Below are 115,343 nucleotides of genomic sequence, written 5' to 3' on the forward strand. Positions count from 1 at the left end.
TGGCGGACTTCGTCAGCCACGACCGCAAAACCACGGCCCATTTCACCGGCACGCGCCGCTTCAATCGCAGCGTTGAGGGCGAGCAGGTTGGTCTGGTCGGCGATGCCTTTGATCACGTCGACCACGCCACCGATTTCGTCGCTGTCCTTGGCCAGTTGCGTCACGGTCAGGCCGGTTTCGCCGACGACCACCGACAGGCGCTGAATCGCTTCGCGGGTTTCCCCGGCAATGTCGCGGCCACGGCCGGTCAGGCGGTTGGCTTCCTGGGTGGCGTCAGCGGTGCGTTGTACGTGGCTGGCGACTTCCTGGGTGGTGGCGGCCATCTGGTTGACGGCGGTGGCGACCTGTTCGGTTTCCACGCGCTGGCGTTCCAGGCCGGTTGAGCTGTTGTGTGCCAGGGCGTCGGACTGCTTGGCCTGTTCGGTCAAGTGCTCGGCGGTGTCCTGCAGGCGGGTCAGGCAGGTTTTCAGGCGCGCTTCCTGGCTGAGGATCGACATTTCCAGACGCGCCTGGGCGCCACGGCTGTCGGTGTACATCTGCGCGATCAGCGGGTCGGAGGTGGTCTGTTCGGCCAGGCGCAGCAGGCGCTTGAGCCCGCGTTGCTGCCATTGCAGGCCCATCAGGCCCAACGGCACCGAAAGACCGGCGGCGAGGGCGAAGCCCCACTGCGAGTTCAGCGTCGCGCCGATCATGAAGCTCAGCTGGCTGACCAGAATGAACGGCAGCCAGTCCTGCAGGAGCGGCAGCCATTTGTCCGTCGAAGGAATCGCCGACTTGCCCTGGTTGATGCGTTGGTAGAGCGCTTCGGCGCGGCGGATCTGTTCGGCGGTGGGCTTGACGCGCACCGACTCGTAACCGATCACCTGGCTGCCATCGAACACCGGTGTGACGTAGGCGTTAACCCAATAGTGGTCACCGGATTTGCAGCGATTCTTAACGATGCCCATCCATGGCAAGCCTTGTTTCAGTGTGCCCCACATGTGCGAGAACACCGCCGACGGCACGTCAGGGTGACGGACCAGATTGTGCGGCGCCCGGATCAGTTCCTCCCGCGAAAACCCGCTGATCTCGACAAAGTCGTCGTTGCAGTAGGTGATCACGCCCTTGGCATCGGTGGTGGAAATCAACCGTTGCTGAGCTGGAAAGGTCCGCTCGCGTTGTGTAATGGGCTGGTTGTTACGCATGGTTTTTCAATCCGCAAGGCTTTGAATGGTTGTCGGCGCCGACAGGTTTTTATTGAAGTTTTTTTTCAGATTTAAGTACGGCGTCGCAAAACCGCGCTTGCGTCAACTGGCCAGCATCGGATAGGTGAACAGGCCGAAGTGCAACAGGTTCAGGCCGAAATGGGTGGCGATCGCCGCGCCCAGTCCGCCGAAACGGTAGGCCAGACCATAGCCGACCCCGGCCAGTCCCGCCAGCAACACCCAGGTCCAGCCAGCGCCGGCATGCACCAGACCAAACAACAGCGAGGCCAACAGCAGCGCGAGGTTGTCGCCGTAGGGCAGGTGCTTGAGGCGACGGCTCAGCCCGCCCTGTATATAGCCGCGAAACAGCGCTTCCTCGACCAGCGTCACCAGCAGCAGATTGTTCAGCACCCACAGCCAGGCCTGATCCGGCCATTTCGGTGCCCAGGCGATCACGCCAAGTAAAAGCGCGCCGCCGAGGGCGAGAATCGCACATAGCGTCAGGGCGAGGGCGGTGGCATAGACCGTCAGGCGCAACGATCGCCGCGCGACGATCCACGGACAAACCAGCAGCAACCAGAAGCCCACCAGCGGTTTGTCGAGATTGAGGTACATCGCGAACGGCACGGCGTTGTCAGTGAAACGTTGCGGATTGATCACGCGGCCGTTGGCGAAGCCCGGCAGCCAGTGCAGCGCCAGTGCCACGGCCAGAACGATGAACAGGCCATGGCCGAGCCAACGCGCGACCGGCACCTCTTGCTGACGCACGGCGAATGCGGCGAACAACAGAAGCCCGACGGAGATCAACGCCAGCCAACCGAGCTGGCCGTAGCTCAGGGCCAGTCCGTAACCGAGGCCGAGCAGCGCGAGATAGAGCCAGGGCAGCGCCTTCATCGAAAGTCCTTGTGCGAGATTTCTGGAAGGGGCTTTCTACACGGGCGAGGGAGGTGGGACAAGTGAAGGTGTGGCAGTCATGCCAGACACAAATCAAATGTGGGAGCGAGCCTGCTCGCGAATGCGGTCTTCCAGATGACGTCACTGGCGCCTGACACTCCGCCTTCGCGAGCAGGCTCGCTCCCACAGGTTTTGCATTCGGCTGGATATCAGCGCAGGCCCAGTTTGGCCGCCGCGCGTTCAGTAATCTCGGTACGCAGCTTCAACGACGGCGCCGCGCGCAACCGCGCTTCATCGACCACCGCACTCGGTGCCACGTCCGGGCTGCCGGCATTGAACGGCGGTGCCGGGGCATATTCCAGTTGCAACTGCACCAGTTGCGCTGTGTCGGCATCGACCAGTTCCGCCGCCAGCACCAAGGCAAAATCGATCCCGGCGGTGATTCCGCCACCGGTAAACAGATTGCCGTCGCGCACCACCCGATCTTTCACCGCAATCGCGCCCAGCGTCGGCAGCAACTCGTGATAGGCCCAGTGCGTAGTTGCGCGCTTGCCCTGCAGCAGGCCAGCCGCGCCAAGCACCAGCGAGCCGGTGCACACCGAGGTTACGTAACGTGCCTGGGCGGCCTGGCGTTTGATGAAGTCCAGCGTCTGCTGATCTTCCATCAACGGCCCGACGCCGCCACCGCCGGGCACGCAGATTACGTCCAGATCCGGGCAATCCTCGAAAGTTGTAGTCGGTTTCAGCAGCAGCCCGGTGCTGGATGTCACTGGCATCAGATCCTTCCAGACCAGGTGGACCTGCACGCCGGGCAACGAGGCGAGGACGTCGTAGGGGCCGGTGAGGTCGAGTTGCTGAACCTGCGGGAATAACAGAAAACCGATCTGCAGCGTCATCGTTCTTGCTCCGTTGAAAGAAGTGGACGACTTCACTGTAGGCGGGTAGGTTCTGGCGCATACGCCAATCACCCCACGAATTACGCCAAATGCCCAAAGCCATTCACGTCCTCGCGTTTGCCAACATGCAGATTCTCGATGTCACCGGGCCGCTGCAGGTGTTCGCCTCGGCCAACGATCTGGCTCGCCAGCGCGGTTTGCCCACACCCTATGCGCCGAGCGTGATCGCCAGCGGCGGTGGGGCGGTGATGTCATCGGCGGGGTTGGCGGTGCTCGCCGAACCCTTGCCAAAAACGCCCAGCGACACCTTGATCATCGCCGGCGGCTGGGGCATTTATCCCGCCGCCGAAGACTCGCAACTGGTCGACTGGGTGCGCGAGCACGGCACTCACTGCCGGCGCGTGGCTTCGGTATGCACCGGGGCCTTTCTGCTCGCGGCCAGCGGCTGGCTTGATGGCCGCCGCGTGGTTACCCACTGGACGCGCTGCGAGCAACTGGCCGCGCAACATCCCAATCTGCACGTGGAAGCCAATCCGATTTTCATCAACGACGGCCCGGTGTGGACGTCCGCCGGGGTCACGGCAGGCATCGATCTGGCGTTGGCCATGGTCGAAGAAGACCTCGGCCGCGACATCGCCCTCGACGTCGCCCGGCACTTGGTCGTCTTCCTGAAACGCCCGGGCGGACAGTCGCAGTTCAGCGTGACGCTGTCGCTGCAACAACAGGGCAACCGCTTCGATGAACTGCACGCCTGGATCGCCGAGAACCTGACCTGCGACCTCGGCATCCCGACCCTCGCCGAACAGGCTGGCATGAGCGAACGCAGCTTCATCCGCCACTACCGCGCCGACACCGGCCAGACCCCGGCGCGGGCGATCGAATTGATCCGCGTCGAAACCGCGCGGCGACTGCTCAGCGATACCGGTTTGCCGGTGAAACGCATCGCCGCCAATTGCGGGTTTGGCAGCGAAGAGACGCTGCGGCGCAGTTTTTTGCGAGCGATTGGCGTGACGCCGCAGGCTTATCGGGAGCGGTTTTCGGTCAGCGTTGCAGCAGATCCAGTATTGCCTTGAGGGTTTCCTGCGGCGCTTCTTCGGGAATGTTGTGGCCGACACCCGCGAGCACGCGCCGCTCATAAAAGCCGCTGAAATGCTCGGCATCTTCATCAATCAGCGAAGGCGGGCCGACGCCATCATCGCCACCGCACAGCGAAATACTCGGCACGCTGATCACCGGGTTTGTGGCCAGCGCTTCTTCCATCCACTCCAGGGCTGGATCGCCCGGGGCGTAGCCGAAGCGATGCCGATAGGAATGAATCACCACGTCGACAAAGTCAGGATTATCAAAAGCGCCAGCGGTCAGCGGGTAGCGTTCGTCCTTTCTCGCCCATGTCGGCGACCACAGCCGCCAGAGCAACTGACACAACTCCCGGCGATTCTGCTTAAGGCCCTCGGCGCCACGCGGCGTGTGGAAATAGTACTGATACCAGAGCCGATGCTCGTCTTCCGGGTCCAACGGCTGGTTCGCATGGGCGATGTCCTGCACGAGGTAGCCGTCGCCGCTGACCAGCCCGCGCACTCGCGCCGGAAACAACGCCGCGACAATACACGCTGCCCGACCGCCCCAGTCATAACCGCAAAGCGTGGCCTGTTCGATGCCCAGCGCATCCATCAGATCGAGCAAGTCCTGCGCCATCGCAGCTTGCTGACCGGAGCGCAGGGTTTGCGCACTGTTGAACCGGGTCGGCCCGTAACCGCGCAAGTACGGCACGATGACGCGGTAGCCTCGCGCGGCCAGCGCCGGGGCGACTTCGTCGAAGGTGCGCGGGGAATAGGGGAAGCCGTGGAGCAGAATTACCGGGGCGCCGTTGTTCTGACCGTGCTGTTCGTAGGCAATGGTCAGGGTTGGGGTAAGAACGCTCTCGATCATGACGAACCACTCCGTTTGAATCGTATTCAGACACTCTGGATCTGCGAACGGAATGCGGGTCACCGCTGCGCAGGTTTCACCATGAATATGGGCCTGAGCCAGTTGTCTGGCATGCAGGCCCGTTGTGGAAACATACCTGTCGATCAGAGATCGGTCTGACAAGCGCTGGCGAAAAAGCGCTCAACGCTACGGCTGCCAGGAACTCTTCTCGCCACTCAACTTGCGATCAAGAAAACTCGCCGCACTGATCAACGCCAGATGCGTCAGCGCTTGCGGCGTGTTGCCCAGATGACGCCCATGGCTGTCGAACTCTTCGGCGTACAGCCCAAGCGGATTGGCATATCGCAACAATTGCTCGAACTCCAGGTGGGCTTTTTCCACCTGGCCGGCGCGGGCCAGGCATTCGACGTACCAGAACGAACACGCGGCGAACGCGCCTTCAGTGCCACTGAGGCCATCGATGTTGGCGTCCTCGTTGCGATAGCGATAGACCATGCCGTCACGCACCAGGGTTTTTTCGATTGCTTCCAGAGTCGACAGCCAGCGCGGATCCTTGGCGCTGACGAAGCGTACCAGCGGCATCAGCAGCATCGAGCCATCCAGTGCGGTACCGCCCTTGTACTGGACGAAATGCCCGCGTTCTTCGTTCCAGAAGTTGTCCCAGATGTCGGTGTAGATCGCTTGCCGGGTGTTATCCCAACGGGCGAACGGCGCCGGCAGCGAACGCTTGGAAGCCAGACGGATCGCCCGGTCCAGCGCCACCCAGCACATCAGCCGCGAGTGCAGGAAATGATGGGTCTCACCGCGCATTTCCCAGATGCCGACATCTTCGCTCTGCCAGTTTTCGCAGACCTGATCGACCACTTCGCCGACATGCCGCCAGCCTTCGTGGGAGATCGCATCACCGTACTTGTTGACCAGATACACCGCGTCCATCAGCTCGCCGAAGATATCCAGCTGGATTTGGTCATAAGCGCCGTTACCGATGCGCACCGGTTGCGCGCCGCCGTGGCCGGCCAGATGCGTCAGCTCGGTTTCCGGCAATTCCTGCTGGCCATCGATGGCATAGAGGATGTTGAGTTTCATCGGTTTGCCGCAGCAATCGCTGACCCGTCCGCGCAGCCATTGCATGTAGTGGTTGGCTTCATCGACAAAGCCCAGGCGCATGAACGCGTAAACGGTGAACGAGGCATCTCGGATCCACGTGTAGCGGTAATCCCAATTGCGCTCGCCGCCGGGAGTTTCCGGTAGGCCGAAGGTGGCGGCGGCGAGAATCGCACCGTGGCGACGCGAGGTCAGCAGTTTCAGGGCGAGGGCGGAGCGATTGACGATTTCCCGCCAGCGCCCGCGATAGTTGGATTGGCCGATCCAGCCGCGCCAGTATTTGAGGGTGCGCTCCATGCACAACTCGCCGGCGCCTTTGGCAAAACGCGGATCGTCGCTGCCGCCGAGCATGAACGCGGCGGTTTCATTGTGCTTGAGGGTGAACTGCGCGACGGCCGCTTGTGCATCGATTTGCAGTGCCTGATCTGAAGCCAGGCGTATCGACGGCTGGCCAGCGGCGTGGAACGTTACGTCCTTTGCGTCCATCTCTGCCCGGGTGTCGGCGCGACCATAGTCGTGGCGCACCGCGCAACGCAGGTTGAACGTTGCCGAACCGCTGACCACGCGCACCCGGCGCATCAGCAGCGGCAGGGCGTCGACATCGTCCCCGATGGGCAACAGATCGGTGATTTCCACCACTGCGTGTTCGCTCAGCCAACGGGTCTGCAAGACATTGGTGTCGGGCAGATAAATCTGTTCCCGGCGCGCATCCGGCAAGTCCGGCGCGAGCTGGAAAATCCCTGCTTCAGGGGTATCGAGCAGCGAGCAGAAGATCGTCGGGCTATCGAACTCCGGCCAGCAGAAAAAATCCACGCTGCCCTTGTCGTTGACCAGTGCGGCGCTGCGCATGTCGCCGATGATGCCGTGGGCACCGATGGGACTTTGTTGTTCCATTTCAGGCTCAGCCATTGCCGCGAAACTCCGGATAGAGGCTCATCCCGCCATCGATGAACAGGGTGGTGCCGACGATGTAATCGGACAGATCGGAAGCGAGGAAAACCACTGCGTTGGCAACGTCCTCGACATCGCCAATGCGTCCGTAGGGAATCAGCTCAAGAAGTTTTTCGCCGGCCGCGCCTTCAGTGGCTTCTGTGTTGATGGCCGTGCTGATCGCACCGGGCGCGATGCTGTTGATACGGATGCGCTGGTGGCTGACTTCCTGAGCGAGGCTCTGCATCAACTGATCGACGCCGCCCTTGGACGCCGCGTAATTGACATGCCCGGCCCATGGAATGCGCTGGTGCACCGAACTCATGTGAATGATCTTGCCCGCCGCGCGCGACACGCCCTCGCGCACGCCCTGACGCTGGAAAATCCGCAACGCCGCCCGCGCGCAGAGGAACTGCCCGGTGAGGTTGACGCCGATCACCGTGTTCCAGTCGTCGAGGGTCATGTCCACGGCGGCAGCGTCTTTTTGCAGACCGGAGTTGGCCACCAGAATGTCCAGCGAGCCGAAGGCTTCGACGGTCTCGGCGAACAGCCGCTCGACCTCGTCCTCTTTCGAAACATCGGCGCCGATAGCGAGGGCCTTGCCGCCCTTGGCGTTGATTTGCGCGGCCAGTTCTTCCGCAGGTTCAGCGCTGCTGTTGTAGTTGATCACGACCGCAGCACCGGCCGCAGCGAGTGCTTTGGCGGCGGCATGGCCGATGCCGGAGCTGGCACCCGTGACCAGCGCCACCTGATGAGCGAGGGAAATCTGCATGACGATTCGCGCCTTGGTTCCAGAGACTTAAGTAGCTGACTGATGGCCTGTAGCGAGAGTTCATCTGCAACCATGAAAAGTTGGCAGCTTCAGACCTGATAGCGGCCACTGCTGCGATGCCATTCAACGTTACCGGCCAGCCAGCTCTTGATTCCGCGCAGATAGCATTGGAGTAGCGGCGAGGCGTGCGGCAATACCGCGTGTTCTGCCGCTTCATACAAATGCATGATGTCATCGTGGACGGCAGCACTTTGCGCCATGGCCTGCGCGGGGGAGCAGCCCTGTTCTTGGATCAGCAACAAAGGCAGGTTGAAATCGCCGATACCGGCCTGCTGTTCCTTCAGCGCGGAAAACAGGTCATTGGCAATGATCGTGGCGCTGGCGGCCAGCGCCGTGACGCGCCGCACCTCAGGTGCGCTGTACTCATTGGCGGGCAATTCATACCCGCCGATGATGTCGATCAGCGACAGGCACGGCAGGAAACTGTTGACCTGACGCTGAGCGAGATATTCCCAGAGCGCGGGCGTGAGCCCTTCCATACGCCAGGCCGCTTCGGCGGTCATGGTGACGAACATGGCAATGATTTCATGGCGCACGCGGGCAACCTGCGCCGCGGTCGCGAGCGTCTCGACCCGCCTCAGATAAGCACGCAGCGCGACCAGCACCGGATCGCTGTTCAAGGCCTGCTCAAGCCCCGGGCGGAACCGTGCGCTCAGGTAAACCGGTTCCAGAGCCGCCAGCGCCAGGGAGAGGCGCGGCCCGACCATTCTCGGCTCCGACCCGGTTCGCTCATCGTCGCAGTAGTAATCGTCCACGGCGAACAACGCGGCGAAACATTGCGCCGCGAGCAACAGCCGATCGGGCTCATCGGTGTCGGTATGACAGAGCATGGCGAAGCGACCGAAACCCATGGCGCGGACCTTGTCGAATTGGCCCGGAAATATCCCGACCTTCTCGATCCATGGCATGAGCAGATCATCCACCCCCCTGGCCAGCGCCCCGTCGACCCGAAACGGCGCCGGACAATTCAGCGGCGGGACGGCCCAGGATGATCCTGCCTTCGCACCAGAAAGGCTTGGCATTGATCGTGCCGCTGAAGCTTTACGGACGGACTCGAACCACTGCCGGACACCCTCTATCCCGAACTGTTCGACCATCCGGCGAAACCAGATCGTGAACATGTCGGGTGTGTGTTCGATCTGCTCGGCGACCTCCTCCAGCGACAGCCACTGCCAACTTTCGGCTTCCTCGGGATTGGCTACCGGATCGGTCTGGCTGATGCCGGCAAACACATGGTCGAATTCATGCTCGATGAGCTGATCGGAGACCTGTTCGTGGTAGAGCATCGAGGCAACTTTCTGCAGTTTGCAGCTCATGCCCATTTCTTCCTGCAATCGGCGGTTGGCAGCCACCGCCGTTCGTTCGCCTTTGAGTGGATGCCCGCAGCAGGTGTTGGTCCATAATCCGCCGGAATGATATTTGCCGAACGCGCGTTGCTGCATCAGCAGCCGTCCTTGTGGATCAAACAGCAGAATCGAAAACGCACGATGACGCAGCCCTTGGTGATGCACCTGCATCTTGGGGGCTACGCCGGTCTGGCGATCCGTTGGTGAGACGAGAATCAGCTGTTCTTCCATGGCGGGGCTCCCGAGCGTGTGCGCTAGCGGATGGTGGCCAAGAGCAGTTGCCTGTTCGTCCAGGTGAACTGCGCAGTTGAGCGAAGGCGTTATGAGAACTCCGGTGACCAGAAAAGACACCTGTCAGATCTGACAGGTCTGCGCGATTTTCGACAGATGGTCATGTGATTTCAGAGGTTGGCGGGATGCTCAATTGGAGGATTGAAGCGCAGAGTGCAGAGTTGTACACCTTCACACTCCACCAACAATTCCCCGCTTCCCCGACCCCCCGACGCTATGGCAACGTGGCGGCCCCTGATGAGGCTGCAGTTCATGGCAAACCCCTACCGCGAGTTATTCACTGCCCCCGGCGCACGCAATTTTGTCCTGGCCGGGATGATCGCGCGCATGCCGATTTCGATGACCGGCATCGGCGTTATCACCATGCTCTCGCAACTCAAGGGCGGCTATGCTTTGGCCGGTGCGGTGGCGGCGACGTTTGCCTTGGCCACGGCGTTTTGCGCGCCGCAGGTATCGCGGTTGGTGGACCGTTATGGGCAGGGGCGGGTGCTGCCGATCGCAGCGCTGACCGGTGGCGGCGGGTTATTGATGTTGCTGCTGTGCACACGTTTGCAGGCGCCGACCTGGACGCTGTTCATTTTTGCCGCGCTGGCCGGGTGCATGCCGAGCATGTCGGCGATGGTGCGGGCGCGCTGGACCGAGATCTATCGTGGCCAGCCGCAATTGCAGACGGCGTATGCCCTGGAGTCGGTGCTCGACGAAGTGTGTTTTATCGTCGGGCCGCCGCTGTCGGTGGGCTTGTCGGTCGCGGTGTTTCCCGAGGCCGGGCCACTGGCGGCGTTGTTGGCCTTGGCCATTGGCGTGACGGCGTTTGTCGCCCAGCGCAGCACCGAGCCGCCCGTGCACGCGCAGGAGTCGCAGCATCGGGGCTCGATCATTCGCTCGACCGACGTGCAATGGCTGCTGGCCTTGATGCTGGCGATGGGCGTGATCGTCGGGGTGATCGACGTGGTCAGCGTCGCCTTCGCTCAACATCAGGGCCAGCCGGCAGCGGCGAGTATTGTCTTGTCGGTATACGCGATTGGTTCATGCCTGGCCGGCATCGCCTTCGGTGCGATGCGTTCGAAACTGCCGCTGCCGCGCCTGTTTCTCTACGGCGGCGTGGCGACGGCAGTGACGACGCTGCCGCTGCTCTTGGCGAGCAATATCCTCGGCTTGTCGATCGCGGTATTTATCGCCGGGCTGTTCTTCTCACCGACGCTGATCGTCGCGATGGCGTTGATCGAACGCATCGTGCCACCGGCCAAACTGACTGAAGGCCTGACCTGGCTGGTGACCGGGCTGAGCATCGGCGTGGCGATCGGCGCCGCCGGTTCCGGCGCGCTGGTGGACGCGTTTGGTGCGCGCAGCGGATTCTGGCTGGCGATTGCGGCGGGGGCGGTGGTGCTGATTTCCGCGTTTCAAAGTTTCCGTCACTTGAAATAACAGTCCTGTTGTAGGAGCTGACGAGTGCAAGGGATCGGGTTACCAGCCTCGGCCGGAGTTGATCCAGAAGTTGACTGACAGCGACGTCGACACCGACTCCACCTGATGGAACCAGCCCTCGGGCAGGAACAGCAGATCCCCAGCCTCCAGCGTCACCTGCAAAAACGTCACCTCCCGCGCTGCCGGGAAGCGTTCATAGTCCGGCGCGTCCGGGTTGAAATCGCAGCCATCCAGACCTCCCTTGGGCGCGGTCGACCAAGTGCCCAGTGCCTCGCGGTGATGCGGCGCGGCAAGGGTGAATTTTTTCTGCCCCCAGACCTGCGCGAAGAGATTGTCGGTGTCATCGCGGTGCAACGGCGTCAGCGTGCCCTTGGGGCCGATCCAGATCCGTGGCGGAATGAACAACGACGTGTCGAAGTAGGGCGGGTACTGGATCTGCTGCAACAACTGCGCCGGCAGGATGTTGTTGCCCATGTACGCCGGCGGCTCGCCATCCGCGCCTTTGACCGCCGGGCTGTCCAGCGAGGCAATGAACTCGGCCATCGAGGTCGAGCGGAAATCACGCTCGGTGGAAAAGGTCTTCTTCACGTAATCGCCATGACGGGTGATGCCCTGCAGTTCGGCGAAATGCACCAGCGACTCCTCGCGGCTCAGGCTGAACAGTGGCCAGTCGTGCAGGGCATTGCTGATCACCAACGGAATGCCGTTGGGCAGATACCGGGTTTCGAATTCGTGCCGGCTCAACTCGGCGCGTGTGCGACGTTCGACGCTGGTCTGCCGAGGCAGCGCGGCAGTGAGCTTTTCGCTGAAGCGTGGCGGCGTCGGGTAGCGCTTGTTCATGTCGACCTTTTCCACCGTGCCGCCTCCCTGGCGGGCGTGGTCGATGATCTGCGGCAGCATTGTCGCCAGGCCCATGTTGCCGCCGATCTTCAGGCGCCCGCTGGCGAACAGTTCCTCGACGTTGGCCACGCCGGCCATGATCCCCAAAAAGTCCTTTTCCGCGACTTCGATGGTCACGTCCGGGCTGGGGTGGCGACCGGCTGCGGTGCGCTGGCTGGTCTTGATGTCATACCAGTACGCCTGTTGCGCACTGAAGATGAACTGGAAAACCCCCTCGATGCCGACCGCGCCGGCGTTGGCGAACAACTTGCCCAGAATGCTCTGCAGGTCCACGGTGATTCCCTCGCGATTGTTGTTTTTTTCCTGAACAGGCAACGAGCGGCTGGCGGGGGAATTTAGCGACCGGGCGACTAATTTGTCCGGCCAGTGATCCGTCTTTCTTGCAGACACATTTTTCAAGGAAAGCGCGGTGACCAAGCTGACATTGCTGTGCCTGCCCTATTCGGGCGCCAGCGCCATGGTTTACAGCCGCTGGCGGCGTCAACTGCCGACGTGGCTGCAATTGCAACCGGTGGAACTGCCGGGACGTGGCGCGCGGTTCGATGAACCGCTGCAAACCGACATGCGCGCACTGGCGCGGCAACTGGCGCGCGAGCACAAGCCGGGGTTGCAAGGCCCGTATGCGTTGTTCGGGCATAGCCTCGGTGCGTTGCTCGCCTGCGAAATGGCCCATGCCTTTCGCGAATTGGGTGTGCCGGAGCCGCTGGCGCTGTTCGCCTCCGGCACCGCCGCACCGTCCATGCGCAGCGATTACGACCGAGGCTTTGCCGAACCGCGCAGCGATGCAGAACTCATCGAACAGTTGCGCACTTTTCAGGGCACCAGCGAAGAAGTCCTCGCCAATAAAGAGCTGATGAGCCTGACCCTGCCGGTGCTGCGCGCCGATTTCATGATGTGCGGGCGCTTCACGCCTGCCGAGCGGCCCTTGCTCAATTGCCCGGTGCACGTGCTCGGTGGCAAGGAAGACCGCGCCACCACCGAACAATTGATCGGCTGGAGCAAAGAGACCCTGGGCAGTTTCTCGGTGGACATGATGACCGGCGGGCATTTCTTCATTCATGAGCATGAAGCGCGGGTCATTCGCACGATCAAGACCCATTTGGAAGTGCATCACCGGCGCCATGCGCAGGCCGCGCAACCGGCGTTCTGAGACGCGACCCATCTATCATTTTCAGGAGGCCAGTCATGGCTGTTGCTCTGGGGTTTTCCGTGCGGCCGTTGCTGCCGCAGCGCGGACGTTTGCCGCTGTTGGTCGAAGCAAGCGATGCCGACACCGATCTGTTGGCGGTATTCGATGAATTGAAGGCCTTGGTCGACGAGCATCTGCTGCGCGACGGTGGCGTGCTGTTTCGCGGCTTCCGCCTCGACGGCGCCGAGCAGTTTCGCCAGTTTGCCGCGAGTTTCGGCCATCCATTGCTCAACTACGAGTTCGGCTCGACGCCGCGTACCAATGTCACCCAAGGCGTGTACACCTCCACCGAATACCCGGCGCACCAAAGCATTCCGCTGCACAACGAACAGGCTTATTCCCGCGACTGGCCGATGAAGATCTGGTTCTACAGCATGATCGCCGCCAGGTCCGGCGGTGAGACGCCGATTGCCGACAGCCGCGAAGTGTACCGGCGCATCCCGGTGGCGATCCGCGAGCGTTTCGTCAGCAAAGGCCTGATGTACGTGCGCAACTTCGGCAATGGCCTCGATGTGGCCTGGGAAGACGTGTTCAACACCGAAGACCGTGAAGTCGTCGAGGCCTACTGCAAGGCTCACGGCATTGTCTGCGAGTGGAAGGACGACGGTGAGCTGCGCACGCGCCAGATCTGTCAGGCGGTGGCGGTGCACCCGGTAACGGGCGATCACGTCTGGTTCAATCAGGCGCACCTGTTTCACATCTCCAACCTGCCAGCGGACGTGCGCGAAAGCCTGCTCGATATCGTTGACGAAGAAGACCTGCCACGTAACGTCTACTACGGCGACGGCTCGCCGATCGAAGACGATGTGCTGGCGCAGATTCGCGCGGTGCTCGACGACTGTGCGATCAGTTTCCCCTGGCAGGAGGGCGATGTGCTGATGCTCGACAACATGCTCTCGGCTCACGCGCGCTCACCGTTCGAAGGGCCGCGCAAAGTCATCGTGGCGATGGCCGAGGGGCATTCGCAGGACGTGCGCTGACCTGTTCGCAACCCTTCAACTCAAATGCCGAATCCGGGCCTGTACCGGCTTCGGCATTTGCGTGTCTGGCCTTCGTACCGTCGGGCCGCGATTGCCGCCGGTGCGCTAAATCATCGCGCGGGCCATTCGTTCTTGTTGATACGACCGGGTCTCCAGGTCACGCCGCCGATCAGCAAGGACTCCACGCATGAATGCCGCAGACGCACAGAAACTAGCCCGCCGCTTTATCGAATTGCCCCAGGACAAACGCCGTCTGTTCCTCGCCGGCATGGCCCGCGAAGGCATCGATTTTGCGCAGCTTCCCATGACCGCCTGCGACGGCATCGCCGAGCGTGACGGCCTGTCTTACGCGCAGCAGCGCATGTGGTTTCTCTGGCAGCTGGAGCCGACCAGCGCCGCCTACAACCTGCCGATGGCGGTGCGTCTGGATGGTGAGTTGCAAGTCGAGGCACTGGAGCAGGCCTTCAGCCGTCTGGCGGCGCGCCACGAATGTTTGCGCACCACCTTCGGCCAGGACGGCGAGCGGGCCTTCCAGCGTGTGGCCGAACCTCAGCCTCTGAAACTACCCGTGACTGACCTGAGCGAGTTGCCCCAAGCCCGGCGCTGGCCGCTGGCGCAGCAGCACATGATGGCCGAGGCGACCCAGGCCTTCGACCTGCAGAACGGCCCGCTGCTGAGTCTGCGTCTGTTACGCCTGGCCGAGCAGGAACATGTGCTGCTGCTGACCCTGCATCACATCATCGCCGACGGCTGGTCGATGAACATTCTGATCGACGAATTCATGCGCACTTACGACGCGTTGGTCGCCGGGCGTGATCCGACGCTGGCGCCGTTGAGCGTGCATTACCGCGACTACGCACTGTGGCAGCGCAGCTGGCTCGAGGCCGGTGAGCGCGAGCGGCAATTGGACTACTGGCGCACGCAACTGGGCGACGAACATCCAGTGCTGGAATTGCCCACCGATCGCGCCTATCCGGCGCAGTCCAGTCATCAGGGCGCACGCCTGGAAACGGTGATCGACGCAGCCCTGCGCGAAGAGCTGAAAAACCTTGCCCAGCGTCAGGGCGTAACCTTGTTCGTGGTGCTGCTGGCGGCGTTCAAGACCTTGTTGCATCGCTACAGCGGCCAGACCGATATTCGTGTCGGCGGGCTGATCGCCAACCGCACCCGCAGTGAAACCGAAGGGTTGATCGGCTTCTTCGTCAACACCCAGATTCTGCGCAGCGTGGTCACCGCACAAACGCCCTTCACCGAGTTGCTGCAGAACCTGCGCCAGGCCGCCCTCGGCGCCCAGGCCCATCAGGATCTGCCGTTCGACGCCTTGATCGAAGCCCTGCAACCGGCGCGCAGTCAAAGCCACAATCCGCTGTTTCAGGTGATGTTCAACCATCAGCCGCTGGTCACCGATTTGCACCAGGCGCAACTCGCTTCAGGCTTGCGCGTGGGCTATCTGAGCGAGGAACAACTGGCCGGCAGCGCTCGACAGCACGCGGCCACCAGCGACCTGATGCTCGACACCCGCGAGGAAGGCGAGCAACTGTTTGCCGCCTTCACGTACGCCACGGATATTTTCGACGCCGCGACCATCGGCGCGCTGGCCGGGCATTGGCGCAACATTCTCCAGTCGGTGTGCCGTGACCCGCAGCAGTTGATCGGCGAAGTGGCGATGCTCGCCGACAGCGAACGCCACGGGTTGATCCAGGCCACCGCGCCAGCGCCTCGTTTCACTAGCGTGCAAAGCCTGTTCGAAGCGCAAGTCGCACGGACCGCGCAAGCGCCGGCGGTGCGGTTGGCCACAGCGCCTGCGCCGGCATTCAGCTACGACGAACTCAACAGCCGCAGCAATCGCTTGGCCCATCAGTTGCGCGCACAGGGTGTCGGCCCGGACGTGCTGGTCGGCGTCGCGCTGGGGCGTTCGCTGGAATTGGCGGTGGCGCTGCTGGCGGTGCTCAAGGCCGGTGGTGCCTATGTGCCGCTGGATCCGCAGACGCCGGCCGAACGCTTGCGCCATGTGCTCGCTGACAGTGGTTTGCAACTGTTGCTCGGCGACCAGCAAAGCCTCGCCAGCCTGCCGCCGCTCGACGGCATCGAATGCCTGTGTCTGGAGCAATTGCCCGCCAGCGAACAGAGCGACAATCTGCCGGTCACGGTCGAAGCCGACAACCTCGCTTACGTGATCTACACCTCTGGCTCCACCGGACGGCCGAAAGGGGTGGCGGTCAGTCATGGCGCGCTGAGCGAGTTCATTGCCCGCGCCATCGATTACAGCGATCTGCGCGAAGGCGACCGGGTTCTGCAATTTGCCACCAGCAGTTTCGACGGTTTCGTCGAGCAGTTTTTCCCGCCGCTGTGCCATGGCGCCAGCGTGGTCATGCGCGATGCGCCGTTGTGGGACAGCGCGACGCTGCATCAGGTGATCATCGATCAGGGCATCACCCTGGCCGATCTGCCAGCGGCTTATTGGTATTGGCTGGTGCAGGAATACGCGGCGAAACCGCCGGCAAGTTTCGGCGCGCTGCGGCAGATTCACGTCGGCGGTGAAGCCATGGCGGTGGACGGTTTGCGCTTGTGGCAACAGGCCGGGCTCGGCCATATGCGCCTGCTCAACACCTACGGCCCGACCGAGGCCACGGTGGTCTCGACGATTCATGACTGCACTGCGCTGACCGCGCAGGACGTGTCGTGGCGCGGCATGCCGATCGGCAAGGGCCTGGCGGCGCGGCGTCTGTACGTGCTCGACGATGATCTGAACCTGCTGCCGCAAGGCGCGGTGGGCGAGTTGTACATCGGTGGACCGGGTCTGGCGCGCGGTTATCACCGCCAACCGAGCCTCAGCGCCGAGCGTTTCATTGCCGACCCGTTTGCCGACGGCCAGCGCCTGTATCGCACTGGCGACCGTGCGCGGCTGCGCGGCGATGGCGCGCTGGAATATGTCGGTCGGGTCGATCATCAAGTGAAGATTCGTGGCTTTCGCATCGAACTGGGCGAGATCGAATCGCGCCTGCAGCAATGTTCGGGCGTTCGCGAAGCAGTGGTGTTGGCGGTGCCGTTCGCCGGCGGTGCGCAACTGGTCGCCTACGTTGTGACAGAACCTGCGGTGCTCGCCAGCGCGGCGACGCAAGCGGCATTCCGTCAGCAGACCCGCGCCGCGCTGCAAGCCAGCCTGCCGGATTACATGGTGCCGGGGCATCTGCTGTTGCTGGCGAACCTGCCGCTGACACCGAGTGGCAAGCTCGACCGCAAGGCCTTGCCAGCGCCGGATCCTGCGCAGTTGCAGGGCGATTACCGCGCCCCGCAATCACCGGCTGAACAATGTCTGGCGCAGGTCTGGGCCGAGGTGCTGCACGTGCCGCGTGTGGGCCTGGATGATCACTTTTTTGAACTGGGTGGTCATTCGTTGTTGGCCGCGCAGGTGATTGCCCGGGTCAAGGAGCAGATGGGCGTGGTGCTGCCACTGCGCAGCCTGTTCGAAAAACCGCTGCTGGCGGATCTGGCCGAGGTGCTCGGGCAACTGGCCGAGGCGAGCGGCGACGACGACTGGTCCGACCTGGATCAGTTCATGAATGCTTTGCAAGGAGAAGAAGTATGAGCGGCACGATGGCGGAACGTATTGCAAAAAGGTTCGTCGGCTTGCCGCTGGAACAGCGTCGGCTGTTTCTCGCCAAACTGCGCGAGGAGGGCAAGGACTTCAGCCTGTTGCCGTTGCCGGTCAGCCGCCACGACTGCGGGCAGATTCCCCTTTCATTCGCCCAGCAACGCCTGCTGTTCCTGTGGCAACTGGAACCGCACAGCGCCGCGTACAACATGGCCGCTGGCTTGCGTCTGAAAGGCCGGATGGATGAGTCGGCCCTGAGCCGCTCGTTCGATCATCTGCTGGCGCGCCATGAAGTATTGCGCACGGTGTTTCACACCGACGGCGATCAAGCGCATCAGGTGATTCTCGAGCAGCAGAAAATTGCCCTGGACCGCTTTGATCTGACCGACGTCGCCGCGCAAGAGCGCGAAGAACTGCTCGCGCAACACGTACAAGACGTCACCGCGCAACCGTTCGATCTGCGCCACGGCCCGTTGCTGCGCGCCAGCCTGTTTGCCTTGGCCGACGATGAATTCGTGCTGGTGGTGAGCATGCATCACATCGTCTCCGATGGCTGGTCGATGGACGTCATGGTCAAGGAATTCGTGCAGTGCTATCAGGCGTTCAGCTTGCAGCGCGAGCCGCAATTGCCGGCACTGCCGTTGCAATACGCCGACTATGCGATCTGGCAGCGGCGCTGGCTGGAAGCCGGCGAGGGCGAACGCCAGCTCGACTACTGGCGTCAGCAACTGGGCGACGAGCATCCGCTGCTGGAAGTGGCAGCGGACTTTGCCCGACCACCGACCCAGAGCTTCGCCGGGCAGACCCTGAGCTTCGATTTTGGTGCCGAGCTGTCGCGACAGCTCAATGCTTTTGCCCGCAGCCAGGGGATCAGTCTGTTCATGCTGGTGCTGGCCGGGTTCTCGCTGTTCCTTTCGCGTCTGGCCGGCGAGCGCGACATTCGTGTCGGCGTGCCCAATGCCAACCGTGGCCGCGCCGAAGTCGAAGGGCTGATCGGTTTCTTCGTTAACACTCAGGTCCTGCGCTGCCAGGTCGATGAGCGCGGCAGTTTCGCCGATTTGCTCGCGCAGGTGCGAGAAGCGGCGTTCGGCGCGCAGGCGCATCAGGAATTGCCGTTCGAGCAACTCGTCGACGAACTGGTCGCCGAACGCACCCTGGGCCACAACCCGCTGTTCCAGGCCAAGTTCAACCAGAACGTCGGCATGCAGAAACAACGCTCGATGGCCTTGCCCGGCCTGACCGTCAGCGAATACCCGCTGGCCAAGGACGGCACGCATTTCGATCTGGCCCTGGACATCACCGACGACGGCGCACTGATCCACGGTCAGATGACCTATGCCAGCGATCTCTATCGGGCGGAAACGGTCGCCGGTTTTGTGCCGATGTTGCTGGACCTGTTTGCACAGTTGCTCGACTCGCCGCAGGCGCCATTGCACACCGTGGCCACGCGGCGGCCTGCTGCGCTTGCCATTCACCGCGAACCGGCGTTGACGGTGTTGCAACACTGGGCGCGTGAAGTGGCGCGGCAGCCACAGGCGCTGGCCGCTCGGGATCTCAAGCAAACGGTGACTTTCCAGGCGCTGGATGAACAAGCCAACCGTCTCGCCCATTATTTGCGTGCGCAGGGCGTCAATGTCGGCGAACCGGTGGCGGTGCTGCTGGAACGTTCGCTGGACTGGCTGACTTGCGTATTGGCGATTCTCAAGGCTGGCGCGGTGTACATGCCGCTCCACGTCAAGGCGCCAAGCGCGCGCCTGAAGCAGATGCTCGGCGCTGCGCAGGCGCGGGCGCTGATCGGTGCTGAAGGCGACGCACGGCTCAGCGAACTGGCGGCTGAGGGCTGTCAGGGTCTGGAGTTTGCGCCGGGGCAATGGCAGTCGCTGCTGGCATCCGCGCCTGAGCTGACGCTGTATGCGCAGTCGCCGGCCTACGTGATTCACACCTCCGGTTCCACCGGGCAACCCAAGGGCGTGCTGGTCAGCCACGGCGCGCTGGGCAGTTATGTGCGCGGTGTACTCGAGCGTCTGGCGCCGGCGCCGGAGGCGAGCATGGCGCTGGTCTCGACCATCGCCGCCGACCTTGGCTTCACGGTGCTGTTCGGCGCGTTGTGCTCGGGCCGATTGCTGCATGTGCTGCCGGAAGAACTCGGCTTCGACCCGGACCGCTTTGCCCAATACATGGCCCGTCATCGCGTTGGCGTGCTGAAGATCGTCCCCGGGCATCTCGCCGCGCTGTTGCAGGCGGCCAAGCCTGCCGATGTGCTGCCGGAACACGCACTGATCGTCGGCGGCGAAGCCTGTTCGCCGGCACTGGTCGAGCGCGTGCAGCAACTTAAGCCGGGCTGCCGCCTGATCAACCACTACGGGCCGAGCGAAACCACCGTGGGCGTGCTGACCCATGAGGTCGAAGTGCTTGCCGCGCAAGCACGCAGTGTTCCGGTCGGCACGGCGTTGGCCGGTGCCCATGTCTATGTGCTCGACGATGTGCTCAACCCGGTAGCCGATCAGGTTGCTGGTGAGTTGTACATCGGTGGCGACAGCGTTGCCCTTGGCTACCTGAATCAGCCAGCGCTGACCGCAGAACGCTTCCTGCCCGACCCGTTCGGCGCAGCGGGCGCGCGGGTCTACCGCAGTGGCGACCGGGTCCGGCGCAATCGCGAGCAGGCGCTGGAGTTCATCGGTCGTGCCGACGATCAGGTCAAAGTGCGCGGCTACCGTGTGGAGCCTGCGGAAGTCGCGCGGGTGTTGCTCAGCCTCGATGACGTCAGCGAAGCCGCCGTGCTCGCGCTGCCACTGGATGACGATCCGGCGCGCCTGCAACTGCTGGCGTGGTGCGTGCCGGCAGTGGGCGCGAAGGTGCAGGCGCAGGAGCTGCGCGAGCAATTGCAGGCGCGGCTGCCGGATTACCTGGTGCCGGCGCAGTTGCTGTTGCTGGAAAAGCTGCCGCTGACTGCCAACGGCAAGCTCGACAAGCGTGCCTTGCCAGTGCCCGGCGTGGTCAGCCAGCAGTTCGTCGCGCCGGTCGGTGAGATCGAGGAAAAACTGGCCGCGATCTGGGCCGAGGTGCTCAAGCTCGAGCGGGTCGGCAGCAGCGATAACTTCTTCGAACTGGGCGGCGACTCGATCCTCAGCTTGCAGATCATCGCCCGGGCCAAGCGCCAGGGCATCAAGCTCAGCCCCAAGCAGTTGTTCGAAAAACAGACCATCGGCCAATTGGCTGCCGTGGCCAAACTGATCGAAGCCAAACCGGCTGCCGTCGCCGCACCTGTGGCACGCGGGCCGTTGCCGTTGCTGCCGATTCAGGTGCGCTTCTTCGAGACGCCGCTTGCCCAGCGCCAGCATTGGAACCAGTCGGTGATGCTGCAACCGACCCTGGCGCTGGATGCCGCGCATTTGCGCAAGGCGCTGGCGACGTTGGTCGAACAGCACGAAGCGCTGGCCTTGAGCTTTGTGCAGTCGGGCGATCACTGGCAGGCACTGCCCCAGCCGCAGGGTGATGCCGAATTGCTCTGGGTACGCGAGCTGGACAGCCTCGATGCCTTGCCGGCCGTGGCCGACGCGGCGCAGCGCAGCCTGGATTTGCAACGCGGGCACTTGCTGCGCGCGGTGCTGGTCAACCTGCCGAACGCCGAGCAGCGCTTGTTGCTGGTGATTCATCACCTGGTGGTCGACGGCGTGTCGTGGCGCATTCTGCTCGAAGACTTGCAGCAGGCTTACCACGCATGGGCGGCGGGGACGGCGCCGGTGTTGCCAGGCCAGAGCAGTTCGCTGCACAACTGGGCCGAGCAGTTGCATCGTTATGCACAGAGTGAAGCGCTTGCCGGCGAACGCGATTATTGGCGCCAGACCCTGGTGGCGGAAGACGTGGCACTGCCACAAGATTTTGCCGTGGACAGCCAGACCCGCGCCCAGGCCGCCCGCGCCAGTACGCGCCTGAGCCAGACATTGACCGACAAACTGCTGAAAGTCGCCCCGGCGGCGTACCGCACGCAAATCAACGACCTGTTGCTGACCGCATTGGCGCGGGTGTTGTGTGACTGGAGCGAGCAGCCTTCGGTGTTGATCCAGCTCGAAGGCCATGGTCGTGAAGACCTGTTCGACGACATCGACCTGAGCCGCACGGTCGGCTGGTTCAGCAGCCTGTTCCCGGTGCGCCTGACCCCGCAGGCCAATCCCGCTGCGTCGCTGTGCGCGATCAAGGAGCAACTGCGCGCCGTGCCGGGCAAAGGCATCGGTTATGGCGTGCTGCGTTACCTCACGCGTGCTGCCGAGTTGCAGACGCTGGCGCAACCACGGGTGACCTTCAATTACCTCGGTCAGTTCGACGGCGCGTTCAGCGCTGAGCAGAGCGCGTTGTTCTTGCCAAGCAGCGACGGGACTGGCGCCAATCAGGATGGGCAAGCGCCGCTGGGCAATTGGCTGAGCGTCGACGGTCAGGTTCTCGGCGGAGAGCTGGAACTGACCTGGACCTTCGGCACCGGTATGTATCGCGCCGAAACCATCGAGGCATTGGCCGAGGCTTATCGCCGCGAACTGCAACGCCTGATCGAACATTGCTGCGCGAGCGGCGCAGGTGGCGTGACTCCTTCGGATTTCAACCTCGCCAACCTGACCCAGGCGCAGCTGTCGGCATTGCCGATTGCGCCGCGTGACATCGTCGATCTGTACCCGCTGTCGCCGATGCAGCAAGGCATTCTGTTCCACAGCCGCAACGAGCCGGATAGCCCGGCCTACACCAATCAGCTGCGCGTCGATGTCGAGCAGCTCGACGCCGAGCGCTTCCGCCAGGCCTGGCAGCAGACCCTTGAAGCCCACGATATTCTGCGTACGGCGTTCGTCTGGCCGCAGGATGCAGCCGCACCGGTGCAGGTGGTACGCAGCCGTGTGCAGATGCCGTGGCAGGTGCAGGACTGGCGCGGTCGCGCCGGCCTTGATTCAGCACTTGATCATCTCGCCACTGAAGACCTGCACAACGGTTTCGATCTGCTCGACGCACCGCTGTTGCGCGTGACGTTGGTGCGCACCGATGAGCACACTCATCACCTGATCTACACCTGCCATCACATCCTCATGGACGGCTGGAGCACTTCGCAGTTGTTCGGCGAAGTGCTGCAACGTTACGCCGGCATCGTGCCGAGCACAGGGCAGGGGCGTTATCGCGATTACATCGAATGGCTCGGCCAGCGCGATCAGCAAGCCAGTCGGCAGTTCTGGAGCACGGCGCTGGCGGATCTCGAAGAGCCGACGCGACTGGCCAGTGCCATGCCGGTCAGGCACGCGGCCAGCGGCTATGCCGATCACCAGCATGTGTTCAGCGAACCGCTGACCGCAGAACTGAACCGCTTCGCCCGCGAGCAGAAAGTCACGCTCAACACGCTGGTGCAAGCGGCGTGGCTGCTGCTGTTGCAGCGTTATACGGGCCAGGATCACGTGACGTTCGGCGCGACTGTCGCCGGGCGGCCGACGGATTTGCCGGGTGTCGAGCAGCAGATCGGCCTGTTCATCAACACCTTGCCGGTGGTGGCGGCGCCATCGCCGGAGATCGGCGTCAGCCAATGGCTGCAACAGGTGCAAGACCTCAACCTGGCCTTGCGCGAGCACGAACACACGCCGCTGTATGACATTCAGCGCTGGGCCGGGGCGGGTGCCGGGGCATTGTTCGACAGCATTCTGGTGTTCGAGAACTATCCGATGGCCGAAGCGCTGGCGCAGGGACCGCAGACGGGCCTGAAGTTCTCGGCGATCCGCCGGCAGGAGCAGACCAACTATCCGCTGACGCTGGTCGCGGTCACCGGCCGCGAGATGAGTCTGGGCGTAAGTTACGATCAGGCCAGCTTCGACGCTCAAGCGATCCGCGTGTTGAGTGCGCAGTTGCAAGGCCTGCTCGAGCAGTTCCTCGCCGACGCCACGCAGCCGCTGGGGACGCTGCAACTGCTCGCCGAGCCACAACGGCAACAAGCGATCGAGTGGGGCAAGGCGCCGGTTACCACGCCGGATCAACGCACGGTGCTGGCGCACATCGCCGCGCAGGTGCAGCGACAGCCACAGGCGAACGCGGTGCTGTTCGCTGAGCAATCCATCGCTTACCAAAACCTCGATACCCGGGCCAATCGTCTGGCGCACAAACTGCAAGGCATGGGCGTCGGGCCGGAAGTGCGCGTCGGCGTGTGCATGCGCCGCACGCCGGACATGCTGGTCGGCTTGCTGGCGATCCTCAAGGCCGGTGGCGCTTATGTGCCGCTGGACCCGGATTACCCGCAGGAGCGCTTGCTGCACATGCTTGACGACAGCCGCGCGGCGGTGCTGCTCACTGAGCCAGCGGCCTTGGCGATGCTGCCCGAAAGCTTGAGTGCGCAGGTGCTGCTGGTGGACGAGAACGTCGCCAGCGAATACCCGGATGCTGCGCCACTGGTTAATCTCGCGGCAGACAATCTGGCGTACGTGATCTACACCTCCGGTTCCACCGGCAAACCGAAAGGCGTAGCGATCAGCCACGGCAATCTGTCGGCGCTGATTCAGTGGTCAGCGGGTGTCTATCGCGAAGAACAATTGCGCGGTGTGCTGGCCTCGACCTCGATCTGCTTCGATCTGTCGGTGTGGGAAATCTTCGTCACGCTGGCCTGCGGAGGCTGTCTGGTATTGGCCGACAACGCTCTGGCGCTGGCGGATTTGCCGGCGCGCGAGCAGGTCACCCTGATCAACACTGTGCCGTCGGCGATTGCCGCGTTGCAACGGGCCGGGCAGATCCCGACTTCGGTCGGCACCATCAATCTGGCCGGCGAGCCGCTCAAGCAGAGTCTGGTCGACAGCCTCTACGCCAGCACTCAGGTGCAGCAGGTCTACGACCTCTACGGGCCGTCGGAGGACACCACTTATTCGACCTTCACCCTGCGCACGCCGCAGGGCCGGGCGAACATTGGCCGGCCACTGGACAACACCGTGGCCTACCTGCTCGACAGTCAGTTGCAGGTGCTGCCCGAGGGCGTGGCGGCCGAGCTGTATCTGGCGGGTGCCGGGGTGACGCGCGGCTATCTGCGCCGCGCCGCGCTGACCGCCGAACGCTTTGTGCCGAATCCTTACGCGAGCAACGGCGAGCGCCTGTACCGCACCGGCGATCTGGTGCGCCAGGGCGACGATGGCAACATCGAGTACATCGGTCGCGCCGACCACCAGGTGAAGATTCGCGGCTTCCGCATCGAGCTCAGCGAGATCGAAGCGCGCCTGCTGGAACTCGACGATATTCGCGAGGCGGTGGTACTGGCGCAGGACGGCGCCGCTGGCAAACACCTGCATGCCTACCTCGTCGCCGCGCCGGACAGCGAGCGGTCGACGCTGACCGAGCGAGTGCGCAGTGCGCTGGTCAGCCGCTTGCCGGCACATATGGTGCCGGGGCATCTGCACCTGATCGACGCGATCCCGCTGACGCCCAATGGCAAGCTCGATCGCAAGGCGCTGATGGCGTTGGGCGAGAGCCCGACGCAGGAGCAATACCATGCACCGCAAAGCGATCTGCAATGGGAGGTCGCGACGATCTGGCAGGAGGTGCTGGAAGTCGAGCGGGTAGGGCTGGCGGACAACTTCTTCCAGCTCGGCGGCCATTCGTTACTGGCGACGCTGGTGGTGACCCGGGTGCAGGAACGTCTGGGCGACAAGGTACCGCTCAAGGCGTTGTTCGAGACCGACACCCTCAAGGATTTCTGCGCGCGGATCGAAGCGCTGCGCGTCGAAATGTCGCCCGTTCAGGATGAATTGGCTAAATCACTGGAGGCCCTCAAACGTCTATCCCTCGATGATCTGGAAAAACTGATTTCTTGAGAGGGAAAAACGCGTGCAAGAGTTAATCGAGTCGGTAGGACAACTTTCGGCTAAGCAAAGAAAGGCTCTGGCGGTTCTGCTCAAGCAGAAAGGCGTCAACCTCTTTGACATTGCCCCGGTTTTCAAGCGCACGGCTGAAGAGCCGTTGCTGCTGTCCTACGCTCAACAGCGCCAGTGGTTCCTCTGGCAGTGGGCACCGCACAGCGCGGCCTACAACATTCCGACGGCCCTGCGCTTGCAGGGGCCGCTGGATGTGCCGGCACTGGAACGCAGCATTGCGGCGCTGATCGAACGCCACGAAACCTTGCGCACGGTGTTCTCTCAAGACAGCGCGCAACCCTTGCAAGTGGTCCTGCCCGCAGGACCTTTTGCGTTGGAGATTCATCACCTGAGCGCTGATCTGGCGAATGACCCGGAGCACTCGATCGAGGCTTTCGTCCAGACCCAGAGCCAAAAGACTTTCGACCTGCAGCACGGCCCGTTGCTGCGTGCCGCGCTGCTGCAGGTCAACCCCGCTGAGCATGTGCTGGTGCTGACCCTGCACCACATCGTTTCCGATGGCTGGTCGCTGCAAGTGATGATCGAGGAACTGGTGCAGCTCTATGCCGGTTTCAACCTCGGTCACGACGCCGGTCTGCCGGCCCTGCCGATTCAATACGCCGATTACGCCTTGTGGCAGCGCCAGTGGATGGAGGCCGGTGAGCAGGAGCGACAACTGGCCTACTGGCAGGCCAAGCTCGGCGGCGAGCAACCGGTGCTGGAACTGCCGCTGGATCGCCCGCGCGCGTTGGAGCAGAGCTTCGCCGGCGCCAGCCACAACCTGATTCTCGACCCGGCGCTGAGCCATGCCCTCAAAGCGTTTGCCCGGCAGGAAAACGTCACCCTGTTCGTGTTGCTGCTGGCTTCGTTTCAGGCCTTGCTGCATCGCTACAGCGGGCAAAGCGACATCCGTGTCGGCGTGCCGGTGGCCAACCGTGGCCGGGTAGAAATCGAGCGCCTGATCGGCTTCTTCGTCAACACCCAGGTGCTCAAGGCGGACATCGACGCAGAGCTGCCGTTTGTCGAACTGCTGCGTCAGGTCAAACAGACCGCGCAGGAGGCGCAGGCGCATCAGGACTTGCCTTTCGAGCAACTGGTCGAAGCGCTGGAGCCGGGCCGCAGCCTCAGCCACAGTCCGCTGTTCCAGGTGATGTTCAACCACCAGGCCGAGCGCCGCGCAAGCGTCGCCACACGCCTCAACGGCCTGAACATCGAACCGCTGGAATGGCAGAGCCAGACCGCGCAGTTCGACCTGACCCTCAACACCACCGAGCAGGCCCACGGCATCGAAGCCGTGCTCAAGTACGCCACTGACCTGTTCGACGCAGCGACCATCGAGCGACTGGCGCAACACTGGACCGCGCTGTTGCAGGCGATCGTCGCCGAGCCGACTCGGCGCATCGGCCAATTGCCGATGCTCGACGCCGGCCAGCAGCAACAGCTGTTGGCGCAATGGAATCCGTCGCTGATTGAACAACCGCTGACCCAGTGCATCCAGCAAGCCATCGAGGCCCAGGCCGAGCGGCATGCCGATGCGGTGGCGGTGAGCTTTGCCGGGCAACGCCTGACTTACGCTGAACTCAATCACCGCGCCAACCTGTGGGCGCATACGCTGCTCGAGCAGGGCGTCGGCCCGGACGTGCGCGTCGGCGTGGCGGTGGAGCGTTCGCTGGACATGATCGTCGCCATTCTCGCGGTGCTGAAAGCGGGCGGCGCCTATGTGCCGCTGGACCCGAGCTACCCGGATGACCGCTTGAGCTACATGATCGACGACAGCGGTATTCAATTGCTGTTGACCCAGGGCCATTTGCTCGGGCAATTGCCGCTGCCGCCGGGGCTGATCTGCCTCGATCTGAATCAGGCGCCGGAGCACGGCATCGCAAGCAACCCGCCATGCCTGACCACGCCGGACAATCTGGCCTACGTCATCTACACCTCCGGTTCCACCGGCAAACCCAAGGGCGCGTTGCTGCCGCACGGCAACGTGATGCGCCTGTTCAGCGCCACCGCGCACTGGTTCGATTTCGGCGCGCAGGACAGCTGGACGCTGTTCCATTCCTACGCGTTCGACTTTTCGGTGTGGGAGATTTTCGGCGCGCTGTTGTACGGCGGCAAACTGGTGGTGGTGCCCCACGACGTCAGCCGTTCGCCGGAGGATTTCTACACGCTGCTCTGCGATGAAAACGTCACGGTGTTGAACCAGACGCCGTCGGCATTCAAGCCGTTGATGCAGGTTGCCTGTGAATCTGCGCGCAGCAATGCCCTGCGTTACGTGGTGTTCGGCGGCGAGGCTTTGGAAGTACAGAATCTGCGCCCGTGGTTCGAGCGTTTTGGCGACCGCGCGCCGACGCTGATCAACATGTACGGCATCACCGAAACCACCGTGCATGTGACCTACCGGCCATTGTCGCTGGCGGATCTGCACAGCAATCACAGCAGCCCGATTGGCGCGCCGATTGTCGACCTGTCGTGGTACTTGCTCGACAGCTCGCTCAACCTGGTGCCGCAAGGCTGCATCGGTGAGTTGTACATCGCTGGCGCCGGTCTCGCTCGTGGTTATCTGAATCAGGCTGGCATGAGCGCCACCCGCTTCGTGCCGGACCCGTTCAACCGCAAGGCCGGCCAGCGTCTGTACCGTACCGGCGACCTCGCACGCCTGCGCGGCGACGGGGTGATCGAGTACATCGGTCGTATCGACCACCAAGTGAAGATCCGTGGTTTCCGCATCGAGCTCGGCGAAATCGAAGCGCAACTGCTCAAGCATCCACAGGTGCGCGAAGCGGTGGTGCTGGCGGTGGACGGTCTCAGCGGTCAGCAACTGGCGACCTGGGTCGTACCCAACGAGATGCTGGACGCGGACGAGCAGGGCGCGCTGCGTGATTCGATCAAGGTGCACCTGCGCGAAACCCTGCCGGATTATATGGTCCCGGTCAGTTGGGCGTTCCTCGACCGACTGCCGCTGACCGCCAACGGCAAGCTCGATCGCAAACAACTGCCGCAGCCGGACGTTGCGCACGTGCAAGAGGCCTACGCCGCGCCGCGCAGCGAACTGGAACAGCGTCTGGCGGAGATTTGGCAGGACGTGCTCAAGGTCGAACGGGTCGGGCTTCACGACAACTTTTTCGAGTTGGGCGGCGATTCGATCATTTCGATTCAAGTGGTCAGCCGCGCGCGGCAGGCCGGTATCCGCTTTACGCCCAAGGACATTTTTCAGCACCAGACCGTGCAGCGTCTGGCCACCGTCGCGCAACAAAGCGACGCCGTGCAAACGGAGCAGGGCGAGGTGCTTGGCGACGCGCCGCTGACGCCAATCCAGCAGTATTTTTTCCACAGCGACATCCCGGCGCGGCATCACTGGAACCAGTCGATTCTGCTGACCCCGGCGAAAACCCTGCAAGCCACTGCGCTGCAACAGGCCCTGGCGCAGGTGCAAAAGCAGCATGACGCCTTGCGTCTGCGTTATCGCCAAACCGAGCAAAGCTGGCAGCAAAGTCACGGCGCGGCGGATCAGCCACAAGCGTTGTTGCGCACTTTCACGCTGGACGACAGCGCGGCATTGCCAGCGCTGTGCCTGGAGCTGCAACGCAGCCTCGACCTGCACAACGGCCCGCTGATCCGCGCGGCGCTGATCGATTTGCCGGACGCCAGTCAGCGTCTGTTGCTGGTGATTCATCACCTGGTGGTCGATGGCGTGTCGTGGCGAATCCTGCTCGAAGATCTGCAAAGCGCCTATCAGCAGATCAGCAGCGGACAGAGCGTGCATCTGCCGGCCAAGACCAGCGCGTTCAAAGACTGGGGTCTGCGCCTGCAAGAACATGCGCGCAGCGCGGCGCTGGGCAGCGAACTGAGCTACTGGCGCGAACAGTTGCGCGACGTTCCGCTCGGTTTGCCGCTGGATAATCCGCAGGGCCAGTTGTACAACCGCTTCGAACGCAGCGTCGACACGCGGCTGGACGCCGAACGCACTCGCCAGCTGCTGCAACAGGCCCCGGCGGCCTACCGCACTCAGGTCAACGACCTGCTGCTGACCGCACTGGCGCGGGTGTTGTGTGAGTGGACCGCCAGCGACAGTGCGTTGGTGCAGCTCGAAGGCCATGGCCGCGAAGACCTCTTCGATGACATCGACCTGAGCCGCACCGTGGGCTGGTTCACCAGCATGTTCCCGGTGCGCCTGACGCCAAACGCCAGTCTGCAAACCTCGATCAAAGGCATCAAGGAGCAACTGCGCGCGATCCCGAACAAGGGCATCGGCTTCGGTTTGCTGCGTTATCTCGGCACCGCCGAAGCACAAGCGGCACTCCATGAACTGGCGCAACCGCAGGTGACGTTCAACTACCTCGGCCAGTTCGATAACAACTTCGACGAAGACGCCTTGTGGCGGCCGGCCACCGAAGACAAGGGCGCCGGTCAGGACGCAAACGCGCCGATGGCCAATTGGCTGACCATCGATGGTCGGGTTTATCAGGGCCAGTTGAGCCTGACCTGGACCTACAGCAGCGACGTTTTCGAAGAGGCGACCATTGCCGCTCTGGCCCGTGCCTACGAAGTGGCGCTGAGCGAATTGATCGACCACTGCCTCAGTCATTCCGGGGGGCTGACTCCGTCCGACGTGCCGCTGGCCGGTTTGTCCCAGGCGCATCTGGACAGCCTGCCGATTGCCGCCCAGCGCATCGAGGACATTTATCCGCTGGCGCCGATGCAGCAGGGCATTCTGTTCCACAGCCTGTACGACGCGGACGCCAGCGCCTACGTCTATCAGATGCTGCTGGACATCGACGGCCTCGACGTCGCGCGGTTCCAGCAAGCCTGGCAACGGGTGGTCGATCGCCATGAAGTGCTGCGCGCCGGTTTCATCTGGGGCCGCGATGGCCTCGATGCGCCGTTGCAGGTGATCAACCGCCAACTGACCCTGGAAATGCCGGAAATCGATGTGCGCGATGCCGCCGATCTGCCGGCGGTGCTTGAAGCACGGGCGCAGGCCGACCGCGAACGTGGCTTCGATCTGCAGAATCCGCCGCTGTTGCGCCTGTGCCTGCTGCGCACTGCCGACGATCGCCATCGACTGATTTTCACCTGCCACCACATCCTCATGGATGGCTGGAGCAACTCGCGGATGTTCGGCGAGGTGCTGCAGGATTACGCCGGCCAGCCGGTGCCGAGCGCGCAGGGTCGCTATCGGGATTTTCTGGTGTGGCTACAGGGCCAGGACAAGGCGGCCGCGCAGGAATTCTGGCGCGGGCAACTGGCCGAACTCGACGAGCCGACCCGACTGGCCTCCGCCTGCCACGGACGCACCGTGCCGGGGCCGGGCAAACAGATGCATCGTCTGCATTTCGATGAAGCGTTGACCCAGCGTCTGAACAGCTTCTCCCGTCAGCAACAGGTGACCCTCAACAGCCTGGTGCAGGCGGCATGGCTGCTGGTGTTGCAGCGCTATACCGGCCAGGCCACCGTTGCGTTTGGCGCCACGGTATCCGGGCGTCCGGTGGATTTGCCGGGCATCGAAGAACAGTTAGGGCTGTTCATCAACACTCTGCCGGTGATCGCCAGCCCGCAGGCCACCCTCAGTGTGGGCGACTGGGTGCGCAGCGTGCAGGACAAGAACCTGCTGTTGCGCGACTACGAACAGACGCCGTTGCAGGACATTCAGCGTCTGGCCGCATTGAGTGGCGAAGCGTTGTTCGACACTTTGCTGGTGTTCGAGAACTACCCGGTGTCCGAAGCGCTGGAGGGCAATCCGGGCGGGCTGCGCTTTTCCGGTCTGGAGCATCGCGAGCAGACCAACTACGGTCTGACCCTGATCGCCGGCGCCAGCCAAGTGCTCAACCTCGATTTCAACTACCTCACCGAACACTTCGCCGAGCGCAGCGTGCTTGGTCTGGCGGCGCATTTGCGTGAAGTGCTCGAGCAATTTATCGCAGCGCCGCAGCGGGCACTCGGCGAGATCGGTCTGCTGCCGCTGGCCGAACGGCAGACGCTGGCGCAGTGGAACGACAATCACGCGGCTTATCCGGCCGAGCGGCTGATCTCGCAGAGCTTTGAAGCAAGGGTCGCAGCACATCCGCAGGCACTGGCGTTGAGTCATGCCGGCGTGGCCCTGAGCTACGGCGAACTGAACCGGCGGGCAAACCAGTTCGCCCGGCATTTGGTGACGCTGGGTGTCACCGCCGAAGTGCGCGTCGGCGTGGCGCTGCCGCGTTCGGCGGAACTGGTGATCGCCCTGATGGCGGTGCTCAAGGCCGGCGGCACCTACGTGCCGCTGGACCCGGACTACCCGGCCGACCGCGTGGCCTACATGCTCGACGACAGCCAGGCGAAAGTTCTGCTGACCCAGCAAGCGTTGCTGGCGCAACTGCCATCCAGCGAAGCACACGTGGTGCTGGTCGAGGCCGGCGGCGAGGCGTTCGCCGCGCAGGCACCTGACAACCTGCCGGCGCGCGCCGATTCGGCCAATCTGGCCTACGTGATCTACACCTCCGGTTCCACCGGCAAACCGAAAGGCGTGGCCATCGCCCATCGCAACGTGCAGGCGCTGATTCATTGGTCCGCCGAGGTCTACAGCGAGGACGATCTGCAAGGCGTGCTGGCCTCGACGTCGGTGTGCTTCGACCTGTCGGTGTGGGAGATTTTCGTCACCCTTGCGCGCGGCGGATCCATGGTCATCGCACGCAATGCTCTGGAGCTGGCGGACTTGCCCGAGCGTGATCAGGTGCGCCTGATCAACACCGTGCCATCGGCGATTGCCGCGCTACAACGCATCGGCCAGATCCCGCCGGGCGTGCGCATCATCAATCTGGCCGGCGAGCCGCTCAAGCAGGCGCTGGTCGACACCTTGTACCGCGAGACTTCGGTTGCCCACGTTTACGATCTGTACGGGCCTTCCGAAGACACCACGTATTCGACCTGGACCCGCCGCGAACTCGGCGGCCAGGCCAATATCGGCCGGCCACTGCGCAACACCACCGCGTACCTGCTCGACGGGCAATTGCAGGCAGCTCCGCTCGGCATCGCAGCGGAGCTGTATCTGGCCGGTGAGGGCATCACCCGTGGCTATCTGTTGCGCCCGGGCCTGACCGCCGAGCGCTTCGTGCCCAACCCGTTGGCGAGCAACGGCGAGCGCATGTACCGCACCGGCGACCTGACGCGTTTCATGGACGACGGCCGTATCGAATACGTCGGCCGCATCGACCATCAGGTCAAGGTGCGCGGCTTCCGTATCGAACTGGGGGAAATCGAAGCGCGTCTGCTGGCCCAGGCCAGCGTGCGCGAAGGCGTGGTGCTGGCGGTGGACGGCGTTGGCGGCCAGCAACTGGTCGCTTATGTGGTGCCGGCCGAGGCTGATCAGAGTCTTGCGCAACTGGACGCGCTGAGCACTGCGCTGCAAGCCGCGCTGAAGGCGCATCTGCCGGATTACATGGTGCCGGCGCAGTGGCTGTTCCTCGAACAGTTGCCGCTGACACCCAACGGCAAACTTGATCGCAAGGCTCTCCCGGCACCGGACGCCAGTCAGGTGCAACGCGATTATGTCGCGCCTTCGACGGCGCTGGAGCAGCAGTTGGCCGAGGTCTGGCAGGACATTCTGAAGATCGAGCAGGTCGGCGTGACCGACAATTTCTTCGCCCTCGGCGGTGATTCGATCATCTCGATTCAACTGGTCAGCCGCGCGCGGCAGCAGGGCATTTGCTTCACGCCCAAGGACCTGTTCCAGCAGCAGACGGTGCAGAAACTGGCCGCAGTGGTTTCGCTTGAAGACGCGCAATCCGCCAGCGTCAGCGACTACCCGTTGGCGCAATTGGATCAGGCGCAACTCGATGCCTTGCCGGTGCCGACGGAGCTGATCGAAGACGTCTACCCGCTGTCGCCGATGCAGGAAGGCATGCTGTTCCATACGCTGTCGGATAACGGCAGCAGCCTCTACGTGCAACAGGTCAGCCTGCCGATCAAGGGCCTCGACGTGGAGCGTTTCCGCCAGGCCTGGGAATTCATCATTGTGCGGCAGGCGATCCTGCGCACCAGTTTCCATTGGCAGGATGGGCTGGCCAAGCCGTTGCAGGTCGTCCATCGCCAAGCGCCGTTGCAGATGCAGGTGCTCGATTGGCGTGGGCAGGATTGCAGCGAGGCGGCGATTGCCGAATTCGCCAGCGCCGACCGCGCGCTGGGCTTCGACTTGTCCGAGGCGCGTTTGCAACGGGTGACTCTGCTGCAGCTGGGCGACGAGCAGTACCAGATGATCTGGACCAGCCACCACATTCTGATGGACGGCTGGAGCAGTTCGCGGTTGTTCGGCGAGGTCTTGCAGTTCTATTCCACGGGCCAGGTGACTGGCGAGAACGGCCGCTATCGCGACTTTATTGCCTGGTTGCAGGCGCAGGATCAGGATGCCCAGGAGCTGTTCTGGAAAGCGCGTCTGGCGGTGGTCAACGAACCGACCGCGCTGAGTCAGGCGATGCACCCGCGTCATAGTGCCGACGTTACTGGTCACGATGCTATCTATTCGAACTGGGACAAAGCGCAAACCGCGCGCCTGCTGGAGTTCTGCCGCGATTTGCGCATCACCCCCAACACACTGATTCAAGGTGCGTGGCTGTTGCTGTTGCAGCGTTATACCGGCCAGCAGACGGTGACCTTCGGCGCCACCGTATCGGGGCGTCCGGAAAGTCTGCCGAACGTCGGCAACATGCTCGGCCTGTTCATCAACACTTTGCCGATCATTCAGACGCCGCAGGCCGATCAGCGCCTGGCCGACTGGCTGGGCGAAGTGCAGGCCTACAACCTCGACATTCGCGATTACTCCCAGGCGCCGCTGGCCGATGTGCAGCGCTGGTCGAACCTCGGTGGTCAGGCGCTGTTCGACAGCATCGTGGTGTTCGAGAACTTCCCGATCGACGAGCGCTTGCAGGAAGAAACCGACACCGAGCTGACCTTCGGCAAATCCATCGGCCACGGCGTGACCAACGTGCCGATGGACCTTGCGGTGATGCTCGGCGACGAATTGTCGATCGAGTACCTGTACCTGCGCAGCCACTTCAGCGCCGAGGCGGTAGAAGGCATTCGCCTGACCCTGGAAAACACCCTCGCGGCGATGATGGCCGCGCCGTATGAGCGGCTGGGCAACTTGCAGCGTCTGTCCGCCGAACAATGGCAAGCGGCGCAGACCTGGAGCGCCGAGCCGGCGCACCGCCATGAACCTCGCCTGTTGCCGGAGTTGATCAGTCGTCATGCGCAACAGCAGCCCGACGCGATCGCGGTGCAATGCGCCGGCGAAAGCCTGAGCTACGCAGAGCTGGAGCGGCAGGCCAATCGACTCGCGCAGTGCCTGATCGCGCACGGCGCCGGGCCGGAAGTGGTGATCGGCGTGGCGTTGCCGCGCTCGCTGGAAATGCTGGTGAGCTTCCTCGCCGTGCTCAAGAGCGGTGCGGCGTACGTGCCGCTGGACATCGATTATCCGCCCGAGCGCTTGGCGTACATGATCGAAGATTCGCGCATGGCGCTGCTGCTGACGCAAACCAGCCTGCGTGCGACGTTGCCGGCGCCTAACGGCGTGCGGCGTCTGGAAATCGATCAGCTCGATCGCAGTCTTTACAGTGACGCGGTCCCGGTCTGCGATGTTCATGAGCAGAGCCTGGCCTATCTGGTTTACACCTCCGGCTCCACCGGACGGCCGAAAGGCGTGGCCGTGACCCAGGGACCGCTGAGCATGCACTGCCAGGCGATCGCCGAGTTGTACGAAATGGACGCGAGCAGTTGCGAGCTGCACTTCATGTCCTTCGCTTTCGACGGCGCTCACGAACGCTGGCTGAGTACGCTGTACAGCGGCGGTCGTCTGGTGATCCGCGACGGTTGTTTGTGGACGCCGGAGCAGACCTATCAGGCCCTGCACGATTACGGCGTGACCATCGCTTGTTTCCCGCCGGCCTATCTCAAGCAACTGGCCGAGTACGCAGCCGCCAGCGGCATTGCGCCGCCGCCAGTGCGCATCTACTGCTTCGGTGGCGATGCGGTGCCGGAGCAGACTTTCGAACAGGTGAAAGCGGCGTTGCGTCCGCAATACTTCACCAACGGCTACGGCCCGACCGAAACCGTGGTCACGCCGATGCTCTGGAAAGTCGCCATCAGCCAGCAGTGCGAAGCGGCATACGCGCCGATTGGCCGCGCGGTCGGTGCGCGTTCGTTGTACGTGCTCGACGACGATCTGAATCCGCTGCCGCCGGGTTTTGCCGGTGAGTTGTACATCGGCGGTTACGGCGTCGCCCGTGGTTACTACGGACGCCCCGATCTGACCGGCGAGCGCTTCGTGCCCAACCCGTTTGCGCCCGGCGAACGCCTGTACCGCAGCGGCGATCTGGTGCGCCGTCGCCCGGACGGCGTGGTCGATTACGTCGGGCGCATCGACCATCAGGTCAAGGTGCGTGGCTTCCGCATCGAGCTGGGCGAAGTCGAGGCCAGCCTGCGTCAGTTGCCGGCGGTCAGCGATGCGCTGGTGATTGCCCGCGACAATGCCTCCGGCAAGCAACTGATCGGTTATGTGGTCACTGCCACGGGTGATGATATCGGCGATGAACTCAAGGCCGGGCTGCGCGCTTCGCTGCCGGAATACATGGTGCCGGCGCAGATCGTCTGCCTCAGCGCGTTCCCGGTCACGCCCAACGGCAAGCTCGATCGCAAGGCCTTGCCGGAGCCGGAGTTCAAAAGCGACGAATATGTTGCCCCGCGCACCGAGCAGGAACGCCTGCTGGCGGAAATCTGGGCGCAGGTGTTGCAGGTCGAGCAGGTCGGTATCAGCGATAACTTCTTTGAACTGGGCGGCGATTCGATCCTCAGCCTGCAAGTGATCTCGCGGGTGAGAAACCACCCGACCCTGCAGATGGAGCTGAAGCTGCGTGATCTGATGCGCTATCAAACCATCGCCGGCATCGTAGAGCAGCAAGTGGCGAAGGAGGGCGCCGGGCAAGCGTTGCCGGACCTGACTCAGGTCGCTGCAGAGGGTGCGTTCAATTTGCTGCCGATCCAGCAATGGTTCTTCGCCGAAGGCATGGCCGAGGCGCATCACTACAACCAGTCGTTGCTGCTCAGCGCACGTCAGCCGCTGGATCTCGATGCCCTGGAACAGGCGCTGGGCTTGATCGAACAGCATCACGATTCGTTGCGTCTGCGTTTTTCCAACGACGGCGGGCGCTGGTTGCAGCGCTATAGCCGCAGCGCGTCCGACGAGGCTGTGCTGTGGCGCCGTGAAGCGCAAAACAGCGAAGAGGTCGAAGCCTTGGCCAACCTCGCGCAGCGCAGCCTCAAACTCAATGACGGGCCGGTCTGGCGGGTCATGCATGTGGCCTTGCCGGATGGTCAGGCGCGGTTGCTGGTGGTGATTCATCACCTGGTGGTCGACACCGTGTCGTGGCGGATTCTGCTCGACGATCTGAAAGTCGCTTATGAGGCGTGCGTGCAGGGGCTGGCGCCGCAGCTGCCGATTCGCACCAGCAGTTATCGTTCGTTTGCCGAGGCATTGCAGGCGCAGGCGCCGGTGATTGCCGAGCAGGAATTGAGCTATTGGCTGGAGCAACTGGATCAGCCCGGCGTTGATCTGCCGTGCGACAACCCGCGCGGCAAGAACCTCGTGCGGCAACAGGCGCAGGCGCGGCTCAAGCTGTCCCGCGAGCACACCGAACAACTGCTCAAACAGGCCCCGGCGGTGCACGGCACGCAGATCAACGACTTGCTGTTGTCAGCGCTCAGTCGCGCCCTGTGCCGCTGGAGCCAGCAACCGTCGGCGTTGATTCTGCTCGAAGGGCACGGGCGCGAAGACCTCTTCGAATCGATCGACCTGAGCCGCAGCCTCGGCTGGTTCACCAGCATGTTCCCGGTGCGTTTACGCCCGGACAGCGACGACATCGGCCAATCGATCATCGATGTGCAGGCGCAACTGGCGGGCGTACCGCAGAAGGGCATCGGCTATGGCGTGCTGCGTCATCTGGCCGGGCCGGAAATCTCGGCGCAACTGGCTGCATTGCCGCAGGCACGGGTGACGTTCAACTACCTCGGGCAGTTCGACCAGAGCTTCGATGAACAGGCGTTGCTGGTGCCGGCACTGGAAGAGACCGGCGACAACTACAGTCTCAAGGCGAATCTGGGCAACTGGCTGGAAATTGTCGGCCAGGTCTATGACGGGCAACTGGCCTTGCGCTGCATCTACAGCAGCCAGCGTTACCGCGCCGGCACCATGGATGCGCTGATGAGCGATTACCAGCGCGAGCTTGAAGCGTTGATCGAGCATTGCATGGCGCGGGTGGGTTGATCGCCCGGTCTTTTGCGCGGGCGCTGCCCAGGCGCGCCCGTCTTATTGCGGATACAAGGATTTTTAACGATGTCGTTACACCCTGATCTGGAAGCTTTCCTCGACCTCGCTCAAGACAGCCAGGACGCCGGCCTGCCGGCCATGCACCAACTGACCCCGAGCGAGGCCCGCGCCACCTTCGAGCAGACCACCGCGCAACTGCGCTGGCCGGCGCCGCAGGATGTTGAAGTCACCGAGATCGAAACACAGGCCCGTGACGGTGCGGCGCTGGCGTTGCGTTTGTATCGGCCCAACGGTATTGAATCGCCGCTGCCGGTGCTGGTGTATTTCCACGGTGGCGGGTTTGTGGTCGGCAGTCTGGATTCCCACGACGGCGTCTGCCGCGAGTTTTGCCAGCGCACGCCGTGTGCGGTGCTCTCGGTCGGTTATCGACTGGCGCCGGAGCATCGCTTTCCGACAGCGCTGGAGGATGGCGAGGACGCTTTGGCCTGGCTGGCCGAACAGGCTGTGAGCCTCGGCCTGGATGGTTCGCGCGTTGCGTTTGGTGGCGACAGCGCGGGCGCCACGTTGGCGACGGTGCTGGCGATTCAGGCAGTGCGGCGGCCGCACACGGTGGCTATCGCGCCCAAGGCGCAGTTGTTGTGTTATCCGGTGACCGATGCTTCGCGGGTGCATGATTCGCGGCTGTTGTTTGGCGAGGGGTATTTGCTCGAGAACGACACGCTGGAGTGGTTTTATCAGCACTATGCGCGAGGGCCGGAGGATTATCTGGATTGGCGTTTTTCGCCGTTGCTGGCGGAGGATTTGCGTGGGGTGGCGCCGGCCATTGTCGTATTGGCGGGGTTTGATCCGTTGCTGGATGAGGGGCAGGCTTATGTCGACAGGCTGCGTGGGCAGGGGGTTGAGGTCGAGGTCGAGGTTTGTGCCGGGTTGACTCATGATTTGTTGCGGTTGGGGGCGGTGGTGCCTGGGGTTCTGGAGGTTTATTTGCGGGTTGGTGGGGCGCTTGCGCGGGTTTTTTGGATGGGGTGAATATCCGTTTTTTTTGGTGTTGCTGCTGGCGGTTTCGCCCTTACGGCGACTTACTTTTTTACAAGCGCCTAAAAAAGTAAGCAAAAAACGCTAGCTCCTGCGTTCGGCCCTCGCAGGCTCGGGTTCCTTCGCTGCGGGATCGATCCGGGCGCAGCGGCTCCGGTTTGCTTCGCTGCACCTACACTCGCTGTGTTCGACTTCGTCGAACGGTCGCTGCGCTCCCACCCCCGGATCAATCCCTCCACTCAGCCTTCCGACGTCGCCGGTGGATCAAGATCAAAAGCACTCGAGCTAACGCTCATTGTTGAGTGGTGAAAAGCGTGTGGTCTGCTTTGGATCTGTGTTGGATTCGCCCCTCACCCCAGCCCTCTCCCGAGGGAGAGGGAGCCGATTTGCGGGCTTTCCAGAATCTGCATTCGACTCGATATCGCAAGTCGGCGTATTTCGCCTGAACACCTCGGTCAGTCCCCTCTCCCTCCGGGAGAGGGCTAGGGTGAGGGGCTTTTGCTCTGGCTCTTGATCTTTTGCCCCTTCGGCAGGCTTCGTTACGGGATCGATCCGGGGGTGGGAGCGCAGCGACCGTACGACGCAGTCGTACACAGCGAGTGTAGGTGCAGCGAAGCCAACCGGAGCCGCTGCGCCCGGATCGGTCCCGTAACGAAGGTACCCCGAGCCCCAGCGAGCGGGCCGTACGCCGGGGCAAAGCCTTTTTGGTTACTTTTCGCTGGGCCGGCATTCCGGCGTTTGGAAAAAGTGACCCGCCGTAAGGGCGGAACCCTAAGTAGCCTTCACCGCAGCAACGGATATGCCCCCCAATCCCCAATCCCAAAAACCAAAAAGCCCCGCATCTCACAATGCGGGGCTCTCTCACAGCTCAAATCAAAAAATCAGAAATCAGCCTTCACCGACATCACAAAATTGCGCGGATCCCCGTAGAAGTTACCGAACCCCTCGGTACCAATAGTCGCGTAATAACGCTTGTCGAACAGGTTGTTGCCGTTCAACGCCACCGACCAGGTGTCATCAATCCGATAACCAATGCGACCGTTCCAGACCGCATAACCCGCGCCATCGACATTGTCGCCGCCCAGAGGCGAAACCCGGTAGGTGCCCGTCTGCGCATTGACCCCCGCACCAATCGTCACACGGTCCAGCGGCCCGCTCAGGGCGTAATCACCCCAGACGCGCAACAGGTGACGCGGCACGTAGGAGTTGTAGACCGCGCCATCCTGAGTGGCATCGGCATCTTCCAGCACCTTGGTCTGGGTGTAGGTATAACCGGCCAACAGTTGCAGGCGGTCGATCACTTCACCGCTGACTTCAGCTTCAAAGCCCTGGGCGCGGACCTTGCCCGAGTTGATCTGGCACGAACTGTCTTCGCACCGCAGGTCATCCTGGGCCGCGTCTTTCTGGATGGTGCGGAACAGGTTGAACGTGGTGTTCAGACGACCGTCGTACCACTCACCCTTGATCCCCAGCTCGTAGCTCTGGCCAATCAGCGGCTTGAGCGTGCTGCCGTCGATGGTTTTGTACGAGCCTTGCGGGGTGAAGATGTCGGTGTAGCTGGCGTAGGCGGTCAGGTTGTCGTTGAGGTCGTAGAGCAGGCCGGCGAACGGCGTGACCTGGCCGGTTTCGGTGGACTGGGTGTTGACCTCGGTGCCTTCGCCACGGAAGTACTGCACCGAGTCAGTGTCGGATTTGTACCAGCTGACCCGACTGCCGAGTACCAGCGTCATCGGGTCGGCGAGTTTCAGGCGGGCGATCGAGTAGGCGCCGTATTGCTTGATGTGCATGTCCACCGGGCCGCCACGGGAAGCGTTGGCCAGGTAATAGCTTTCATCCGGCTGCGGGATGTTGTGGTTCGGGTTGAACACGTTCTGGCGCTGTGGCAATGCCGCCACCGCGTAGAAGTCGTCCTTGTGCGAACGGCTGGCGTTGGCGCCGACGATCAGTTCGTGCTGCTGGCCGAATGCGTCGAATTTGCCGTCGACGTAAGCATCGAAACCGTAGTCGCGCTGATCGTAATCATAGGTACTGCCGAGCATCAGCGTGTTGGTGGCGGTCGCGCCCAAGGGCACTGTGCCGCTCGGGAAGGAATATTCCATGTCCTGGGTGTTGCGCGAGTACACGCCAGCGACTTTCAGCGACCAGTCATCGTTGAACTGGTGTTTGACGTCGGCGAAGTAGGTGGCGCGTTTGCTGCGCTGGTTGTTCCACGAGGTGTTCAGGCAGGTGGAGCGTTTCAGGTGCAGGTCGGAGCCGTCGGCGTAGCGCGGCAGGCCGCCCCAGCACGGGGTGGCGTCGACGTCTTCATAGGCCATGCCCAGACCGAGGGTGGTGTCAGGGCTGAGGTCGAAGTCCAGGGCGCCGTAGTAGATCTGGTCGCGGCGTTCAGCCACATCGTAGAAATACTTACGGGTCTGCTGGGTCACCACTGCGCGGCCACGGACAGTGCCGGCGTCGTTCAGCGGTCCGCCGGTGTCGACCTGGCCGCGGTAGTTGTCCCAGGTGCCGGCCGACAGCGACAGCTGCGTGTGCGGGGTGTCCTGGCCGCGCTTGCGCACGAAGTTGACGCCGCCGGCGGTGCCGCCCGCGCCTTTCATCATGCCGGCCGCGCCGCGGAGGATTTCCACGCGGTCATAGATGGCCATGTCGCTGTTGAAACTGTCCGCCTGCACGTAGCTGCTGCCGATGTCCAGCGGCACGCCGTCGTACTGGTACTGGCCGGTCATGCGGAAACCGCGCGAGTAGAAATATTTCCCGCCCATGGGCGAGTCGTAAACGGTGATGCCCGGGGTCTTCTCCATCACCTGTTCAATGGTGTTGAGGTTCTGGTCATCGAGCATCTTGCGGGTCATCACCGTGACCGACTGCGGCGTTTCCTTGAGCGAGTGCACGCCTTTGCCGATGGTCACGCCGCCGGTGGTGTAGGAGTTGCTGCCTTCGGTGGTGGCGCCGAGGCGGTTGGCGTTGACGTTGGTCGGCGCCAGTTCCATCGCGCTGCCGCTGGTGGCCGGGCCGAGCACGGTGACGGTGTTGCCGTCACGCTGATAGCGGATGCCGGTGCCGCTGAGCATGGCCTTGAGCGACTCGTCATCCTGATAGCGGCCATTGAGGGCGCTGGAGCGCAGGCCTTGCAGGCTTTCCGGGCTGTAGATGATTTGCAGGCTGGTCTGCTGACCGAGGGTCTGCAGGGCCTGGGCCAGCGGCTGGGCCGGGATGTTCAGGGTCCATTCCTGGGCCTGGACATACGGCGCTGCTGCAAGGGTCAGTGCCAGACCCAGGCCGCTACCGGCCAGGCGTGTGCGGGTCGCGCCGTGCATCAGCAGGGCTCGAGTCAGAGGGCGAAGCATGAAACGGGATGCGGACATGAGGTTAAGACCTTGGCAGGTATAGTTGTTAATGGTTCTTATTCATCTCATTAAGACGAGGAAGCCGCGGCAAACCGGAAAAGTTTTTTCTCCGGCCCGGTCGCGGCTGCTTCGATCAGGCGGGTTGCAGTTCGCTTTTGACCTTGCCAGCCTCCATGCGCACCAGTTGATCGGCGACGTCGAAGTAACGGTCGTCGTGGGAAATCACGATGATGGTCTTGCCCAGACGCTTGAGGTCGGGCAGCAGCTCGGTATAGAAGATCCGCCGGAATGTCGGGTCCTGATCCGCCGCCCATTCATCGAACACCAGCACCGGGCGCTCTTCGAGCCAGGCATTGACCAGTGCCAGGCGTTTGCGCTGGCCGGTGGACAGGTCGGTAGTGCTGAAGGCGCCGTCGCGCACGCTGACCTTGTGCGCGATCTCCAGACGTTCCAGGTAGCGGGTGGCATCCTGCGGCACTTCACGATCGCCCTGGATCAAGTCATCGAACAGGTAGTAGTCGGCGAAGATCGTCGTGAAGTTCTGCCGGTAATCATCGCGGTTGACGGCGGTGATCGGCTTGTCGTTAACGCGAATTTCGCCCTCGGTCGGCGCGTACAGGCCCAGGAGCAATTTGATCAGCGTGGTCTTGCCGCAGCCGTTCTCACCGACGATAAACACAATGTCGCCCTGTTCGATGCGCAGGTTCACCGGGCCGAGGCGGAACGGCTCGCTGCCTTCCACCGCCGGGAAGGCGTAGCGCACGTTGCGCAGTTCCAGACTATTGACGGCGGCCGGCTTGCCGCCCTGATCCTGCAGCAACAGGTGCGGTTCCGGTGAGGAGAACTGTTCGCTGAGTTCGGCAATGCGGCGGAAGGCAATCTGCGCGCGGCTGATGATTGGCAGGGTGCTGATCAGGTGTTCCAGCGGCCCCTTCATGTACAGCAGCACCAGAACGAAACCGCTCATCACCGCTTTGTCGGCACTCGGCCACAGCGATTGCAGGGCCAGGGCCATGCCGATGACCACGAAGAACAGCATCGAGCCAAACGACTTGGCGATGACGAAGGTGTTGATCGATCTGATCTGGGTGTCGCAGATTTTCTCGGCGGTTTTCTGAATGCCGGCGACGAACATGCGCTGGCGGCGCGGGCGGTGAATGCGCAGTTCCTTGGCGCCTTCGGCAATTGCGTTGTAGTGCTTCTGCAGTTCGTCTTCGGAATCGCGGGCGGCGTAGAAACCGCGCATGCCTTTGGCCCGGGCGATGGCCTGGATGGTGGTGCCGATGGCGATGGCCACCAGCATCATCAGGAACATCGGCCACGACAGCATGGCCAGATAGCCGAGACAACCAAGGGTCACGGTCATGGAAATCGCCAGCGGCGCGAAGGCGAAGGCGAAGTCGCTGATGGTGTCGACGTCGTGGGTCAGCACCGGAATCAGGCGATGGCTGCGATAGCGTTCGATCTGGTCGATCGGCGCCGACAGGACCTTCTCCCCCAGCTCTTTGCGCAGTTTGGCGATGATGTGCTGGCCGACGTAGTTGGTGCCGATGTCCGACAGGATCGTGGTCAGCAGGGCCAGGGCACAGAGGCTGGCAAAGATCATCACCACGGTGCGGGTCAGGCCGTCATCGGAATGCAGGGCGTTGTTGATGGTCGCCAGCAGCACGGTGACGCTCAGGCCGCCGAGCATGCCGAGCACGATGGACGCCGAGACGATCAGGCGGAAGGGCTTGAGCAGGGCGAACAATTCGTTGATCGCCCCACGCGTAGGCTTGGTCATGGAGGATTCCTGCTTCGATGCGGAGGGAGTGCCGGTACTTAAGGAAAACGAATGGTCGCGGAGTTTCTTTAACCGAGCGCAGGCGTGGCTGCGCTCGTCGAGGGCGGGATCAGAGGTCGCGTACTACGCGAAAGCCCAGCCAGTCGCCCTTGCTGGTCGGCCAGCTGCTGTTGCGGTTGCCCGAGCGCGAGAAGATCGGCGCCTCGCCCCAGTCATTGCCGCGCATGACCTGGCGTTCGCAGTTTTCCTGGGTCCATGGGCGACCGTCGGCGGGCACGCCGGAGTAGTCCGGGTGGTAGCAGTCGGCGGTCCATTCGTAGACGTTGCCGTGGGCGTCGAACACGCCAAACGCATTGGCCGGGAAGGTGCCGGCCGGCGAGGTGAAGTTGTAGCCGTCGGCTGCGCCGTAAGTGTTGGCGTGCCTGGAAATCTGGTAATCCTTGCCCTCATCGAACGGGAACGGGAAAGGCCCGGTGCTGCCGCCCCGGGCGGCGTATTCGCGGATCGATTCGCTTTGCAGGCGATAGGCGTGCCCGGTCTTTTTCGACAGCCAGTCGATGTAGCCCTGGGCTTCGGCGACGTTCATGCACACGGCCGGGTCGCGTGGCGTCTGTTTGAATTCCGGCTTGCCGGCGGTGCAGCGGCGGCCGGGGCGGTCATCGAAGTCGTAAGGTTTGTTGCCGGTCTCGCGGACATAGGCGTCCCATTCGCCCACCAGCACCTGCGAGCGGCTGATAGCGAATGGTTTGCTGAACGTCACCGTGTGCAGCGGGCCTTCGTCGGGTTGGCGGCCGACTTCATCGTCCGGCGTGCCCATGGTGTAGCTGCCGGTCGGCAGCACGACCATTTCCGGGCAGTCCTTGCAGTCCTTGAACACTTTACCCGCGGCGGGGCCTGTCGCCGCCTGCGCGGTGCCGGGCATCAGTGCGCCGCAGAGGGCGCTCAGCGCCAGTGCGGGCAGGGCTTTGGAGATGAGTGACGCGTGAGGCTTTTTCATGGGTCGTCTCTTTGAAAGGAAAACGGCAGTCGAGGGTCAGGCACGCAGCTTGGTGCCGAGGATGTCCATGAAGCGATCCACTTCGGCTTCGTTGTTGAGCAAGCCCGGTGCGGTGCGAATCACCGGCCCGACGTCGCGGCTGACCGCGTCGCAGATCACCCGGTTCTGCATCAGCCAGGCCGCCACTTCATCGCTGTCCTGGCCCTTGATCCGGAAGAAAGTGAAGCCGGCGGAGAACTGCGAGTCGAGCGGGGTGACCAGTTCGATGTTGCGGTGCTCTTGCAGGCGTTGCTTGAGGTAACTGTTGAGCTGATGAATGCGCGTCTGCACCTCGGCCTTGCCCAGTTGCAGGTGTAACTTGAAGGCTTCGTCCAGTGCCCAGCGATGCTCGAAGGCGTGGTAGCCGCCCGGGGTCATGATGGTCGAGAAGGCCGTGGCCTCGGAGAACGTCGGCACGCTGGGGCTGACGTATTTCAGTTCTTCGGTGCGGCTGCAGACGATGCCGGTGCCGCGCGGGCCGAACATCCACTTGTGCGTGCCGGCGATGAAAAAGTCGCAGTTCATCTGCGGGAAACTCAAGTCGTCGACACCGAAACCGTGCACACCATCGACCACGTAAATCAGCCGATCCTTGTCGTCGCGCTGGCGGTTGTGCTCGTCGACCAGCCGCGAGATGTCGCTGATCGGCAGCTTCACGCCGCTGCCCGAATGCACCCAGGTCATGCCCAGCACGCGGGTTTCGGGGCGGATATTGCGATTGATCGTGTCGAGCACCTGATCCAGAGAAATGCTCTGCGGGGTTTCGAACAGCTTGAGTTTGCGCACGCGCGTGCCGTCACGACGGCTGCGGAAATCGAGAATGTTGCGCGTCGAATAATGTTCGTGAACCGTGGTAAGAATTTCCTGATCCGCGCGCACCTGCACACTGCCGTAGATCATCGCCAGGCCTTCGGTGGTGCTGCCGGTCAGGGCGATTTGCGCCGGTTTGGCTTGCAGGTACTGGCCGGCCCAGTGGCGCACGTTTTCTTCACGCTTCTCGGTGACGCCCAGATCCCAATCCATCGCCAGACCCGGATTCAGATCCAGCGCCGCGCGATGGCGTTCGATCGCTTCGCGCACCGGTTTCGGATGTGAGGTGACGAGGAAATTGGCGAAGTGAATCGCCTGAGGATCCTGATCGAACATTTGACGCAACTGCGCCCATTTGTCTCGCGACGCAGTCGGCACGGCAGCGATGGCCGCCGGTGCAGTCAGACTGGCGCCCAGGGGCAGGGCGGCGGCGAGCAGGCCGGCCTGCTTCAGGAAAGTGCGACGATCGGTCATGGCCGGGCCACCTCCTGGCGCGACGCCAGCGCTGGTTTCGCGGCTTTTTGCACCTGATCCCAGACGCGCATGAAGTTGCCGCCCCAGAGCTTGGCGATATCCGCTTCGGAGTAGCCGCGCTGTAGCAGTTCGGCGGTGACGTTGCGAATCTCGCCGACGTTTTCCCAGCCCTTGATACCGCCGCCATCGTTGAAATCCGAAGCAATGCCGACGTGGTCGATACCGATCTTGCGCACCGTGTAATCGATGGCGTCGCCGAAGTCCTTGAGGGTGGCTTTCGGTTCCTCTTCGAGGATCGCGTAGAGGCCGCTGGCGTACTGGCCGAGCTTCTGTTCCGACCAGGCGGTGATGATCGGATCGCCCGGCATCAGTGCCATGGCCAGATTGGGCAGTGGCGGCAGATCGAAGCGCGCACGTAGCGCATTGAGTTTGTCCTGCGTGCCCTGGGTCAGCGGTTTCAGGTATTGCGAGAAGGCGACGACTTGCACCACGCCGCCACTGTTCTTGATCAGTTGCAGTTCTTTGTCGCTGAGGTTGCGCGGGATATCCACCGCCGCCCGTGGCGCCGAGTGCGAGGCCACCAGCGGTGTGCGGCTCAGTTCGGCGACTTGCTCGAGGGCCTTGGTCGACATCTGCGAAACATCGATGATCACCCCCAGATCATTCAAGCGCTGCACCGCTTGTTTACCGATGTCCGACAGACCATCGAGGGCGTCGGGCGAATCATTGAAAAACGGCAGCGGCCGCGACGAGTCGGCCCAGCTGTTGTTGCCGATGTAACTGAAGCCGAACATGCGCATGCCGCGCCCGGCCCATAGGTCGAGCTTGCTCAGGTCATTGCCCAGCGGGTAGGCGTTGAGCATGCTGATGAAGATCGCAAACTTGCCTTCGCCGTGCAGGCGGCGGAAGTCATCCGGCGTGTAGGCGATGCCGGCCTGATTGGGGAAGTCGCGGACGATCCCGGAAATGATCTTGTAGCGCACCTCCTGCTGATTGCGCGCTTCTTCGACAAAACCCTCGGTGGGACGGTGCGGGGCGTTCGGGCCGTTCCACATTTCCGGCCAGCCGAACACCGTCAGCGCCGCGCCGGACAGGCGTCCGCGATTGGCCTTGATGAGGTCGAACTGGCCCGAGCCATCCTTGTCGGCTTCGTGGTCGTGGCTGCCGAAACTCAGCGGCACGGTGATGTGGCTGTCGAACGACAGCAGGCGATCCTGCAACTCCGTCGCCTGTTTCATCACCTTCACCGGATAGCCGGGGTTGTTCCAGTAATCCCAGGCCAGAAATCCTGCGCCGGCACTGATCGCCAGGGCCAGCGGCAGGCCGATGAATAGAGCCTTTTTCCAACGCGGTTTTGTCATTGCCATCTCATTCAGGTTCGCCGTCGAGGTACAGGCGCAGGGGCCTTTGCTATCTGGGAAGAACGAGTGGCCGCAGGGCTAATTTAGGTGTGCGTTACAAATGCCCGGCAGCGGCGCAGGGATGTTTTGCCGGCGGCGTAAATTTCCCCGCCGAGCAAACGTTCTAGCTTGGATAAAGCCTGCTTCATGGCTGACACAGGTAGGGCAATGACGATCTCTCGACGCTGGTTCATGGCGGGCATGGCACTCACGGGCGCCGCGCTGCCTGCCGCTTTTTATGCACATCGTGAATTGACCCGCGAGGAGTTTCCGATCACCCCGGGCGAGGCCACGGTCGATCTGGCGGACACCGCCGGGCAACAGCTGGCGGACAATTTGCGTGGGGTCTGGGACATTCGCTTTACCGGTGCGGCGGCCGGGCTTGATGGTTTGCCGGCGCAAGGTCTGGAGCTGTTTCTCGACATTGCCCATCGTGGTCGCGGCTTGCGTGGCTATCTCGACACCGGGACCAATCTGCGTGCCGAAGGGCCTGTGCGTTATCAAGTGGTTGGCGATCTGGCACCGGGCAACGGCGCCGAGATGTATTGGCGCCTGCTGCGCACCGATGCGCCACTTGCGCCGCCGGTGTATGAATTAAAAGTCAAACTGGATGAGGTCTGGGCGGCGTTCGGCAATGCCGGCAGCGCCACGTTCACCGGGCAAGTGCTGCGTCTGGACCGGCCGTTGGCGTTGCCCGAGCTGGATAATCAGTTCATCGCCATCAAACGGCGTTTTCCCGAGGCCCGTGAACGCACCGGGCTTAATCCGCAACTGTTGGCCTGGCTGGTGGCGCCCGAGCATCGGTTGTTCCACCAGCTCTGGCACGCCACCCGCGACAAGTGGCACAAGCTCTCGGAGAAAAAACGCGAAGCGCTGCGCGGCATCGGCTGGCAGCCCGGGCCGCGTGACAAGGAGCGTGATGCTCGTGGACCGAGCAAGGATCGCAATGGCTCGGGCGTGGATTTTTTCTTTATGCACCGGCACATGCTTGGCATCGCCCGCTCGATGCAGGATTTGCCATCGTGGCCGGCGTTCCCGCAGCCGCAGCCTGAGCTGGAGCGGGACCGCCAGGGTTTCGCCCGTTACTTCGACAATCATGACGGCAATTCGCTGCCGCCGACCTGGCTGGCCGAGGGCGATGACGAGTACACCAAGTGGGTCAGCGACATCAAAGCGGCGGAGACTTTCCAGAGCAATTTCCTGGTCTGGGAATCGCAGTACCGTGACCCGCGTTACTTGTCGAAATTGACCCTTGGCCAGTTCGGTTCGGAAGTCGAACTGGGCCTGCACGACTGGCTGCACATGCGCTGGGCTTCGGTGGCGCGTGACCCATCCAACGACATTCCAGTGCCGATGGCGCGCGATCAGGCAGACTTCGCTGCGCGCTGGTATGCGCCGGAAAACGACTTTCTCGGCGACCCGTTTTCCTCCCATGTGAATCCGGTGTTCTGGCGTTTCCATGGCTGGATTGATGATCGCCTGGAAGACTGGTTCCGCGCCCATGAACGTTTTCACCCGGGCGAAGTGAGTCGTCTGGAAGTCAACGGCGTGCCGTGGTTTGCACCGGGACGCTGGGTGGAAGTCGCCGACCCCTGGCTCGGCCCCGACACCCACGGCTGCAGCACCGTGCCCGGCCTGCAAGTCGGACGCTCAGTGGAGATGGACCCGGAGACCATGAAGCTGGCGCTGCGTATCACCTTCGGCGATGAAGACAACATGACCGAGCTGTTCCGCAAAGTGCCACAGCGCCCTTGGTATGCGCGGCACCTGAAGGTCAAGGGCCGACAGCTCTAGATTGGTTCAACACATACTCAGGATAGGTCGCAATCCCCTTGTGGGAGTGAGCCTGCTCGCGATGGCGTTGTGTCAATCAGCTGCTATGCCGGATGACCCACCGCCTTCGCGAGCAGGCTCACTCCTACAGGGGGTATTTATGGTGGCGTACATATCCATCGCTGCGGTAACGACTACCTAAGGTTTCGCCCTTACGGCGACTCACTTTTTTTACAAACGCCTAAAAAAGTAAGCAAAAAAACGCTTGCTCCTGCGTTCGGCCCTCGCAGGCTCGGGTTCCTTCGCTGCGGGATCGATCCGCTCAGCCTTCCGACGTCGCCGGTAGATCAAGATCAAAAGCACTCGAGCTAACGCTCATTGTTGAGTGGGGCGGCTTCGCCGCGGGCAGCTGCGCTGCTTTGCTTTTCTGTGGGAGCGAGCCTGCTCGCGATAGCTATCTCAAAGATACGAATGAACAGCAGATTTACCCTGATCCCTGTGGGAGCTGGCTTGCCAGCGAAGGCGTCAGTTCAGTCGACGCATCGCCCTCAGATCACTTCCCAACCACCCCCCAGCGCTTTGTACAAGGCAATGCTCGCCTGCAACCGCGACAGGCGCAGTTGGACGTTCAGGTCTTGCGCCGCATACAGCGTGCGCTGAGTTTGCAGGACGGTGAGCAGGTCTTCGGCGCCGGCCTGGTAGCGGCTCTGGGCGATGTCGAAAGCGGTCTGTGCCTGGTTCAGTTCTTCGCTTTGCCATTGCCGCTGTTCGTCGAGGCCGCGAATGCTGCTGAGGGCTTTTTCGACGTCGGCGAAACCGTTGATGATTGCCCCGCGATAGGTCTCCAGCAGTTCATCCTGGCGGGCCTTGGCCTTGTCGCGTTCGGCGCTGAGGCGGCCGTTGTTGAAGATCGGCGCGGTCAGCCCCGACGACAGGTTGTAGAACGTCGTGCGCAGCAGGTCGGCGGCAAGGTCGGCGCCGCTGCCGAGGCTGGCGGTCAGGGTGATTTTCGGCAGCATCGCGGCGCGGGCGACGGTGACATCAGCCTGGGCTGCGGCGAGCTTGGCCTCGGCGCTGGCAATGTCCGGACGCCGACTGAGCAAGTCGCTCGGCACGCCACTGGCGATGTCCGGCCAGTGCAATTGGGCGAAGGATTGCTCGGGCAACGGTAACGCTTGCACCGGTTGGCCGAGCAGGGCGGCGAGGCTGATCAGTGCTTCGCGGGCCTGTTGTTGCACCAGCGGCAGGCGACGCTGTTGTTCGGCCACCAGGCTTTTCTGCTGGGCCAGTTCCAGCGCGGTGGCGCTGCCGGCGTCGAAACGGGTCTGCACCAGATGCAGCACGTTCTGTGCATTGGCCAGATTGAGTTCGGCGATGCGCGCCTGCTCACGCAGGGCCAGGGCCTGGGTGTAACTGTTGGCGACGCCGCTGAGCAAGGTCAGCTCGACGGTGGCGCGGTCGAACTCGCTGGCCTGCACACCGAACAAGGCACTGTCGCGCGCGGCACGCTTGCCGCCCCAGAAATCGATTTCGTAACTGGCGCTGAGCTCGGCGTCGTAATAATCCAGCGAGCGATTCTCGGGACTGACATCCAACTGGCTGTAGCCCTTGCCGTGGATCAGTTTCTGCCGGTTGGCGTTCAGCCCGGCCTTGAGTTCGGGCAGCAGCGGGGCGCCGGCAATGGTTGCGCTGGCCTCGGCCTGTCTGACCCGTGCCACGGCGGCGGCGAGGTCGTAGCTGCCCAGCCGCGCCTGTTCGACCAGTCGCGCCAGCTCGGGGCTGCCGAATTGCGTCCACCATTGTCGATTGCTCTGCAGCGCGCCGTGGCTGTCGGCGGACTGCCACGCGCTCGGTGGTTGCACGCCGCTGTCCAGGCGCGGCGCCGGGCTGCTGCAGGCTGCCAGCAACAGGCTGGCGGCGAGGAACGTCAGTCGCACTTTCATAGGTCGATCATTCACTGGTAAGGGCCGTGACCGGGTCAAGCCGGGCAGCTTTGCGGGCCGGCATGAAGCCGAAGATGACGCCGGTGACCAGCGCACAGGCAAACGCACCGATCACCGCCAGCGCTTGAAAGGCGATCGCCACGCCGCTGAGCAGCAACACGCCGCCGACCAGTAGCGCCAGGCCGATCCCGGCCATTCCGCCAACCACCGAGAGCATCAAGGCTTCAGTGAGAAACTGCCGCAGGATGTCGCGCTGACGGGCGCCGGTGGCCATGCGAATACCGATCTCGCGGGTACGTTCGCGTACGGTCATGAGCATGATGTTCATCACGCCGATACCGCCGACCAGCAGAGAAATTGCTGCAATCGCCCCCAGCATCAGCGACAGCGTGCCTTGTGTGCGCGCTTCGGCCTGGATCATCGCGGCATTGTTGGTCAGCTCGAAATCCTTCTTGCCGTGGTGCCGACGCAACATCGCCTGTTCGATGGCCTGCTCGGCGTCCTTGACCTTGCGCGCGTCCTTGGCGGCAATCACCACGTATTGCGGATTGCGGCTGCCGAACAGGCGCGTGCTCGCCGCCGAGTAGGGAACGGCGATGCGGTTGTCGCTATCGGAGTCGCCGGAGCTGGCGCCTTTTTCCGCAAGCACGCCAAGGATCTGGAACGGCACGTTTTCGATGAGGATGTATTGACCGATGGGGTCGGCGACATCCTTGAGCAACTTGTCGCGGACCTTGGTGCCGATCACCGCGACAGCGGCGGCGCTGTCCTCGTCGGCCTGGGTGAAGTAGCTGCCCTGGATCACCGGCCAGTTGAAAATCTGCGGAAAGTTGGTGTCATTGCCGCCGACGTAGCTGCTGTGGTCGGCGTTGCCAAAGCGCACTCCGGCGGTCGAGCCGTTGACCGGCATGATGCGCTCCACCTGGGGCAGGGCGGACAGTTCGGCGACGTCGTCGAGAGTGATGATGCCCTCCGGCGTACGCGGGTTCGGCGCCGAGCCGCTGAGGTAAATGATGTTGGAACCGAACGCGCCCATTTGTGCCATGACCTGACGCTTGCTGCCTTCGCCGACGGCGAGCATGACCACTACCGAGGCCACACCAATGACGATGCCCAGCAGGGTCAGCGCGGTGCGAAAGCGGTTGATCCACATCACTCGCCACGCCGCTTGTACAGCGTCCACCAGTTCACCTTTCCAGGCGCCGGTCTGGTTGCTGCCGCTGCTCAGGCGCTGGCGCAGGTCGACCGCTTGCAACGCGCCCGGATTGGCCACAGGCGGCGCGCACGCGTGCTCGGCGCTGTCGCTGATGATCAGGCCGTCGCGGATTTCGATGATGCGTTTGGCCCGTTGCGCCACTTCGCGGTCGTGGGTGATAAGGATCACCACATGGCCCTGATCGGCGAGTTCGTCGAGCAGGGTCATCACTTCAGCGCCGCTGTGGCTGTCGAGGGCGCCGGTCGGCTCGTCGGCGAGGATGATGTGGCCGCCGTTCATCAGCGCACGGGCAATCGACACCCGCTGTTGCTGGCCGCCGGAAAGTTGGTGCGGACGATTGCCGGTGCGAGTGCCGAGACCGAGACGTTCCAGCAGCGCGTGAGCTCGGGCATGGCGCTCGGCGGCCGGGGTGCCGGCATAGATCGCTGGCATCTCGACGTTTTCCTGCGCCGAGCCGGACGGGATCAGGTGATAGCCCTGAAAGACAAACCCGAACGCTTCGCGGCGCAGCCAGGCCAGTTCATCACTGTCCAGATGAGCGACGTTTTCCCCGGCGAAGCGGTATTCGCCGCTGGTCGGTCGGTCGAGGCAGCCGAGGATGTTCATCAGCGTCGATTTGCCTGAACCGGAGGCGCCGACAATCGCAACGAATTCGCCGGCGTGGATCGACAGATCGATCCCGCGCAGCACTTCCACCCGCGGGCTGTCATCACCGCCGTAGGCTTTGCGGATCTGCCGCAGGTCGATCAGAGGCGTGTGCATTCAGCCTCCATGACCAGCGGCCGGCGCGCTGAGAACATGCTCGCCCTCGGCCAGACCTTCCAGCACCTGGGTGCGCAGGCGATCGTTGATGCCGGTGCGCACTTCCCGCGTTTGAATATCACCGTTGGCAGCGACGATCTGCGCCCGCTGCCACTGCGGACGCGAGCCCGGTTGCAGGGCAGCAGTCGGCACGGTCAGGGTGTCTTGCGCCTGTTCGGCGACGAAGAACACCTGGGCGGTCATGTCGGTCATCAGGCTGTGATCGGCGTTGTCGACGTCGAGCAGCACGGTATAAAGAACCACGCGTTCGCTGCCGCTGCGACCACTGGTAGGGCTGCCGCCCTGATTCTGTTCAAGCGGACGTGGTGGCACCGGCAGGATCTGCCGCACCGTGCTGCTCCAGCGCCGAGTGCCACCGCTGAGGGTGGTGAAGTAAGCGGTCATGCCCGGTTTGACGTGGCCAATGTCGGCCTCCGAAACTTCGGCCCATACCGTCATCGGCGACAGTCGGGCGATGCGCAGGATCAGCGGGGTCTGTTGCTGCGCGTTGAGGGTCTGGCCTTCGCGCGCACCGACTGCGACCACGGTGCCGCTCATCGGCGCGTAGATGCGCGTGTAACCGAGCTCCGCTTCGTCGCTGCGCAGGCTGGCCTGGGCCTGGCGGATCTGCGCCTGGAACATGTCGATGCGCGCCTGGGTTGCGCGAACCTCGGCGCGGGCGGTCTGCACGTCTTCCTCGCGGGTGGCGCCACCGGCGGCGAGTTTCTGCTGGCGCTGGTATTTCTGCTGCGCCAGATCGTGCTGGGCGCGTTGCTCCTGCAACTGCGCCTTGAGGTTTTCGATGGAAAAGCGCCCGGCATCGAGCTTGGCTTTCTGTGTCGACGGGTCGATTTCCACCAGCAACTGGCCTTCCTTGACCGTATCGCCAGCCTCGACGTGAATCTTCTGAATCTGCCCCGAAGCCTGTGCACCGACATCCACGTAGCGGCGCGGCTGCAAGGTGCCGAGCGCCGTCACGCTGTTTTCGATATCGCCGCGGCTTACCTGCACAGTGGCAACGGCGTCGCGACCGGGTGGCAAAACCTGCCAGGCAGCAACGGCGATCACGGGAATCAGACAGAGGGCGGCAAACAGCGCGCGACGGGCGGGGCGGGGACGATTCATGCAAGGTTCCGGCCAGTGGTTGCGGCCCGTCGCAAGGCACGACAGACACAGGGGCTGTCCTGTAAACGAGGCATGGGCGACGGAATTTAGCCGCAGACACATCGAGTTACCGCACGCCGGGCGACGACTATTTGTCCGGGATATGGAATCAACTCTTTAAATCTATATGAGAATTACTATAAATTACGCACCTCAAGTTGCCACTATCTTGCTACTGCGTGATCCGCAGGTCTGATCAGTGCGCTCAAGGACAGAAACGGCATCGATGCGGTCGGGAGTCATGTTGGAAAACTACTATCGTGAGCTGGTGTGTTTCCTCAACGCCAGACTGGGCAACCGTCAGGTCGCCGAGGATGTGGTGCATGACGCCTACGTACGCGTGCTGGAGCGCTCCAGCGAGGTGCCGATCGAACAACCACGGGCCTTCCTTTATCGCACCGCATTGAACCTGGTTATTGACGATCACCGCCGCAACGCGCTGCGGCAGGTCGAATCGCTGGACGTGCTCGACAATGAAGAGCGCTATTTCACTCCCTCGCCTCACGGCACTCTTGATCACGGCCAGCGTCTGGAAATGCTCCAGCGCGCACTGGCCGAGCTGCCGCCGCTGTGCCGCGACAGTTTTCTGCTGCGCAAGATCGAAGGCCTGTCCCATCCGGAAATCGCCCAGACCCTCGGTATCTCCCGGGCGCTGGTGGAAAAACACATCGTCAACGCCATGAAACATTGCCGCTTGCGCATCCAGCAATGGGATGGCCAGTGAGCCGCGCCGGTTAAATTTCCTCTCATCGTCCTCGTTCCTACTCAACAGACGACCTGCTGACCTGATTCAGGCCGGTCAGGCCACCCAGGCTTTATTTCCCCGCGTTGAGGGGTTCATCCAGAGGACACTGGAAATGACACAGGCAATTGCATCGCCCATCGTTCACGACCTGATCGGCGTCGGTTTCGGCCCTTCGAACCTGGCACTGGCCATCGCCCTGCAAGAGCGCGGCCGGATCCAGGGCGAACTGGATGTGCTGTTCCTCGACAAGCAGGCCACTTACAGCTGGCACGGCAACACCTTGTCGACGCAGAGCGAGTTGCAGATTTCCTTCCTCAAGGATCTGGTGACCCTGCGCAATCCGACCAGCCCGTACTCGTTCGTCAATTACCTCAAGCACCACGGGCGTCTGGTCGACTTCATCAACCTCGGCACCTTTTATCCATGCCGCATGGAGTACAACGACTACCTGCGCTGGGTGGCCGGGCAGTTCACCGAGCAGAGCCGTTACGGTGAAGAAGTGCAGTTCATCGAACCGGTGTTGCACAACCAGCAGGTTGAAGCGTTGCGGGTGATTTCCCGGGACAGCGACGGCCAGCAATTCGTGCGTACCACACGTTCGGTGGTGGTCAGCGCTGGCGGCACACCGCGCATTCCAGAGGCGTTCAAGGCGCTGAAGGGCGATCATCGGGTATTCCACCATTCGCAATACCTGTCGCAAATGGCCAGGCAGCCGTGCGTGAACAATCAACCGATGAGCATCGCCATCATCGGTGGCGGGCAGAGCGCGGCGGAAGCCTTTATCGATCTCAACGATTCATTCCCGTCGGTGCAGGTCGACATGATCCTGCGCGGCTCGGCCTTGAAGCCTGCGGACGACAGCCCGTTCGTCAACGAAGTGTTCTCGCCGGAATTCACTGATCTGGTGTTCCAGCAGAACAGCGTCGAGCGCGAGCGTCTGGTCAACGAGTACCACAACACCAACTATTCGGTGGTCGACATCGACCTGATCGAACGCATCTACGGCATCTTCTACCGGCAGAAGGTTTCCGGGATTGCCCGCCATGCGTTCCGCACCCTGACCACCGTCGAGAGCGCCACTGCCACGGCAAACGGCATCGAACTGGCCTCGCGCAACAATGCCACCGGCGAAGTCACAGTGCGGATTTACGACGCCGTGGTGCTGGCCACCGGTTACGAGCGCCAGATGCACCGCAAGTTGCTCGCGCCGCTGGAGGAATATCTCGGCGAATTCGAAGTCGATCGCAACTACAAACTGATCACCGACGAGCGCTGCAAGGCCGGCATTTATATGCAGGGCTTCTGCCAGGCCAGCCATGGCCTGAGCGATACGCTGCTGTCGGTGCTGCCGATTCGCGCCGATGAAATCGCTGGCTCGTTGTACGAGCATGGCAAGCAGCGCGGGCACAGTCGCTCGGTGGCGGAGCTGTTGTTGGCGACTGCCAGCTGAAGTATGCGGCGCCTGTCACACCGCTTTCGCGAGCAGGCTCGCTCCCACAATGGATCTGTGAACGCAGGGCAAAACGTGGGAGCGAGCCTGCTCGCGAAGGGGCCATGGATGGCCCCACATATGATCGTTCCCACGCTCTGCGTGGGAATGCAGCCTGGGACGCTCCGCGTCCCTTTCAGAAGCCGAACGCGGAGCGTCCGATGAGGCGTTCCTACGCTGAGCGTAGGAACGATCGCGGGGAAATTCTGAACCCTTCCTGAACACCCCCCACATTCCCCGAAAACACCTCTTCCAGCCGTTTCGCTGCGGGCGTAAGCTGCGCGCGTTTTCATCAATTGCGGAGACCCACAGTGGGTACTTGTTCGAGTGACAGTTGTCGGCCGGTCTCGATCACCGGCAGATTCTCGGCAAGATAACGCGCAGCCTTTCCCTGCCGTTGTCTCGCCGTAACAGCGAGCAGCGGCATCCCGTGCACGACCCGTTCCGGATCGTGTCTCGACGTCCTTCTCATCGACGCTGAACCAAGCGTGCTGACGACCTCAGTCGTCATCGCAGCCTATCGACACGCCTGTCATTCCCGACGGGCGCGCTACGCCTTGCCGTGCCGGTTGTCCCGGTGCCAGGGCGCGGCGGTACCTGCTCGACGGTTTCCCGGCTGACCACAGGGGACACAGCCATGAAACTCACGCTCAAGGAATTTTTCGCAGGCTTTCTGCGCAGCCGTCACATCGCCCGGCACTTCCGTAGCCTCGCGTTGCTGGATTCGATCAACGACACCAGGGTCAGCCGTGAAGTGCCGCCGACGCTGGCCAGTACGCTGGTTGCTGCGGCCCATGCCGACAGCGCCGCGTTGCTGTCGTCGTTGGGCACGCACGGCGAGGGGCTCACCGAGGTCGAGGCCGATGCACTGCGTGCGCAACACGGCCTCAACGAAGTCGAACACGAGCAACCGCTGCCGTGGTGGACTCATCTGTGGCACTGCTACAAAAATCCGTTCAACCTGCTGCTGACCTTGCTCGCGGTGATCTCCTGGCTGACCGAAGACCTCAAGGCGGCCGTGGTGATTTTCTCCATGGTGGTGCTGTCGACGCTGCTGCGCTTCTGGCAGGAGAGCAAATCCAATCAGGCCGCCGATGCGCTCAAAGCCATGGTCAGCAACACCGCCACGGTGCTGCGCCGCGATGGCCCACGCCGGGAGCTGCCGATCAGGCAACTGGTGCCCGGCGATCTGATCGTGCTCTCGGCCGGCGACATGATTCCCGCCGATTGCCGCGTGCTCAGCGCCAAGGACCTGTTCGTCAGCCAGGCAGCGATGACCGGTGAATCGATGCCGGTGGAGAAATTCACCCGGCAGACCGATCGCGACACGCGTAACCCGCTGGAGCTGGAAAACATTCTGTTCATGGGCACCAACGTCGTTTCCGGCAGCGCGATTGCGCTGATTCTCACCACCGGCAACAGCACCTATTTCGGTGCGCTGGCGCAACGGGTCGGCGCGACGGACCGCGCGGTGACCTCGTTCCAGCAGGGCGTCAACAGGGTCAGCTGGCTGCTGATCCGCTTCATGTTCGTCATGGCGCCACTGGTGCTGTTCATCAACGGTTTCACCAAGGGCGACTGGACCGAAGCGCTGCTCTTCGCGCTGTCGATTGCCGTCGGCCTGACTCCGGAAATGCTGCCGATGATCGTCACCTCGACCCTGGCCAAAGGGGCCGTGTTCCTGTCGCGCAAAAAGGTCATCGTCAAACGCCTCGACGCGATCCAGAACTTCGGCGCCATGGACGTGCTGTGCACCGACAAGACCGGCACCCTGACTCAGGACAAGATCTTTCTCGCCCGTAATGTCGACGTCTGGGGTAAGGATTCTGACGCTGTGCTGGAACTGGCCTACCTCAACAGCTACTACCAGACCGGCCTGAAAAACCTGCTGGATGTCGCCGTGCTCGAGCACGTGGAAATCCATCGAGAATTGAAAGTCGGCAGTGCGTTTCGCAAGGTCGATGAAATCCCGTTTGATTTCAATCGCCGGCGCATGTCGGTGGTCGTGGAGGGCCGCGCTCAGCCCCACCAATTGATCTGCAAAGGCGCGGTGGAAGAAGTGCTGGCGGTGTGCAGCCGGGTGCGTCACGGCGAAGTTGATGAGGCTTTGAGCGATGAATTGCTGGCGCGGATTCGCCAGGTCACCGGCGCTTTCAATGCCGAAGGTCTGCGCGTGGTGGCGGTCGCGGCTCGCTCGATGCCTGGAGGTCGCGAGATATACAGCCTGGCCGATGAACAAGAGCTAACGCTGATCGGTTACGTGGCGTTCCTCGATCCGCCGAAGGAAAGCACCGCGCCAGCGCTCAAGGCCTTGGCCGAGCATGGCGTGGCGGTCAAGGTGCTGACCGGTGACAACGAACTGGTGACGGCGAAAATCTGCCGCGAGGTCGGCCTCGCCCAACAGGGTTTGCTGCTGGGCAATGACATTGAGCGCATGAGCGATGCTGAGCTGGCCATGGCGGTCGAGACGACCAACGTCTTCGCCAGACTCACGCCGTCGCACAAGGAGCGCATCGTCCGTGTGCTCAAGGGCAACGGCCATGTGGTCGGGTTCATGGGCGATGGCATCAACGACGCGCCGGCGCTGCGCACCGCCGACATCGGCATTTCCGTGGACAGCGCGGTGGACATCGCCAAGGAAGCGGCGGACATCATCCTGTTGGAAAAAAGCCTGATGGTGCTGGAGGAGGGCGTGCTCGAGGGGCGGCGCACCTTCGCCAACATGCTCAAGTACATCAAGATGACTGCCAGCTCCAACTTCGGCAATGTGTTCTCGGTGCTGGTGGCCAGCGCGTTCATCCCGTTCCTGCCGATGCTGCCGATGCACCTGCTGGTGCAGAACCTGCTGTACGACATTTCGCAGATTGCCATTCCGTTCGATAACGTCGACGAAGAGATGCTGAAACAGCCGCAGCGCTGGCAGCCGGCTGACGTCGGGCGCTTCATGCTGTTCTTCGGCCCGATCAGTTCGATCTTCGACATCACGACATTCGCCTTGATGTGGTACGTGTTCGACGCCAATACCCCGGATCACCAGACACTGTTCCAGTCCGGCTGGTTCGTGGTCGGGTTGCTGACCCAGACGCTGATCGTGCACATGATCCGCACGCCGAAGATTCCGTTCCTGCAAAGCCGTGCAGCCATGCCGCTGATGGTGATGACCGGGGTCATCATGGCGGTCGGCATCTTCCTGCCAATGGGGCCGCTGGCGCATTACTTCAAGTTGCAGGCATTGCCGTCGCTGTATTTCGCGTTTCTGCCAATGATTCTGCTCGCGTACATGGCCCTGACCCAGGCAGTGAAGGGCTTCTACATCCGTCGATTCGGCTGGCAATAGCAGCCATGGGATGCTTTCCCCTGTGGGAGCGAGCCTGCTCGCGAAGGCGCCGTGTCAGTCAATACATCTCTGACTGGTATAGCCCCTTCGCGAGCAGGCTCCCTCCCACAGGGGATATTGATGCGTCGGGGCCGCCGGATGAATGAGCGGATTTTTAGGAAAAGTCCTACAGAGCTATCCCCGACGCTTGCGTAGTCTTGCCCTCCCCAAACCTCACCGGGAGAATGACCATGAGCAACAAAGCGTTGCGCATCCTGATCGCCGACCCGCAGCATTTTCATCGCATGAAAATCGAGCGCCTGTTCAACTCGCTCGGCTACTACCGCGTCGCCCCGGTGCAGAATCTCGGCGAATTGTTGACCCTGGTCGACTACGGCTGCGAGCCGTTCGATGTATTGGTGATCAATGCCGAGCTGGCGGCAGGCTCCCTGGATCTGTCGGGCTTTCTGCTCGATCACCCACAGGTTCGCCACGCTCTGATCTACAACGAACCGTCGGCGCCCTTGCTGGCGGTTGCGGGGTTTGCTCAGGAAAACGCGCAGATCAGCCCGACGCCATTGCCCAATTTACAGCTCATCGGGCAGGTGATGGCGAGAGTCGAAGCTTGCGACGAACGCCAGGCACCGCCCGACTCTCACGCGTCGTTGCGCCATGCCAATGCATAAAAAAACACTCTGCACAACTGTCAGACCTGACAGGTGATTCTCTTGCTCATCCATGTAACAGTGCCGGCGCGGCCACCGACTCCGGGACAGACTGTTGCGGTGTCTTCGATTTTGCAGGAGTACCAATGAAGTCAGCGCTGATCGTCGATGATCACCCAGTCGTGCGCGCGGCCATTCGCATTGTCCTGCAGGCTCAAGGCTTCACGCAGATTCATGAAGCGTCCAATGGCAATGAAGTCGTGCCGTTGATTTGCGCGCATGATCCGCACCTGGTCGTGCTCGATCTCGGGTTGGGGTCCATGGACGGGCTGGAAGTGCTGACGCGAATCCAGATCAAAGCGCCGACGGCACGCTGTCGGATCCTGGTGTTCAGCATGCATGAGCCCACGCATTACCAGGAGCGCTGTTTGCGCGCGGGCGCGCGGGGTTACGTGACCAAGAGCAATCATCTGACGCTGCTGCACGATGCTATCAAAGCGCTGATGTCCGGCCACACCTATTTCTCCGCGTTGCCCAATACCAGCGGTCTGTACAACGCGGTGCAACGCACTGAACAGGAGCTGATCGCGCAGCTGTCCGATCGAGAGTTATGCATTTTCGTGAACCTGGCGTTGGGCAAACCAAACAAAGCCATCGCCCAGGAGATGCACCTGAGTCACAAGACCGTCAGCACCTACAAGACCCGCATGATGGCGAAACTTGGCCTGGGTTCGCTGGTGCTCCTGCGTGAGTTCGCCAAGCGCAATCACTTGATCTGAGTACCTCGACATGACGCAGGGACTGCGGGTTTTGGGGATTTGGCTGGGGCTTGCCGCCTCGGTCTGGGCGAATGATCAGCCGCAGACGCTGGAGGTGCTGGCCCGCCTCGAACCGGGGGGTATCCAGGTCCGCCTCGATGATCGGGAGCGCCAGTGGCTGCGTGAGCATCCAGTTTTGCGCATGGGCATCTCCGGCCCGGATTACCCGCCCTTCGAAATCACCCGCCAACAGCATGAGCTGGAAGGGCTGACCGCCGATTACGCCGATCTGCTGGCGCAACTGCTCGGCATCAGGATCGAAGTGCGGCGTTTCGCCGATCGGCCGGCACTGATGGCCGCACTCAAGCGCGCCGACGTTGATCTCTTGGGCACCTCGAACAGTTTCGAAGCGGCGGATCCGGCCTTTGTTCTGTCGCGGCCGTATGCTGAAGATCAGCCTATGCTGGTCACGCGTCACGACGAGAAGCTGACCGCCGACCTGACGGCCAAACGCATCGCCATGGTCGAGGATTACCTGCCACTGGCCCATGTTCAGGCGTTCTACCCCGGCGCCCACGTGCAGCTTTATGCTTCGGCCATGGATGCACTCGGCGCGGTCGCCTTCGGTGCCGACGACGTGTACCTGGGCGACTTCATCAGCGCCAATTATCTGATCAACACCAACTATCGCAACGACCTGCAATTGGCCGGGCCGTCGGGGCTTGACGCCAATCCGTTCGCCTTTGCGTTATTGCGCAGCGATGTGGTGCTCAAACGCATCGTCGACAAGGCCTTGCTGGCCGTGCCCATGGAGCGTCGGCATCTGATCGAACAGCGCTGGAGCGTCGGCCTCGCCGAGATGGCCGAACAGTCGCGGGTACAGCTCAGCGCCGCTGAACAGCAGTGGCTTGATCAGCACCCGGTGGTGCGAGTGGGCGCGGTCGAAGACTTCGCGCCGTTGGCGTTTTTCGATGCCGAGGGACGCTTCAACGGCCTGGCAGCGCAGTTGTTGAGCCTCATCGCCCAGCGCAGCGGGCTGAATTTCGAGATCGTGCGTGGCACCTCGTTGAACGATCAGTTCGAGCAGCTCCAGGCGGGTGAACTTGATGTCCTGCCGGTAGTGACGCCGAGCACCGAGCGGGAAGCGCAGCTGCAATTCACCCGCGCCTATCTGAACAATCCGTTCGTGCTGGTCAGTGCGGCGAACGGGCCACATCCATTGCCGCTCGACGACCTGGCGGGCAAACGCCTGGCCATCTATCGCGGCCACCCGTTGCGTGAATACCTGCTGCAACGCGTGCCCGGACTACGTCTGGTCGAAGTGAAAAGCCCCGCCGAAGGCATGGCGCTGATTGCCCGAGGACAGGTCGACGTAACGGTGAGCTCGTTGCTGGTGGCGCGTTTTCTGATTGCCCGGCAGTACCGCGATCGCCTGCGAATTACCGGCACCGTTGGCGATCAGCCGGCGCGCATCGCATTGGCCACGGCGCCGCAATCGGCATTGCTGCACTCGATCCTGAACAAGGCGTTACTGAGCATTGCGCCGCAGCAAATGGATGAACTGGTGGAGCGCTGGAGCCACGATGTAGTGGTCGAGAACAGCTACTGGCTGCGCCACCGTCAGGAGATTCTGCTGGGTTTCGCCAGCGCAGCTGCCTTGCTTCTGTTGTCACTGCTGTGGATTGGCTGGCAGCGCCGGCAGATCCACCAGCGTCAGCAATGGTTGCTGCAACTGCAACAGGCCAAGGACGCGGCGGACGAAGCCAGTCGGGCCAAGAGCACTTTTCTGGCGACCATGAGCCACGAGATCCGCACGCCGATGAACGCCCTGATCGGCATGCTCGAACTGGCCCTCAAGCGCGCAGAGGAGGGCGTCACCGATCGACTCGCCATTCAGGTGGCGTCGAATGCCGGCCAGCAATTATTGGCGTTGATTGGCGACATTCTCGATATCGCTCGTATCGAGTCCGGGCATTTGTCCCTCGCGCCCGAGCGGGCCAACCTGCGCGAGACGGTGTTATCGGTGTGTCGGGTTTTCGAAGGGCTGGCGAGGCAGAAACGCTTGTTGTGGCGCATCGAGCTTGATCCGCGCGCCGACGTGGATGTGCTGGTCGATCCGACGCGCTTCAAACAAGTACTGTCCAACCTGTTGAGCAATGCGATCAAATTCACCGAGGCAGGCGAGGTCAGCCTGCGACTGCAGGTCGTTGCAATATCGGACGAGCAAGTGAATGTGCAGGTGCTTATCGAAGACAGCGGCATCGGTATAAGTGCCGAGGATCAAAAGCGCCTGTTCAGCCCGTTCGTTCAAGCGAGCAATAGCCTTCAAGCGGCGCGCAGCGGTTCCGGCCTGGGGCTGGTGATCAGCCGTAACCTCTGCGAAATGATGGGCGGCACGCTGGGTCTCGATAGTGATCTCGGGCAAGGCACGCGAGTAAAAATCAATATCCAGTTGCCGCTGCTGACGTCGGTGGCGACCACACTGGCAACGCCCGAGCCGGCAGCCGCGACCTGTGTATTAAGCGTGTTGGTGGTGGACGATCACCCGGTCAACCGCTTGCTGATGTGCTGGCAATTGAGCGAACTCGGGCATCGCACGGTAGATGTGGGCGATGGCGAACAGGGGCTGGACCGCTGGCGAACCCAGGCCTTCGATGTGGTGATCACCGACTGCAACATGCCGCGACGCAATGGCTATGAACTGGCACAGGCGATTCGCAACGAAGAAGCCGCCAGCGGCCGCAGGCCCTGTCTGATCCTCGGTTTTACGGCCAACGCGCAAATCGAAGAGCGCCTGCGTTGTCTGGATGCCGGTATGGACGGCTGCCTGTTCAAACCGATTCGCTTGCATGATCTGGCTGAAGCCATGAACGGCGCCCGCCGTTGCGAGCTTCACGAAGATGAACCGCCTGGCGCCGAGTCGGTCGAGATTGACCTGAGTGCCCTGGAGCAGATGGCCGGGACCGATCACTCGTTGATCGAGCGTTTGCGCAAGGAAGTCGGCAACAGCCTGCGTGATGATCTCCAGGCTCTGGATCATATCCACGTCGGCGACCGCAACGGCCTGCGTGAGCTGGCCCATCGCATCAGGGGCGGCGCGCAAATGGTCGGCGCTGCGCGGGTTGTTGCGGCGTGTGCAGATCTGGACACGGCGTGCCGAGACGGTGATAACGCGTTTATCGAGCGTGCCATCGGCAAGCTGCGCGACGCCATGCACGGCCTCGCACGGTGCCTCTGAACCAATGCAGTCTGCTGTGGGAGCGAGCCTGCTCGCGAAATGCGCGCTGCTGACCCAATTGTTCTGCACATGGAACACTCAAGCCGGTTTTCACCGTCTAGTCGAATATTCGATATGCCTTTAGGCTTAATCCAATGCATTTACCCATTGGAGACCCCATGAAAAACATCATCGGCATTTACACCAGCCCGCGCGGCCATTGGGTCGGCGATGGTTTCCCGGTGCGCACACTTTTCTCTTACGACAACCTGGGCAAGCACATCAGCCCGTTTCTGCTGCTCGATCACGCTGGTCCCGCCGAATTCACCCCGACCACTGAACAGCGTGGCGTCGGCCAGCACCCGCACCGTGGTTTTGAAACCGTGACCATCGTTTACGACGGCGAAGTGCAACACCGCGACTCCACCGGCAGCGGCGGCACCATCGGCCCGGGCGACGTGCAGTGGATGACCGCAGCGTCCGGTATCCTCCATGAAGAGTTTCATTCGGAGAATTTCGCCAGAACTGGCGGCAAGCTGGAAATGGTCCAGCTGTGGGTCAACCTGCCGGCCAAGGACAAAATGGCCGCGCCGGGTTACCAGACCATTCTCGACCGCGACATTCCCAGCATCGCGCTCAAGGACAACGCCGGCAGCCTGCGACTGATCGCCGGTGAATTCGACGGGCACACCGGACCTTCGCGCACCTTCACGCCGATCGATGTCTGGGATCTGCGCCTCAATGCCAGCAAGTTGCTGACGCTTGATCTGCACGAAGGACGCAATACCGCACTGGTGGTGCTGAAAGGTTCGGTGCAGGTCAACGGTGCGGAATCGGTAGGGGTCGGGCAGTTGGCGCTGTTCGAACGCGACGGTGATCGACTCACTCTCCAGGCCAGCGAAGACGCGGTGGTATTGCTGCTCAGCGGCGAGCCGATCGACGAACCGATCGTCGGCCATGGCCCGTTTGTGATGAACACCGAGCAGGAAATTCATCAGGCCTTCGCCGACTTCCAGTCCGGGCGTTTTGGCCGGATGCACGCCTGACCCCGAGCTTTACTGGCAACTGAAACTTCCCTGTGGGAGCGAGCCTGCTCGCGAATGCTCTGATTCAGTCGAAGAGGTAGTGACTGACAGGACGCCTTCGCGAGCAGGCTCGCTCCCACAGGTTTTTCAGCGTCTGATCGTTCCCACGCTCTGCGTGGGAATGCAGCCGGGGACGCTCCGCGTCCCACAGCCTCAAGATCGCAGCCTTCGGCAGCTCCTACAGGGTTTCGCAGTGTTTTCAAGCGGCGGTTCATCCGCCGAAATCAATTGCTCCTACACTGTGCCAATCTGTGCGATCTTCTCGCGATTGGCCTTTGTCGGAGTTGTTTGATGCTGTCTCTGCTGACCGAACACCCGTTGTTTAGCGCGTTGATCCTGATCCTGCTCGATCTTGGCCTGTGGCGGCTGATCAGCTCTCGCGGCAGCGAATGGAAGCTGCTGGTGCGGGTGCTGATTTTCGCCCTGTTCAGCATTGTGCTGTTCAACGAAGGTCTCAACCCGATGGAACCGGCGCCGTGGGCCGACAACGTGCCGCTGCATCTGGCGGCGACCGGGTTGCAGATCGGCTGGTGGCTGTTTGGTGCGCGGACCCTGACGGTGCTGATCGGCGCGGTGATGATGCAGCGGGTCGGCCACACCGGCCGGCTGTTGCAGGACTTGCTCGGCGCGGTGATTTTCCTCATCGCGATCATTGCGGCGCTGGCGTACGTGCTCGATCTGCCGGTCAAAGGCGTGCTGGCGACGTCCGGCGCGTTGGCGATCATCGTCGGTCTGGCCTTGCAGAGCACGTTGAGCGACGTGTTCTCCGGCATCGTCCTCAACACCACCAAGCCCTATCAACTCGATGACTGGATCTCCATCGACGGCACCGAGGGCCGCGTCACCGACATCGACTGGCGCGCCACGCGTCTGCAAACCAGCCAGGGCAGCATGGCCGTGATACCCAACTCGCTGGCGGCGAAAGCCAAAATCATCAACTTCAGCCGACCGAGCAATATGTTCGGCGTTTCCGTCAGCGTGCCTGTCAGCCCCCATGCCCGGCCCAGTTCGGTAATCGAGGCGCTGGAGCGGGCAATGCAGGGTTGTCGGCAATTGCTCGACACACCGGCGCCGAGCGTGTCGTTGAAGAGTTCTGCCAGCGGCGGCGCGGAATACGAAATCAGTGGATTTGTCGCCTCGATGGGCGAGAAGCGCGTGGTGCGCAATCAGTTGTTCGACCTCGCTTACCGGCATTTGCAGGCCTCCGGGGTCAATCTGCTGTCGAGCAACGAGACCAGCGCCGCGCCGCAGTTGTCGCGGCCACGGGCGCTGCTGGAAAGCTCACCGATCTTCTCGACCCTACGCGAGGAAGAAAAAGACACCTTCAGCCAGAACATGACCCTGCAAACCTTCCGCGCCGGCGAAACGATTCTGGCGGGCGGGGAGGTCAGCGATCATCTGTTCATCATTGAATCCGGCGTGGTTTCGGTGACGCTCAAGCGCCATGGTGCGCCACTGGAATCCGGGCGCATGGGGCCGGGCGAGGTGATCGGCGAGGCCGGGATTCTCTCCGACACCGCGCTGCCGGCGGATTTTTCCGCTAAGACTTTCTGCGCCCTGTATCGCATCGAGAAGTCCTACCTGAAACCGTGCCTGGACGCGCGCCATGACATCCATGATGCGATGCAGGCGTTGCTCGATTTCCGCCTGCACAAGGCGCAGTCGCTGACCGAGGAAGCGCCCGTGGTCGCGCCGAAAAGAGGCTTCCTGCAATGGCTGCGTAATCGCGTCTGAGCTGTCGCATTGTCATTCGATGCAACCTGCGCGGCGTTCTCAGGGTCACAATTTGCAATCCCACCGGGCAGGAGTTGCAGATGATGAAAAACCTGCGGATCGCCACCTTCAACGTCAACGGCATGCGCGCGCGGCTGCCGAATCTGCTGGAGTGGCTCAAGCGCGAGCAGCCGGACATCGCCTGCCTGCAAGAGCTCAAGTCAGTCGACAGCGCATTTCCCGCCGCCGAACTGGAGGCCGCCGGTTACGGCGCGATCTGGCAGGGCCAGGCGTCATGGAATGGCGTGGCGATTCTGGCGCGTGATGCGCAGCCGCTGGAGAGTCGACGCGGTTTGCCCGGCGATCCCGATGACACGCACAGCCGCTATATCGAAGCGGCGGTGCACGGTGTGCTGGTCGGTTGCCTGTATCTGCCCAACGGCAACCCGCAGCCGGGGCCGAAATTCGATTACAAACTGGCCTGGTTCGAGCGTCTGATCAATTACGCCAAAGACCTGCAAAGCAGCGATCACCCGGTGGTGCTCGCCGGTGACTTCAATGTCGTGCCCACCGACATGGACATCTACAACACGCGATCCTGGCTCAAGGATGCTTTGTTGCAACCCGAAAGCCGCGAGTGCTATCAGCGCCTGCTGGGCCAGGGCTGGACCGATTCCCTGCGCCACGTGTATCCCGAAGAACGCATCTACACCTTCTGGGATTATTTCCGTAACCATTGGCAAACCAACTCCGGCCTGCGCATCGACCACCTGCTGCTCAACCCGGCATTGAGCCCGTATCTGCACGATGCCGGCGTCGACGCCTGGGTGCGCAACGAACCGCACGCCAGCGACCATGCACCGACATGGATTCGCATCGCTTCGCGGAAAAAGCGCTGAGCGGGCGATTGGCGAAATCAATTGTCGGAAGCCGTGCTTGATCCCGTATACAGGGCAACATCCACGCAGTGTTCTGCGGCCCATGCATAAGGATCGAGCAATGAGTGCGCTACGGCTGAGCAATACCAATCTGTATCTGCAACGTTTGGGTTTCGATGCGCCGCCGCCACCGACACTGGATACGTTGCGTCAGTTGCAACTGCGCCATACCGCCGAATTTGTTTTCGAAAATCTGGCTACGATCATGGGTGAACCGGTGTCGATCGACCTGGACTCCATCGAAAGCAAGGTGCTGCAGCAAGGGCGGGGCGGCTACTGCTACGAACTCAACCATTTGTTTTATGCGCTGCTGCTTGAATTGGGCTTCGACGCGCGGGCGATCAGCGGGCGCGTGGTGATGAATCAACCGGAAGGCAGCTGGACGGCGCGCACCCATCGTTTGAGTCTGGTGACCATCGACACAGTGCGTTACATCACCGACGTCGGCTTTGGCGGCATGGTGCCGACCGCACCGCTGCTGCTCGACAGTGAACATGAGCAACTAACCCCGCACGAACCCTACCGCATCGACAAGCAGAACGAAGGCTACCTGCTGCGCGCCCAGGTCGCAGGCGAGTGGCGGCCGATGTACCTGTTTGATCTGCAGCGCCAGGAGGACATCGATTACACCGTTGGCAACTGGTACGTCTCGACGCATCCCGAGTCACCTTTTGCCCAGCGCCTGATGCTGGCGCGCACCGGCGCTGGTTGGCGCAAAACCCTGAACAACGGCAGTTTTGCCATTCATCACATGGGCGCGGACAGTGAGCGGCGCGAGGTGGCGGATGTCGACGAGCTGATGAAATTGCTGCGGCGTGAGTTTGATCTTCAGGTGCCTGATTCACCGCGTGTGCGGCAAGCGCTGGCTCGGGTAATCGCGCCAGCCTCCATCTAAGGCTTTACATCAGGCTCCAATACGCGACGGATCTCCCCGATTGCCGCTGACAGCTTTCTCTCGAGACTCTTGAGATCGGTGGCGGTGATGCCTTTCTTGAATTGCCCCGTCAGACCTGAATCGTCAGCGCTTTCCTGTTGGCGTGCGCCATCAAGCAGAGCATGGCGCAGGGTGTTGTTGATCACAGTCTGGTAGCCAAAGCCCTCGGTTTCTGCGGCGCTACGCGCCGCTTCGATCACCGCGTCATCAAGCATGATGGTGATGCGGGTCTTGCCCTTGTTCGGCACTACTGCGCCGCGTTTACCTGCGGAAAAGTCATATTCGTCTTTCATCGGTCAAGCCTCCTTAACTCCGGTCGTAACTAAATCTCCTCAATTTCATTATGCATACTTTATATGCATAAAAAAGAGCGCAACTACACCGTCGGTCGCCGTAGACACTTCAGCCTAGTGGGCACTGGCGCGAGCGCAACGGGGATGTGTTGCCGAATTTGTTGGGGCAAGAAGCGCAGACTAGAAGGTTGGATGGCTACCTAACCATTATGTGACTGACAAGTTGTATACAACTCTATGGACATTTGTCCTGAGTATTGAATACAGTGTGCGCATAACAAAAACCAGGGAACCCCCCACCATGAAAACGCCCCATGTTTCACACCAACGGCCCGAGGACGAAAACCTCGGGGTCGGCGCGAATATGGCTTACGGCCTGCAACATGTTCTGACCATGTACGGCGGTATCGTTGCGGTGCCACTGATCATTGGCCAGGCGGCCGGTCTGTCGCCGGCGGACATTGGTCTGTTGATTGCTGCTTCATTGTTTGCGGGGGGGCTGGCGACGTTGCTGCAAACCCTGGGTCTGCCGTTTTTTGGCTGTCAGCTGCCGCTGGTCCAGGGCGTATCGTTCTCTGGTGTGGCGACCATGGTCGCGATCGTCAGCAGTGGCGGGGAGGGCGGTTTCCAATCGGTGCTGGGCGCGGTGATTGCCGCCTCGTTGATCGGCTTGCTGATCACGCCAGTGTTTTCGCGCATCACCAAGTTCTTTCCGCCGTTGGTCACCGGCATTGTGATCACCACTATCGGCCTGACGCTGATGCCAGTGGCCGCACGCTGGGCAATGGGTGGCAACAGCCACGCGCCGGACTTCGGCAGCATGCAGAACATCGGTCTGGCAGCGGTGACGCTGGTGCTGGTGTTGCTGTTGAGCAAGGTTGGCAGCGCGACCATTTCTCGGCTGTCGATTCTGCTGGCCATGGTCATCGGCACGGTGCTGGCGGTGTTCCTCGGCATGGCGGATTTCTCCAGTGTCACCACCGGTCCCATGTTCGGCTTCCCGACACCGTTCCACTTCGGCATGCCGACCTTCCATTTCGCCGCGATCCTGTCGATGTGCATTGTGGTCATGGTGACGCTGGTGGAAACCTCGGCAGACATCCTTGCCGTGGGCGAAATCATTGACACCAAGGTAGATTCCAAACGCTTGGGCAACGGCCTGCGCGCCGACATGCTGTCGAGCATGTTTGCGCCGATCTTCGGATCGTTCACGCAAAGTGCTTTCGCGCAGAACGTCGGCCTGGTGGCGGTGACCGGGATCAAGAGCCGATTCGTGGTGGCCACCGGCGGTCTGTTTCTCGTCGTCCTCGGGCTGCTGCCGTTCATGGGGCGGGTGATTGCCGCCGTGCCGACTTCGGTTCTTGGCGGCGCAGGGATCGTGCTGTTCGGCACCGTGGCGGCGAGTGGCATTCGCACGTTGTCGAAGGTGGACTACCGCAACAACGTCAACCTGATCATCGTCGCCACTTCGATCGGTTTCGGCATGATCCCAATCGCAGCGCCGAACTTCTACGATCACTTCCCGAGCTGGTTCGCGACGATTTTCCATTCGGGCATCAGTTCATCGGCAATCATGGCGATCCTGCTCAACCTGGCGTTCAACCACTTCACGACCGGCAACTCGGATCAGCAGTCGGTGTTCGCCGCAGCCGAAGAGCGCACGCTGCGTTATCGCGATCTCGCCGCGCTGCGTGAAGGCGATTACTTCAGCGACGGCAAGCTGCATGATTGCGATGGCAAGGAAGTGCCGGTGATCGAGCCGGATGACCATGATCATGGCCACGGCGCGCCGAAGGTGCAGGTGAAAAGCAGCGAACATGTCTGACCGCTGCGTCTGAAAGGGAAAAGGCCGATCTGCCCAACAGATCGGCCTTTTGGTATTTTTCGTGCGCCCACAAAAAAGCCCCTGAACCTTGCGATTCAGGGGCTTTGCTATTTGGCTCCACAACCTGGACTCGAACCAGGGACCCAGTGATTAACAGTCACTTGCTCTACCAACTGAGCTATTGCGGAATTGGTGCGTATGTTACTGATTCAAAAAGAGAAGTCAAGCATCGCCTGGCAATTTTTGCGATTCATGGGGACGGACGGCATTTTGTCAGCGATTGGCGGTTACCAGAAATACTTCAGAGGTCTACCATGGCAGCCCGGAAGTGGTCACACGCGCTACCGGCCATTCGCCGCAAAGGTACGCGCCATGACTCAAATCACCCGTAACATCGAGGTGCTCGCATGAGCACTGCACAGATCAGCCTGCCCAAAGGGATCGGCCCGCACGCCGAAAAACTCTTCGAGGCAATCATCGGCGCCAGTACCGCCGAAGAATTGAACCGCGCCGGCGGCAAGGCCGAAGGTTTCGTCCTCGGTCTCGAAAGCAGCAAGGCCATCAAAAGCCAGGTCGCCGAATCGCTGTATGTGATTTACGACGATGCCGCCACCCAGCGCTCGGCTGAACTGGCTTAACTGCCGAAAGTAATCGTGCCGAGCATCAGCTTGGCATAGACCGCTGTCGCCGCCAGTTGCACCAGCCACAGGGCCAGGCCACCGAGGAATACCCCGGTGGCGACTTGCAGCACCAGGCTCTTTTCACGCTTGGCCGGAGCGCGCGGGACGAAATCATCCAGGTCGTCACGGTCGGCGCGCAGGTTGTCGTTTTTCATGTGGGTTCTCTTCAAAAATCTCGGGTGTACACAAAACCGGTAGGAGCTGCGGAACGCTGCGATCTTTTGATCTTGATCTTGGAAACAAGATCAAAAGATCGCAGCCTCGTTGCACTCGTCAGCTCCTGCACTTTGAATTGTGTGCAGTCTAGAGGTTGCACGGCGGTTCCAGGGACAAATAAAAACGGGAAGCCCAAAGGCTTCCCGTTTTTCATCGCGCGGCGAAATCAGATGACCTGAACGATCGCGTCCGTCACAGCCTTGATGTTGCTCTGGTTCAGCGCAGCCACGCAGATGCGGCCGGTGTCCAGGGCGTAGATGCCGAACTCGTTGCGCAGGCGATGCACTTGTTCAGTGGTCAGGCCGGAGTAGGAGAACATGCCGCGCTGACGACCAACGAAGCTGAAATCGCGGCCCGGGGCTTTTTCCGCCAGCAGGGCAACCATCTGCTCGCGCATGCCGCGAATGCGCAGGCGCATCTCGGCCAGCTCGGCTTCCCACTGTGCGCGCAGTTCCGGGCTGTTCAGCACCGCAGCAACAATGCTGGCGCCATGGGTCGGCGGGTTGGAGTAGTTGGTGCGGATCACGCGCTTGACCTGCGACAGCACGCGCGCGCTTTCTTCTTTCGATTCGCTGATGATCGACAGTGCACCAACGCGTTCGCCGTACAGCGAGAACGATTTGGAGAACGAGCTCGAGACGAAGAAGGTCAGACCGGATTCAGCGAACAGGCGCACAGCGGCGGCGTCTTCATCGATGCCGTCGCCGAAACCCTGGTAAGCCATGTCGAGGAACGGCACGTGACCTTTGGCCTTGACCACTTCCAGTACCTTGTTCCAGTCCGCCGGGGTCAGGTCGACGCCGGTCGGGTTGTGGCAGCAAGCATGCAGGACAACGATCGAGCCGTTCGGCAGGGCGTTGAGGTCGTCGAGCATGCCGGCACGGTTCACGTCGTGGGTGGCAGCGTCGTAGTAACGATAGTTCTGCACCGGGAAACCGGCGGTTTCGAACAGCGCGCGGTGGTTTTCCCAGCTCGGGTCGCTGATCGCCACGACAGCGTTTGGCAGCAGTTGCTTGAGGAAGTCGGCACCGATTTTCAGTGCGCCGGTCCCGCCGACGGCCTGAGTGGTGATGACGCGACCGGCGCTGATCAGCGGCGAGTCGTTGCCGAACAGCAGTTTCTGCACGGCCTGGTCGTAGGCAGCGATGCCATCGATCGGCAGGTAACCGCGCGAAGCGTGTTGCGCGACGCGAATCGTCTCGGCTTCGATCACCGCGCGCAGCAGTGGAATTCGCCCCTCTTCGTTGCAATACACGCCCACGCCCAGGTTGACCTTGGTGGTCCGGGTATCGGCGTTGAATGCTTCGTTGAGGCCCAGGATTGGATCGCGGGGTGCCATTTCGACAGCGGAGAACAGGCTCATTATTACGGCGGCTCTGAATGGAGAGTGGAGGGACGTGTAGCGCTCCAGCCGAATGCACTAGAGCGGTGCACAAACGGGGAGCTAGTATAGAGGCCATCACCGCGCAATGGCGACAGGCGAATCGGCTTTTGGGGTAAGTTTTTCCGATTATTTCTGGACCGTTAGTCGATTGACTTTGTCAGACTCTTTACCGGATGTAGGACGTTTGCCTTGAAAGGTCAGGCAATCGCCACCACATTCAGCACAATCCAGGTTTTTTCTTGCGCGACATCGGTCGTTTGCGGTCGTCCTCGTGGTGCTCCGTCTGACGCGGAGCGCCGCGAATCCAGAGGTGTGTATGTCGGAATTCCAGCTAGTCACCCGCTTCGAGCCTGCCGGCGATCAGCCGGAAGCCATTCGCCAGTTGGTTGAGGGCATTGACGCCGGGCTGGCGCACCAGACATTGCTCGGTGTGACCGGCTCGGGCAAGACCTTCAGCATTGCCAACGTCATCTCGCAGGTACAGCGGCCAACGCTGGTGCTGGCGCCGAACAAGACCCTGGCCGCGCAGTTGTACGGTGAGTTCAAGGCGTTCTTCCCCAACAACGCCGTTGAATACTTCGTTTCCTATTACGACTACTACCAGCCCGAAGCCTATGTGCCGTCGTCCGACACCTTCATCGAGAAGGACGCGTCGATCAACGACCACATCGAGCAGATGCGACTGTCCGCGACCAAAGCGTTGCTGGAGCGCAAGGACGCGATCATCGTCACCACGGTGTCGTGCATCTATGGTCTGGGCAGCCCGGAAACCTATCTGAAAATGGTCTTGCACGTTGATCGCGGCGACAAGCTCGATCAGCGCGCGCTTCTGCGGCGCCTGGCTGACCTGCAATACACCCGCAACGACATGGATTTTGCCCGGGCGACGTTCCGCGTGCGCGGTGATGTGATCGATATCTTCCCGGCGGAATCCGATCTGGAAGCGATCCGCATTGAGCTTTTCGACGACGAGGTCGAGAGCATTTCCGCGTTTGATCCGCTGACCGGCGAAGTCATCCGCAAGATGCCGCGCTTCACTTTCTATCCGAAGAGCCACTACGTGACGCCTCGGGAAACCCTGCTCGACGCCATCGAAGGCATCAAGGTCGAATTGCAGGAGCGCCTCGAATACCTGCGCAGTAACAACAAACTGGTGGAGGCCCAGCGCCTGGAGCAGCGCACCCGTTTCGACCTCGAGATGATCCTCGAACTGGGTTACTGCAACGGCATCGAAAACTACTCGCGCTACCTTTCCGGGCGTCCATCCGGCGCGGCGCCACCCACGCTTTACGACTACCTGCCTGCCGACGCCTTGCTGGTGATCGACGAATCCCACGTCAGCGTGCCGCAGGTCGGCGCGATGTATAAGGGCGACCGTTCGCGCAAGGAAACCCTGGTGGAGTACGGCTTCCGCCTGCCTTCGGCGCTGGACAACCGGCCAATGCGTTTCGACGAGTGGGAAGGGGTCAGCCCGCAGACCATTTTCGTTTCGGCGACCCCCGGCAACTATGAAGCCGAGCACGCCGGGCGCGTGGTCGAACAAGTGGTGCGGCCGACCGGTCTGGTCGACCCGCAGGTTGAAGTGCGGCCGGCGCTGACTCAGGTCGATGACTTGCTCTCGGAAATCACCAAGCGCGTGGCGATCGAAGAACGTGTGCTGGTCACCACGCTGACCAAGCGCATGGCCGAAGACCTGACCGATTACCTCGCCGACCACGGCGTGCGCGTGCGTTATCTGCACTCGGACATCGATACCGTCGAGCGCGTCGAGATCATCCGCGATTTGCGCCTCGGCGTGTTCGATGTGCTGGTCGGGATCAACCTGCTGCGTGAAGGCCTCGACATGCCGGAAGTGTCGCTGGTGGCGATTCTCGATGCTGACAAGGAAGGCTTCCTGCGTTCCGAGCGCTCGCTGATCCAGACCATCGGCCGCGCGGCGCGTAACCTCAATGGCCGGGCGATTCTCTACGCCGATCGCATGACCGGTTCGATGGAGCGGGCGATTGGTGAGACCGAGCGCCGTCGCGAGAAGCAGATCGCTTTCAACCTTGAGAACGGCATCACCCCGAAAGGTGTGATCAAGGACGTCGCCGACATCATGGAAGGCGCCACCGTACCGGGCTCGCGCAGCAAGAAGCGCAAAGGCATGGCCAAGGCCGCCGAAGAGAACGCCAAGTACGAAGCCGAACTGCGCTCGCCAAGCGAAATCACCAAACGCATCCGCGCGCTGGAAGAGAAGATGTACCAATTGGCGCGGGATCTGGAGTTTGAAGCGGCGGCGCAGATGCGCGACGAGATTGCCAAACTGCGCGAACGATTGCTTACGGTATAAGGGATCGTTCCCACGCTCTGCGTGGGAATGCCGCCCGGGACGCTCTGCGTCCCATCGCTCGCGTGACGCAGAGCGTCACAGGATGCTTTCCCACGCAGAGCGTGGGAACGATCATTGTGTATCCCTGTGGGAGCGAGCCTGCTCGCGAATGGCCTTCACACCATCCGAAGGGCTTAGGGCATCTGGCTTAAATACCCTGCCCGCTGGAGCGGGGCGGGTGTCGCCTGTTACCATTCGCCGCTTGATTGTTCTGCTCTTCATTTTTTCGAGACAAGCCATGACCACCGTCCGCACTCGCATCGCGCCATCGCCTACCGGGGACCCCCACGTAGGTACCGCTTACATCGCATTGTTCAACTACTGCTTTGCCAAGCAGCATGGCGGTGAGTTCATCCTGCGCATCGAAGACACCGATCAGTTGCGTTCGACCCGCGAGTCCGAACAGCAGATCTTCGACGCCCTGCGCTGGCTCGGCATCGACTGGAGCGAAGGCCCGGACGTCGGCGGCCCGCACGGCCCGTATCGGCAGAGCGAGCGCGGCGACATCTACCAGAAGTACTGCCAGCAACTGGTCGACATGGGCCATGCGTTCCCGTGCTTCTGCACGGCCGAAGAACTCGATCAGATGCGCGCCGAGCAAATGGCTCGCGGCGAAACTCCGCGCTACGACGGCCGCGCACTGCTGCTGTCGAAGGAAGAAGTCGCGGCGCGCCTGGCCGCTGGCGAACCGCACGTGATTCGCATGAAGGTGCCGAGCGAAGGCGTCTGCGTGGTGCCGGACATGCTGCGTGGCGACGTCGAGATCCCGTGGGATCGCATGGACATGCAAGTGCTGATGAAGACCGACGGCCTGCCGACTTACTTCCTCGCCAACGTCGTCGACGATCACCTGATGGGCATCACCCACGTGCTGCGTGGCGAAGAATGGCTGCCATCGGCACCGAAACTGATTTTGCTGTACGAATACTTCGGCTGGGAACAACCGGAGCTGTGCTACATGCCGCTGCTGCGTAACCCGGACAAGAGCAAGCTGTCCAAGCGCAAGAACCCGACCTCGGTGACGTTCTACGAGCGCATGGGCTTCATGCCGGAAGCGATGCTCAACTACCTCGGGCGCATGGGCTGGTCGATGCCGGACGAGCGCGAGAAGTTCTCGCTGCAGGAAATGGTCGACAACTTCGACCTCAAGCGCGTTTCCCTCGGCGGGCCGATCTTCGATATCGAGAAGCTGTCGTGGCTCAATGGCCAGTGGCTGCGCGATCTGCCGGTGGAAGAGTTTGCCGCCCGCGTGCAGAAGTGGGCGTTCAATTCCGAATACATGATGAAGATCGCGCCGCACGTACAGGGTCGTGTTGAAACGTTCAGCCAGGTCGCACCGCTGGCGGGGTTCTTCTTTGCCGGCGGCGTGAATCCGGATGCCAAGCTCTTCGAGTCGAAAAAGCTCTCCGGCGATCAGGTTCGCCAGTTGATGCAGTTGATCCTGTGGAAACTGGAAAGTCTGCGGCAGTGGGAGAAGGACAGCATCACCGCGACGATCCAGGCGGTGGTCGAATCCCTCGAGCTGAAACTGCGCGATGCGATGCCGTTGATGTTTGCTGCGATCACCGGGCAGGCCAGTTCGGTGTCGGTGCTCGATGCGATGGAAATCCTCGGCCCGGACCTGACCCGTTTCCGTCTGCGCCAGGCGATTGACCTGCTGGGCGGCGTGTCGAAGAAAGAAAACAAGGAATGGGAAAAGCTCTTGGGCGCCATCGCCTGATTGCTTTTGCTTCTCTGCAGGACTGCCGAAGGCTGCGATCTTTTGATCCTGCCTTCGGCGTTTCTCCCGAATTTACGGGGGAGGGCGGTAAGTGATTGTTATCCCGGCAAAAAATTTTGAAATTTTTCAAAAATAAGTTTGACAGGCTTTCGATACGCCCTTAAGATTCGCCCCGTCCTCAGCGATGAGGGGCTATAGCTCAGCTGGGAGAGCGCTTGCATGGCATGCAAGAGGTCGACGGTTCGATCCCGTCTAGCTCCACCAATTTACACTTCGAGGTCTGGCCACACCGGCCTTGAAGCGATCAACACTCAGCGTTGATCAGTTGTATAGAAGGGTTTGCGTCCCCTTCGTCTAGTGGCCTAGGACACCGCCCTTTCACGGCGGTAACAGGGGTTCGAGTCCCCTAGGGGACGCCAGTTTTACAGAAGTGATGTTGCAAGAGATCACTCCGCCGCGAGGCGAAAAATCCGGGGCTATAGCTCAGCTGGGAGAGCGCCTGCATGGCATGCAGGAGGTCAGCGGTTCGATCCCGCTTAGCTCCACCAATTTTACAGTTCAAGGTCTGGCCACACCGGCCTTGAATCGATCAGCTCTCAGCACTGATCAGTTGTATAGAAGGGTTTGTGTCCCCTTCGTCTAGTGGCCTAGGACACCGCCCTTTCACGGCGGTAACAGGGGTTCGAGTCCCCTAGGGGACGCCACGATTACCCGCTCTGCGGGATTTTATAAGGGTCATTCAATTATTGAATGGCCCTTTTGTTTGTCTGGCGTTTGGCCAACTCTCCTTTTTCCTTACACTGTGCTTCAGACCAGCGGTCATATTCATGACTTGCGGAATATTATTATGCGAATAATATTCTAGTCGTAATATTCGGAGGCAACGATGAACGATAAAAAAGCTCAAACCCGCGAACGCATCCTCAAGGCTGCCAGCGCCGCATTGATTCAACGCGGCCCGGCAGACCCGAGCGTGGGTGAAGTGATGGGCGCCGCCGGGCTGACTGTCGGCGGCTTCTATGCGCACTTCGAAAGCAAGGACGCGATGATGCTCGAGGCGTTCAAACAGCTGCTGGGCCGCCGTCGCGACCTGATTGCCGACATGGACGCCGATCTGACCGGCGAAGAGCGTCGCGCTTTGGTGGCTGCGTTCTACCTGTCACGCAAACACCGGGATTCCAGCGAGGCTGCATGCCCGATCCCGGCCTCGATTGGCGAGCTGGGGCGTTTGCCGGAGTCGTTCCGCATTGCGCTGAACGAGCATTTGGAATTGATGGTCGCGCAACTGGCGGCCAGCCCTGAAGACACCGACAAGGCTTTGGCCGATGTCGCGTTGATGGTCGGTGGTCTGGCCTTGGCCAGAGCGCTGGGTCCGGGAGATTTATCCGATCGATTGCTGCGCGCCGCCAAGTCGGCGGTGCGTTGACCTGAAGGCAACAAGCCTGAGGAGAGTGCGATGAACGCGTTGAAGTGGGTTCGTGGCGTTAACGGTACCTTGGGCTGGTTTGCACCGAGACTGGTGGCAAGCAAAATGCGTCTGGCGTTCATGACGCCCCGCGCGCTACCGCTGCGCGATTGGGAGCTGCCGCTGTTGGCCAGCTCCGAACGCATCACATTGCGCTTCGGCCTGTCGGCGCTGCGCTGGGGCCAAGGTCCTGCAGTGTTGCTGATGCATGGCTGGGAAGGGCGGCCAACGCAATTCGCCTCGCTGATCAATGCTCTGGTCGATGCCGGCTATACCGTCGTCGCGCTCGATGGCCCGGCCCACGGTCGTTCCCCTGGGCGAGAAGCCAATGTAGTGCTGTTCGCCCGCGCCATGCTTGAAGCCGCTGCCGAATTGCCGCCGCTGCAAGCGGTTATCGGCCATTCCATGGGCGGCGCCAGCGCGATGCTCGCCGTGCAATTGGGGCTGCGCACCGAAACCCTGGTCAGCATCGCCGCACCGTCGCGGATTCTCGGCGTGCTGCGCGGTTTCGCGCGAATGGTCGGCATGCCGCCGCGCGCGCGTTCGGCGTTCATTCGTCAGGTCGAGCAGGACGTCGGCATGCGCGCCGCGACGCTGGACGTGGCCCACTATCAACTGGATATGCCCGGCCTGATCGTGCATGCCGAGGACGACAATTTTGTCTCGGTCAAAGAATCGCAATTGATTCACGAAGCCTGGTTCGACAGCCGCCTGCTGCGCCTCGAAAGCGGCGGCCATCAACGCGTGCTGGCCGACCCTCGAGTGATTGATGGCGTGTTATCACTGCTCGCCGGTCGCAGTCTCCAGGCGCGCCAATCGGCCTGAGCTCCGTTACACTGCCTCGGTTGAATACTTTGACCGGGAGTGGGGCATGGGCTGGGATCGGGCAACGCCGTTTACCATTGATCTGCAAGTAGGCGCCGAAGACATCGACGGGCTCGGGCACGCCAATAACGCGGTGTACGTCACCTGGCTCGAGCGCTGCGCCTGGCGCCATTCGCAGCGCCTCGGCCTGGACCTGGTCGAATACCGGCGTCTGGACCGAGCAATGGCCGTTGTCCGCCACGAAATCGATTATCTGGCCGCCGCCTATGAAGGCGATGAACTGCAACTGGCGACCTGGATCGTCGATTGGGATCAGCGCCTGAAAATGACCCGGCATTTCCAGCTCAAACGCCCCAGCGACAACGCCATCCTGTTGCGCGCGCAGACCACGTTTGTGTGCATCGAACTGTCGACCGGCAAGCCCAAGCGTATGCCGGCGGAATTTATCGAAGGCTATGGCCCGGCGATCCAGATCGCAGAAGCCATGTGAATCTCACCCTGTGGGAGCGAGCCTGCTCGCGAAAGCATCGCGTGAGTTACGCATGCGTCAACTGACAGACCGCCTTCGCGAGCAGGCTCGCTCCCACAGAGATATGTGTAGTTCTGCGGATTTGTGCGATATCCAGTAAACTGCCGCACGTTTTTTTTCAAGTAGTGTTTCCCCATGCAAATTGCTCTGGCGCCCATGGAAGGGTTGGTCGACGACATCCTGCGCGACGTGCTGACCCGCGTTGGCGGCATCGATTGGTGCGTGACCGAATTCATTCGGGTCAACGACCAGTTGCTCACGCCGGCCTATTTCCACAAGTTCGGCCCCGAGCTGCTCAACGGCGCTCGCACCGCGTCCGGCGTGCCGCTGCGCGTGCAATTGCTCGGTTCCGATCCGGTGTGCCTGGCGGAAAACGCGGCGTTGGCCTGCGAGCTTGGCTCGGAAGTGATCGACCTCAACTTCGGCTGCCCGGCCAAGACCGTCAACAAATCCCGTGGCGGCGCCGTGCTGCTCAAGGAGCCGGAGCTGCTCAACCAGATCGTCGAGCATGTCCGTCGCGCCGTACCGACGCACATCCCGGTCACCGCGAAAATGCGCCTGGGTTTCGACAGTCCTGACGGCTCGCTGGTCTGCGCCACGGCACTGGCCGAAGGCGGGGCAGAGCACATCGTCGTACATGCGCGGACGAAACTGGACGGCTACAAACCGCCGGCGCATTGGGAGTGGATCCCGCGTGTGCAGGATGTGGTCAAGGTCCCGGTCTTCGCCAACGGAGACATCTGGAGCGTCGAAGACTGGCGCCGTTGCCGCGAAATCAGCGGCGTCGAAGACATCATGCTCGGTCGGGGGCTGGTCTCCCGCCCGGATCTCGCTCGGCAGATCGCTGCCGCTCGCGCTGGTGAAGAGGTCGTCGAGATGACCTGGGCCGAGCTGATGCCGCTGATTCAGGACTTCTGGCTGCAGGCCAAGGCGCAGATGACCGCGCGCCAATCGCCCGGTCGCCTCAAGCAATGGCTGGCCATGTTGACGCGCAACTACCCGGAAGCCGCCGAGCTTTTCACTGTTCTGCGTCGCGAAACCGAGCCGGATCAAGTCTCGCGCTTGCTCGGATTGCCGCTCGTCGAAGCCGCATAAAAAATCTCAAAATATTCTCTTGAAATCAAAACAGCGGTCCCTATCTAAGGGTTACGCGATGCCGAATTCGGGTCGCGGAGACACAAAACCTTGCTGATAGTTTTCAGGAGATTTGAATCATGAGTACTGCATTTTCTCTCGCGCCACTGTTCCGTTCCTCGGTAGGTTTCGACCGTTTCAACGACCTGTTCGAAACCGCCCTGCGCAACGAGCCAGGCAGCAGCTACCCACCTTACAACGTCGAAAAACACGGTGATGACCAATACCGTATCGTCGTTGCGGCCGCCGGTTTCCAGGAAGAAGACCTGGACCTGCAAGTCGAGAAGGGTGTGCTGACCATCAGTGGCGGCAAGCGTGACACTGACGAGAGCGTCACGTTCTTGCATCAAGGCATCGCCCAGCGAGCCTTCAAGCTGTCGTTCCGTCTGGCCGATCACATCGAGATCAAGGACGCTGCGCTGCGCAACGGCCTGCTGAGCATCGACCTGCTCCGTGTGATCCCGGAAGAAGCGAAAGCCAAGCGCATCCCGATCAATGGAGCGCAGCAGCCGGCGCTGCAGCATTGATTCATGTGCTGACACACAATCGCCCGAATCGGCGATAAGCCGCTGAACGAAAGGCCCCGATACGTCGGGGCCTTTTTTGTGCGCGCAAAGAAAGCCGACGCAACGTTTGCTGCTGGCTTTGTGGCTCTTTACAATCCGCGCCATCAAGGCCAGCCCCCCCCTTAATTCCCGCTGGCCCCGGAGCCTTTGTTCATGGACGAAATGGAACAGCGCTGGCTATACGCGCTTTCTGCGCCTTTGGTCGCCCTCAATCCCGACGCCGATTACACCGCACCCACCTATTGCTTTGACCTCAAACATGTCGATGTCGAAGGTGGTTGGGGCATCACTACGCGCGAACAGCTGTTGGACATGCTGCGTACTGCCGATGACGGCCACGCTACGCAGTTGAACGAAGCCTATCGGCAGTGGCAGAGGTGTCTGCCGTCCGAATGGCAGGCCTTGCTCGCAACACTCGACACTCGCCAGCGAGCTTTCTACGAATTCGCCAGTCGCACATTTGGCGAGTGCGGTTCAGGTGGCATCCGTGCCTGGGACCTTGGTCGCATGGGTTTTCTGCTGCGTTCTGCAGTGCTGCACGGCTGGATTGATCTCACCGAAAGCCTTTGGCTGCATGGTCGCATGGCGGCACGCGCGCGCTACTACTACGACAGTTGGACGAGCTACCTTAACGGCTTTGTCTTCGGCAAAGCCTTCTGGCATTGCCTGGGCAACAAGGATGAAGAGCTGGAGCACGAATATGACCGGCAAGGCGATTACATAGGCACCACCGTGGTCATCAGAAAGCTTGATCGTGATGCGCGCGCGCTGTTCGCACAACTGCCTTGGGACATGCCCTTGTATCCACCCGAGCGGCCTGATTCGCTAGGGGAGTTCGACTGGTCATGAGCTGCTGGATTCGCTTGGGTATCGAGCCCACCAAAGACAACGACGTCATTCGCGGCGCCTATCGCGCACGCTTGCCGCAGCACCATCCGGAAACTGATCCGGAAGGTTTTCAGGCGCTGCGTGAGGCTTATGAGCTGGCATTACGCTTTGCCCGCGAGGAAGCCGTTGAGCCGGATCAACCGGTTGCCGATGAGATCAGTCCTGCCGATCAGACGATGGCCGACTTTGAAGCATTGCTGCTTGATCCAGCGCGTCGCTTCCAACCGGTGGCCTGGCAGGCATTCAACCTTGAGCTGGACCGCCTGCCGCTGGAGGTGCTGGACGAAGTTTGCTGGCCATTGCTGCGCGAGTTGCTCGACGCCGGCCCGATTTCCCATGTCTGCGCCCGTTTGTTGGCCCAGCGCCTGGGCTGGGCGAGCCGCATGCTGGATCTGGATTTCGACAACGCACGGCATGTCGACGAGTTTTTGCAGCGGATCAGCGCGGCGGATCCGTTCGACACCTCGTTGATGAGCCATTGGCCCGCTGTCGCGCAGTTGGAAACTCTCTGGTATGTGCGAACCCTGAATCACCTGCACCGAGAGGCGTCGCTCGACGACTACCGTCATTTCGCCGGCCTGCACACTTGCATCCCCCTGCCTGCTGATGACGGGTTATTGCAACGCCTGGCCATACAGTTCAGTCAGGCTGATATCGCCAACAAAGACTTTCTCGACATTATCAGCGAGCAGCATCGGCTTGCGCCTGAAGATGTCGACTGGCTGTATCTGTTGGCCTGTCAGCGCAGTGCGCTGGGAATGGAAGAGTTGGCACTGCAGGCATGGGTGCGGCTCTGGCGCGAACATCAGCATCCGAAAGCGGCGACGTGGTTACTGGCGTTGTGCGCGCGACATCAGCCTCAGCGCCTGCCGCTGCTGATTCAGGCCTTTGATCGTCTGGAAAACTTCCGCGACTGGTCCGAGGATCTAGGTGATGTCACTCAAGAGTACGGCAGTCCATCACAGCGCCCGGAAACACTCGGGCGTTGGTTCAGGGCCAAGCAGCTCGAGTTGCAGGACATTGCCGGTGCATTTGTCGAATGGCGTGTCAGTGGTGACGAGTTGCCGTTGTTGGCGGCGCTGATCATTGACAGTGATGACCGTCCGTTGCAAACGCTCTACCAGCATGCCTGGGCTTTGCACCGTGGTGATGTGCCATTGCTGCGACGCATCATGCAGGCATCCGAGCCGGGGGATGTGCTCGATCAACTGGTGCTGGAAGGCTTGCAGTATCAGGCCGGGCAGCAGATCTGCTGGTTGACCCGAGCGCCGATTCCTCAGGCCCTGGAAGCGTTTCTGGCCAGCGACTCGGCATCGACACTGCCGTCGGCGCTGGAAAAGGGCGAACCGCTTGAGCTCAGTCTGCTGTGGATGCGCCGTTTGCGTGCTTACGACGCCCGATCGCTGGCGCGGCTTGCCGAAGCGTTCAGTCTCGACAAGCGTGACGAACGGCTTGCGGGGCTCAAGTTGCAAGCGCAACTGGCCGCGCAAGGCATGCTGCTTCCGGCGGTCGATAGCTACTCTGATGTCTGGGAATGGCATCGTCAGGCGATTTACCTGCTGGCCACCCTCGACGATCCGACGCGTTGGCTGGGCGCGCAATCGGGACACTGCGTCGACGCCATGAGCATTGCGCGTGAACACCCCTTGGCCCGTTTGCAGCCGCTGCTCTGTCGCCTGAGTCGCGAGCAGGGCAGCGCCAGTGGCCTGCTCGGCTGGCTGCAAGCGGCGGATCCGGTGCACTCGCTGCTCGCGCGCAAGTTGTTCAGTGTGCATGAGGCGCTCGATAGCACTCGGCTGTTGGGTAATGACCGTTTGTTCGAGTGCATGCGCAGCGACATCGTCAGCTTCAACGAAGATTTGCTCGGGCGCATGCTCTTGGGTGGAGTCCTTTACCACGATCCGTTGCTCACTGCGCAACAGCGTAAATACCTGCTGGAAAGTATCACCGAGGTGGTCAATCCACAGGACTGGTTCGACGGCTTCCGTCACAGTCTGATCAAGGGTGAGCCTGTTCACCCGCCCCGTGAGGCTCTCGCGGAGGAGGGTGTCAGCGACGCCTTTTACCTGGCGCTGGATGTGCTGAAGGATCTGGTGCGTTTTGGCAATCTGGGCTTGCCAAGGCAGAAGGTTCTGTTACGCATGCAGCGGGCCAAGGATGACTCGGAAAATGGACTCGGTTTGCGCTTCGCATTCAGTGCATTGCTGTCGTGGTCTGAGCGTTTGCTGTTAGCCAAGGCAACGACCCGTCCAACCCCCGCCGCTGCGTTCTGGAGCCTGGGTACCCGGCTGGGGCGCGGGGCGTTTATCTGGCAGGTCATTGGCGCGTTGCTGGTGACGCCCGTGGCGGCGTTGCTCAGCGGTACGCCCGTATCCGGCATCGTCGTGTTGCTACTGGGCCTGGCGTTTCTGCTCGGTGCGGTCCTGCGCCGTTTGCATGACATGGGGCGGGGCATTCCGATGTTGCTGATTTTGGTAATGCTGTCGCCGGTATTGCCGTTTCTGCCGCTGATACTGTTCGGTTTTCCCGGAGAGAAGCTGCCCAATCGTTATGGCGTGCCACCGGACAGTGGCGGTGAAGATACCTTGTCCGGTGGTTTGCAGGCGACCTTACGGCGACTTATCGGCTAGAGGCGTAACTCATCCAGAACCTTGTTGAGTTGTGAGCGGTGGCTGGCGATTTCTTCCGATCGCTGGTCGCCCAGCACCGTGGTGAAACTGTCCAGCCAGTCGGCAATCCGCTGGCGTTCTTCGCCCAGACTTTGCGTCCACGCCCGTTCCAGTCGAGCCAGCAGGGTTCGATTGGGCAGAGTGTCGCGGGGGTGAATTTTCAGCGTACTCAAGCGTTCATGACTGGTTTGCCGCGATTGCGCATCGAGTCCGGTCGGGCTGCGGTCAATGCTGTGGCTGTGGCGTTCGCCCGTCCTTGGCAGGGTGACGTCAACTTCGAGCAAACCGTTGATGTCATAACTGAACCGCACATCCAGCGCCTGGATATCATCGCTCGGCGTCAGCGTGACATCGAAAGCATCGATAAAAATGTTGTCGCGTACCCACGGACGTTCGCCCTGATAGACCGCAATACGGATGACTTCCTGTCGTGGAGATGTCGTGTGGTAACGCTCCACCCTTGAGGTCGGGATGATGGTGTTGCGCTCGATGATCGGCGAGAACGCGCCACTGACGCCTTCGCCACGATTGGTCGAAATCCCCAGCGTATACGGACAGACATCCGTCAGAATCAATTCCTCGACCGCACCGTCCCGCGCCTTGCATGCCGCCTGCGTCGCCGCCCCCAGCGCCACGATAGTGTCTGGATCAAGATGCCGATAAGGCAGGCGTCCAAACAACGTGGCGACCATTTGCTGTACCGCCGGCATGCGCGTGGCGCCACCGACCAGCACCAGGCTGTCGAGGTCGCGCGGTTTCAGTCGGGCATCGCGCAGAGCCTGTTCGATTGGCGCGCGCAAGCGGGCCAGCAACGGCTCCCATATTTTCACTGCAGCGGCTTCATCCAGTTCCCATTCGAATGTCTGCTCGGCATGCCGCCAGCTCAACTGCTGTGCGCCTTCGCCGAGTTTGCATTTCAGCTGTTCCAGGGCATCACCGAGGCTGGCCATGGCTTGTGCATCGATCGTTGAGGGTGTGAGTTGCCAGTCTTGCAGACAGGCCTGCAACAGGGCGGCGGTGAAGTCTTCGCCGCCGAGAAAGTTGTCGCCAGTGGAGGCATGCACTTCAATCAGCGGCAATGCGTATTCGAGCACGGTGACGTCGAATGTGCCGCCGCCGAGATCGAAAATCAGCGTGCGTTCGAACTTCTGTTCGTGCAGGCCGTACGCCATGGCGGCAGCGGTCGGTTCGTTGATCAGGCGCGTCACGGACAGCCCGGCCAGTTCGGCGGCGAACAAGGTACGCTTGCGCTGCTCGTCACTGAAATATGCCGGTACGGAAATGACCGCTTCTGTGACCGCCTGGCCGAGAAAGGCTTCCGCGTCTTGCTTGAGGGAGCCAAGCACCAGCGCCGACAACTCTTCCGGGCTGAACTGGCGAGAGCCGAGCTGGATTTGCCTGTCGCTGCCCATGAAGCGCTTGAACGCGGCGGCAGTGCGTTCCGGGTGCGTGGTCAGGCGGGCGCGGGCGGCTTTGCCGACCAGAATCGTGTCGTCTTCATCAAGGCTGACCACCGACGGTGTCAGCACATCGCCGAGGGCGTTAGGGATCAGTTCGGCGCGGCCTTCACGCCAGACGGCGATCAGGCTGTTGGTGGTGCCAAGGTCGATGCCCAGCAGAGCCGGGCGGGGAAGGGATGCATCCTGCATGGTTGATCTCGAAGCGGCGCAAAAAACGCGACCCTACAGGCTGACGCAAACCGTGGCAATTGTTGCTCTGTTGCCAGTCTGTGCGACCGCTGATTCAGGGCAGCAGTTTTTTCAGATCCTCCAACCCCACCGGCCGGCTGTGCAGATAGCCCTGATACAAATGGCATTCCAGCCCCTGTAAAAACGCCAGTTGCGCGGGCGTCTCCACGCCTTCGGCAATGACTTCCAGCTCAAGGCTGCGCGCCATCGCAACAATTGCGCGGATGATCTCTGCGACATTGGAGTCAGTGGTTGCATCGCGGATGAACGACTGGTCGATCTTCAGGGTGTCTACCGGTAGCCGCTTCAAATACGTCAGCGATGAATAACCGGTGCCGAAATCGTCCATGGCGAAGCTCACGCCGAGCTTTTTCAGGCGGCGCATTTTGCTGATGGTGTCTTCCAGATTCTGGATGACGATGCCTTCGGTGATTTCCAGTTTCAGCAGCGAGCAGGGCAGGCCGTGGCTGGTCATGCTGTGTTCGATGCGTTCGACGAAATCGTTCTGGCGGAACTGTCTCGGGCTGATGTTCACGCACAGGCTGAAATTCAGCGGGTCGACGAGTTTCAGTGCGATCAATTGTTTGAAGGCGTTGCAGGCTTCATCGAGGATCCAGGTGCCGACTTCGAGAATCAGGCCGCTATCTTCCAGCACCTTGATGAACTCGGTAGGCGATTGCGCGCCAAGTTCAGGATGGTTCCAGCGTACCAGGGCTTCGGCGCCGATGATGCGGTTGTCGCGGGCATCGACTTGCGGCTGGAAGTGCACGTTGAACTCGCCGCGCGACAGCGCCAAGCGTAGGTCGGTCTCCATGCGCAGGCGTTCGCTGGCCGCTTTCTGCATGGTGTTGTGATACATCTGCGTGGTATTGCGCCCGGAATCCTTGGCCCGGTACAGGGCGATGTCGGCGCGTTTGAGCAGGTCGGTCGGGGTCGAACCGTGATCGGGAATCAGCGCCACGCCAATGCTCGGCGTCACTTGCAGGCGCTGGCCATCGAGGAACATCGGCTCCGAAAGCAATTCGCGAATGGTGTCGGCCAGCGCGCGCACTTGTTCGCTGACTTCACTGCGCGAACCTTCGAGGCCGCTGAGCAACACCACGAACTCATCGCCACCGAGGCGAGCTACCGTGTCTTCCATGCGCACGCTGGCTTCGAGCCGCGCGGTGATGATTTTCAGCACGGTGTCGCCGACCGGGTGACCGAGGGAATCGTTGATGTGCTTGAAGTGGTCGAGGTCGAGAAACAGCAAGGCGCCGCGCAGATTGTGGCGCTTGAGCAGGGCGATCTGCTGACTCAGGCGATCCATCAGCAGGGCGCGGTTGGGCAGGTTGGTCAGCGGGTCGTGATAGGCCAGGTGACGAATCTGCGCTTCGGCGTTCTTCAACAGGCTGACATCGCGCGCGGTCAGCAGCAGGCACGCGGTTTCATTGAGGGTGATCGGCTCGACCGAGACCTCAACGGTGAGCAACTCGCCGCGCTTGTTGCGCCCGAGCATTTCCTGATGATGCACGCGGCCCTTGATCTGCAACTCGGCGAGTAGGGTCGAGCGTTGTTTCTCTTCGGCCCAGATCCCCACCTGATAAACGGTTTTGCCCACCACTTCGTCGGCGCGATAGCCGGTGAGGCGACAGAAGCCGTCGTTGACCTCCAGATAACGCCCGGTGTCGCGCTCGGTGATGGTGATGGCGTCGGGGCTGGAGTGAAACGCCTTGGCGAATTTTTCTTCGCTGGCCTTCAGCGCTGCTTCCGAGCGTTGTTGCTGGGTGATGTCGCGCAGGGTGGTGACGATGCACGGCTGGTCGCCGACGCTGATCTGCCGGCTGGAAATCACGCAGGTCAGCGACTGGCCGTCCTTGTGCTGGACGAGAATGGCCACGTTGCTCAGGCCTTGTTCGCGAATCACCCGTTCGATGCGTTGCAGGCTCTTTGCCGAGGCGTCCCACAGGCCGATTTCTTCGGCGGTGTGGCCAATCACATCGGCGGCGCTCCAGCCAAAGGTCTGGCTGAAGCTCGAATTGATTTCGATGAATTCCCCGGTTTCCTGGCGCGTGACGCAGATCGGATCGGGGCTGACCTGAAACAGCGTGGCGAATTTCTCTTCCGAGGCGACCAGCCGCTGCTCGCGCTCGACCTGATCGGTGATGTCCAGCAACGTGCCGGCCATGCGCAGCGGCGCGCCGTTGTCGTCGCGATAGAGACGCGCGCGGCTTTCCAGATAGCGCGAGCTGCCGTCGGGCAATTGCACGCGGTAGGTCAGTTGATAATTGCCGGCCGGACCTTCGCGCAGGCTGCGGTAGGCGTCGCGCATGCTGTCGCGCTCCTCGCCCGGCACGCCTTCGAAAAACTCCTCGAATGATTCATGAAATGGAATCGGCTCCAGCCCGTGCAATTGCGCAGCGCGCGCCGAGCCGTAGAGCATGCCGCTGGGGATGTGCCAGTCCCAGGTGCCGAGTTGCGCCGAATCCAGCGCCAGGTCGAGGCGTTCCTGGCTGTCCTTCAAGGCCAGTTCGGCGGCTTTGCGTTCGGTGGTGTCGAGGAAGGTGCTGAGCAGATAGGGCTGGCCTTCGAGCTCGACCTTCTGCGCGCTGAGGATGCCGTCGTGCACCTGGCCATTGCTGGCGCGGAACTGCACTTCCATGCTGATCAGCTCGCCCTTGGCTTTGGTTTTCTTCACCAGTTCGGCGCGTTGCTCGGGATGCACCCACAGGCCCAGTTCCAGGGTGGTGCGGCCGATTGCGCTTTGCACCGGCCAGCCGAACAGGCTTTCGAAATACTGGTTGGCCTCGCTGATCAGACCGTCATCCTGACGGGTCAGCAGAACCATGTTCGGGCACAGGTGGAAAAGTGTCGCGAAACGTTTCTCCGAGCTGCTCAGGGCCTGCTCGCGCTGGCGTTGGTGGGTGATTTCGCGAATCACCCCGATCATTCGGGGCCGGCCGTTCTTGTCTGGCAGCAGGCTGCCGCTGATCTCCAGCCAGTGCAGGCTGCCGTCGGGCCAGCGAATACGGTGATGCATCGCCTGCTCCAGCGGGGCGCCGGCGATCACCGCGTGGAAAGCACGCACGGTTTTCGCACGGTCTTCCGGCGGCAACAGGTCGAGGTATTCCAAATCGGCGGGTAATGGCTGCCGTGGATCGAAACCGAACAATGCCTGAGTGCCCCGCGACCAGCTGATCTGCCCGCGCTCAATGTCCCAATACCAGGCACCGAGCCGCGCGCCGTTGAGCGCGGCGAGCAATTGCGGCGCGCTTTCCCAGCTCTGCTCGGAATGGCGCGGATCGACAGCCTGGATTCGCGGCATCGGCGGAGTTCGGTCAACAGATTTCGGCATTGTCAGCGGGCCTTGAGCTGAGTGGCGTGAGGCACAGGAGCGGCTCTATAGGAGTAGCACAAGTCAGGCCGGGATCCCTGGCCGATCGATTTGTGCATCCAGCAGGGCCATGAAGGCGCGTGCTGCATTCGATAGCGTCCGTTCGGTGTGCAAGATATAGCCTAGCTGGCGAGTGAGCTGTATGCCCGGCAATGCGATGCTTGCCACTTGTTCGTCGAGCATCGTGCGCGGCAGCACGCTCCAGGCCAGGCCGATGGAGACCATCATCTTGATGGTTTCCAGATAGTTGGTGCTCATGGCGATGTTCGGCGTCAGGCCCTGGGCTTCGAACAAACGCTGGACGATGTGGTGGGTAAACGTGTTGCCGCCGGGGAAAACCGCCGGATGACCGGCGATGTCCGCCAGACTGACGGCGCCGTTGTTGATCAGCGAATGCTCCGGGGCGACGACGAAATCCAGCGGGTCGTCCCACACCGGCGTGGCTTTGACCAGGGTGTGCGGCTCTGGCGCGAGGGTGATGACCGCCAGTTCTGCGCGGCCGTGGAGAATTTCCTCGTAGGCCACTTCCGAATCAAGGAACTGAATATCCAGCGCAACCTGTGGGTAGCGGCGGGTGAACTCCCTTAATAGAGGCGGCAAGCGGTGCAGGCCGATGTGGTGACTGGTGGCCAGCGTAAGGCGGCCGCTGACTTCACCGGTCAGGTTGGTCAGGGCGCGGCGGGTGTCGTCGAGCACATTGAGAATCTGATAGGCCCTTGGCAGCAGGGCGCGACCCGCCTCGGTCAGACCGACTTCGCGACCCAGTCGATCAAACAGGCGTACCTTCAATTGCTGCTCAAGCCCGGCGATGCGCTTGCTGATCGCCGGTTGTGTCAGATGAAGGCGTTCGCCGGCGCCGGAGAAGCTGCCGGTCTCGGCGATGGCAATAAAAGCATTCAGGTTAGCCAGATCCATGTCGCATTCCAGTTGGTTATCCAAAGCATAAAAAATATGAATTTGAGTTATTTAATCTAACCCCATAGGATCGGCCTCACAAGCCAAAGGGTTATTGATAAGCCCAGGGCATAGAAACAAGCTGATGAGGAACCGTCTGATGGCCGGCAAAACGCTCTACGACAAGCTCTGGGATTCGCATTTGGTCAAGCAGCGCGACGATGGCTCGGCGCTGATCTACATCGATCGTCACATCATCCACGAAGTGACTTCGCCGCAAGCCTTCGAAGGCTTGCGTCTGGCCGGGCGCAAGCCTTGGCGCATCGATGCCAACATCGCGACCCCGGACCACAACGTACCGACCACTCCGGAGCGCAAGGGCGGGATCGAAGCCATTGCCGACCAGGTCTCGCGTTTGCAGGTGCAGACCCTCGACGACAACTGCGATGAATACGGCATCGTCGAATTCAAGATGAACGACGTGCGTCAGGGCATCGTTCACGTGATCAGCCCGGAGCAGGGCGCGACCCTGCCGGGCATGACCGTGGTTTGCGGCGACTCGCACACCTCGACCCATGGCGCATTCGGCGCGTTGGCCCACGGCATCGGCACATCCGAGGTCGAGCACGTGCTCGCCACGCAGTGCCTGGTGGCCAAGAAAATGAAAAACATGCTGGTGCGCGTCGAAGGCCAATTGCCGTTCGGCGTGACCGCCAAGGACATCGTCCTTGCGGTGATCGGCAAGATCGGCACCGCCGGCGGTAACGGCCACGCCATCGAATTTGCCGGCAGCGCGATCCGCGATCTGTCCGTCGAAGGCCGCATGACCATCTGCAACATGTCCATCGAAGCCGGCGCCCGCGTGGGCCTGGTGGCGGCAGATCAGAAGACCATCGACTACGTCAAAGGTCGTCCATTCGCGCCGAAGGGCGAGCAGTGGGACATGGCCGTCGAAGCCTGGAAAGACCTGGTCTCCGACGCCGATGCCAAATTCGACACCGTGGTCGAGTTGGACGCCGCGCAGATCAAGCCGCAAGTCAGCTGGGGCACTTCGCCTGAGATGGTTTTGGCCGTGGATCAGAACGTGCCGGACCCGGCCAAGGAAATGGATCTGGTCAAGCGTGACTCGATCGTTCGCGCCTTGAAATACATGGGTCTGACCGCCAATCAGGCGATCACCGACATTCAGCTTGATCGCGTATTCATCGGTTCCTGCACCAACTCGCGCATCGAAGACTTGCGCGCTGCTGCGGTGATCGCCAAGGGCCGCAAGGTGGCCTCGACCATCAAGCAGGCGATCGTCGTGCCGGGCTCGGGTCTGGTCAAGGCGCAGGCTGAAGCCGAAGGGCTGGACAAGATTTTCCTCGAGGCCGGTTTCGAATGGCGCGAGCCGGGTTGCTCCATGTGCCTGGCGATGAACCCGGACCGTTTGGAGTCCGGCGAGCATTGCGCCTCGACTTCCAACCGTAATTTCGAAGGCCGTCAGGGCGCCGGTGGCCGTACCCACCTGGTCAGCCCGGCCATGGCGGCGGCGGCAGCGGTGAACGGCCGTTTCATCGACGTTCGTGAATTGATCCAAGGAGCACAGTAAAGATGAAGGCATTTACTCAGCACACTGGTCTTGTCGCGCCTCTGGATCGTGCCAACGTCGACACCGATCAGATCATTCCCAAGCAGTTCTTGAAGTCGATCAAGCGCACCGGTTTCGGTCCGAACCTGTTCGACGAGTGGCGTTATCTGGATGTCGGCCAGCCGTATCAGGACAACTCCAAGCGCCCGTTGAACAAGGATTTCGTCCTCAACGCCGAGCGTTATCAGGGTGCCAGCGTATTGCTCGCCCGCGAGAACTTCGGCTGCGGCTCGAGCCGTGAACACGCGCCGTGGGCGCTGGAAGAGTACGGTTTCCGCAGCATCATCGCGCCGAGTTACGCCGACATCTTCTTCAACAACAGTTTCAAGAACGGCCTGCTGCCGATCATTCTCAGCGATGCAGAAGTTGATGAACTGTTTAAGCAAGTTGAAGCCGAGCCGGGTTATCAATTGCAGATCGACTTGCAGGCGCAGACCGTGACCCGCCCGGATGGCAAGGTGTACAGCTTCGAGATCGATGCGTTCCGCAAGCACTGCCTGCTCAACGGTCTGGACGATATCGGCCTGACCTTGCAGGACGGCGATGCGATTGCGACGTTCGAAGCCAAGCATCGGGTTAGTCAGCCGTGGTTGTTTCGCGACGCTTGATTCGGGATTGATGTAGTCAGGGCGGGCCTCTTCGCGAGCAGGCTCGCTCCCACCTTGGAATGCATTCCCCTGTGGGAGCGAGCCTGCTCGCGAAGACGGCAGCGCAAACAACATAGATACCAGGATGTGCCCATGACCAGCACCGCCCAACACACTCAGGTCGTACAAAAGCAATTCGGTGAACAGGCCGCCGCCTACCTGAGCAGCGCCGTTCACGCTCAAGGCACCGAATTCGCATTGCTACAGGCTGAGCTGGCCGGGCAGGGCGAGGCTCGTTTGCTGGACTTGGGTTGCGGCGCAGGCCATGTCAGTTTCCATGTCGCTCCATTGGTCAAGGAGGTGGTGGCTTACGACCTGTCGCAGCAAATGCTTGATGTGGTTGCCGGCGCTGCCGTCGATCGCGGCTTGAGCAATATCATTACCGTCAACGGTGCTGCCGAGCGCTTGCCGTTCGCCGATGGCGAGTTCGATTTTGTGTTCAGCCGCTATTCGGCGCATCACTGGAGCGACCTCGGTCTGGCCTTGCGCGAAGTGCGCCGGGTGCTGAAGCCGGGCGGGGTGGCGGCTTTCGTTGACGTGTTGTCACCGGGCAGTGCGTTGTTCGACACTTACCTGCAAAGCGTCGAAGTGCTGCGCGACACCAGCCATGTCCGCGACTACTCCGCCGCCGAGTGGCTGCGCCAGGTCAGCGAGGCTGGTCTGCATGTGCGCAGTACCACCCGGCAGCGCCTGCGTCTGGAGTACAGCAGCTGGGTCGAGCGCATGCGCACACCTGACGTGATGCGCGCGGCGATCCGCCAGTTGCAGCAGTCGATGGGCAACGAAGTGCGTGAGTATTTTGAGATAGATGCCGACGGCTCGTTCAGTACCGATGTGATCGTACTGATGGCCGAGCGATAGGAATTTTTCCCGGCGCGCCGTTCACTGGCGCACCGCTTGAAGACACGAGGAAAGCATGAGCAAGCAGATTCTGATTCTCCCGGGTGACGGTATTGGTCCGGAAATCATGGCCGAAGCGGTCAAGGTACTGGAATTGGCCAATGACAAGTACAGCCTGGGCTTCGAGCTGAGCCACGACGTGATCGGCGGCGCGGCCATCGACAAGCATGGCGTGCCGCTGGCCGACGAAACCCTTGATCGCGCCCGCGCTGCCGACGCCGTGCTGCTGGGCGCGGTCGGTGGCCCGAAATGGGACACCATCGAGCGTGACATCCGCCCTGAGCGCGGTCTGCTGAAAATCCGCGCGCAACTGGGCCTGTTCGGCAACCTGCGCCCGGCGATCCTCTATCCGCAACTGGCCGACGCGTCGAGCCTGAAACCGGAAATCGTTGCCGGTCTGGACATCCTCATCGTCCGTGAGCTGACCGGCGGCATTTATTTCGGCGCGCCGCGTGGCACCCGTACGCTGGACAACGGCGAGCGTCAGTCCTACGACACGCTGCCGTACAGCGAAAGCGAAATCCGCCGCATCGCCCGTGTCGGTTTCGACATGGCCATGGTTCGTGGCAAGAAGCTCTGCTCGGTGGACAAGGCCAACGTCCTGGCATCCAGCCAGTTGTGGCGCGAAGTGGTCGAGCAAGTGGCCAAGGATTACCCGGAAGTCGAACTGAGCCACATGTACGTCGATAACGCCGCCATGCAGTTGGTGCGCGCACCCAAGCAGTTCGACGTGATCGTCACCGACAACATGTTCGGCGACATCCTCTCCGACGAAGCGTCGATGCTCACCGGCTCGATCGGCATGCTGCCTTCGGCCTCCCTGGACTCCAATAACAAGGGCATGTACGAGCCGTGCCACGGTTCGGCCCCGGACATTGCCGGTAAAGGCATTGCCAACCCGCTGGCGACGATCCTGTCGGTATCGATGATGCTGCGTTACAGCTTCAATCTGCACGACGCTGCCGATGCCATCGAAAAAGCCGTCAGTGTCGTGCTCGATCAGGGCTTGCGCACCGGCGACATCCACTCGGCCGGTTGTACCAAAGTCGGTACGCAGGAAATGGGCGACGCAGTAGTCGCCGCGCTGCGGAATCTGTAATCTCTCGGGCCCGCTGCGAAATTCAATACAAAGCAGCGGCCCACTTTTCAAGAAGGTGTAGTTGCGATGAAACGTGTAGGTCTGATCGGTTGGCGCGGGATGGTCGGTTCCGTGCTCATGCAGCGGATGCTGGAAGAGCAGGATTTCGATCTTATCGAGCCGGTGTTTTTCACCACGTCCAATGTCGGTGGCCAAGGCCCGTCCGTGGGCAAGGACATTGCTCCGCTCAAGGACGCTTACAGCATTGACGAGCTGAAGACCCTCGACGTGATCCTGACCTGCCAGGGCGGCGACTACACCAGCGAAGTATTCCCCAAGCTGCGCGAAGCCGGCTGGCAGGGTTACTGGATCGACGCGGCGTCGAGCCTGCGCATGAACGATGACGCGGTGATCATTCTCGACCCGGTCAACCGCAAGGTCATCGACCAGCAGCTGGACGCGGGCACCAAGAACTACATTGGCGGCAACTGCACCGTCAGCCTGATGCTGATGGGTCTGGGCGGTCTGTTCGAGGCCGGTCTGGTCGAGTGGATGAGCGCCATGACCTATCAGGCGGCCTCCGGTGCCGGCGCGCAGAACATGCGTGAACTGATCAAGCAGATGGGCGCGACCCACGCCGCTGTCGCCGATCAACTGGCCGATCCGGCCAGCGCGATCCTCGACATCGACCGTCGCGTGGCCGAAGCCATGCGCAGCGACGCGTACCCGACCGAAAACTTCGGCGTACCGCTGGCCGGCAGCCTGATCCCGTGGATCGACAAGGAACTGCCGAACGGCCAGAGCCGCGAAGAGTGGAAGGCCCAGGCCGAGACCAACAAGATCCTCGGTCGCTTCAAGAGCCCGATCCCGGTCGACGGCATCTGCGTGCGCATCGGCGCCATGCGCTGCCACAGCCAGGCGCTGACCATCAAGCTGAACAAAGACGTACCGATCGCCGATATCGAAGGGCTGATCAGCCAGCACAACCCTTGGGTCAAGCTGGTACCGAACAACCGCGAGATCAGCATGCAGGAGCTGAGCCCGACCAAGGTCACCGGCACCCTGAATGTACCGGTCGGTCGTCTGCGCAAGCTGAACATGGGTTCGCAATTCGTCGGCGCCTTCACCGTCGGCGACCAACTGCTGTGGGGCGCGGCCGAACCGCTGCGCCGCATGCTGCGGATCCTGCTGGAGCGTTGATCGCTTGAAGCATTGAAGAAGCCCGTGCCTTGTGAGAGGTGCGGGTTTTTTTATGCCAAGGATTTCTCCGGTGTCTGTACTGCCTTTTTCGCGAGCAGGCTCGCTCCCACATTGAAATGCGGTCCCTGTGGGAGCGAGCCTGCTCGCGAAAGGGCCGGTCCAGCCGCCGCAAATCCTGCAGAAATTGCCTGCGCGCCACCCACCCGGTAAAGTGCCGCTCCCCCCGTTTTGCCAGAGGTAGCTCCATGACCCAGACTTTCGATATCGCCGTTATCGGCGCCACCGGTACTGTCGGCGAAACCCTCGTACAGATTCTCGAAGAACGCGACTTCCCGGTCGGCAACCTGCACCTGCTGGCCAGCAGTGAATCGGCCGGCAGCTCGGTGCTTTTCCGCAACAAAAACGTACGCGTGCGCGAGGTCGACGAGTTCGATTTCAGCAAGGTCAGACTGGTGTTCTTCGCCGCCGGCGCTGCTGTGTCGCTGAGCTACGCCGCTCGCGCCCATGCTGCCGGTTGCTCGTTGATCGACTTGTCCGGCGCCTTGCCCACCGATCAGGCGCCACAAGTGGTGCCCGAGGCCAATGCCGATATTCTCGCCAGTCTGAAAAGCCCATTCCAGGTCAGCAGCCCAAGCCCGTCTGCGACGACGCTTGCGGTGGTGCTGGCGCCGTTGCTCGATCTGCTCGATCTGCAATACGTCAACGTCACCGCCAATCTGGCCGTTTCGGCACAAGGCCGCGAGGCAGTCACCGAGCTCGCGCGGCAGACCGCCGAGCTGCTCAACATGCGCCCGCTGGAGCCGACGTTCTTTGATCGGCAGATGGCGTTCAACCTGCTGGCACAAGTCGGTACGCCTGATGCGCAGGGCCACACGCTGCTGGAAAAACGATTGGTTCGAGAGCTGCGCCAGGTTCTGGCAAAACCTTTATTGAAGATTTCTGCCACTTGCGTTCAAGCCCCGGTGTTTTTTGGCGATAGCTTTAGCGTGACCTTGCAGTCAGGCAGCGCTGTTGACCTGGAAAAGGTCAACGCAGCGCTTGAGGCTGCACCGGGCATCGAGCTGGTCGAGGCCGGTGATTATCCGACCGCGGTCGGCGATGCGGTGGGGCAGGACGTGGTCTACGTAGGCCGCGTGCGGACGGGCGTCGACGACCCGGCGGAACTAAATCTTTGGCTGACGTCAGATAACGTACGCAAAGGCGCGGCGCTCAACGCCGTGCAACTGGCTGAGTTGTTGATAAAAGACCTGCTGTAAAAGATACTTGGCAACAATTTGTCGACTGATTCTAGGTGAGCGCTATGCTTGCCCGAAGCGCGTCGATGACGAGTCACCCTCCGGGACTTTCCGGGGCAGCACCGAAATGATCGCGCGCGGCGACCCCCGTCGTCGCGCGCAATGCCTTACGGCAGCGGTATTCAAAAGCTTCTCGCTGGCCGAGGAACGTTCAAACAAAGGATGAGGCTATGGTTCAAGTTCGCAAACTGGTGTTAGCAATAGCGGCCGCCTCGGCGCTGTCCTCCGGTATGGCGCATGCCCTCGGGCTCGGGGAGCTGACCCTGAAGTCGACCCTGAACCAGCCGTTGGTGGCTGAAATCGAGCTGCTCGACGTCAAGGATCTCACCGCTGCCGAAGTGGTGCCGAGCCTGGCTTCCCCTGAAGATTTCGCCAAGGCCGGCGTCGACCGTCAGGCTTTTCTCAATGACCTGACGTTCACCCCGGTGCTCAACGCCAACGGCAAAAGCGTGTTGCGCGTGACCTCGAGCCAACCGCTGTCGGAACCGATGGTGAAGTTCCTCGTGCAGGTGATGTGGCCCAATGGCCGCTTGTTGCGTGATTACAGCGTGCTGCTCGATCCGTCGAAATTCTCGCCGCAGACCGCAGACGCCGCCGCGCAACCGGCGCCGTCGCAGACCATCACCGCGCCAACCACTGGCGCCACCCATCGCAATCAATACACCACCACGCCGCGCGACACCCTGTGGGAAATCGCCGCGAAGGCGCGCAACGGTGGCTCGGTGCAGCAGACCATGCTGGCGATTCAGGCGCTCAATCCGAATGCCTTTATCGACGGCAACATCAACCGTCTGAAAACCGGCCAGGTGCTGCGTCTGCCTGACCCGGTACAAAGCACAGCGCTGCCGCAGTCGGCTGCCATCGCTGAAGTGGCGGCGCAGAACGAAGCCTGGCGTCAGGGCCGGCGTTATGTGGGCAAGCCTGGCACCGGTCAACAGCAGCTGGATGCGACCAATCGTGGCCGTGGCAATACCGGTGCAGCGGCCAACACCCAGGACAATCTGAGCCTGGTCTCGGCGGAAAGCGCCAAGCCCGGTGCGAAAGGCCCGGCCGGCGACGCCAAGGCGCTGAGCAACAAACTGGCAATTACTCAGGAAAACCTCGACACGACCCGCCGTGACAACGAGGAACTGAAAAGCCGCATGGCTGATCTGCAGAGCCAGCTGGACAAGCTGCAAAAGCTGATCGAGCTGAAGAACAATCAACTGGCGAAGATGCAGGCCGACGGCGCCGGCGCTGCGCCTGGCGCCACTGCTGCTGTGCCGCCGGTGCCGGCGATCACTGCCGAACTGGCCGCAACACCGCCAGCCACCCCGGCCGACGCCGCAGCGGCTTCACCGACTCCAGAGTCGGCCATCGCGCCGCCAGCGGAAACCCCGGTTGAGCCGGTCGTCGAGCCGGTGGTCGAAACCACGCCTGCTGCCGCCGATGACGACAAAGCCTTCAATGAACTGCTGACCAATCCGATTCTGCTCGGCCTGATCGGCGGCGGTGCGGTGGTTCTGCTGCTTCTGCTGTTGCTGCTGGCGCGCCGTCGCAAAGCCCAGCAGGAAGCCGAAAAGCACCTGCGCATGGCCCGCGCTCTGGCTGAAGAGCAAGAGTTCTCCGCTGAGCAGGATCTGCCGGAAAGCAGCTTCTCCGGCCTGGAAACCCCGGCAGCCAGCGTCAAGCTCAACACGCCAGCTCCGGCACCTGCGCCAGCCCCTGCACCGGTCGTCACTCCGGTGGTGATGGCTGCGCCGATTGCCGCACCACTGGTGGCCCCGGCCGGCGAACGCTCTGATGATGTGCTCGACAAAGCGCAATCGCACATCAATGCCGGCCGCCTTAATCAGGCCGCTGCGCTGCTGGAAGAGGGCGTCAGCCTTGAGCCGGAACGCAGCGATCTGCGCCTGAAGCTGATGGAAGTCTACGGTCAGCAGGGCGACCGCGATGCGTTCGTTGCGCAAGAGCGTCAACTGGTGGCCAATGGCGATAACTTCGCCAAGGTCGAAGCGCTGAAAAGCCGCTTCCCGGCCATGGCTGTGGTCGCTGCCGGTGGGCTGGCAGCTGCCGCCGTCGCTGCCGAACTGGATGCGCAGTACGTCAAGGAACTGCTGCAAGACGAGCCGCAAGCGCCAGAGGCTGCCGCTGACGACCTCGACACCGCGTTCGATTTGAGCCTGGACGACCTCGACAACATCACCCCGGTCGATCCTGCGCCAGCGGTCGAGCCAGAAGCGCCTGTCGAGCTAGACGCGTTTCCGGCCGAAGACGATCTGAGCTTCGCTTCGGTGCTGCAAGAGCAGACCGAGATGAAAGACAATCTCGACGATCTGTCGGACTTCGATCTGGACATGGATCTGGGCGCCGAACCATCGCCGGCCACGTTGGCTGAAGATGACTTCCTGCTGGATCTGGACGACGGCGTGAAGGACTTGCCACCGGTCGAGACGCCGGTAGTTGCTGACGTGCCGCAGGACGATCTGGAACTCCCAGCCGATTTCGACCTGTCGCTGGCCGACGAAATGGACACCAACCCAGCCGCCGAGCCGGACGCCTTCGCGGCCGAGCTCGACGACGTCAATGCCGAGCTGGATCGCCTGTCGCAAAGCATGGCTGAACCGAGCTTCACCGAAGCGGACGCAGCGTTGGGTGATGACCTGGGTGAAGATGATTTCGACTTTCTCGCCGGCACAGACGAAGCAGCGACCAAACTCGATCTGGCCCAGGCTTACATCGACATGGGCGACGCTGACGGTGCGCGTGACATCCTCAACGAAGTGTTGACCGAGGGTGACGAGAAGCAGCGGGGCGAGGCCAAGGAAATGCTTTCCAACCTGGCGTAAGTTCAGCGGTAAACAACAAGCGGCAGCCCGGTGGGGCTGCCGTTTTTGTTTGTGCCGGATTCGGCGGTGTTTGATCGATTGCTTTCGCGAGCAGGCTCGCTCCCACAGGGGGGCGCATTGCAAATGTGGGAGCGAGCCTGCTCGCGAAGGGGGCGGTACTGCCGATAGAGAACTCTGGCATCCCCAGCCCACCGCCTTATAATGCCCGCCTTTGCAAATCAGCAGGCTGTCCCACCTTGGCAAACATAGATAACCCGGTCGCCGAAATGGCGCCCGACGGCTTTTACCGCGTCGCGCTGGGCGTTGAGTACAAAGGCTCGCGCTACAGCGGCTGGCAACGGCAGCTGACCGGAGTGGCGACGGTGCAGGAAGAGCTTGAAAAAGCCCTGTCGAAAGTCGCCAATTCGCCGGTTTCCCTGCAATGCGCCGGGCGTACCGATGCCGGCGTGCATGCCTGCGGCCAAGTGGTGCACTTTGACACCCAGGTTGATCGCTCGCTGAAAGCCTGGGTCATGGGCGCCAATATCAATCTGCCCCACGACATCAGCGTCAGTTGGGCCAGGGTCATGCCGGCGCATTTTCATGCGCGCTTCAAAGCCATTGCCCGGCGTTATCGCTATGTGATCTACAACGATCAGATCCGCCCGGCGCACCTCAATGAAGAAATCACCTGGAATCACCGTCCGCTCGACGCCGAGCGCATGGCCGAGGCCGCGCAGTACCTGATTGGTACCCACGATTTCAGCGCGTTCCGGGCCGGTCAGTGCCAGGCAAAGTCGCCGATCAAGAAGATGCATCACCTGCGCGTGACCCGTCACGGCAAGATGATCGTGCTCGACATTCGGGCCAATGCCTTCCTGCATCACATGGTGCGCAATATCGCTGGTGTGCTGATGACCATCGGTGCCGGTGAGCGTCCGGTGGAGTGGATGAAGGAAGTGCTGGAAAGTCGCGAGCGTCGCTCCGGCGGGGTCACGGCGCATCCCTACGGGTTGTATCTGGTGCAGGTCGAGTACCACGACGAATTTCCGTTGCCCGAGCGCTTTATCGGGCCACATTTCCTTACGGGTTTCTCCGAACTTGACGGCTGACGCCCTCGAACGCTTTTGTTACCATCCGGGACGTTTTCGGATTTTGCCTTGAGGTTTTCCTGACATGTCAGCCGTTCGCAGCAAGATCTGCGGCATTACCCGCATCGAAGATGCGCTGGCCGCCGTCGAAGCCGGTGCCGACGCGATCGGCCTGGTGTTTTACGCCAAGAGTCCGCGAGCGGTGAACGTGCAGCAGGCGCGGGCGATCATCAAGGCGCTGCCGCCGTTCGTTACCACCGTGGGGCTGTTCGTCAATGCCAGCCGTTGCGAGCTCGGAGAAATCCTCGATGCGGTGCAGCTGGATCTGCTGCAGTTCCATGGCGACGAAAGTGCGGAGGAGTGTGAAGGCTGGCATCGTCCGTACATCAAAGCGCTGCGGGTCAAGGCCGGCGATGATATTGCCGCTGCTTGCGATGCCTTTCCCGGCGCCAGTGGCGTACTGCTCGACACCTATGTCGAAGGGGTGCCCGGTGGAACCGGCGAGGCGTTTGACTGGTCACTGATTCCGCAACACTTGAGCAAGCCGCTGATTCTGGCCGGCGGCCTGACGCCGGAGAACGTTGCCGACGCGGTAGCACGGGTCAAGCCCTACGCGGTGGATGTCAGCGGCGGGGTAGAAGCGAGCAAAGGCATCAAGGATCACCACAAGATTCGCGCATTCATCAACGCGGTGCGCGGCAATACATCGTCGATGTGACGGCTGGCAGTCTGCCGCCGTCCATCAATGCACTTGCACAAAGCAGGCGCGGCTGAGGGTTGCTGAATCGTCGCAGGTCATGTTTCGCGCTGACCGCCACTGTTCGGCAACCATCGCCACACACATGAATTTAGCTCAAGGGCATACGCGGGGCTGCGAACCAGAGCGTTCGGGCCGCCGGTACTGGAGAAAGAAAGCATGAGCAACTGGTTAGTAGACAAACTGATCCCTTCGATCATGCGCTCGGAGGTCAAGAAGAGCTCGGTGCCTGAAGGTCTGTGGCACAAATGCCCATCCTGCGAGGCGGTGTTGTACCGTCCGGAACTGGAAAAGACCCTGGACGTTTGCCCCAAGTGCAACCACCACATGCGCATCGGCGCACGTGCCCGCATCGACATCTTCCTCGACCCGGAAGGCCGTAACGAACTGGGCGCTGACCTGGAGCCGGTTGATCGTCTGAAATTCCGCGACGGCAAGAAGTACAAGGACCGCTTGGTCGCTGCGCAGAAGCAGACCGGCGAGAAAGATGCGCTGATCTCGGTCAGCGGTACCTTGCTGGGCATGCCGGTAGTGGTTTCGGCATTCGAATTCAACTTCATGGGCGGTTCCATGGGCGCCATCGTCGGTGAGCGCTTCGTTCGCGCTGCCAACTACGCACTGGAAAACCGCTGCCCGATGATCTGCTTCGCCGCCTCCGGTGGTGCACGCATGCAGGAAGCGCTGATCTCGCTGATGCAGATGGCCAAGACTTCGGCCGTACTTGCGCGTCTGCGTGAAGAAGGCATTCCGTTCATCTCCGTACTGACCGACCCGGTCTACGGCGGCGTTTCCGCCAGTCTGGCGATGCTTGGCGACGTCATCGTCGGCGAGCCGAAAGCCCTGATCGGCTTCGCCGGTCCGCGGGTGATCGAGCAGACCGTGCGCGAGAAACTGCCGGAAGGCTTCCAGCGCAGCGAGTTCCTGCTGGAGCACGGCGCGATCGACATGATCATTCACCGTCAGGAACTGCGTCCGCGTCTGGGTAACCTGCTGGCACAGATGACCGGCAAGCCGACGCCGAAGTTCGTCGCCGCGCCGATCGAACCGATCGTGGTGCCGCCGGTGCCTGCCAACGTATGACCCAGCGCACCCTTGGTGAATGGCTCGCCTACCTTGAGCAGTTGCATCCGTCGGCCATCGACATGGGCCTGGAGCGTTCGCAACAGGTAGCGTCCCGCATGGGGCTGGGCCAGCCGGCGCCTCGGGTGATCACGGTCACCGGCACCAACGGCAAGGGTTCGACCTGCGCGTTCGTGGCTTCGTTGCTGCGTGCCCAGGGCCTGAGCGTTGGTGTCTACAATTCTCCGCACCTGCTGCGTTACAACGAGCGGGTGCAGCTCGACGGCGTTGAAGCCACTGACGCGCAGCTCTGCGAAGCCTTTGCTGCGGTCGAGGCGGGCCGCGGCGAGACTTCCCTGACTTACTTCGAAATGGGCACTCTGGCAGCGTTCTGGCTGTTCCAGCAGGCGGCGCTTGACGCTGTGGTGCTTGAAGTCGGGTTGGGCGGGCGTCTGGATACCGTCAATGTAGTCGATGCCGATATTGCGCTGGTCACCAGCATTGGCGTCGATCACGCCGATTATCTGGGCGATACCCGCGAATCCGTGGCCTTCGAGAAGGCCGGAATTTTCCGCCAGGGCAAGCCTGCTCTGTGTGGCGACCTGAATCCTCCGCAACCACTGCTCGACAAGGCGCACGAACTGGCTTGCCCATTCTTTCTGCGTGGACGCGATTTCGATCTCGGCATCACTGACCAACACTGGCAATGGCGCGGCACCGATGCCCTGGGCCAAGTGGTCGAGTTGCGCGACTTGCCGCTGCTCGATCTGCCGATGGAAAACGCCGCGCTGGCGCTGCAAGCTTATCTGCTGACAGGTTTGCCGTGGAATGCCGAACAGATTGTCGCGGCGTTGCAGGCGACGCGCGTGGTTGGGCGCCTCGATCGTCGGTCATTCGAATGGAATGGCAAGCGCCTGAACCTGTTGCTGGATGTTGGTCACAATCCGCATGCCGCTGAATATCTCGCCCGGCGTCTGGCCGCGCGGCCGCCGGTTGGCAAGCGTCTGGCGGTGTTCGGGTTGCTGGCGGACAAGGATCTGGATGGTGTTGTTGGCGAATTGAATGCTAGTGTCGCGCATTGGGCTGTCGCGCCGCTGGATTCGCCGCGCGCGCGTCCGGTGGCTGAACTTGAGGCGGCGCTGCAGAACCTTGGTGCTTCAGTAACGTCCTATGCCAGCGTTGCGGCCGCTCTGGAAGGGCAGTGCGCTATAGCAACCAGCGACGACGAGATTCTCTTGTTCGGATCATTTTATTGTGTCGCCGAGGCCCTTGAATGGCTGGCCCGGCGCTCCACGGAGGAAGCGGCAAATGGCTTTGCTGGATAAAGCGTACAAGCAGCGCATGGTTGGCGCGCTGGTGCTGGTGGCGCTGGCGGTGATCTTCCTGCCGATGCTGTTTTCCCGTCAGGACGAGCAGCGTCAGGTGACCGTCGAGGCCCCGGCTGCGCCTCAGCCTTCGGCCATGCCGCAGGTGCAAATTGACCCGGTGGCTGTGCCCGAGCCGCAAGCCTTGCCGCAAGAGCCTGTGCCGACTGACGAAGAAGTCGCTGAAGAAGCGGTGCCTGCGGCCCCGGCTGCACCGGCCGCCCCGGCACCGACCATCCCTGCGCAAATTGCCCGTCCGGCAACGCCGCCGCCAGTGGCCAAGCCAATTCCTGCGCCGGCCCAGCCGATCACATCGGCAACGAGCAAGCCGGATACCACGCAGAGCCGCATCGATGCCAACGGTCTGTCGGTGAGCTGGTCGGTGCAACTGGCCAGTCTGTCGAGCCGCGCCAGCGCCGAAAGCCTGCAGAAGAACCTGCGCAGCCAGGGCTATAACGCCTACATTCGTTCTGCCGATGGCAAGAATCGGGTGTTCGTCGGTCCGCTGATCGAGCGTGCCGAGGCCGATCGTTTGCGTGATCTGCTGAGTCGTCAGCAGAACCTCAAGGGCTTCGTTGTCCGTTTTCAGCCTGAACGTGGCTGAAATCTATCACTTCGATTGAAAAGCACTGACAATCGCAGCTTACCGACAGCCATGCGCTCTGCTAAAATGCGCCGCCTTATCCGTCTGTAGGCTGCACTGTGCCATTTACCTGGGTTGACTGGGCGATCGTTGCAATCATCGCCATCTCCGCTTTGATCAGTCTGAGCCGCGGCTTCGTAAAGGAAGCTTTATCGCTGCTGACCTGGATCATCGCAGGAGCGGTTGCCTGGATGTTTGGTGGCTCACTGTCCGAGTACCTCGCCGGATACATCGAAACCCCATCGGCTCGCGTGATCGCGGGCTGTGCCATCATGTTTGTCGCCACACTGATCGTGGGCGCAATGATCAATTATCTTATCGGCGAGTTGGTTCGCGTCACCGGGTTGTCCGGGACCGATCGATTCCTCGGCATGGCCTTCGGCGCAGCGCGTGGCGTGTTGCTGGTGGTCGTGGCGGTCGGGCTGTTGAGCCTGGGGCCGGTACAGCAGGACGGGTGGTGGAAAGAATCACAGCTCGTGCCCAAGTTTCTATTGGTCGCCGACTGGTCCAAAAACCTGATACTGGGGTGGAGCAGTCAGTGGCTTGCCAGCGGAATCAGCGTACCCGCTGAGATTCCGTTCAAGGAGCAGCTCTTGCCGCCGGCGAAAACGCCTCAGTGAGTGTTGTTCAGTTCAGATCCATTAAGTAGGGGTTGCGTCGCATGTGTGGCATCGTCGGTATCGTCGGTAAGTCGAACGTTAATCAGGCGCTGTATGACGCGCTAACCGTGCTCCAGCACCGCGGCCAGGACGCTGCCGGTATCGTGACCAGCCATGATGGCCGGTTGTTCCTGCGCAAGGATAATGGCCTGGTGCGTGACGTGTTCCAGCAGCGTCACATGCAGCGTCTGGTCGGCCACATGGGTATCGGCCACGTCCGTTACCCGACTGCCGGCAGCTCGACGTCGGCCGAAGCCCAGCCGTTCTACGTCAACTCGCCGTACGGCATCACTCTGGCGCACAACGGTAACCTGACCAACGTTGAACAGTTGGCCAAAGAGATCTACGAATCCGATCTGCGTCACGTCAACACCAGTTCCGACTCGGAAGTGCTGCTCAACGTGTTCGCCCACGAGCTGGCCCAGCGCGGCAAGCTGCAGCCGACCGAAGAAGACGTGTTCGCCGCCGTGACCGACGTGCACAACCGTTGCGTTGGGGGTTACGCCGTGGTGGCGATGGTCACCGGTTACGGCATCGTCGGTTTCCGCGACCCGCACGGCATTCGTCCGATCGTGTTCGGCCAGCGTCACACCGACGAAGGCGTCGAGTACATGATCGCCTCGGAAAGCGTTTCTCTGGACGTGCTCGGTTTTACCCTGATTCGCGACCTCGCGCCGGGTGAAGCGGTGTACATCACTGAAGACGGCAAGCTGCACACCCGTCAGTGCGCAACCAACCCGTCGCTGACCCCGTGCATTTTCGAACACGTCTACCTGGCGCGTCCGGACTCGATCATCGACGGCGTGTCGGTTTACAAGGCGCGTCTGCGCATGGGCGAGAAGCTTGCCGAGAAGATCCTGCGCGAGCGCCCTGAACACGATATCGACGTGGTCATCCCGATTCCGGACACCAGCCGTACCGCAGCGCTGGAGCTGGCCAATCACCTGGGCGTGAAATTCCGCGAAGGTTTCGTCAAGAACCGTTACATCGGTCGCACCTTCATCATGCCGGGCCAGGCTGCGCGCAAGAAGTCGGTACGCCAGAAGCTCAATGCCATCGAGCTGGAATTCCGTGGCAAGAACGTCATGCTGGTCGATGACTCGATCGTGCGCGGCACCACCTGCAAGCAGATCATCCAGATGGCCCGCGAAGCTGGCGCGAAAAACGTCTACTTCTGCTCGGCGGCACCTGCGGTGCGCTTCCCGAACGTGTACGGTATCGACATGCCGAGCGCCCACGAACTGATCGCGCACAACCGTTCGACTCAGGACGTGGCCGACCTGATCGGTGCAGACTGGCTGATCTATCAGGACCTGCCTGACTTGATCGAAGCGGTCGGCGGCGGCAAGATCAAGATCGAGCACTTCGATTGCGCAGTGTTCGACGGCAAGTACGTGACCGGTGACGTCGACGAGGCTTACCTGAACAAGATCGAGCAGGCGCGCAACGATGCCTCGAAGGTCAAGACCCAGGCAGTCAGTGCGATCATCGATCTGTACAACAACTGAGTTTCCACCGGCCCTGAGGGGCCGGTTTTGTATCTGATATTTATTGTTCGAGAACAGCAAGGAGAGACAGCATGAGTCAGGAATGGGATGCCGGTCGGCTGGACAGCGACCTCGAAGGCGTAGCGTTCGATACCCTGGCCGTCCGTGCCGGTCAGCACCGCACGCCGGAAGGCGAACACGGTGACCCGATGTTCTTCACCTCCAGTTACGTGTTCCGCACCGCTGCCGATGCAGCGGCGCGCTTTGCCGGCGAAGTGCCTGGCAACGTCTATTCGCGCTACACCAACCCGACCGTGCGCGCGTTCGAAGAACGCATTGCCGCGCTGGAGGGCGCCGAGCAAGCCGTCGCCACGGCAACCGGCATGGCCGCGATCATGGCGGTGGTGATGAGCCTGTGCAGTGCTGGCGATCATGTGCTGGTGTCGCGCAGCGTGTTCGGATCGACCATCAGCCTGTTCGAGAAGTATTTCAAGCGCTTCGGCGTCGCAGTCGATTACGTCCCGCTGGCCGATCTGTCAGCCTGGGACGCGGCGATCAAGTCCAACACCAAACTGCTTTTTGTCGAGTCGCCGTCCAACCCGTTGGCCGAGCTGGTGGATATCGCCGCCCTGGCTGAAATCGCTCATGCCAAGGGCGCGCAGCTGGTGGTCGACAACTGCTTCTGCACCCCGGCGTTGCAGCAGCCGCTGAAGCTCGGCGCGGACATTGTCGTGCACTCGGCGACCAAGTTCATCGACGGTCAGGGCCGCTGCATGGGCGGCGTTGTCGCCGGTCGCGGTGAACAGATGAAAGAAGTGGTGGGTTTCCTGCGGACCGCCGGGCCGACCCTCAGCCCGTTCAACGCGTGGATCTTTCTCAAAGGCCTCGAGACCCTCAACCTGCGCATGAAAGCGCATTGCGCCAACGCTCAGGCGCTGGCCGAATGGCTGGAGCAGCAGGACGGCATCGAGAAAGTCCATTACGCCGGTCTGAAGAGCCATCCGCAGCACGAGTTGGCCCAGCGCCAGCAGAAGGGTTTTGGTGCGGTGGTCAGCTTCGAGGTCAAGGGCGGCAAAGAAGGCGCCTGGCGCTTTATCGATGCTACTCGGTTGATTTCGATCACCGCCAACCTCGGCGACAGCAAAACCACGATCACCCATCCAAGCACCACCTCCCACGGCCGTCTGGCGCCGCAGGAGCGTGAAGCGGCGGGGATTCGCGACAGCCTTATTCGCGTCGCGGTTGGTCTGGAAGATGTGGCTGACCTGCAGGCTGACCTGGCGCGCGGTCTGGCGGCATTGTGATCGAGTTGTCCACACCGGCGGCCAATACCCATGGCCGCGTGGCGCTGGTCACCGGCGCTGCACGCGGTATTGGCCTCGGAATTGCCGCCTGGCTGATCAGCGAAGGCTGGCAAGTGGTGCTGACCGATCTCGATCGGGCGCGTGGTTCGAAAGTGGCGAAGGTGCTCGGCGAGAATGCCTGGTTCATCGCCATGGACGTCGCCGAGGAAAATCAGGTCGCACTGGGCGTGGCCGAGGTGCTGGGACAGTTTGGTCGCCTTGATGCGCTTGTCTGCAACGCGGCGGTGGCAGATCCGCACAACATCACTCTGGAAAGCCTCGATCTGGCGTACTGGAATCGGGTGCTGGCGGTGAATCTGAGCGGGCCGATGTTGCTGGCCAAGCACTGTGCGCCTTATCTGCGTGCGCACAACGGTTCGATCGTCAATCTGGCCTCGACCCGTGCGCGACAGTCGGAGGCGGACTCCGAGGCGTATGCGGCGAGCAAGGGTGGGCTGTTGGCGCTGACCCATGCGCTGGCAATCAGCCTTGGACCGGAAATCCGCGTGAATGCGGTCAGTCCGGGCTGGATCGATGCGCGTGATCCCTCGGTGCGTCGCGCCGAACCGTTGGCCGATGCCGATCACGCCCAGCATCCGGCGGGCAGGGTGGGGACGGTCGAAGACGTGGCGGCGATGGTGGCGTGGTTGCTGTCGCGCAATGCGGGATTTGTCACCGGGCAGGAATTCGTCGTCGATGGCGGCATGACCAAGAAGATGATCTACACGGAATAACAAGCGAAGCCGCGTCCTGTGGGAGCGAGCCTGCTGGCGAATGCGGTCCATCGGTCGATGGCTTCTTCAGGAATGAAGCAATTTCGTCTTTTTCAGAAAAACTCCAATCCTGCTATTGACTTAGCTTCGCCACCTGCGTAAATTTCGCGGCCTCGGAGATGCAAACGGGTGATTAGCTCAGCTGGGAGAGCGTCTGCCTTACAAGCAGAATGTCGGCGGTTCGATCCCGTCATCACCCACCACTCCCGAGAAGCTTGCGCAAGCAAGAGAGTAGGCTGAAAGTGCCTGCACCGACGCGCAGCGGTAGTTCAGTCGGTTAGAATACCGGCCTGTCACGCCGGGGGTCGCGGGTTCGAGTCCCGTCCGCTGCGCCATATTTTACGAGTCAGATTCATCTGATTCGCGATTGCAAGGCACCGAAGCCGGCAATCAAAACGAGTTACTTGAGCGCAAGCTCAAAGCGATACGCAGCGGTAGTTCAGTCGGTTAGAATACCGGCCTGTCACGCCGGGGGTCGCGGGTTCGAGTCCCGTCCGCTGCGCCATATCTGTTTCAAGGACCACTGAACGCCTTGAAGCGCCGAAATCAGCCATTGGCTGAATCGGATCGATAGCAAAGACCCTGGTCGAAAGACCGGGGTTTTTTGTGTCTGAAATTTGGTTATTCCTCTTCCTCTCTCCTTAAGTCCATGCGAATCCCTGTGGGAGCGAGCCTGCTCGCGAAAGCGCCGGCACGTTCAAAATCTGTATTGCCTGGAAAAACTTTTTCGCGAGCAGGCTCGCTCCCACATAGGCACGCTCTGTTATCTCGGCAGATCGGATGCGGTGCTACGTCGCATTGATTTTTTGATTATTTAGTCAGGTTTTTGTAACTGGTTGTTTGCTGTGGGCGCAGAAACCTTTAAAGTTAACCTTTCGGTCAGCTTTGCACTGTCAACACAGCTCTTTGCTTCGCCAGAAAGAGCTTCTGCACGACTCGAGATCCCCAGTAGATAACCACAAGGGCGGACCTATAACCGCCCAGAGGATGATCCATGTCCAACCGTGAAATATCCCGGCGCTCGTTCCTCCAGGGCGGGCTGGTGGCGGGTGTGAGCGTTACGCTTACGCCGCTCAGCAGTCAGGCGCTGGCTGCCTTGATGGAAAACAGCGTCACCGTGCCGTCCGAGAAATGGCTCGGCAATAACGGCAAGGCCCGTCAACGCAACGATGCCTTGTCCAAGGTCTGCGGCAGCAAGGTGTTTGCCCGCGACATCCGCGCCAAGGACATGCCTGGCTGGCCTGAGCAACAGGGCCACGCCATGCTGCTGAAAACCATCAAGGCCGACCGTATCTACGCAGGTTACGACCTGTCGTGGCTCGGCGCTGATCTGCAGCCAGACCGCATCGTTACCGCTGCCGATCTGGACAAGGACGGTATCGTCTTCCCCGAAGAGCACGCGCCTGATCCATTGCTGCCGGAAGGTAAAGTGCCGATGTTCATCGGTCACCCGGTGGCGATCCTGATCTGGAACGATTTCGAGCGTTTCCGTCAGGCCAAGAATCAACTCAAATTCAATGACAAGGCGATTCGTTACGGCGCCAAAGTGCCGTTCTACGAAGGCGATCCCTACGGCAGCTTCCGCTATGTGCGCGTCGGTGGCGCGACCTCGGCGGATGAAGACGAGTTCGCCAGCCTCAAGGATTCGATTCTGTTCCCGATGCTGAAGAACCGCCGTCCAGTGTGGAATGCATCGCCGAACCTGCATGGCAACCTCACCGAGCGCGGTCTGTTCTACGCCGACCGCATGAAGCAGGAGATCGACACGCCGCCAGACAACTGGCTGGTGTTCGATGAGCGCTACAAGACGCCGTCGATCGAACCGGCCGCCCTTGAGCCGGACAACGGCAACGGCTGGTACGACCCGAAAACCAAAACCCTGCATTTCGTCGTGGCGACGCAGTGCCCGCTGGAAGTCGCGACCGAGACTGCGAAGATGATCGGGCCGTCGCGTTTCGGCCTGGCCAACCTGAACATGCACCCGGGCTACACCGTCGGGTATGGCTCCAAAGACCACAACATTTTTGTCTACTACGCAGCCCTGGCCGCGCTGTACGGCGCCGGTGTGCCGGTGCGTCTGGCCAACGACCGCTATGAGCAATTCCAGAGCGGTATCAAGCGTCACCCGTTCGACATCCGCTACCAGTTGGCCGTGGACAAGAACGACTACACCTTCAAGATTTTCCGTGCAGAAATGAGCGTCGACGGCGGCGGTCGGGTCAACTACAGCCCATCGGTGGCGGCGGTTGGCGCCACCGCAGCGCAGTCGATCTACTACATGCCGCAGAACGACCTGCAAGTCACCGCGTATCACTCGCGCGCGGTCGAGGCGGGTTCGATGCGCGGTTACGGCACCCTGCAAAGCATGGCGGCGACCGAAATGATGGTCGACGAGATCGCCAATCGTCTGGGTGTCGACGCCATCGATTTGCGCCGCAGGAATGCCCTGCGTTCCGGTATGAAAAATACCCAGGGCGCAATCCCGGCCGGTGCATTGCGCCTGCACGAAATTCTCGACAAGGCCTCGGTGCACGAAGTCTGGAAAAACCGCGACACGATCAAGCAACAACGTGAAGCGGCAGACCCGGATAACTGGTACGGCGTCGGTTTCGCCATTTGCCAGAAAGACTTCGGTACCGGCTCCGAAGCACCGATGGCCAGCATCGAATTCACCGCTGACGGGCGCATCACCCTGCGCCATATCGGTATCGAAATCGGCACCGGCATGTCCACTTCGCAAGCCTTGGTCGTCGCCGATTTCCTCGGCAGCCCGGCGCATGATGTGAAGACCGGAGAAACCGAGTGGCAGGAAATGCAGCTGATCACCAGCGGCAACCCGTACATCATGAGTCAGGCCGAACAGGACAATCTGCTGCGTAATCCGCGCTGGGTCGGCAAGCTGGCGTCGGCGTCCTCGGCGACCAACTCCGCCTATTACTTCAGTCATGCGACCCGTGAAGCGGCGCGGGTGCTGTTCAACCATGGTTTGTGGCCGGCGGCGCTGGAGATATGGCGTCAGGGGCCGTACGGCGGCCAGGCCAACCCTTACGTGGTGCGTCGCGAAGATGCGCATTGGGTCGACGGCAAGCTGACCGCCAACGGCATGCAGCCGCTGAGTTTCGAAGAACTGGCCAAACGCGCCCACGAACGCGGTCTGGTGACTGGCGCCACGGTGCATGGTTTCAACCGCTGGAGCTGGGCCGAGGCTGAATACAGCATCGACGGCGTGCGCGAGCGCCTGCCGCTCGACGGTCTGGCGGTGAAATACGGCGATGGCGCGCCGCAAGCGAAGAAAGCGCAGATGAACAGCGCCGGCTTCCACTTGCTTGATCGGCAGAACGTCAACTACCCGGTAGTGCAGTTGAACAACGCTGCCGTGACCTATTACAGCCCGGTCGCGACGCTGGTCGAGTTGAAGGTCAATAAAGGCTCGGCGGAAGTCGAGGTGCTCAACCACCATTCGTGGATCGAGTGCGGCCGGGTGCTGGTTGAAGAGTTGGTCAAGGGCCAGCTCGAAGGCGGTATCGCCATGGGTATTGGTCATGCGCTGATGGAAGAGATGCCGTTGTACGAAGGCGGGCCGGGGGAGGGTGACTGGAACTTCAACCGTTACCGTCTGCCGATGGCGCGTCACGTAGCGGTGTGGAAGCAGACTGCGGAGATCCTGCCGCCGCTGTCGCCGAGCGATCCGTCCAAGGGCATCGCCGAAGTGGTGATGATCCCGATTGTCGGTGCCATCGGTAACGCCGTGGCGCACGCCATCGGTAAACGTGTTCGTGACTTGCCTATCACCGCTGCGCGCATCAAGGAGGCCCTCAATGGCTAACCGTCCGCTTCAACTGACCCTCAATGGTCAATCCGTCGGCCCGGTGGACATCCCTGATGACCTGCCGATGATCGACTACCTGCACGAATACAAAAACCTCACCGGCTCGCGGCTGGGCTGCGGTCAGGGGATCTGCCACGCCTGTGTGGTGATCGTTGATAACCCCGACGGTACCAGCGAAGAAGTGCGCACCTGCATCACCGGCGCGCACTACTTCGAGGGCAAGAAAGTCCGCACCATCGAAGGCCACGCCACTCGCGACGAGCAGGGCCAGGTCACCGAGCTCAATCCGATCCAGCAGCGCTTTGTCGACGAGTTCGCTTTCCAGTGCAGCTACTGCGCGCCAGGCTTCGTCAACGCCGCGACGGTGTTGGTCGAGAAGCTGCAGCGCCAGCCGATTGTCAAAAGTCAGCTGGAACAGGTGATCGAGGACAGTCTCGGTCATCACGTCTGCCGCTGCACCGGTTACGTGCGTTATTACAACGCCACGCGCAACGTGCTGACCGATCTCGGCCTGGTCAAGGAGGGTTGAGCATGAAGCGTTTACTGACCCGCCTGACTTTTGCGGTCGGACTGGCTGCGCCGCTTTTGGCGGTCCACGCCGAGGATCAGGTCAAGCGCGGCGAATACCTCGCCCGCGCCGCTGATTGCATGGCTTGTCACACCGCACCCGGTGGCGCGCCCTATGCCGGCGGCCTGCCGATCGTCTCGCCATTCGGCACGATCTACGGCACCAACATCACCCCGAGCAAAGAGCACGGCATCGGTCTGTACAACGATGACGAGTTCTTCGCTGCGCTGACCGAAGGCAAACGGCGCGACGGTGCGAATCTGTATCCGGCGATGCCGTACACCTCGTATCACCTGATGCCGCGCGCCGATTCCGATGCGATTCACGCGTATCTGAAAACCATCGAGCCGATCGAACGCGCCGCGCCGGTGACCAGCCTGAGCTTTCCGTTCAATGTGCGTCTGGGCCTGA

Annotated in this window: 72 protein-coding genes and 8 tRNA genes (2 of these 80 cut by a window edge); 57 read left to right on the forward strand and 23 right to left on the reverse strand. The window is 61.8% G+C overall.

Annotated elements, in window-relative coordinates; translation table 11 throughout:
* The 3 genes from AB9L16_RS08535 to inhA all read right to left on the reverse strand — a co-directional run.
* A protein-coding gene (locus tag AB9L16_RS08535; RefSeq protein WP_056784262.1) for a PAS domain-containing methyl-accepting chemotaxis protein crosses the window boundary here: on the reverse strand, positions 1 to 1,184 show its 5' portion. 382 nt of this gene lie to the left of the window's left edge; 1,184 of the gene's 1,566 nt are visible here — the first part of the coding sequence; it begins with the start codon at positions 1,182 to 1,184; the stop codon falls past the left edge of the window.
* A 102-nt stretch (positions 1,185 to 1,286) separates the two neighbouring features.
* On the reverse strand, positions 1,287 to 2,078 hold the full coding sequence (locus AB9L16_RS08540) for a CPBP family intramembrane glutamic endopeptidase (RefSeq protein ID WP_122506493.1): 792 nt from the start codon (positions 2,076 to 2,078) through the stop codon (positions 1,287 to 1,289).
* Between the two features lie 209 nt (positions 2,079 to 2,287).
* The gene (gene inhA / locus AB9L16_RS08545; protein WP_252885667.1) at positions 2,288 to 2,974 is read right to left on the reverse strand and encodes an isonitrile hydratase; all 687 of its coding nucleotides are present in this window, start codon (positions 2,972 to 2,974) and stop codon (positions 2,288 to 2,290) included.
* Positions 2,975 to 3,063: 89 nt separating this feature from the next.
* Here inhA and AB9L16_RS08550 point away from each other — a divergent pair, with 89 nt between their 5' ends.
* Positions 3,064 to 4,047: a GlxA family transcriptional regulator gene (locus AB9L16_RS08550; protein WP_375123364.1), complete on the forward strand. Its 984-nt coding sequence runs from the start codon at positions 3,064 to 3,066 to the stop codon at positions 4,045 to 4,047.
* Here the strand turns inward: AB9L16_RS08550 and AB9L16_RS08555 are convergent.
* The 4 genes from AB9L16_RS08555 to AB9L16_RS08570 all read right to left on the reverse strand — a co-directional run bounded on the left by AB9L16_RS08555 (position 4,016) and on the right by AB9L16_RS08570 (position 9,346).
* Positions 4,016 to 4,903, reverse strand: a complete 888-nt coding sequence (locus AB9L16_RS08555; protein ID WP_375123365.1) for an alpha/beta fold hydrolase — start codon at positions 4,901 to 4,903, stop codon at positions 4,016 to 4,018. The two genes, AB9L16_RS08550 and AB9L16_RS08555, sit on opposite strands and share 32 nt — an antisense overlap.
* Before the next feature lie 186 nt (positions 4,904 to 5,089).
* Positions 5,090 to 6,916 (reverse strand): glycoside hydrolase family 15 protein, encoded by a 1,827-nt coding sequence (locus AB9L16_RS08560; RefSeq protein WP_375123366.1) that lies wholly within the window; start codon positions 6,914 to 6,916, stop codon positions 5,090 to 5,092.
* A complete protein-coding gene (locus tag AB9L16_RS08565) occupies positions 6,909 to 7,709 on the reverse strand; it encodes a glucose 1-dehydrogenase (protein ID WP_353187687.1) in 801 nt (266 codons plus the stop codon). The genes AB9L16_RS08560 and AB9L16_RS08565 overlap by 8 nt, the downstream gene beginning before the upstream one ends.
* Positions 7,710 to 7,798: 89 nt before the next feature.
* On the reverse strand, positions 7,799 to 9,346 hold the full coding sequence (locus tag AB9L16_RS08570) for a family 2 encapsulin nanocompartment cargo protein terpene cyclase (protein ID WP_375123367.1): 1,548 nt from the start codon (positions 9,344 to 9,346) through the stop codon (positions 7,799 to 7,801).
* Between the two features lie 312 nt (positions 9,347 to 9,658).
* Between AB9L16_RS08570 and AB9L16_RS08575 the strand changes: the two genes are divergently transcribed.
* Complete coding sequence (locus AB9L16_RS08575; protein WP_375123368.1) at positions 9,659 to 10,831, forward strand: MFS transporter; 1,173 nt, start codon at positions 9,659 to 9,661, stop codon at positions 10,829 to 10,831.
* Between the two features lie 39 nt (positions 10,832 to 10,870).
* Here the strand turns inward: AB9L16_RS08575 and AB9L16_RS08580 are convergent, their stop codons facing one another.
* Entirely contained in the window at positions 10,871 to 12,004 is a 1,134-nt protein-coding gene (locus AB9L16_RS08580) for a cupin-like domain-containing protein (protein ID WP_375123369.1), read from the reverse strand.
* 136 nt (positions 12,005 to 12,140) lie between these two features.
* Here AB9L16_RS08580 and AB9L16_RS08585 point away from each other — a divergent pair, with 136 nt between their 5' ends.
* From AB9L16_RS08585 to AB9L16_RS08610, 6 genes are all read left to right on the forward strand, one after another.
* Entirely contained in the window at positions 12,141 to 12,881 is a 741-nt protein-coding gene (locus AB9L16_RS08585) for a thioesterase II family protein (protein ID WP_056784290.1), read from the forward strand.
* A gap of 35 nt (positions 12,882 to 12,916) precedes the next feature.
* Complete coding sequence (locus tag AB9L16_RS08590) at positions 12,917 to 13,900, forward strand: TauD/TfdA family dioxygenase (protein WP_375123370.1); 984 nt, start codon at positions 12,917 to 12,919, stop codon at positions 13,898 to 13,900.
* Positions 13,901 to 14,087: 187 nt separating this feature from the next.
* Entirely contained in the window at positions 14,088 to 17,489 is a 3,402-nt protein-coding gene (locus tag AB9L16_RS08595) for an amino acid adenylation domain-containing protein (RefSeq protein ID WP_375123371.1), read from the forward strand.
* On the forward strand, positions 17,486 to 25,309 hold the full coding sequence (locus AB9L16_RS08600; RefSeq protein ID WP_375123372.1) for an amino acid adenylation domain-containing protein: 7,824 nt from the start codon (positions 17,486 to 17,488) through the stop codon (positions 25,307 to 25,309). The genes AB9L16_RS08595 and AB9L16_RS08600 overlap by 4 nt, the downstream gene beginning before the upstream one ends.
* A 13-nt stretch (positions 25,310 to 25,322) precedes the next feature.
* Positions 25,323 to 37,637 (forward strand): non-ribosomal peptide synthase/polyketide synthase, encoded by a 12,315-nt coding sequence (locus tag AB9L16_RS08605; protein ID WP_375123373.1) that lies wholly within the window; start codon positions 25,323 to 25,325, stop codon positions 37,635 to 37,637.
* Positions 37,638 to 37,706: 69 nt separating this feature from the next.
* Positions 37,707 to 38,669: an alpha/beta hydrolase gene (locus AB9L16_RS08610; RefSeq protein WP_375123374.1), complete on the forward strand. Its 963-nt coding sequence runs from the start codon at positions 37,707 to 37,709 to the stop codon at positions 38,667 to 38,669.
* Positions 38,670 to 39,556: 887 nt separating this feature from the next.
* Here AB9L16_RS08610 and AB9L16_RS08615 read toward each other — a convergent pair.
* From AB9L16_RS08615 to pvdM, 5 genes are all read right to left on the reverse strand, one after another.
* Complete coding sequence (locus tag AB9L16_RS08615; protein WP_177327015.1) at positions 39,557 to 42,040, reverse strand: TonB-dependent receptor; 2,484 nt, start codon at positions 42,038 to 42,040, stop codon at positions 39,557 to 39,559.
* 115 nt (positions 42,041 to 42,155) lie between these two features.
* A complete protein-coding gene (locus AB9L16_RS08620; RefSeq protein ID WP_375123375.1) occupies positions 42,156 to 43,805 on the reverse strand; it encodes a cyclic peptide export ABC transporter in 1,650 nt (549 codons plus the stop codon).
* Between the two features lie 109 nt (positions 43,806 to 43,914).
* The gene (locus AB9L16_RS08625) at positions 43,915 to 44,802 is read right to left on the reverse strand and encodes a formylglycine-generating enzyme family protein (RefSeq protein ID WP_353187679.1); all 888 of its coding nucleotides are present in this window, start codon (positions 44,800 to 44,802) and stop codon (positions 43,915 to 43,917) included.
* Positions 44,803 to 44,838: 36 nt separating this feature from the next.
* Positions 44,839 to 46,125, reverse strand: a complete 1,287-nt coding sequence (locus AB9L16_RS08630) for an aminotransferase class V-fold PLP-dependent enzyme (RefSeq protein WP_375123376.1) — start codon at positions 46,123 to 46,125, stop codon at positions 44,839 to 44,841.
* The gene (gene pvdM, locus AB9L16_RS08635; RefSeq protein ID WP_095179475.1) at positions 46,122 to 47,486 is read right to left on the reverse strand and encodes a pyoverdine-tailoring dipeptidase-like protein PvdM; all 1,365 of its coding nucleotides are present in this window, start codon (positions 47,484 to 47,486) and stop codon (positions 46,122 to 46,124) included. Before pvdM ends, AB9L16_RS08630 begins: the two co-directional genes overlap by 4 nt.
* 207 nt (positions 47,487 to 47,693) lie before the next feature.
* Here pvdM and AB9L16_RS08640 point away from each other — a divergent pair, with 207 nt between their 5' ends.
* On the forward strand, positions 47,694 to 49,319 hold the full coding sequence (locus tag AB9L16_RS08640; protein WP_375123377.1) for a PvdJ/PvdD/PvdP-like protein: 1,626 nt from the start codon (positions 47,694 to 47,696) through the stop codon (positions 49,317 to 49,319).
* Between the two features lie 527 nt (positions 49,320 to 49,846).
* Here the strand turns inward: AB9L16_RS08640 and AB9L16_RS08645 are convergent.
* Genes AB9L16_RS08645 through AB9L16_RS08655 form a run of 3 tightly spaced genes read right to left on the reverse strand, consistent with a single transcriptional unit; the run spans position 49,847 to position 54,383 of the window.
* Positions 49,847 to 51,241, reverse strand: coding sequence for an efflux transporter outer membrane subunit (locus AB9L16_RS08645; RefSeq protein WP_252885684.1), 1,395 nt, complete (start codon positions 51,239 to 51,241; stop codon positions 49,847 to 49,849).
* Between the two features lie 7 nt (positions 51,242 to 51,248).
* Positions 51,249 to 53,219, reverse strand: a complete 1,971-nt coding sequence (locus AB9L16_RS08650; protein WP_375123378.1) for a MacB family efflux pump subunit — start codon at positions 53,217 to 53,219, stop codon at positions 51,249 to 51,251.
* Positions 53,220 to 54,383, reverse strand: coding sequence for an efflux RND transporter periplasmic adaptor subunit (locus AB9L16_RS08655; protein ID WP_150635768.1), 1,164 nt, complete (start codon positions 54,381 to 54,383; stop codon positions 53,220 to 53,222). It abuts the gene before it with no gap.
* A gap of 280 nt (positions 54,384 to 54,663) precedes the next feature.
* Here AB9L16_RS08655 and AB9L16_RS08660 point away from each other — a divergent pair, with 280 nt between their 5' ends.
* From AB9L16_RS08660 to AB9L16_RS08705, 10 genes are all read left to right on the forward strand, one after another.
* Positions 54,664 to 55,146: a sigma-70 family RNA polymerase sigma factor gene (locus AB9L16_RS08660; RefSeq protein ID WP_041478511.1), complete on the forward strand. Its 483-nt coding sequence runs from the start codon at positions 54,664 to 54,666 to the stop codon at positions 55,144 to 55,146.
* Positions 55,147 to 55,279: 133 nt separating this feature from the next.
* On the forward strand, positions 55,280 to 56,617 hold the full coding sequence (locus AB9L16_RS08665; protein ID WP_375123379.1) for a lysine N(6)-hydroxylase/L-ornithine N(5)-oxygenase family protein: 1,338 nt from the start codon (positions 55,280 to 55,282) through the stop codon (positions 56,615 to 56,617).
* Positions 56,618 to 57,293: 676 nt separating this feature from the next.
* Complete coding sequence (gene mgtA, locus AB9L16_RS08670; RefSeq protein WP_375123380.1) at positions 57,294 to 59,993, forward strand: magnesium-translocating P-type ATPase; 2,700 nt, start codon at positions 57,294 to 57,296, stop codon at positions 59,991 to 59,993.
* Positions 59,994 to 60,223: 230 nt separating this feature from the next.
* Positions 60,224 to 60,658 carry a chemotaxis protein CheY gene (locus AB9L16_RS08675; protein WP_375123381.1) on the forward strand — a complete coding sequence of 145 codons (435 nt, stop codon included), beginning with the start codon at positions 60,224 to 60,226 and terminating at the stop codon, positions 60,656 to 60,658.
* Between the two features lie 125 nt (positions 60,659 to 60,783).
* Entirely contained in the window at positions 60,784 to 61,416 is a 633-nt protein-coding gene (locus tag AB9L16_RS08680) for a response regulator transcription factor (RefSeq protein WP_056784337.1), read from the forward strand.
* A 10-nt stretch (positions 61,417 to 61,426) separates the two neighbouring features.
* A complete protein-coding gene (locus AB9L16_RS08685) occupies positions 61,427 to 64,633 on the forward strand; it encodes a transporter substrate-binding domain-containing protein (protein WP_375123382.1) in 3,207 nt (1,068 codons plus the stop codon).
* Between the two features lie 158 nt (positions 64,634 to 64,791).
* Positions 64,792 to 65,658, forward strand: coding sequence for a pirin family protein (locus AB9L16_RS08690; protein ID WP_375123383.1), 867 nt, complete (start codon positions 64,792 to 64,794; stop codon positions 65,656 to 65,658).
* 330 nt (positions 65,659 to 65,988) lie between these two features.
* Entirely contained in the window at positions 65,989 to 67,431 is a 1,443-nt protein-coding gene (locus tag AB9L16_RS08695) for a mechanosensitive ion channel family protein (RefSeq protein WP_041478518.1), read from the forward strand.
* An 83-nt stretch (positions 67,432 to 67,514) separates the two neighbouring features.
* Positions 67,515 to 68,309, forward strand: a complete 795-nt coding sequence (xth, locus tag AB9L16_RS08700) for an exodeoxyribonuclease III (protein WP_252877805.1) — start codon at positions 67,515 to 67,517, stop codon at positions 68,307 to 68,309.
* A gap of 100 nt (positions 68,310 to 68,409) precedes the next feature.
* Positions 68,410 to 69,243: an arylamine N-acetyltransferase gene (locus AB9L16_RS08705; protein WP_375123384.1), complete on the forward strand. Its 834-nt coding sequence runs from the start codon at positions 68,410 to 68,412 to the stop codon at positions 69,241 to 69,243.
* On the opposite strand, the gene AB9L16_RS08710 is transcribed toward AB9L16_RS08705, so the two are convergent.
* Positions 69,240 to 69,575, reverse strand: a complete 336-nt coding sequence (locus AB9L16_RS08710) for a BrnA antitoxin family protein (protein ID WP_150741429.1) — start codon at positions 69,573 to 69,575, stop codon at positions 69,240 to 69,242. The genes AB9L16_RS08705 and AB9L16_RS08710 overlap by 4 nt on opposite strands.
* Before the next feature lie 301 nt (positions 69,576 to 69,876).
* Between AB9L16_RS08710 and AB9L16_RS08715 the strand changes: the two genes are divergently transcribed.
* A complete protein-coding gene (locus AB9L16_RS08715; RefSeq protein ID WP_024012376.1) occupies positions 69,877 to 71,400 on the forward strand; it encodes a nucleobase:cation symporter-2 family protein in 1,524 nt (507 codons plus the stop codon).
* Positions 71,401 to 71,512: 112 nt separating this feature from the next.
* Here the strand turns inward: AB9L16_RS08715 and AB9L16_RS08720 are convergent.
* A tRNA-Asn gene (locus AB9L16_RS08720) sits at positions 71,513 to 71,588 on the reverse strand.
* 10 nt (positions 71,589 to 71,598) lie between these two features.
* Here AB9L16_RS08720 and AB9L16_RS08725 point away from each other — a divergent pair.
* Together AB9L16_RS08725 and AB9L16_RS08730 are read left to right on the forward strand one after the other, a co-directional pair.
* Positions 71,599 to 71,811, forward strand: coding sequence for a hypothetical protein (locus tag AB9L16_RS08725; protein ID WP_375123385.1), 213 nt, complete (start codon positions 71,599 to 71,601; stop codon positions 71,809 to 71,811).
* Positions 71,808 to 72,038, forward strand: a complete 231-nt coding sequence (locus AB9L16_RS08730) for a hypothetical protein (protein ID WP_375123386.1) — start codon at positions 71,808 to 71,810, stop codon at positions 72,036 to 72,038. Before AB9L16_RS08725 ends, AB9L16_RS08730 begins: the two co-directional genes overlap by 4 nt.
* Here the strand turns inward: AB9L16_RS08730 and AB9L16_RS08735 are convergent.
* Both AB9L16_RS08735 and AB9L16_RS08740 read right to left on the reverse strand, forming a co-directional pair.
* On the reverse strand, positions 72,035 to 72,235 hold the full coding sequence (locus tag AB9L16_RS08735; RefSeq protein ID WP_056784354.1) for a hypothetical protein: 201 nt from the start codon (positions 72,233 to 72,235) through the stop codon (positions 72,035 to 72,037). The two genes, AB9L16_RS08730 and AB9L16_RS08735, sit on opposite strands and share 4 nt — an antisense overlap.
* Before the next feature lie 227 nt (positions 72,236 to 72,462).
* Positions 72,463 to 73,659 carry an amino acid aminotransferase gene (locus AB9L16_RS08740; protein WP_016773918.1) on the reverse strand — a complete coding sequence of 399 codons (1,197 nt, stop codon included), beginning with the start codon at positions 73,657 to 73,659 and terminating at the stop codon, positions 72,463 to 72,465.
* Positions 73,660 to 73,996: 337 nt separating this feature from the next.
* Here AB9L16_RS08740 and uvrB point away from each other — a divergent pair, with 337 nt between their 5' ends.
* The 13 genes from uvrB to AB9L16_RS08805 all read left to right on the forward strand — a co-directional run bounded on the left by uvrB (position 73,997) and on the right by AB9L16_RS08805 (position 85,808).
* A complete protein-coding gene (gene uvrB / locus AB9L16_RS08745) occupies positions 73,997 to 76,012 on the forward strand; it encodes an excinuclease ABC subunit UvrB (protein ID WP_016773919.1) in 2,016 nt (671 codons plus the stop codon).
* A 277-nt stretch (positions 76,013 to 76,289) separates the two neighbouring features.
* Positions 76,290 to 77,771, forward strand: a complete 1,482-nt coding sequence (gltX, locus tag AB9L16_RS08750) for a glutamate--tRNA ligase (protein ID WP_016773920.1) — start codon at positions 76,290 to 76,292, stop codon at positions 77,769 to 77,771.
* Between the two features lie 188 nt (positions 77,772 to 77,959).
* Positions 77,960 to 78,035 (forward strand) — tRNA-Ala (locus AB9L16_RS08755).
* Between the two features lie 79 nt (positions 78,036 to 78,114).
* A tRNA-Glu gene (locus AB9L16_RS08760) sits at positions 78,115 to 78,190 on the forward strand.
* A 53-nt stretch (positions 78,191 to 78,243) separates the two neighbouring features.
* Positions 78,244 to 78,319 (forward strand) — tRNA-Ala (locus AB9L16_RS08765).
* 80 nt (positions 78,320 to 78,399) lie between these two features.
* A tRNA-Glu gene (locus tag AB9L16_RS08770) sits at positions 78,400 to 78,475 on the forward strand.
* Between the two features lie 182 nt (positions 78,476 to 78,657).
* On the forward strand, positions 78,658 to 79,197 hold the full coding sequence (locus tag AB9L16_RS08775) for a TetR/AcrR family transcriptional regulator (protein ID WP_041478525.1): 540 nt from the start codon (positions 78,658 to 78,660) through the stop codon (positions 79,195 to 79,197).
* 30 nt (positions 79,198 to 79,227) lie between these two features.
* Positions 79,228 to 80,061 carry an alpha/beta fold hydrolase gene (locus AB9L16_RS08780; RefSeq protein WP_150635760.1) on the forward strand — a complete coding sequence of 278 codons (834 nt, stop codon included), beginning with the start codon at positions 79,228 to 79,230 and terminating at the stop codon, positions 80,059 to 80,061.
* A 46-nt stretch (positions 80,062 to 80,107) separates the two neighbouring features.
* Positions 80,108 to 80,551, forward strand: a complete 444-nt coding sequence (locus AB9L16_RS08785; protein ID WP_056784363.1) for a thioesterase family protein — start codon at positions 80,108 to 80,110, stop codon at positions 80,549 to 80,551.
* 174 nt (positions 80,552 to 80,725) lie between these two features.
* On the forward strand, positions 80,726 to 81,685 hold the full coding sequence (locus AB9L16_RS08790; protein WP_056784367.1) for a tRNA-dihydrouridine synthase: 960 nt from the start codon (positions 80,726 to 80,728) through the stop codon (positions 81,683 to 81,685).
* Between the two features lie 119 nt (positions 81,686 to 81,804).
* Positions 81,805 to 82,251 (forward strand): Hsp20 family protein, encoded by a 447-nt coding sequence (locus AB9L16_RS08795; protein WP_016773925.1) that lies wholly within the window; start codon positions 81,805 to 81,807, stop codon positions 82,249 to 82,251.
* Positions 82,252 to 82,443: 192 nt separating this feature from the next.
* Positions 82,444 to 83,139: a DUF1266 domain-containing protein gene (locus AB9L16_RS08800; protein ID WP_056784370.1), complete on the forward strand. Its 696-nt coding sequence runs from the start codon at positions 82,444 to 82,446 to the stop codon at positions 83,137 to 83,139.
* Entirely contained in the window at positions 83,136 to 85,808 is a 2,673-nt protein-coding gene (locus tag AB9L16_RS08805; RefSeq protein WP_252877808.1) for a DUF805 domain-containing protein, read from the forward strand. Before AB9L16_RS08800 ends, AB9L16_RS08805 begins: the two co-directional genes overlap by 4 nt.
* Here the strand turns inward: AB9L16_RS08805 and AB9L16_RS08810 are convergent.
* The 3 genes from AB9L16_RS08810 to AB9L16_RS08820 form a co-directional block, all read right to left on the reverse strand.
* On the reverse strand, positions 85,805 to 87,496 hold the full coding sequence (locus tag AB9L16_RS08810) for an Hsp70 family protein (protein ID WP_375123387.1): 1,692 nt from the start codon (positions 87,494 to 87,496) through the stop codon (positions 85,805 to 85,807). The genes AB9L16_RS08805 and AB9L16_RS08810 overlap by 4 nt on opposite strands.
* A gap of 94 nt (positions 87,497 to 87,590) precedes the next feature.
* Positions 87,591 to 90,869, reverse strand: a complete 3,279-nt coding sequence (locus AB9L16_RS08815) for a PAS domain S-box protein (RefSeq protein ID WP_024012383.1) — start codon at positions 90,867 to 90,869, stop codon at positions 87,591 to 87,593.
* 63 nt (positions 90,870 to 90,932) lie between these two features.
* Positions 90,933 to 91,823, reverse strand: a complete 891-nt coding sequence (locus AB9L16_RS08820) for a LysR family transcriptional regulator (RefSeq protein WP_024012384.1) — start codon at positions 91,821 to 91,823, stop codon at positions 90,933 to 90,935.
* Positions 91,824 to 91,962: 139 nt separating this feature from the next.
* On the opposite strand from AB9L16_RS08820, the gene leuC reads away from it, so the two are divergent.
* The 22 genes from leuC to AB9L16_RS08930 all read left to right on the forward strand — a co-directional run.
* Positions 91,963 to 93,393 carry a 3-isopropylmalate dehydratase large subunit gene (gene leuC, locus AB9L16_RS08825; protein WP_041478531.1) on the forward strand — a complete coding sequence of 477 codons (1,431 nt, stop codon included), beginning with the start codon at positions 91,963 to 91,965 and terminating at the stop codon, positions 93,391 to 93,393.
* 2 nt (positions 93,394 to 93,395) lie between these two features.
* The gene (leuD, locus tag AB9L16_RS08830) at positions 93,396 to 94,040 is read left to right on the forward strand and encodes a 3-isopropylmalate dehydratase small subunit (RefSeq protein ID WP_024012386.1); all 645 of its coding nucleotides are present in this window, start codon (positions 93,396 to 93,398) and stop codon (positions 94,038 to 94,040) included.
* 132 nt (positions 94,041 to 94,172) lie between these two features.
* On the forward strand, positions 94,173 to 94,940 hold the full coding sequence (locus AB9L16_RS08835) for a class I SAM-dependent methyltransferase (protein WP_095179493.1): 768 nt from the start codon (positions 94,173 to 94,175) through the stop codon (positions 94,938 to 94,940).
* A gap of 55 nt (positions 94,941 to 94,995) precedes the next feature.
* A complete protein-coding gene (gene leuB / locus AB9L16_RS08840; RefSeq protein WP_016773933.1) occupies positions 94,996 to 96,078 on the forward strand; it encodes a 3-isopropylmalate dehydrogenase in 1,083 nt (360 codons plus the stop codon).
* Positions 96,079 to 96,144: 66 nt separating this feature from the next.
* Positions 96,145 to 97,257, forward strand: coding sequence for an aspartate-semialdehyde dehydrogenase (gene asd, locus AB9L16_RS08845; protein ID WP_016773934.1), 1,113 nt, complete (start codon positions 96,145 to 96,147; stop codon positions 97,255 to 97,257).
* A 245-nt stretch (positions 97,258 to 97,502) separates the two neighbouring features.
* Positions 97,503 to 98,513, forward strand: coding sequence for an aspartate-semialdehyde dehydrogenase (locus tag AB9L16_RS08850; RefSeq protein ID WP_150635754.1), 1,011 nt, complete (start codon positions 97,503 to 97,505; stop codon positions 98,511 to 98,513).
* A 209-nt stretch (positions 98,514 to 98,722) separates the two neighbouring features.
* Positions 98,723 to 101,380 (forward strand): FimV/HubP family polar landmark protein, encoded by a 2,658-nt coding sequence (locus tag AB9L16_RS08855; RefSeq protein ID WP_236169452.1) that lies wholly within the window; start codon positions 98,723 to 98,725, stop codon positions 101,378 to 101,380.
* A gap of 266 nt (positions 101,381 to 101,646) precedes the next feature.
* On the forward strand, positions 101,647 to 102,471 hold the full coding sequence (truA, locus tag AB9L16_RS08860) for a tRNA pseudouridine(38-40) synthase TruA (RefSeq protein ID WP_016773937.1): 825 nt from the start codon (positions 101,647 to 101,649) through the stop codon (positions 102,469 to 102,471).
* Positions 102,472 to 102,535: 64 nt separating this feature from the next.
* Positions 102,536 to 103,168 (forward strand): phosphoribosylanthranilate isomerase, encoded by a 633-nt coding sequence (locus AB9L16_RS08865; protein WP_375123388.1) that lies wholly within the window; start codon positions 102,536 to 102,538, stop codon positions 103,166 to 103,168.
* A 198-nt stretch (positions 103,169 to 103,366) separates the two neighbouring features.
* Entirely contained in the window at positions 103,367 to 104,287 is a 921-nt protein-coding gene (accD, locus tag AB9L16_RS08870) for an acetyl-CoA carboxylase, carboxyltransferase subunit beta (RefSeq protein WP_016773939.1), read from the forward strand.
* Positions 104,284 to 105,591, forward strand: a complete 1,308-nt coding sequence (gene folC / locus AB9L16_RS08875; protein WP_095179497.1) for a bifunctional tetrahydrofolate synthase/dihydrofolate synthase — start codon at positions 104,284 to 104,286, stop codon at positions 105,589 to 105,591. Before accD ends, folC begins: the two co-directional genes overlap by 4 nt.
* The gene (locus AB9L16_RS08880; RefSeq protein ID WP_375123389.1) at positions 105,575 to 106,234 is read left to right on the forward strand and encodes an SPOR domain-containing protein; all 660 of its coding nucleotides are present in this window, start codon (positions 105,575 to 105,577) and stop codon (positions 106,232 to 106,234) included. The genes folC and AB9L16_RS08880 overlap by 17 nt, the downstream gene beginning before the upstream one ends.
* Before the next feature lie 98 nt (positions 106,235 to 106,332).
* Positions 106,333 to 106,893 (forward strand): CvpA family protein, encoded by a 561-nt coding sequence (locus AB9L16_RS08885; protein WP_375123390.1) that lies wholly within the window; start codon positions 106,333 to 106,335, stop codon positions 106,891 to 106,893.
* A 41-nt stretch (positions 106,894 to 106,934) separates the two neighbouring features.
* On the forward strand, positions 106,935 to 108,440 hold the full coding sequence (gene purF, locus AB9L16_RS08890; RefSeq protein WP_016773943.1) for an amidophosphoribosyltransferase: 1,506 nt from the start codon (positions 106,935 to 106,937) through the stop codon (positions 108,438 to 108,440).
* A gap of 71 nt (positions 108,441 to 108,511) precedes the next feature.
* Positions 108,512 to 109,723: an O-succinylhomoserine sulfhydrylase gene (locus AB9L16_RS08895; RefSeq protein ID WP_056784395.1), complete on the forward strand. Its 1,212-nt coding sequence runs from the start codon at positions 108,512 to 108,514 to the stop codon at positions 109,721 to 109,723.
* Entirely contained in the window at positions 109,720 to 110,496 is a 777-nt protein-coding gene (locus AB9L16_RS08900; RefSeq protein ID WP_150635750.1) for an SDR family oxidoreductase, read from the forward strand. The genes AB9L16_RS08895 and AB9L16_RS08900 overlap by 4 nt, the downstream gene beginning before the upstream one ends.
* Positions 110,497 to 110,662: 166 nt before the next feature.
* Positions 110,663 to 110,738, forward strand: a tRNA-Val gene (locus AB9L16_RS08905).
* 55 nt (positions 110,739 to 110,793) lie between these two features.
* Positions 110,794 to 110,870, forward strand: a tRNA-Asp gene (locus AB9L16_RS08910).
* Between the two features lie 93 nt (positions 110,871 to 110,963).
* Positions 110,964 to 111,040 (forward strand) — tRNA-Asp (locus tag AB9L16_RS08915).
* Positions 111,041 to 111,529: 489 nt separating this feature from the next.
* Positions 111,530 to 114,361, forward strand: a complete 2,832-nt coding sequence (locus AB9L16_RS08920; protein WP_375123391.1) for a xanthine dehydrogenase family protein molybdopterin-binding subunit — start codon at positions 111,530 to 111,532, stop codon at positions 114,359 to 114,361.
* A complete protein-coding gene (locus AB9L16_RS08925; protein WP_016773947.1) occupies positions 114,354 to 114,893 on the forward strand; it encodes a (2Fe-2S)-binding protein in 540 nt (179 codons plus the stop codon). Before AB9L16_RS08920 ends, AB9L16_RS08925 begins: the two co-directional genes overlap by 8 nt.
* A 2-nt stretch (positions 114,894 to 114,895) precedes the next feature.
* Positions 114,896 to 115,343, forward strand: partial view of a c-type cytochrome gene (locus AB9L16_RS08930; RefSeq protein WP_375123392.1) — the start only. The gene runs 788 nt beyond the window's last position; only the first 448 of its 1,236 coding nucleotides appear in the window; its start codon is at positions 114,896 to 114,898; its stop codon lies beyond the right edge, outside the window.

Source organism: Pseudomonas sp. LW8, assembly GCF_041956865.1.
In the GTDB taxonomy this organism is placed as follows: Bacteria; Pseudomonadota; Gammaproteobacteria; order Pseudomonadales; family Pseudomonadaceae; genus Aquipseudomonas; species Aquipseudomonas siliginis.

What these genes read in the sequence shown, in the direction of transcription:
- AB9L16_RS08740 (WP_016773918.1), bottom strand. Translation starts at nt 73,659, where the DNA reads ATGAGCCTGTTCTCCGCTGTCGAAATGGCACCCCGCGATCCAATCCTG.
- AB9L16_RS08660 (WP_041478511.1), top strand. Translation starts at nt 54,664, where the DNA reads ATGTTGGAAAACTACTATCGTGAGCTGGTGTGTTTCCTCAACGCCAGA.
- AB9L16_RS08610 (WP_375123374.1), top strand. Translation starts at nt 37,707, where the DNA reads ATGTCGTTACACCCTGATCTGGAAGCTTTCCTCGACCTCGCTCAAGAC.
- AB9L16_RS08630 (WP_375123376.1), bottom strand. Translation starts at nt 46,125, where the DNA reads ATGACCGATCGTCGCACTTTCCTGAAGCAGGCCGGCCTGCTCGCCGCC.
- AB9L16_RS08560 (WP_375123366.1), bottom strand. Translation starts at nt 6,916, where the DNA reads ATGGCTGAGCCTGAAATGGAACAACAAAGTCCCATCGGTGCCCACGGC.
- AB9L16_RS08785 (WP_056784363.1), top strand. Translation starts at nt 80,108, where the DNA reads ATGGGCTGGGATCGGGCAACGCCGTTTACCATTGATCTGCAAGTAGGC.
- AB9L16_RS08925 (WP_016773947.1), top strand. Translation starts at nt 114,354, where the DNA reads ATGGCTAACCGTCCGCTTCAACTGACCCTCAATGGTCAATCCGTCGGC.
- AB9L16_RS08780 (WP_150635760.1), top strand. Translation starts at nt 79,228, where the DNA reads ATGAACGCGTTGAAGTGGGTTCGTGGCGTTAACGGTACCTTGGGCTGG.
- AB9L16_RS08600 (WP_375123372.1), top strand. Translation starts at nt 17,486, where the DNA reads ATGAGCGGCACGATGGCGGAACGTATTGCAAAAAGGTTCGTCGGCTTG.
- truA (WP_016773937.1), top strand. Translation starts at nt 101,647, where the DNA reads ATGGCGCCCGACGGCTTTTACCGCGTCGCGCTGGGCGTTGAGTACAAA.
- AB9L16_RS08540 (WP_122506493.1), bottom strand. Translation starts at nt 2,078, where the DNA reads ATGAAGGCGCTGCCCTGGCTCTATCTCGCGCTGCTCGGCCTCGGTTAC.
- AB9L16_RS08675 (WP_375123381.1), top strand. Translation starts at nt 60,224, where the DNA reads ATGAGCAACAAAGCGTTGCGCATCCTGATCGCCGACCCGCAGCATTTT.
- AB9L16_RS08725 (WP_375123385.1), top strand. Translation starts at nt 71,599, where the DNA reads ATGTTACTGATTCAAAAAGAGAAGTCAAGCATCGCCTGGCAATTTTTG.
- AB9L16_RS08850 (WP_150635754.1), top strand. Translation starts at nt 97,503, where the DNA reads ATGACCCAGACTTTCGATATCGCCGTTATCGGCGCCACCGGTACTGTC.
- asd (WP_016773934.1), top strand. Translation starts at nt 96,145, where the DNA reads ATGAAACGTGTAGGTCTGATCGGTTGGCGCGGGATGGTCGGTTCCGTG.
- AB9L16_RS08880 (WP_375123389.1), top strand. Translation starts at nt 105,575, where the DNA reads ATGGCTTTGCTGGATAAAGCGTACAAGCAGCGCATGGTTGGCGCGCTG.
- AB9L16_RS08895 (WP_056784395.1), top strand. Translation starts at nt 108,512, where the DNA reads ATGAGTCAGGAATGGGATGCCGGTCGGCTGGACAGCGACCTCGAAGGC.
- AB9L16_RS08650 (WP_375123378.1), bottom strand. Translation starts at nt 53,219, where the DNA reads ATGCACACGCCTCTGATCGACCTGCGGCAGATCCGCAAAGCCTACGGC.
- AB9L16_RS08695 (WP_041478518.1), top strand. Translation starts at nt 65,989, where the DNA reads ATGCTGTCTCTGCTGACCGAACACCCGTTGTTTAGCGCGTTGATCCTG.
- AB9L16_RS08575 (WP_375123368.1), top strand. Translation starts at nt 9,659, where the DNA reads ATGGCAAACCCCTACCGCGAGTTATTCACTGCCCCCGGCGCACGCAAT.
- AB9L16_RS08795 (WP_016773925.1), top strand. Translation starts at nt 81,805, where the DNA reads ATGAGTACTGCATTTTCTCTCGCGCCACTGTTCCGTTCCTCGGTAGGT.
- AB9L16_RS08655 (WP_150635768.1), bottom strand. Translation starts at nt 54,383, where the DNA reads ATGAATCGTCCCCGCCCCGCCCGTCGCGCGCTGTTTGCCGCCCTCTGT.
- AB9L16_RS08665 (WP_375123379.1), top strand. Translation starts at nt 55,280, where the DNA reads ATGACACAGGCAATTGCATCGCCCATCGTTCACGACCTGATCGGCGTC.
- AB9L16_RS08680 (WP_056784337.1), top strand. Translation starts at nt 60,784, where the DNA reads ATGAAGTCAGCGCTGATCGTCGATGATCACCCAGTCGTGCGCGCGGCC.
- AB9L16_RS08590 (WP_375123370.1), top strand. Translation starts at nt 12,917, where the DNA reads ATGGCTGTTGCTCTGGGGTTTTCCGTGCGGCCGTTGCTGCCGCAGCGC.
- leuD (WP_024012386.1), top strand. Translation starts at nt 93,396, where the DNA reads ATGAAGGCATTTACTCAGCACACTGGTCTTGTCGCGCCTCTGGATCGT.
- AB9L16_RS08775 (WP_041478525.1), top strand. Translation starts at nt 78,658, where the DNA reads ATGAACGATAAAAAAGCTCAAACCCGCGAACGCATCCTCAAGGCTGCC.
- AB9L16_RS08685 (WP_375123382.1), top strand. Translation starts at nt 61,427, where the DNA reads ATGACGCAGGGACTGCGGGTTTTGGGGATTTGGCTGGGGCTTGCCGCC.
- AB9L16_RS08920 (WP_375123391.1), top strand. Translation starts at nt 111,530, where the DNA reads ATGTCCAACCGTGAAATATCCCGGCGCTCGTTCCTCCAGGGCGGGCTG.
- AB9L16_RS08735 (WP_056784354.1), bottom strand. Translation starts at nt 72,235, where the DNA reads ATGAAAAACGACAACCTGCGCGCCGACCGTGACGACCTGGATGATTTC.
- AB9L16_RS08805 (WP_252877808.1), top strand. Translation starts at nt 83,136, where the DNA reads ATGAGCTGCTGGATTCGCTTGGGTATCGAGCCCACCAAAGACAACGAC.
- inhA (WP_252885667.1), bottom strand. Translation starts at nt 2,974, where the DNA reads ATGACGCTGCAGATCGGTTTTCTGTTATTCCCGCAGGTTCAGCAACTC.
- AB9L16_RS08835 (WP_095179493.1), top strand. Translation starts at nt 94,173, where the DNA reads ATGACCAGCACCGCCCAACACACTCAGGTCGTACAAAAGCAATTCGGT.
- leuC (WP_041478531.1), top strand. Translation starts at nt 91,963, where the DNA reads ATGGCCGGCAAAACGCTCTACGACAAGCTCTGGGATTCGCATTTGGTC.
- folC (WP_095179497.1), top strand. Translation starts at nt 104,284, where the DNA reads ATGACCCAGCGCACCCTTGGTGAATGGCTCGCCTACCTTGAGCAGTTG.
- pvdM (WP_095179475.1), bottom strand. Translation starts at nt 47,486, where the DNA reads ATGACAAAACCGCGTTGGAAAAAGGCTCTATTCATCGGCCTGCCGCTG.
- AB9L16_RS08820 (WP_024012384.1), bottom strand. Translation starts at nt 91,823, where the DNA reads ATGGATCTGGCTAACCTGAATGCTTTTATTGCCATCGCCGAGACCGGC.
- AB9L16_RS08810 (WP_375123387.1), bottom strand. Translation starts at nt 87,496, where the DNA reads ATGCAGGATGCATCCCTTCCCCGCCCGGCTCTGCTGGGCATCGACCTT.
- AB9L16_RS08595 (WP_375123371.1), top strand. Translation starts at nt 14,088, where the DNA reads ATGAATGCCGCAGACGCACAGAAACTAGCCCGCCGCTTTATCGAATTG.
- AB9L16_RS08705 (WP_375123384.1), top strand. Translation starts at nt 68,410, where the DNA reads ATGAGTGCGCTACGGCTGAGCAATACCAATCTGTATCTGCAACGTTTG.
- xth (WP_252877805.1), top strand. Translation starts at nt 67,515, where the DNA reads ATGAAAAACCTGCGGATCGCCACCTTCAACGTCAACGGCATGCGCGCG.
- AB9L16_RS08710 (WP_150741429.1), bottom strand. Translation starts at nt 69,575, where the DNA reads ATGAAAGACGAATATGACTTTTCCGCAGGTAAACGCGGCGCAGTAGTG.
- AB9L16_RS08565 (WP_353187687.1), bottom strand. Translation starts at nt 7,709, where the DNA reads ATGCAGATTTCCCTCGCTCATCAGGTGGCGCTGGTCACGGGTGCCAGC.
- AB9L16_RS08815 (WP_024012383.1), bottom strand. Translation starts at nt 90,869, where the DNA reads ATGCCGAAATCTGTTGACCGAACTCCGCCGATGCCGCGAATCCAGGCT.
- accD (WP_016773939.1), top strand. Translation starts at nt 103,367, where the DNA reads ATGAGCAACTGGTTAGTAGACAAACTGATCCCTTCGATCATGCGCTCG.
- AB9L16_RS08555 (WP_375123365.1), bottom strand. Translation starts at nt 4,903, where the DNA reads ATGATCGAGAGCGTTCTTACCCCAACCCTGACCATTGCCTACGAACAG.
- AB9L16_RS08645 (WP_252885684.1), bottom strand. Translation starts at nt 51,241, where the DNA reads ATGAAAGTGCGACTGACGTTCCTCGCCGCCAGCCTGTTGCTGGCAGCC.
- AB9L16_RS08855 (WP_236169452.1), top strand. Translation starts at nt 98,723, where the DNA reads ATGGTTCAAGTTCGCAAACTGGTGTTAGCAATAGCGGCCGCCTCGGCG.
- leuB (WP_016773933.1), top strand. Translation starts at nt 94,996, where the DNA reads ATGAGCAAGCAGATTCTGATTCTCCCGGGTGACGGTATTGGTCCGGAA.
- AB9L16_RS08615 (WP_177327015.1), bottom strand. Translation starts at nt 42,040, where the DNA reads ATGTCCGCATCCCGTTTCATGCTTCGCCCTCTGACTCGAGCCCTGCTG.
- uvrB (WP_016773919.1), top strand. Translation starts at nt 73,997, where the DNA reads ATGTCGGAATTCCAGCTAGTCACCCGCTTCGAGCCTGCCGGCGATCAG.
- AB9L16_RS08790 (WP_056784367.1), top strand. Translation starts at nt 80,726, where the DNA reads ATGCAAATTGCTCTGGCGCCCATGGAAGGGTTGGTCGACGACATCCTG.
- AB9L16_RS08570 (WP_375123367.1), bottom strand. Translation starts at nt 9,346, where the DNA reads ATGGAAGAACAGCTGATTCTCGTCTCACCAACGGATCGCCAGACCGGC.
- AB9L16_RS08715 (WP_024012376.1), top strand. Translation starts at nt 69,877, where the DNA reads ATGAAAACGCCCCATGTTTCACACCAACGGCCCGAGGACGAAAACCTC.
- AB9L16_RS08690 (WP_375123383.1), top strand. Translation starts at nt 64,792, where the DNA reads ATGAAAAACATCATCGGCATTTACACCAGCCCGCGCGGCCATTGGGTC.
- AB9L16_RS08640 (WP_375123377.1), top strand. Translation starts at nt 47,694, where the DNA reads ATGACGATCTCTCGACGCTGGTTCATGGCGGGCATGGCACTCACGGGC.
- mgtA (WP_375123380.1), top strand. Translation starts at nt 57,294, where the DNA reads ATGAAACTCACGCTCAAGGAATTTTTCGCAGGCTTTCTGCGCAGCCGT.
- AB9L16_RS08625 (WP_353187679.1), bottom strand. Translation starts at nt 44,802, where the DNA reads ATGAAAAAGCCTCACGCGTCACTCATCTCCAAAGCCCTGCCCGCACTG.
- AB9L16_RS08865 (WP_375123388.1), top strand. Translation starts at nt 102,536, where the DNA reads ATGTCAGCCGTTCGCAGCAAGATCTGCGGCATTACCCGCATCGAAGAT.
- AB9L16_RS08730 (WP_375123386.1), top strand. Translation starts at nt 71,808, where the DNA reads ATGAGCACTGCACAGATCAGCCTGCCCAAAGGGATCGGCCCGCACGCC.
- gltX (WP_016773920.1), top strand. Translation starts at nt 76,290, where the DNA reads ATGACCACCGTCCGCACTCGCATCGCGCCATCGCCTACCGGGGACCCC.
- AB9L16_RS08800 (WP_056784370.1), top strand. Translation starts at nt 82,444, where the DNA reads ATGGACGAAATGGAACAGCGCTGGCTATACGCGCTTTCTGCGCCTTTG.
- AB9L16_RS08620 (WP_375123375.1), bottom strand. Translation starts at nt 43,805, where the DNA reads ATGACCAAGCCTACGCGTGGGGCGATCAACGAATTGTTCGCCCTGCTC.
- purF (WP_016773943.1), top strand. Translation starts at nt 106,935, where the DNA reads ATGTGTGGCATCGTCGGTATCGTCGGTAAGTCGAACGTTAATCAGGCG.
- AB9L16_RS08550 (WP_375123364.1), top strand. Translation starts at nt 3,064, where the DNA reads ATGCCCAAAGCCATTCACGTCCTCGCGTTTGCCAACATGCAGATTCTC.